Annotated in this window: 106 protein-coding genes, 1 tRNA gene and 1 pseudogene (2 of these 108 running past the window's edge); 30 read left to right on the top strand and 78 right to left on the bottom strand. The window is 41.3% G+C overall.

Annotated features, from left to right (window positions below; all coding sequences use genetic code 11):
- The 14 genes from gspN to LPTSP_RS03335 form a co-directional block, all read right to left on the bottom strand.
- Positions 1 to 174, bottom strand: partial view of a type II secretion system protein GspN gene (gspN, locus tag LPTSP_RS03400; RefSeq protein WP_108927420.1) — the 5' end (the start) only. 786 nt of this gene lie to the left of the window's left edge; the window shows 174 of its 960 coding nt (coding positions 1-174); it begins with the start codon at positions 172 to 174; the stop codon falls past the left edge of the window.
- Position 175: 1 nt separating this feature from the next.
- On the bottom strand, positions 176 to 706 hold the full coding sequence (locus LPTSP_RS03395) for a hypothetical protein (RefSeq protein ID WP_108927419.1): 531 nt from the start codon (positions 704 to 706) through the stop codon (positions 176 to 178).
- 12 nt (positions 707 to 718) lie between these two features.
- Entirely contained in the window at positions 719 to 2,335 is a 1,617-nt protein-coding gene (pilM, locus tag LPTSP_RS03390) for a pilus assembly protein PilM (RefSeq protein ID WP_108927418.1), read from the bottom strand.
- On the bottom strand, positions 2,335 to 3,465 hold the full coding sequence (locus LPTSP_RS03385; RefSeq protein ID WP_108927417.1) for a type II secretion system minor pseudopilin: 1,131 nt from the start codon (positions 3,463 to 3,465) through the stop codon (positions 2,335 to 2,337). The genes pilM and LPTSP_RS03385 overlap by 1 nt, the downstream gene beginning before the upstream one ends.
- Positions 3,462 to 4,157 carry a type II secretion system protein gene (locus LPTSP_RS03380; protein WP_108927416.1) on the bottom strand — a complete coding sequence of 232 codons (696 nt, stop codon included), beginning with the start codon at positions 4,155 to 4,157 and terminating at the stop codon, positions 3,462 to 3,464. The genes LPTSP_RS03385 and LPTSP_RS03380 overlap by 4 nt, the downstream gene beginning before the upstream one ends.
- A 1-nt stretch (position 4,158) precedes the next feature.
- Positions 4,159 to 4,707, bottom strand: coding sequence for a prepilin-type cleavage/methylation domain-containing protein (locus LPTSP_RS03375; RefSeq protein WP_108927415.1), 549 nt, complete (start codon positions 4,705 to 4,707; stop codon positions 4,159 to 4,161).
- Positions 4,688 to 5,257 (bottom strand): type II secretion system protein, encoded by a 570-nt coding sequence (locus LPTSP_RS03370; protein ID WP_108927414.1) that lies wholly within the window; start codon positions 5,255 to 5,257, stop codon positions 4,688 to 4,690. Before LPTSP_RS03370 ends, LPTSP_RS03375 begins: the two co-directional genes overlap by 20 nt.
- 5 nt (positions 5,258 to 5,262) lie before the next feature.
- Positions 5,263 to 5,745 carry a type II secretion system protein GspG gene (locus LPTSP_RS03365; protein ID WP_108927413.1) on the bottom strand — a complete coding sequence of 161 codons (483 nt, stop codon included), beginning with the start codon at positions 5,743 to 5,745 and terminating at the stop codon, positions 5,263 to 5,265.
- A gap of 23 nt (positions 5,746 to 5,768) precedes the next feature.
- Positions 5,769 to 6,995, bottom strand: a complete 1,227-nt coding sequence (locus LPTSP_RS03360; protein ID WP_108927412.1) for a type II secretion system F family protein — start codon at positions 6,993 to 6,995, stop codon at positions 5,769 to 5,771.
- An 11-nt stretch (positions 6,996 to 7,006) separates the two neighbouring features.
- Positions 7,007 to 8,680 carry a type II secretion system ATPase GspE gene (gene gspE, locus LPTSP_RS03355; protein WP_108927411.1) on the bottom strand — a complete coding sequence of 558 codons (1,674 nt, stop codon included), beginning with the start codon at positions 8,678 to 8,680 and terminating at the stop codon, positions 7,007 to 7,009.
- Positions 8,681 to 8,684: 4 nt separating this feature from the next.
- Positions 8,685 to 10,475 (bottom strand): type II secretion system secretin GspD, encoded by a 1,791-nt coding sequence (gene gspD / locus LPTSP_RS03350; RefSeq protein ID WP_108927410.1) that lies wholly within the window; start codon positions 10,473 to 10,475, stop codon positions 8,685 to 8,687.
- Between the two features lie 7 nt (positions 10,476 to 10,482).
- Positions 10,483 to 11,376: a general secretion pathway protein GspC gene (locus LPTSP_RS03345; protein ID WP_108927409.1), complete on the bottom strand. Its 894-nt coding sequence runs from the start codon at positions 11,374 to 11,376 to the stop codon at positions 10,483 to 10,485.
- An 84-nt stretch (positions 11,377 to 11,460) separates the two neighbouring features.
- Positions 11,461 to 12,474, bottom strand: a complete 1,014-nt coding sequence (locus tag LPTSP_RS03340) for a M23 family metallopeptidase (protein WP_217350165.1) — start codon at positions 12,472 to 12,474, stop codon at positions 11,461 to 11,463.
- Positions 12,443 to 12,817: a type II secretion system-associated lipoprotein gene (locus tag LPTSP_RS03335; protein WP_108927407.1), complete on the bottom strand. Its 375-nt coding sequence runs from the start codon at positions 12,815 to 12,817 to the stop codon at positions 12,443 to 12,445. The genes LPTSP_RS03340 and LPTSP_RS03335 overlap by 32 nt, the downstream gene beginning before the upstream one ends.
- Positions 12,818 to 12,899: 82 nt before the next feature.
- Here LPTSP_RS03335 and LPTSP_RS03330 point away from each other — a divergent pair, with 82 nt between their 5' ends.
- Entirely contained in the window at positions 12,900 to 14,435 is a 1,536-nt protein-coding gene (locus LPTSP_RS03330) for a YifB family Mg chelatase-like AAA ATPase (RefSeq protein WP_108927406.1), read from the top strand.
- Positions 14,436 to 14,465: 30 nt separating this feature from the next.
- Here the strand turns inward: LPTSP_RS03330 and LPTSP_RS03325 are convergent, their stop codons facing one another.
- From LPTSP_RS03325 to rfaE1, 28 genes are all read right to left on the bottom strand, one after another.
- Entirely contained in the window at positions 14,466 to 14,663 is a 198-nt protein-coding gene (locus LPTSP_RS03325; protein WP_008590301.1) for a hypothetical protein, read from the bottom strand.
- Positions 14,664 to 14,757: 94 nt separating this feature from the next.
- On the bottom strand, positions 14,758 to 15,117 hold the full coding sequence (locus tag LPTSP_RS03320; RefSeq protein WP_108927405.1) for a YraN family protein: 360 nt from the start codon (positions 15,115 to 15,117) through the stop codon (positions 14,758 to 14,760).
- A 69-nt stretch (positions 15,118 to 15,186) separates the two neighbouring features.
- On the bottom strand, positions 15,187 to 16,371 hold the full coding sequence (locus tag LPTSP_RS03315) for an HD-GYP domain-containing protein (RefSeq protein WP_108927404.1): 1,185 nt from the start codon (positions 16,369 to 16,371) through the stop codon (positions 15,187 to 15,189).
- Positions 16,372 to 16,384: 13 nt separating this feature from the next.
- Entirely contained in the window at positions 16,385 to 16,648 is a 264-nt protein-coding gene (locus tag LPTSP_RS03310; RefSeq protein WP_174704417.1) for an EscU/YscU/HrcU family type III secretion system export apparatus switch protein, read from the bottom strand.
- Positions 16,636 to 17,442, bottom strand: coding sequence for a hypothetical protein (locus LPTSP_RS03305; protein ID WP_108927403.1), 807 nt, complete (start codon positions 17,440 to 17,442; stop codon positions 16,636 to 16,638). The genes LPTSP_RS03310 and LPTSP_RS03305 overlap by 13 nt, the downstream gene beginning before the upstream one ends.
- Complete coding sequence (locus tag LPTSP_RS03300; RefSeq protein WP_108927402.1) at positions 17,411 to 18,103, bottom strand: ribonuclease HII; 693 nt, start codon at positions 18,101 to 18,103, stop codon at positions 17,411 to 17,413. Before LPTSP_RS03300 ends, LPTSP_RS03305 begins: the two co-directional genes overlap by 32 nt.
- A gap of 80 nt (positions 18,104 to 18,183) precedes the next feature.
- Entirely contained in the window at positions 18,184 to 18,609 is a 426-nt protein-coding gene (rplS, locus tag LPTSP_RS03295) for a 50S ribosomal protein L19 (protein WP_108927401.1), read from the bottom strand.
- Entirely contained in the window at positions 18,606 to 19,274 is a 669-nt protein-coding gene (gene trmD / locus LPTSP_RS03290) for a tRNA (guanosine(37)-N1)-methyltransferase TrmD (protein WP_108927400.1), read from the bottom strand. The genes rplS and trmD overlap by 4 nt, the downstream gene beginning before the upstream one ends.
- Complete coding sequence (gene rimM / locus LPTSP_RS03285; RefSeq protein WP_108927399.1) at positions 19,264 to 19,782, bottom strand: ribosome maturation factor RimM; 519 nt, start codon at positions 19,780 to 19,782, stop codon at positions 19,264 to 19,266. The genes trmD and rimM overlap by 11 nt, the downstream gene beginning before the upstream one ends.
- On the bottom strand, positions 19,775 to 20,005 hold the full coding sequence (locus LPTSP_RS03280) for a KH domain-containing protein (RefSeq protein WP_008591501.1): 231 nt from the start codon (positions 20,003 to 20,005) through the stop codon (positions 19,775 to 19,777). The genes rimM and LPTSP_RS03280 overlap by 8 nt, the downstream gene beginning before the upstream one ends.
- A complete protein-coding gene (gene rpsP, locus LPTSP_RS03275; RefSeq protein ID WP_108927398.1) occupies positions 20,005 to 20,271 on the bottom strand; it encodes a 30S ribosomal protein S16 in 267 nt (88 codons plus the stop codon). The genes LPTSP_RS03280 and rpsP overlap by 1 nt, the downstream gene beginning before the upstream one ends.
- 103 nt (positions 20,272 to 20,374) lie before the next feature.
- Positions 20,375 to 21,019 (bottom strand): ribulose-phosphate 3-epimerase, encoded by a 645-nt coding sequence (rpe, locus tag LPTSP_RS03270; RefSeq protein ID WP_108927397.1) that lies wholly within the window; start codon positions 21,017 to 21,019, stop codon positions 20,375 to 20,377.
- The gene (locus LPTSP_RS03265; RefSeq protein WP_108927396.1) at positions 21,016 to 22,020 is read right to left on the bottom strand and encodes a PASTA domain-containing protein; all 1,005 of its coding nucleotides are present in this window, start codon (positions 22,018 to 22,020) and stop codon (positions 21,016 to 21,018) included. The genes rpe and LPTSP_RS03265 overlap by 4 nt, the downstream gene beginning before the upstream one ends.
- On the bottom strand, positions 22,017 to 22,961 hold the full coding sequence (fmt, locus tag LPTSP_RS03260) for a methionyl-tRNA formyltransferase (RefSeq protein ID WP_108927395.1): 945 nt from the start codon (positions 22,959 to 22,961) through the stop codon (positions 22,017 to 22,019). Before fmt ends, LPTSP_RS03265 begins: the two co-directional genes overlap by 4 nt.
- On the bottom strand, positions 22,961 to 24,904 hold the full coding sequence (priA, locus tag LPTSP_RS03255; RefSeq protein WP_108927394.1) for a replication restart helicase PriA: 1,944 nt from the start codon (positions 24,902 to 24,904) through the stop codon (positions 22,961 to 22,963). The genes fmt and priA overlap by 1 nt, the downstream gene beginning before the upstream one ends.
- Positions 24,901 to 25,746, bottom strand: coding sequence for a hypothetical protein (locus tag LPTSP_RS03250; protein ID WP_108927393.1), 846 nt, complete (start codon positions 25,744 to 25,746; stop codon positions 24,901 to 24,903). Before LPTSP_RS03250 ends, priA begins: the two co-directional genes overlap by 4 nt.
- Positions 25,739 to 27,082 (bottom strand): sigma-54-dependent transcriptional regulator, encoded by a 1,344-nt coding sequence (locus tag LPTSP_RS03245; protein ID WP_108927392.1) that lies wholly within the window; start codon positions 27,080 to 27,082, stop codon positions 25,739 to 25,741. Before LPTSP_RS03245 ends, LPTSP_RS03250 begins: the two co-directional genes overlap by 8 nt.
- The gene (locus tag LPTSP_RS03240; RefSeq protein WP_174704421.1) at positions 27,083 to 28,858 is read right to left on the bottom strand and encodes an LIC_11548 family sensor histidine kinase; all 1,776 of its coding nucleotides are present in this window, start codon (positions 28,856 to 28,858) and stop codon (positions 27,083 to 27,085) included.
- A gap of 17 nt (positions 28,859 to 28,875) precedes the next feature.
- Positions 28,876 to 29,142: an HPr family phosphocarrier protein gene (locus LPTSP_RS03235; protein ID WP_174704416.1), complete on the bottom strand. Its 267-nt coding sequence runs from the start codon at positions 29,140 to 29,142 to the stop codon at positions 28,876 to 28,878.
- Entirely contained in the window at positions 29,117 to 30,079 is a 963-nt protein-coding gene (gene hprK / locus LPTSP_RS03230; RefSeq protein ID WP_108927390.1) for an HPr(Ser) kinase/phosphatase, read from the bottom strand. The genes LPTSP_RS03235 and hprK overlap by 26 nt, the downstream gene beginning before the upstream one ends.
- A 3-nt stretch (positions 30,080 to 30,082) precedes the next feature.
- A complete protein-coding gene (gene rpoN, locus LPTSP_RS03225) occupies positions 30,083 to 31,519 on the bottom strand; it encodes an RNA polymerase factor sigma-54 (RefSeq protein WP_108927389.1) in 1,437 nt (478 codons plus the stop codon).
- Complete coding sequence (gene lptB, locus LPTSP_RS03220) at positions 31,516 to 32,241, bottom strand: LPS export ABC transporter ATP-binding protein (RefSeq protein WP_100723976.1); 726 nt, start codon at positions 32,239 to 32,241, stop codon at positions 31,516 to 31,518. The genes rpoN and lptB overlap by 4 nt, the downstream gene beginning before the upstream one ends.
- A gap of 8 nt (positions 32,242 to 32,249) precedes the next feature.
- The gene (locus LPTSP_RS03215; RefSeq protein ID WP_108927388.1) at positions 32,250 to 33,581 is read right to left on the bottom strand and encodes an LptA/OstA family protein; all 1,332 of its coding nucleotides are present in this window, start codon (positions 33,579 to 33,581) and stop codon (positions 32,250 to 32,252) included.
- Complete coding sequence (lptC, locus tag LPTSP_RS03210; RefSeq protein ID WP_108927387.1) at positions 33,578 to 34,204, bottom strand: LPS export ABC transporter periplasmic protein LptC; 627 nt, start codon at positions 34,202 to 34,204, stop codon at positions 33,578 to 33,580. The genes LPTSP_RS03215 and lptC overlap by 4 nt, the downstream gene beginning before the upstream one ends.
- A gap of 12 nt (positions 34,205 to 34,216) precedes the next feature.
- The gene (kdsA, locus tag LPTSP_RS03205) at positions 34,217 to 35,068 is read right to left on the bottom strand and encodes a 3-deoxy-8-phosphooctulonate synthase (protein WP_100705854.1); all 852 of its coding nucleotides are present in this window, start codon (positions 35,066 to 35,068) and stop codon (positions 34,217 to 34,219) included.
- Positions 35,068 to 36,684 carry a CTP synthase gene (locus LPTSP_RS03200; protein ID WP_108927386.1) on the bottom strand — a complete coding sequence of 539 codons (1,617 nt, stop codon included), beginning with the start codon at positions 36,682 to 36,684 and terminating at the stop codon, positions 35,068 to 35,070. The genes kdsA and LPTSP_RS03200 overlap by 1 nt, the downstream gene beginning before the upstream one ends.
- A gap of 81 nt (positions 36,685 to 36,765) precedes the next feature.
- Positions 36,766 to 37,260: a D-glycero-beta-D-manno-heptose 1-phosphate adenylyltransferase gene (gene rfaE2, locus LPTSP_RS03195; RefSeq protein ID WP_108927385.1), complete on the bottom strand. Its 495-nt coding sequence runs from the start codon at positions 37,258 to 37,260 to the stop codon at positions 36,766 to 36,768.
- Entirely contained in the window at positions 37,257 to 38,267 is a 1,011-nt protein-coding gene (rfaE1, locus tag LPTSP_RS03190; RefSeq protein WP_167396399.1) for a D-glycero-beta-D-manno-heptose-7-phosphate kinase, read from the bottom strand. The genes rfaE2 and rfaE1 overlap by 4 nt, the downstream gene beginning before the upstream one ends.
- A 62-nt stretch (positions 38,268 to 38,329) precedes the next feature.
- On the opposite strand from rfaE1, the gene LPTSP_RS03185 reads away from it, so the two are divergent.
- Positions 38,330 to 38,944 (top strand): LON peptidase substrate-binding domain-containing protein, encoded by a 615-nt coding sequence (locus LPTSP_RS03185; RefSeq protein WP_108927383.1) that lies wholly within the window; start codon positions 38,330 to 38,332, stop codon positions 38,942 to 38,944.
- A gap of 3 nt (positions 38,945 to 38,947) precedes the next feature.
- Here LPTSP_RS03185 and LPTSP_RS03180 read toward each other — a convergent pair whose 3' ends face one another.
- From LPTSP_RS03180 to LPTSP_RS03170, 3 genes are read right to left on the bottom strand one after another with little or no spacing between them, the layout of a single operon-like run.
- Positions 38,948 to 40,201, bottom strand: a complete 1,254-nt coding sequence (locus tag LPTSP_RS03180) for a C40 family peptidase (protein ID WP_108927382.1) — start codon at positions 40,199 to 40,201, stop codon at positions 38,948 to 38,950.
- Entirely contained in the window at positions 40,198 to 41,490 is a 1,293-nt protein-coding gene (locus tag LPTSP_RS03175) for a peptide MFS transporter (RefSeq protein ID WP_108927381.1), read from the bottom strand. The genes LPTSP_RS03180 and LPTSP_RS03175 overlap by 4 nt, the downstream gene beginning before the upstream one ends.
- Positions 41,463 to 42,020 carry a cob(I)yrinic acid a,c-diamide adenosyltransferase gene (locus tag LPTSP_RS03170; RefSeq protein WP_108927380.1) on the bottom strand — a complete coding sequence of 186 codons (558 nt, stop codon included), beginning with the start codon at positions 42,018 to 42,020 and terminating at the stop codon, positions 41,463 to 41,465. Before LPTSP_RS03170 ends, LPTSP_RS03175 begins: the two co-directional genes overlap by 28 nt.
- A 309-nt stretch (positions 42,021 to 42,329) precedes the next feature.
- Between LPTSP_RS03170 and LPTSP_RS03160 the strand changes: the two genes are divergently transcribed.
- Positions 42,330 to 43,181, top strand: a complete 852-nt coding sequence (locus LPTSP_RS03160) for a flagellin N-terminal helical domain-containing protein (protein ID WP_108927378.1) — start codon at positions 42,330 to 42,332, stop codon at positions 43,179 to 43,181.
- Between the two features lie 78 nt (positions 43,182 to 43,259).
- Here the strand turns inward: LPTSP_RS03160 and LPTSP_RS03155 are convergent, their stop codons facing one another.
- The 8 genes from LPTSP_RS03155 to LPTSP_RS03120 form a co-directional block, all read right to left on the bottom strand.
- A complete protein-coding gene (locus LPTSP_RS03155) occupies positions 43,260 to 43,568 on the bottom strand; it encodes an LIC_10421 family protein (RefSeq protein ID WP_108927377.1) in 309 nt (102 codons plus the stop codon).
- A 115-nt stretch (positions 43,569 to 43,683) separates the two neighbouring features.
- Positions 43,684 to 43,947, bottom strand: coding sequence for a BufA2 family periplasmic bufferin-type metallophore (bufA2, locus tag LPTSP_RS03150; protein ID WP_108927376.1), 264 nt, complete (start codon positions 43,945 to 43,947; stop codon positions 43,684 to 43,686).
- Between the two features lie 3 nt (positions 43,948 to 43,950).
- Positions 43,951 to 47,253, bottom strand: a complete 3,303-nt coding sequence (locus LPTSP_RS03145) for an efflux RND transporter permease subunit (RefSeq protein WP_108927477.1) — start codon at positions 47,251 to 47,253, stop codon at positions 43,951 to 43,953.
- 10 nt (positions 47,254 to 47,263) lie between these two features.
- Positions 47,264 to 48,355, bottom strand: coding sequence for a heavy metal-binding domain-containing protein (locus LPTSP_RS03140; protein ID WP_108927375.1), 1,092 nt, complete (start codon positions 48,353 to 48,355; stop codon positions 47,264 to 47,266).
- Entirely contained in the window at positions 48,342 to 48,791 is a 450-nt protein-coding gene (locus tag LPTSP_RS03135; protein WP_108927374.1) for an LIC13259/LIC11441 family protein, read from the bottom strand. Before LPTSP_RS03135 ends, LPTSP_RS03140 begins: the two co-directional genes overlap by 14 nt.
- Positions 48,792 to 48,801: 10 nt before the next feature.
- A complete protein-coding gene (locus LPTSP_RS03130; protein ID WP_108927373.1) occupies positions 48,802 to 50,172 on the bottom strand; it encodes a TolC family protein in 1,371 nt (456 codons plus the stop codon).
- A 35-nt stretch (positions 50,173 to 50,207) separates the two neighbouring features.
- Positions 50,208 to 50,627 (bottom strand): hypothetical protein, encoded by a 420-nt coding sequence (locus LPTSP_RS03125; RefSeq protein WP_108927372.1) that lies wholly within the window; start codon positions 50,625 to 50,627, stop codon positions 50,208 to 50,210.
- A gap of 48 nt (positions 50,628 to 50,675) precedes the next feature.
- On the bottom strand, positions 50,676 to 51,761 hold the full coding sequence (locus tag LPTSP_RS03120) for a CehA/McbA family metallohydrolase domain-containing protein (protein WP_108927371.1): 1,086 nt from the start codon (positions 51,759 to 51,761) through the stop codon (positions 50,676 to 50,678).
- A 135-nt stretch (positions 51,762 to 51,896) separates the two neighbouring features.
- Between LPTSP_RS03120 and LPTSP_RS03115 the strand changes: the two genes are divergently transcribed.
- A complete protein-coding gene (locus LPTSP_RS03115; RefSeq protein ID WP_245915449.1) occupies positions 51,897 to 52,967 on the top strand; it encodes a glycosyltransferase family 2 protein in 1,071 nt (356 codons plus the stop codon).
- A 122-nt stretch (positions 52,968 to 53,089) separates the two neighbouring features.
- On the opposite strand, the gene LPTSP_RS03110 is transcribed toward LPTSP_RS03115, so the two are convergent.
- Both LPTSP_RS03110 and LPTSP_RS03105 read right to left on the bottom strand, forming a co-directional pair.
- A complete protein-coding gene (locus LPTSP_RS03110; protein WP_108927370.1) occupies positions 53,090 to 54,721 on the bottom strand; it encodes an ArnT family glycosyltransferase in 1,632 nt (543 codons plus the stop codon).
- A gap of 348 nt (positions 54,722 to 55,069) precedes the next feature.
- Complete coding sequence (locus LPTSP_RS03105) at positions 55,070 to 55,918, bottom strand: flagellin N-terminal helical domain-containing protein (RefSeq protein ID WP_010515586.1); 849 nt, start codon at positions 55,916 to 55,918, stop codon at positions 55,070 to 55,072.
- A gap of 245 nt (positions 55,919 to 56,163) precedes the next feature.
- On the opposite strand from LPTSP_RS03105, the gene ispH reads away from it, so the two are divergent.
- The 10 genes and pseudogenes from ispH (at position 56,164) to LPTSP_RS03055 (ending at position 68,448) form a co-directional block, all read left to right on the top strand.
- Entirely contained in the window at positions 56,164 to 57,102 is a 939-nt protein-coding gene (ispH, locus tag LPTSP_RS03100; protein WP_108927369.1) for a 4-hydroxy-3-methylbut-2-enyl diphosphate reductase, read from the top strand.
- Between the two features lie 131 nt (positions 57,103 to 57,233).
- Complete coding sequence (locus tag LPTSP_RS03095; protein WP_108927368.1) at positions 57,234 to 59,312, top strand: PAS domain-containing sensor histidine kinase; 2,079 nt, start codon at positions 57,234 to 57,236, stop codon at positions 59,310 to 59,312.
- A complete protein-coding gene (locus LPTSP_RS03090; RefSeq protein ID WP_108927367.1) occupies positions 59,305 to 60,576 on the top strand; it encodes an ATP-binding response regulator in 1,272 nt (423 codons plus the stop codon). Before LPTSP_RS03095 ends, LPTSP_RS03090 begins: the two co-directional genes overlap by 8 nt.
- Positions 60,577 to 60,595: 19 nt before the next feature.
- The gene (locus tag LPTSP_RS03085) at positions 60,596 to 60,958 is read left to right on the top strand and encodes a response regulator (RefSeq protein ID WP_108927366.1); all 363 of its coding nucleotides are present in this window, start codon (positions 60,596 to 60,598) and stop codon (positions 60,956 to 60,958) included.
- Between the two features lie 13 nt (positions 60,959 to 60,971).
- Positions 60,972 to 61,355 carry an STAS domain-containing protein gene (locus LPTSP_RS03080; RefSeq protein WP_108927365.1) on the top strand — a complete coding sequence of 128 codons (384 nt, stop codon included), beginning with the start codon at positions 60,972 to 60,974 and terminating at the stop codon, positions 61,353 to 61,355.
- Complete coding sequence (locus LPTSP_RS03075) at positions 61,355 to 63,466, top strand: chemotaxis protein CheA (RefSeq protein ID WP_108927364.1); 2,112 nt, start codon at positions 61,355 to 61,357, stop codon at positions 63,464 to 63,466. Before LPTSP_RS03080 ends, LPTSP_RS03075 begins: the two co-directional genes overlap by 1 nt.
- A 180-nt stretch (positions 63,467 to 63,646) precedes the next feature.
- Positions 63,647 to 66,328 (top strand): annotated as a pseudogene (locus tag LPTSP_RS03070) (methyl-accepting chemotaxis protein); the annotation flags it as partial.
- 81 nt (positions 66,329 to 66,409) lie between these two features.
- Positions 66,410 to 66,919 carry a chemotaxis protein CheW gene (locus tag LPTSP_RS03065; protein WP_108927363.1) on the top strand — a complete coding sequence of 170 codons (510 nt, stop codon included), beginning with the start codon at positions 66,410 to 66,412 and terminating at the stop codon, positions 66,917 to 66,919.
- Between the two features lie 2 nt (positions 66,920 to 66,921).
- Positions 66,922 to 67,413 carry a chemotaxis protein CheD gene (locus LPTSP_RS03060; protein ID WP_108927362.1) on the top strand — a complete coding sequence of 164 codons (492 nt, stop codon included), beginning with the start codon at positions 66,922 to 66,924 and terminating at the stop codon, positions 67,411 to 67,413.
- 6 nt (positions 67,414 to 67,419) lie between these two features.
- Positions 67,420 to 68,448: a protein-glutamate methylesterase/protein-glutamine glutaminase gene (locus tag LPTSP_RS03055; RefSeq protein WP_108927361.1), complete on the top strand. Its 1,029-nt coding sequence runs from the start codon at positions 67,420 to 67,422 to the stop codon at positions 68,446 to 68,448.
- 30 nt (positions 68,449 to 68,478) lie between these two features.
- Here LPTSP_RS03055 and LPTSP_RS03050 read toward each other — a convergent pair whose 3' ends face one another.
- The 5 genes from LPTSP_RS03050 to LPTSP_RS03030 all read right to left on the bottom strand — a co-directional run bounded on the left by LPTSP_RS03050 (position 68,479) and on the right by LPTSP_RS03030 (position 76,371).
- A complete protein-coding gene (locus tag LPTSP_RS03050; protein ID WP_108927360.1) occupies positions 68,479 to 71,220 on the bottom strand; it encodes an ATP-binding protein in 2,742 nt (913 codons plus the stop codon).
- 6 nt (positions 71,221 to 71,226) lie between these two features.
- Positions 71,227 to 72,879 (bottom strand): acyl-CoA carboxylase subunit beta, encoded by a 1,653-nt coding sequence (locus tag LPTSP_RS03045; protein WP_108927359.1) that lies wholly within the window; start codon positions 72,877 to 72,879, stop codon positions 71,227 to 71,229.
- A 65-nt stretch (positions 72,880 to 72,944) separates the two neighbouring features.
- On the bottom strand, positions 72,945 to 73,274 hold the full coding sequence (locus tag LPTSP_RS03040; protein WP_108927358.1) for an STAS domain-containing protein: 330 nt from the start codon (positions 73,272 to 73,274) through the stop codon (positions 72,945 to 72,947).
- Between the two features lie 13 nt (positions 73,275 to 73,287).
- Complete coding sequence (locus LPTSP_RS03035) at positions 73,288 to 76,056, bottom strand: SpoIIE family protein phosphatase (RefSeq protein WP_108927357.1); 2,769 nt, start codon at positions 76,054 to 76,056, stop codon at positions 73,288 to 73,290.
- 9 nt (positions 76,057 to 76,065) lie between these two features.
- On the bottom strand, positions 76,066 to 76,371 hold the full coding sequence (locus LPTSP_RS03030; protein WP_100766669.1) for a hypothetical protein: 306 nt from the start codon (positions 76,369 to 76,371) through the stop codon (positions 76,066 to 76,068).
- Between the two features lie 61 nt (positions 76,372 to 76,432).
- Between LPTSP_RS03030 and LPTSP_RS03025 the strand changes: the two genes are divergently transcribed.
- From LPTSP_RS03025 to LPTSP_RS03010, 4 genes are all read left to right on the top strand, one after another.
- Positions 76,433 to 76,505: transfer RNA gene (locus LPTSP_RS03025), tRNA-Ala, on the top strand.
- 54 nt (positions 76,506 to 76,559) lie between these two features.
- Positions 76,560 to 77,246, top strand: coding sequence for a hypothetical protein (locus LPTSP_RS03020; RefSeq protein ID WP_108927356.1), 687 nt, complete (start codon positions 76,560 to 76,562; stop codon positions 77,244 to 77,246).
- Positions 77,247 to 77,248: 2 nt separating this feature from the next.
- The gene (gene def, locus LPTSP_RS03015; protein ID WP_108927355.1) at positions 77,249 to 77,779 is read left to right on the top strand and encodes a peptide deformylase; all 531 of its coding nucleotides are present in this window, start codon (positions 77,249 to 77,251) and stop codon (positions 77,777 to 77,779) included.
- 38 nt (positions 77,780 to 77,817) lie between these two features.
- On the top strand, positions 77,818 to 81,168 hold the full coding sequence (locus tag LPTSP_RS03010; protein ID WP_108927354.1) for an efflux RND transporter permease subunit: 3,351 nt from the start codon (positions 77,818 to 77,820) through the stop codon (positions 81,166 to 81,168).
- Between the two features lie 20 nt (positions 81,169 to 81,188).
- On the opposite strand, the gene LPTSP_RS03005 is transcribed toward LPTSP_RS03010, so the two are convergent.
- Both LPTSP_RS03005 and tyrS read right to left on the bottom strand, forming a co-directional pair.
- The gene (locus LPTSP_RS03005; protein ID WP_108927353.1) at positions 81,189 to 82,388 is read right to left on the bottom strand and encodes a polysaccharide deacetylase family protein; all 1,200 of its coding nucleotides are present in this window, start codon (positions 82,386 to 82,388) and stop codon (positions 81,189 to 81,191) included.
- Between the two features lie 13 nt (positions 82,389 to 82,401).
- Positions 82,402 to 83,619, bottom strand: a complete 1,218-nt coding sequence (gene tyrS, locus LPTSP_RS03000; RefSeq protein WP_108927352.1) for a tyrosine--tRNA ligase — start codon at positions 83,617 to 83,619, stop codon at positions 82,402 to 82,404.
- Positions 83,620 to 83,683: 64 nt separating this feature from the next.
- On the opposite strand from tyrS, the gene LPTSP_RS02995 reads away from it, so the two are divergent.
- A complete protein-coding gene (locus LPTSP_RS02995) occupies positions 83,684 to 85,291 on the top strand; it encodes a glycerol-3-phosphate dehydrogenase/oxidase (RefSeq protein ID WP_108927351.1) in 1,608 nt (535 codons plus the stop codon).
- A gap of 144 nt (positions 85,292 to 85,435) precedes the next feature.
- Here LPTSP_RS02995 and rpoD read toward each other — a convergent pair whose 3' ends face one another.
- The 7 genes from rpoD to LPTSP_RS02960 form a co-directional block, all read right to left on the bottom strand.
- Positions 85,436 to 87,202: an RNA polymerase sigma factor RpoD gene (gene rpoD, locus LPTSP_RS02990; RefSeq protein ID WP_108927350.1), complete on the bottom strand. Its 1,767-nt coding sequence runs from the start codon at positions 87,200 to 87,202 to the stop codon at positions 85,436 to 85,438.
- Positions 87,203 to 87,213: 11 nt separating this feature from the next.
- On the bottom strand, positions 87,214 to 89,004 hold the full coding sequence (gene dnaG / locus LPTSP_RS02985) for a DNA primase (protein WP_108927349.1): 1,791 nt from the start codon (positions 89,002 to 89,004) through the stop codon (positions 87,214 to 87,216).
- 12 nt (positions 89,005 to 89,016) lie between these two features.
- A complete protein-coding gene (locus LPTSP_RS02980; protein ID WP_108927348.1) occupies positions 89,017 to 89,466 on the bottom strand; it encodes a GatB/YqeY domain-containing protein in 450 nt (149 codons plus the stop codon).
- A 41-nt stretch (positions 89,467 to 89,507) separates the two neighbouring features.
- A complete protein-coding gene (gene rpsU / locus LPTSP_RS02975; RefSeq protein ID WP_008591132.1) occupies positions 89,508 to 89,717 on the bottom strand; it encodes a 30S ribosomal protein S21 in 210 nt (69 codons plus the stop codon).
- A gap of 201 nt (positions 89,718 to 89,918) precedes the next feature.
- Positions 89,919 to 90,383 carry a DUF6789 family protein gene (locus tag LPTSP_RS02970; RefSeq protein ID WP_108927347.1) on the bottom strand — a complete coding sequence of 155 codons (465 nt, stop codon included), beginning with the start codon at positions 90,381 to 90,383 and terminating at the stop codon, positions 89,919 to 89,921.
- 68 nt (positions 90,384 to 90,451) lie between these two features.
- A complete protein-coding gene (locus LPTSP_RS02965) occupies positions 90,452 to 90,667 on the bottom strand; it encodes a hypothetical protein (protein WP_108927474.1) in 216 nt (71 codons plus the stop codon).
- 171 nt (positions 90,668 to 90,838) lie between these two features.
- The gene (locus tag LPTSP_RS02960; RefSeq protein ID WP_108927346.1) at positions 90,839 to 91,261 is read right to left on the bottom strand and encodes a hypothetical protein; all 423 of its coding nucleotides are present in this window, start codon (positions 91,259 to 91,261) and stop codon (positions 90,839 to 90,841) included.
- 192 nt (positions 91,262 to 91,453) lie between these two features.
- Between LPTSP_RS02960 and fbp the strand changes: the two genes are divergently transcribed.
- Entirely contained in the window at positions 91,454 to 92,476 is a 1,023-nt protein-coding gene (gene fbp, locus LPTSP_RS02955; RefSeq protein ID WP_108927345.1) for a class 1 fructose-bisphosphatase, read from the top strand.
- A 316-nt stretch (positions 92,477 to 92,792) separates the two neighbouring features.
- Positions 92,793 to 94,445, top strand: coding sequence for a thiol-activated cytolysin family protein (locus tag LPTSP_RS02950; RefSeq protein ID WP_108927344.1), 1,653 nt, complete (start codon positions 92,793 to 92,795; stop codon positions 94,443 to 94,445).
- Positions 94,446 to 94,503: 58 nt separating this feature from the next.
- Here the strand turns inward: LPTSP_RS02950 and galE are convergent, their stop codons facing one another.
- A complete protein-coding gene (galE, locus tag LPTSP_RS02945; protein ID WP_108927343.1) occupies positions 94,504 to 95,475 on the bottom strand; it encodes a UDP-glucose 4-epimerase GalE in 972 nt (323 codons plus the stop codon).
- 160 nt (positions 95,476 to 95,635) lie between these two features.
- Between galE and LPTSP_RS02940 the strand changes: the two genes are divergently transcribed.
- The 4 genes from LPTSP_RS02940 to LPTSP_RS02925 all read left to right on the top strand — a co-directional run bounded on the left by LPTSP_RS02940 (position 95,636) and on the right by LPTSP_RS02925 (position 99,641).
- The gene (locus LPTSP_RS02940) at positions 95,636 to 95,845 is read left to right on the top strand and encodes a YgaP family membrane protein (protein ID WP_108927342.1); all 210 of its coding nucleotides are present in this window, start codon (positions 95,636 to 95,638) and stop codon (positions 95,843 to 95,845) included.
- 71 nt (positions 95,846 to 95,916) lie between these two features.
- Positions 95,917 to 98,439, top strand: a complete 2,523-nt coding sequence (locus tag LPTSP_RS02935) for a cation-translocating P-type ATPase (protein WP_108927341.1) — start codon at positions 95,917 to 95,919, stop codon at positions 98,437 to 98,439.
- A gap of 42 nt (positions 98,440 to 98,481) precedes the next feature.
- Positions 98,482 to 99,258, top strand: a complete 777-nt coding sequence (locus tag LPTSP_RS02930; protein ID WP_108927340.1) for a helix-turn-helix domain-containing protein — start codon at positions 98,482 to 98,484, stop codon at positions 99,256 to 99,258.
- A gap of 68 nt (positions 99,259 to 99,326) precedes the next feature.
- Positions 99,327 to 99,641, top strand: a complete 315-nt coding sequence (locus LPTSP_RS02925; RefSeq protein WP_108927339.1) for an antibiotic biosynthesis monooxygenase family protein — start codon at positions 99,327 to 99,329, stop codon at positions 99,639 to 99,641.
- 2 nt (positions 99,642 to 99,643) lie between these two features.
- Here LPTSP_RS02925 and LPTSP_RS02920 read toward each other — a convergent pair whose 3' ends face one another.
- From LPTSP_RS02920 to mgtE, 3 genes are read right to left on the bottom strand one after another with little or no spacing between them, the layout of a single operon-like run.
- Positions 99,644 to 100,618, bottom strand: a complete 975-nt coding sequence (locus LPTSP_RS02920; protein ID WP_108927338.1) for an NAD(P)-dependent alcohol dehydrogenase — start codon at positions 100,616 to 100,618, stop codon at positions 99,644 to 99,646.
- Between the two features lie 55 nt (positions 100,619 to 100,673).
- Positions 100,674 to 101,318 (bottom strand): LA_2219 family laminin/E-cadherin/plasminogen-binding protein, encoded by a 645-nt coding sequence (locus tag LPTSP_RS02915; protein WP_108927337.1) that lies wholly within the window; start codon positions 101,316 to 101,318, stop codon positions 100,674 to 100,676.
- A gap of 48 nt (positions 101,319 to 101,366) precedes the next feature.
- Positions 101,367 to 102,761, bottom strand: coding sequence for a magnesium transporter (gene mgtE, locus LPTSP_RS02910; protein WP_108927336.1), 1,395 nt, complete (start codon positions 102,759 to 102,761; stop codon positions 101,367 to 101,369).
- Between the two features lie 138 nt (positions 102,762 to 102,899).
- Between mgtE and LPTSP_RS02905 the strand changes: the two genes are divergently transcribed.
- Positions 102,900 to 103,931 (top strand): OmpA/MotB family protein, encoded by a 1,032-nt coding sequence (locus tag LPTSP_RS02905; protein WP_108927335.1) that lies wholly within the window; start codon positions 102,900 to 102,902, stop codon positions 103,929 to 103,931.
- A 14-nt stretch (positions 103,932 to 103,945) separates the two neighbouring features.
- A complete protein-coding gene (locus LPTSP_RS02900) occupies positions 103,946 to 104,959 on the top strand; it encodes a cation diffusion facilitator family transporter (RefSeq protein WP_108927334.1) in 1,014 nt (337 codons plus the stop codon).
- Here the strand turns inward: LPTSP_RS02900 and LPTSP_RS02895 are convergent.
- Entirely contained in the window at positions 104,956 to 106,014 is a 1,059-nt protein-coding gene (locus LPTSP_RS02895) for an acyl-CoA dehydrogenase family protein (protein WP_108927333.1), read from the bottom strand. The two genes, LPTSP_RS02900 and LPTSP_RS02895, sit on opposite strands and share 4 nt — an antisense overlap.
- 12 nt (positions 106,015 to 106,026) lie before the next feature.
- Positions 106,027 to 108,861, bottom strand: coding sequence for an excinuclease ABC subunit UvrA (gene uvrA, locus LPTSP_RS02890; RefSeq protein ID WP_108927332.1), 2,835 nt, complete (start codon positions 108,859 to 108,861; stop codon positions 106,027 to 106,029).
- A gap of 128 nt (positions 108,862 to 108,989) precedes the next feature.
- Between uvrA and LPTSP_RS02885 the strand changes: the two genes are divergently transcribed.
- Entirely contained in the window at positions 108,990 to 110,702 is a 1,713-nt protein-coding gene (locus LPTSP_RS02885; RefSeq protein ID WP_108927331.1) for a S49 family peptidase, read from the top strand.
- Here the strand turns inward: LPTSP_RS02885 and LPTSP_RS02880 are convergent.
- Positions 110,699 to 111,634, bottom strand: coding sequence for an L-threonylcarbamoyladenylate synthase (locus tag LPTSP_RS02880; protein WP_108927330.1), 936 nt, complete (start codon positions 111,632 to 111,634; stop codon positions 110,699 to 110,701). The two genes, LPTSP_RS02885 and LPTSP_RS02880, sit on opposite strands and share 4 nt — an antisense overlap.
- Positions 111,621 to 113,207, bottom strand: a complete 1,587-nt coding sequence (locus LPTSP_RS02875; RefSeq protein ID WP_108927329.1) for a glycosyl hydrolase family 18 protein — start codon at positions 113,205 to 113,207, stop codon at positions 111,621 to 111,623. Before LPTSP_RS02875 ends, LPTSP_RS02880 begins: the two co-directional genes overlap by 14 nt.
- Before the next feature lie 152 nt (positions 113,208 to 113,359).
- Here LPTSP_RS02875 and LPTSP_RS02870 point away from each other — a divergent pair, with 152 nt between their 5' ends.
- Complete coding sequence (locus LPTSP_RS02870; protein ID WP_108927328.1) at positions 113,360 to 114,073, top strand: queuosine precursor transporter; 714 nt, start codon at positions 113,360 to 113,362, stop codon at positions 114,071 to 114,073.
- Between the two features lie 37 nt (positions 114,074 to 114,110).
- On the opposite strand, the gene LPTSP_RS02865 is transcribed toward LPTSP_RS02870, so the two are convergent.
- On the bottom strand, positions 114,111 to 114,449 hold the full coding sequence (locus LPTSP_RS02865; protein WP_108927327.1) for a hypothetical protein: 339 nt from the start codon (positions 114,447 to 114,449) through the stop codon (positions 114,111 to 114,113).
- Between the two features lie 99 nt (positions 114,450 to 114,548).
- Here LPTSP_RS02865 and LPTSP_RS02860 point away from each other — a divergent pair, with 99 nt between their 5' ends.
- Positions 114,549 to 115,343, top strand: the 5' portion of a protein-coding gene (locus LPTSP_RS02860) for a 2-isopropylmalate synthase (RefSeq protein WP_108927326.1). The gene runs 723 nt beyond the window's last position; only the first 795 of its 1,518 coding nucleotides appear in the window; its start codon is at positions 114,549 to 114,551; its stop codon lies beyond the right edge, outside the window.

Here is a 115,343-nt window from a genome sequence, read left to right as displayed (position 1 = left end):
GCTGACTCCGCTTCCAACCAGGATTAGTTTTTGTTTGAAAGAAAATCTAGGAGTATCTTCTTCCTCTAATCCATCAGGAGGTAATTCCTCCAACTCCATCGTGAGGAATTCTTCTTCCTCGTTGGAGATCAGTTCGTCCTCTTCTTCTAATTCTATCTTTTTTGCGCGAGCCATCTTATTTTCCAGGAGCGACACTATAGGCCGCGATTTTCATGTTCACGTCGTAGGTATTTTTGTCTTGGTAAGGTTTATTGGTTTGGAAATATTCCACCCTTGCATTTACCTTATTGCCCTTATCTATATCATACAATACGGACATAACGTTTTCCAGAGGCACACCTCTTAAATTCACCTCAAAAACGATTACTTGGTATTTCCCTTTGTCGATCGCTTTTGCAGGGATAGGCCTCATCGTGGAAATTCTATCCTTTACGCCATTATCGGAAAAGATCCTTTCCAACTTTGCTGCGAATGCACTCTGGTCATTCTCCCCTGTGTTCACATTTTCCAGGGATCTGAAAAATAAATAGTCAGAGATTGTTTTGTCCAACTGGGCCGCGAGTCCGGGAGTATTATTGACTGTCTCGGAAAGATCCGTTCTAAGTCTGTAAATTTTACGAACTACCAAGAATAGCAGCAGGACTAAGATCAAGCCAGCGGCTATGATTAATAAAAGTTTTTCTCTAGGCTGTAATTTTTGCCACATAGACGGTCCCTCTTAATCGTTCTCTTCGATTTTAGAGGTCACCTCCATTTTAATCACAAAGGAGACTTTAAATGTTTTGAGTCCGAAATTCGGACGGTTACTATCTAATTTTACGTTTTTGAACATGGGAGAACGGGCCAGGGAATCCTGTACTTTTCCGATTTCTGAGATCTCGTTTACCGCACCTTGGATGGATACTGAACCGTTATCATAAGTGATACTTTGGAACAAGAAAGGCTGCATTCCTGGATCGGGGAACTTTAAGGAAATTTCATGTAGTACATCCAACACGCTCGGTTTAGAAAGGTATTTTCTGTATAGTTCCGTTTTTCTCTCAGCACCGTCCCTTAGACTTTTTGCAAACTCTATTGGATCCCTGTTGGAAGGGACACTAGAACCGGTGCTGGATTTTACTTTTTCAGCCAGGATCTTGTTGGCAGCGGCTAGTTTTCTTTTATCAGAAATAATTCCTAAGAAAAATACTCCGATCAAAAGAACGAACGAAACAGAACTCAAGATAATATGAGGTTTGAATATAGCGATATCGAATAAGTTCTTGTTAAGCCGTTTGACATAAGGAGTTTCCAAAAAATCTATTTTAGATTTTTTGGATTGGATCAGATGATACGCCATCCCATAACAAGTAGCAAATCTGTCCGGGTCGGCGCTTAAAAAATCGTATCTTCTGGCTTGGATTCCCAGGTTTTCTCCTAAAAAGGATTCCAGATCTCTGACCTTACTTCCCTCTCCAGAAAGATAAACAGCTTCCGGTCTTTCAGTTTCTTCTAAAGAAAGGAAACTCCTGCGGACTTCTTCGCCTAGGGATGTAAAAAATTCCTGAGTGATCGCAAATGCTTTTTTGATATCTGCAACTTTGAGTTTGTATTCTTTTGCAAATAAATTCAGACCGTCTTCCGGAGAATGGAAAGGTTCGAATTGGATACTGGTTTTTAAGGACTCAGCTTTATCCTTAGGGATCTTTAATGCTTTGGAAATTTCTTCGGTAAGAGTGTCTCCGCCCACGGAAAGAAAACGAGTATGTGCGATCTTTCCGTCCTTGGTCACATTCAAAATGGATTTTTTACCGCCAATATCCAACTGGGCAACGTTTGCGAATTGGATCTCTTTATGTAAATGTTTGGAGATAACTGAACCTAAACATACGGAATCCACAAAGATCCCACGGAACACTAAGCTTGATTCCAGAAAAGGAGAAGCTAATGTATCAAATTCGGAATGATGAGCGGCATAAGTAATTACATCCGACTTTTCCTGGTCGATTCTCCAAACCGAGCCTAATACTTCTACGGTTTCCATCGGAAAAGGGACTCTGCTTTCTATCTCGAAAGGGATAACTTCTCGAACGGCTTTTTCGGTTGTTAATGGAATGGAGATCTCTCTTACAAAAAGTTTGTCTAGAGAAAGAGAAAGTACGATTGCATGTTCTTCTGCAAAATATGTATTAATAAAACGAAGTACGTTTGTTTCGTACTCTTTTTCTTCCATTCTGGAAATAGGCATGGATTCCGCCCGAAGTAGGGTCAAATTACCCGCCACTCTTTGGAACAGCGCACCCTTAACGGAATTAGTACCGTAATCTACGGTTAAAAACTTTTCGTATAAGAACATTAATCTTCTCTATAATATAGCATCAGGTTATTGGTCAGGTCAAAAATTCCGGTGATCCTACGGACGATTTTAGGGCCTTTCATAACATCGGAACTTTTTTTACTATTATAGTTTCTTTCTACTTCTCCGACCGCGCTGATCCGGAATATTTCACCCTTTGTTTTGATCCTTCCACCGGAGACGTCGGTTCCTTCTCCTGCTAATTCTTTATAGAGGGAAAGCCCGCCCACAGAAGGCACTTGGAATTCAGGGATGGTTTCCAGATCTTTGATTTCCTTCAGATAGCCGCCTTTTTTTATTTTCATTTTCATGATCTGAAGAACGGACTGGCGGTTCATAAAATCGGATAGAGACATTAAAACGAAGTACGGTGCGGCGTTCAAGTTGATTCTATCGTCGTAGTTTCTCTGGAAGGGAACAAATGCGGTCAAATTATTTGCCAGTACGAAATCGGACTCTCCGATCAGGCTTTTTTCCTCGTCGGACATAAAATCCTTGGAATATTTTTGCTCATAGTCCGGAGGTTTTTGGGAGCCATACACTATTTTAGGATCGAAACCTTTCACCGAGGTAAGCTCGGAAAGAGAATACATGTATGCGTTTTTAATCTTTCTAGGCGGAGTCAGTTTTTCATAATAAGAAATTTCGAAATTCCCCTGACTATCATCATCTAACCAATCTATTACCGGATTAAAAAGGTCCCTCTTCATTCCCAAACGTTCCAGAAGTCTTTGGGCCATTTCTTGGTTTCTTAAATTCAGTTCCTTTGTATCAGCGTTGAAGATAGAATTCAGATTAATTTTTCCGTCTTCTCCCTGGATCTTGTAGTAGATCCATCCTCCTCCCATTGGGACCGGTGGCGGATTTAGGCCTATCCCGGATTGGTACAATTGTTCTTCTGGGATTTTTCTAAGTGCGGCCAAAGCTCCTTGGAATCCCGCCTTCGCCAAAAGAGAAGCCTTGAATCCTGACATTTCACCTTGGGAAATTTTATACTCTGCCATGGATCTTTCTGCAAAATCCAAAGTGGTAGTTAAGGCGGCGACACCTATTCCTCCGACTAGGAGCAGTACGATGGCTCCCCTTCTTCTGGAGAATCTTCTGCCTTTTAGACCCAAACCCGAATTCATTTCATAAGCATCCCTGGGAAGGCAAGAGTTTCAAAACGTCTTTCCTTATTTCCCATGTTCGCAATGATCTCTATTCTGATAAGACGAGGGATACTTTTTCTTTGGAAAGAATCCCATTCTTCTTCCCATTCCTTTCCTGTTTTGGAAAATTTAAAGGAGAGAGATTTTACATTATCTAATAACTCGTATTCTTGTCCGCCTACGAAAGGATACTTGTCCACGATCTCATCTTCTCTTCTCATCAATTTATAATAATCGGTACCGTCTTTTTGTTTTAGATAATATTCTACTTCTCTTACTTCAGGAAGAGCAACTTCTTCCGAGTTAGGGTGGACTGCAGCGAATACTATAAAATGATCCTTGGTACTTTCACCCGGATGTCTTGGCCCATCTTCAGATTTGCGTCCTTTTCTACTCACGAAGACTAGGTTTTTTTCGGTTTGGAAATAAAATGTCATGGTCAAAGTGCTTCGAATATTTTCGATCACAGAGATCGCTTTTTCTCTATCCACACCTTCCGAGCCTGATGTGGGCCGGGTGACTTTTAGTATGGTTGCATAGGTCCCGAATACCATTCCGAGCAGAACGCCTAGTAATGCTGCGACTATAGTTAATTCTATTAACGTAAATCCGGATCTTCTTCTTTTTCGAAGAAGCTTAAGAAAAACTGAATGTAAAGAAGAAGGTCCCATATCAGTTCATTCTCGCCTTATAGGTCTCGATCGTGTATTGTTCCTTTACTGGAATTCCTTGGTTATCCCTTCCGCCTGTAGGATATTCTATCGTTACATAAATATGAAATACTGCGATAAGTCCGCCTGTTGCGGAACCTTGGTTATTACCGGTTCGTTTTGCGATCAGCTGGTTCATACTGGAATTTGTACCTCCCAGTAAATCCTCTGGCTTTTTGCCGCTTTCTTTTCCGGCCATTTTCAGAAGATCCAAGTTCTCTTCTTTGATGATTGTGGTAAATTTCCAGTCTTTGTAACCTGGAATGTCTCCAGAACTTGTGTCCGCTTGTAGAATGGTGGCGGAATCTATCTGGGCCATTTTAATTTTTGCTAAATGAGTGGCTTCTATTTGGAGAGCTGCCACTTTTTTGAGTCGAATCCCTTCGGAAACTACCATTAGTACATAAAGAAGCCAACCGGCGGCGAGCGCAAACGCCAAGGTCATTTCTAAAATAGTAAAACCCTGTCTCTTTTTAAGAGGATTCTGTCTTTTAAAACTTACTCGTGCCATATTGCTCGCTACGTTTGTATTCTTCCAATTGTTCCTTGGAGACTACAACTTCCCCGTCCTCTATTTCCGATTTCCCACCGTAACGTTTGATAATCAGCGTTCTTGTGATCTCCGGATCCGGACCTAAATGGATATAAAAATCTTCCGCTACCGCCATAGGAGAGAATGGAATGCGGATCTTTCCAGTATTGTATCTATAACCCCTTCCATCCATCACATCCACGATCGCTGAAGAACCGGGAAGTTCTCTGTCTTTGAAGACCGGAACTTCTTTCAAGCCTGTCTCGTCCCTTTCCATGTCTATAATGGTATAAGTTTCCGTATCCACGTTTAACTGTAGATAGACAGTTCTTTGATTGATCTTCGCCCTTCTGAAGCAGAAGTTCACAACGTCATGCAATAACATTGCTTCTTCTTGGGCGCCTGGTGTGAGTAAATTAACTAAGGAAGGAAGCACAAGAGCGAACATCACTCCGATCAGGAATACTGCGACTCCCAATTCGATCAATGTGAAGCCGGAACGGATCCGGCCTTTCGCTCTTGGGCCCATTGGGTTTATTTTTTAGCGCCGGATGCAGAAGTGAATTGAGCCGGATATTGTTCTTCTTTAGTGATATCGAAGTCTGAATTTAAACCTTCTCCACCTTCTGTTTTGTCCTGACCAAAAGTAATGATCTGGATCTCACCTGCTCCGTCATATCTGAGTTTGTATGGGTTTTTCCAAGGGTCGTTGATAGAATCCTTGCTGCTTACCATAGGGATCCAGGTCTCAGGAATTTCTCCGGTAGTCGGTCTTTCTACTAACGCGTCTAGGCCTTGCTCTTCACTCGGATAACTTCCAAATTTGGAAGCGTATCTTTCCAAATGTAATCTAAGTTCCTGTTTATCTTTTTTGATCTTCATCTTTGCGGTTTCGATGCTCACTCCACCGAAATCCACACTGACAAGAATGATAGTCATCAAAGCACCTAAAATGGCGACGACGATCGCTAATTCGATAAGAGTGAATCCTTTTCTCCGTTTGTTTCCCGTTTTCAAAGTCGGTTCTCCTATTTCTATTGTTATATACCTTGTAAATTCTGGGTCAAGCTGAACATCGGAACGATGATCGCCGCCATAATGATACCGATCGCAAAACCCATAAAAACAAGCATCAGAGGTTCGATCGCTTGGGTCGCGTTTTTCAAAGCAGAATCCACTTCTTGGTCGTAGATCTCCGCGAGCTTGTTCAACATCTCCGGGACCCTGTCGGAAACTTCTCCAGCCGACATCATACCTAAGACTAGTTGCGGCAATATCTCTGACCCAGTGAATGCAGCGGAAAGTTTCTCTCCTTCTCGAATTCTTTCACATGCGTTCCGTATTTCCTGGCCGAAAACGGAATGGTTAACGATCTGTTCAACAATTTGGAGAGAAATGATCAAGGGAACCCTATTTGTCAGAAGGATCCCTAAGTTCCGGGCAAAATTGGATATTAGTACTTTTTTATTGAGCGTTCGGATAATCGGTATCCTAAGAACGAACTTCTCCCATTTTTCCTTCCCTTCCGGAGTGGATTTATAAAAGAAGAAGCCCACAATTCCGGCACCAATCATCGGGAAGATCAAGAACCAGTAGCCTGTTAAGATCCTGGAACTTCCGATCACGATCCGAGTGATTACAGGAAGTGTTGCGTTAAATTCTACGAATAAGTGTTCGATCTGGGGAACAACTGTGGTGAGAAGGAAAATGATCACGATCTGTAAGAGGCAGAAAATAATTCCAGGATAGACGAGTGCGGTGGTGACCTTTCCTTTTAGTTGAAGGTTTTTTTCTTCCATCTCCGCAAGACGCATGAGTGCGGTTTCGTAGTCACCTGTTCTTTCTCCCACGGAAACGAGCGATGGATACTGGTTCGGAAATATATCCGGATGTTTTCTCATCGAATCGGATAAGGAACTTCCTTCAGTAATATCCGCTTGCATTGCGATCACAACTTTGCGAAAAACTTCATGATCAGTTTGTTCGATGATATTCGAAAGGGATTTGTCTAGAGGGATACCTGCACCCAAAAGAGTTCCTAATTGTCTGGAAAAAAGACCTATGATCTTTTTAGGAACACGATAGAGAAGTCTAGCTAAGAATGGAAAAAGTTCTCTGTCCTTTCTTTCCGCATCTTCGGAAATTTGACGAACGTAAAAACCTTTGCTTTTAAGTTTGGCTCTTGCGGATTGGATATTGGGGGCATCTATAATCCCCTTTTCTTCTTTTCCCTTTTTGTTAAATGCAGTATAAGTATAAAGCGCCATGGAAGGAAAACTTAAGTAACCCTTAGAACTTCGTCCGGGGTGGTAACTCCATCCAATACTTTTCGGATCCCATAATCTCTCATAGTAGCGAATCCGCTTTCTAAGGCAACATCATTGATCTTATTTGTATCCGATCCGGCAAGGATCGCATTTTTGATCTTACTGTCTATGATCAGAAGTTCATAAATTCCTGTTCTTCCTTTAAACCCGGTATTCATACAATGAGAACAGCCCTTGCCCTTATACAAGACTCCGCCTTTCAGTTCCTTTTTGGAAATTCCGATGGACTCCAATTCCTGAGGAGTAGGTTTATAAGAAGTTTTACATTCTTTGCATATAGTTCTTACAAGCCTTTGGGCCATAAAACCTAAAACAGTAGATGTGATCAGATAAGGTTCAATCCCCATATCCACAAGTCTTGTAGCTGCAGAAGCTGCGTCATTCGTGTGCAAAGTGGAAAATACCAAGTGACCTGTTAAGGAAGCTTGGATCGCGATCCTAGCAGTTTCCTCGTCCCGGATCTCCCCCACCATGATCACGTCCGGGTCCTGACGTAGAATGGCTCGGAGGCCTGTCGCAAATGTAAGTCCTATCTTTTCTTGCATCTGCATTTGAGAAACACCGTCTATCTGGTATTCCACTGGGTCTTCGCAGGTAATGATGTTTCTTTCTTCCGTATTCAGCTCGGTTAAAGCAGAATATAATGTGGTGGATTTTCCGGATCCAGTAGGACCAGTCACTAAGATAATACCGTGTGGTTCGTAAATAAGAGTGCGAAGTGTCTTGATCAGATCCGGATAAAATCCCATAGTTTCCAAGGAATATTTCTGGTCTGTTTTGTTCAAGAGACGCATAACGATACGTTCTCCGAACTGACAAGGAATTGTGGAAACCCGGATATCCACGTCCTTTCCTGCAAGTCTGAGCTTGATCCTACCATCCTGAGGTAATCTGTTCTCCGCGATATTCAGGTTGGACATGATCTTTATACGGGACGTGATCCCTGCATGATAAGACTTGGGAGGTGTTAATACATTATGAAGAATACCGTCTATCCTGTACCGGACCACGAGGCTTTTTTCGTACGGCTCTATGTGTATATCCGAAGCTCTTTCGTTTACTGCTTGAGAGAGGATCACGTTCACCATCTTGATGATAGGAGCGTCGTCCGAAAGGTCTATTGTCTCGTTATCGAAACCTTCTGCTAGTTCCGAGAAGCTACCTTCCATTTCATTCAACATATCTTTCGCAGCTGCGGAAGTAGTGTCGAACTGGGAATGGATAAGTCTCATCACCTCAGGTTCAGGTGCGAGTATGAAATCTACTTTAAATTCTTTTAATGCAGAACGTACATCATCCATCGGGTGAAGATCCGTAGGATCGGAAATCGCGATCTTTACGTTCTTCTTAGTTAGTTCGAAAGGAACTATTTTACTTTTTTGGATCAGTTTAAGAGGGATACGGTCGTAAACTTCTTCCATTCCCTTGAATTCCAGTTTTTCCCGGAATTCCATTTTGTAGAGGCGGGCCATCGCCTTCAGAACGTCTACTTCTCCTGCGATCCCTTTTTTTTGAAGAATATGTCCTAGAGGTAAATGATTCTTTTTCTGTAGTTTGAGAGAGTCTTCCAGATCCTTGGAAGATATGACCCCGTCTTCTACGAGAATATCACCTAGAGTTTTCACTGTATTATTCTCCGCGTTCCTTGATGGTGGCTTCTTTGTTTAGAACCCTTTCCCTTTCGATTTCGTATCTTTCCTGTTGTAGTTTCTTCTTAACAGTCATCTTATCAGCAAGTTCACGATTGTCCAAGATGTGCGGGGTGATAAAAACCATTAAATTGGTCTTTTTTAATTGTTCCGTGGTCCTGCGAAAGATCCAACCTAGATAAGGAATATCTCCCAATAATGGGATCTTGATCAGACGTTTTTGTTTGTCGTTGGAGATCAAACCCCCGATCACGATCGTCTGTCGATTATCGATCGTAATTGTGGTTTTTACTTCCCTTCTATTAAAAGTTGGGTTACCTCCGGCAAGTGCGATGGAGGCGATATTTTTGATCTCTTGCAAAAGATCTAAAGTGATTCGGTTATTCTTATTAACGTGAGGAGTGAATTTTAATTTAATACCGGTTGGACGATATTCGTAGTTGTCTACTGTCACCGCGTTTGCACCGCCCAAACCTGCGTTACGACTTTGGGTCCTGACTGGAACGTCCTGTCCTACGTTGATCTCCGCCTCTTGGTTGTCCAAGGTCAATACTTGAGGAGCGGATAATACGTTGAAATTCTCATTTCCTTGGTTGGCACTCAAAATCCCTAAGATCTGTTGAGCACCCGCTTGTACGAAACCGAGAGAGAAGCCGGATAACGTGTTCAGGTTTGGATTGATCCTACCGCTTGAGTTGATAATATTACCTTCTTTCGCAAGTCCTGAATTGAACTGGCTATAAGGTCCCTGTCCTTGGAATCTCCAGTCGATACCGAAGTCATTCGTATCGGTGGAAGAGAGTTCTACGATCAAAACCTCCAATAGGACCTGCTTTCTTGCAGAGTCCAGAACTCGGATAATCTTACGGATCTCGTTCCATTCCGCTTCAGTAGCTGTAACGATAACCGAGTTGGACTCCTTATGAGCTACTGCCTTAATCTTTTCTACCTTAGGAGCAGGTGGAGGTGGAGCTCCAGGCGCTCCACTTGGAATAGGAAGATCTCCTACCATAGGATTATCTAATTTGATCAGAGTCGCGGCAATCTTCTCCGCTTCACTGAATTCTAATGTATAAATATGAACATCACCAGCAGAGGCAATCGCTCCAGGACTGGTTTCATCCGGTCTTACATCCAACTCGTTTACTAAAGTGAGTAATTTATTGATGTCTGCGGTAGAACCGGAAAGAACGATCGTATTTGTATTTCTATAAACAATAATATCTGTATTGGGAGAAGTTAATCTTTTTAGGATCGGTTCCAATTCTTCCGGTTTTACATTTTCTACCGGAATGATCTGTGTAATAATACGATTATCTAATGCTTCCGTTTCTGGGATAGGATCTTTACCCACTCTCACGTAAGGAGATCTAGCAAGTGCATCCTTCAATTTTACGATAGTGATCAGGTCTACTTCTTCCACGACCGCGAATCCCATGGATTCCAAAACCGCCTTCATAAATGGAAATGCGTTTTTGACAGGGATCTCTTTTTGGGAGATGATCGTGATCTTCTTACCTTTTAAACTTTCATCCAAAAGAATGTTTTTCTTTAGGATCGCGCTCATCCCTTTTAGAAAATCATTAAGTTCAGTATCTCTCCAGTTGGCATAAAAGGTTTTTTCCTTTGTATCTTCCGCGGTTGGGGCAGTATTTCTCTTACTTCCTTTTTTGGAAGCCTGGGAGAGTAAACCTTCGTTCACCGAAAGAAGAAGTAAGAACGCGAAGGCCGCGTTTCTCAAATATCTGGATCGTAAATCTATTTTGCGCATTTAATCTTTAATTCCGGATGATGAATTCGTAGGACAGTATCTTGCCCATTCTCTCTACGTCTACGGATACTTTATCGGCCGTTTTCAGGGAATTCCATATCTCCATCATTTTCACCGTATCGTTTAATGGCATTCCGTTTACCCGCCGCACCACATCTCCGGTTCTAGCTCCCAGAGAATAAAAAATATGATCGCTGCCTATGCTGTAAATTTTGTATCCCGCAATCGTGTTATTTTCCAAATAAGGACCGAATTTTCCCTTATAAAGTTCAGCTACGTTCGCTAATTTTCTATTCACGTCCTGTCTGGACAGAATTTTACGGACCGTATCAGCAGCAGGCGGTCCTCCAGGGACATCTGCCTGAGCACCTAATTTGGCCCTAGCTTCGCCAGGTGTTTGGCCTATCTCTACTTTGAGAGACTGGCCTCCTTTTTCCAAGACTACATGGTTCAGGAGAATGGACTTTACCTTGTATCCGCCCACTGCTTCTCCCATTGCGAATTCTTCCGCGTTTTGTTTCCCTTTTTCTAAAATAGTTACTCTGGCAAAACTCCAGTGGCCGCTTAAAGTCCCGGTCACTCTCATTTCTTCCCCTTCTCCAGTATCCGGAGGAGCTCCAGGAGTTCCGTCCGCACCTGCAGGAACTTCTCCCGGAGGAGGAGCTAAACTTCCCCTGAACAAAGAACCAGTTACCATCTCCTTGGACATTTCGACTGTGATAGAATTTTCAGCCACGGGTCTTCTGGGAGCTGCTGTTGAGGAACCTGTCTGCACATTCGGGGTCAGAAAAAGTAGAAGTATCCCTCTACAAAGATATGCCAGAGAGAAGGAAAAAAATATCACGACAGGGATCAGAACATAGAATGTATGTTTTCTGAATTCGATAAAAATTGCGTTCATTGCGCCCTTCGGATATTCTCACGGAATCATTCTAAAAAAGCCGGCTCCAAAAATGTTGGTCCCGGCTTATCGAAAGATGATCGCTTAAAGTTTCGCTACTTTGCCTGGGTCCAGGTTCGTAACAATTTTTAAGGTCTTCCTAAGCGCCACCTCAGGATTGATCCTTTTTCCGTTATAGAACACCTCGAAATGGAGATGAGAACCTGTAGCGGAGCCTGTGCGACCTACGGCACCTATGACCGTCCCTGCTCTCACTTTCGTTCCCTCTTCCACTGTAATTTTAGCGCAATGCGCATACATGGTCCTATAACCGTTTGGATGATCTACTATGACTGAGTTTCCGTAACCACCATTCACTCCGGCAAAACTTACTACGCCGTCTGCGGAAGCGAGTATTGGTGCTCCTTGAGGGCCAGCCATATCTATCCCAGTATGGTAACCACCTCCACCTGTGTGGAACGGATCTTTTCTTTTACCGTATCTGGAAGAGAATCTAGCTCCTAAGACAGGAGTAATGAATACTCTTTTGTATTCTATTTTCTGGCGAGAAGCATTTCCAACCTTAACAGGAACGCTTAAACTTTGTCCCACTTTTAGAACGGAACCTTTGTTTAGACCGTTTGCTTCTGAAATTTTAGCGGCAGTAGTCTTTAAGGCCTTAGCGATCCTGAATAATGTATCTTTAGGTTTTACAATATAGGATTTTATGATAAAGCCGCTTTGGCTAACAATCTTAGACGAAACAATTGGATTGATGCTAATAAAAGAAGGAAGCTCTAGATTGGATTTGTCCTTATGATAGCTAAGAGAAGAATATTTGTCTTCTTCCCATTCTTCCGGGGATTGAGAGAATAATTGTTTGATCTTACGCTCTTCCTTGTCTGTAAAAAAAGAAGAGTCCTTATTCGCGTAATCGTTGATCGCGTTTTCGTAATTTTTGAGCGGATCGGCCGATAAAGACGAGGTAAGCATGGCGGATATAATGGGAAGGCAAAGAATCGTCCGTTTCACATATTTAATATCGGCTGCGTCGGGATGCCTTCTTGAACCTAGGGGGGAACGACGGCTACTTTTTCTTTTTATATTCCGTGAGCTCATTTGCAACGATCTTATCCAAATCCTCTATACTGATGGTCTTTTTCTCTAGATCTTCATTCACCTGATAGGCGATCAGCCTGCCGATTGCATGTTCCCTTTTCTGGTCCGCAGGGAAACATTTCACTTTAATCAGGGAAGGAGTCGATTCGATGTAGATTCGGACCAACATTCCCTTCTTAAAAGTTTCGGTCATGGAGACTTTTGTGTCTTTTTTAAGGCTGTATATCTTATCCTGGTAATGCTCGTTGATCTCAGATAACTTCTCTTTTTTGATCAGTCTGGCTCCACACTGTATGGTAAATAGGGCCAGTAAAAAAGCGAAGAATCGCACCATTTCATGCATAAGTTACTGAAGGTCCGGAAGTGATAAACTAGTTTTTAGAAAAAAAGCGAGAGGTCTGAATTTTTCCGCACCTGTCCCGATTATGGAGACATGTAAACTGACCAAATTTCTGGGGGCTTCCCTGGAGGGAATACAACCATTTCCGGTATCTGTAGAGATCAATATCAAAAGAGGCATCCCAAGGTTCCTGATTACAGGACTTCCGAGCCCCGCGATCAAAGAATCCTCAGATAGGATCAGGATAGCAATTGAGAACAGCGGATTTGAATATTCTCTTCAGAATATTCTGGTCCATTTAGCGCCTGCCGGCAGAAAAAAGGAAGGGACATACTTAGATCTTCCCATTGCTGCCGGGATCTTATATCTCACAGAGCAGCTACCTAGTTCTGAAAAACTAGAACAATTTCTTTTCCTTGGCGAAGTGGGGCTCGACGGAACTGTAAAACCTTTGAAAGGAATTCTTCCTATACTTTTCGGATTGGAGAGTAAAGGTTTTACTGCGGCAGTTGTTCCTTTTGAAAATAGGAAAGAAGCTTCTATCCTGGAAAAAATTCCAATCTATGCAATCTCTCATCTGAAAGATTTAGTCTCCTTAGCTAAAGGAAAAATACAGCCGGAGCCAAAAGGAAGTATAAGGATCAAATCCGAAGTTCTTCCCTGGAAATCTGAATTTCATAAAAGTCAATTGCCTGCGATACGCGCCATTCAAATTGCAAGCGCTGGATTCCATCATTGTTTACTTTCAGGGCCTCCAGGCGCAGGAAAGACAATGCTTGCTAAATTAGCGCATGGATTTCTTCCTAAGATCCGAGAGAAAGAAGGGATCGAATTATTAGGCATCCGTTCCTTACAAGAGAATCTATCCGATACAGAAGTAGAAAGACCTTTTAGAAGTCCTCATCATACAACTTCCGATATTTCATTGGTTGGAGGTTCTAGCAGTTTAAAAATGGGAGAAGTTTCCCTAGCTGGAAATGGGATCCTATTCTTAGATGAACTTTCAGAATTCCATTCTAGGAATTTACAAGCGTTAAGAGAACCGATGGAAGAAGGGAAAATTACGATCTCACGGATCAATGGTTCTATCACCTACCCTGCTTCCTTTTTGTTCATAGGAGCCACCAATCCTTGTCCATGTGGATATTACCAAACCCTTATAAAGGAATGTAACTGCAGCGTTTCAAACGTCCGAAATTACCAGTCCTCCTTTAGCGGACCATTTTTAGATCGGATCGAAATATTCTATCATATAGGTTTTTCAGGGCTCTCCGATGGGGAGAAGGTTTCCATAAATCTAAAATCTATCCGAGATTCCATCCAATCAGCTTCGGATATACAATACCGTAGATTATTCAGAGAAACAGGTAAATTATACAACGGAAGATTAAGAGGAGAAGAAGTGGAAAGAATGATCCCTCTTTCCAAGGAATGCGAAACTTATTTTTGGAGGGCTGTCGGCTTACAAAAGTTTAGCATTCGTAAGGTCGCTCATTTTAGGAAAGTGGCAAGGACGATTGCAGATTTGGAAGGTTCGGAGGAAGTACTTTTGAGGAATTTAGAGGAGGCCCTTGTTTTCCTGAATTCCGGATGGTTTCCGGAAAACAGGGCCGTAACCTAACTTGTTCTTTCGACGGTTTTATTTTTGTGGTTACTTTGACAGGAAATGCGAGAGTTCCATAGCGATCTTATCGATTGCGAAATCAATGTAGTTTTCGTCTTCGATCTTCTTCTTATAGTCCTCGAATTTCCGCTTTTTGATCGGAACTCCTCGTTTTCTCAGAATCACTGGGTCCGGTCCGAACGGGTCGGACCCGGCCAAGTTGCCGAGAATTTGGATGCTTTTCATAGTTACTTCCTTGTAACGATTTAAGGTCCTCATCCTTGAGAACCCGCAGACAATTCGAAAATCGACTCGTTTTTCAAATCGCTTAACGATTGTTTTAGAATAGATTAAGATAATATTTCAGTTCCCTTTTTTCGGTAATAAGGGCCAGAGAGAAGGAGACAAAATGATCTCTAAAGGAAACGTTCTTGCTCAAATAATACCCCGCTGCCGTTTTCATTCTGCGGATCTTTGTCGGATCGAATATTTCCAGAGGGTGAAGTGGAGATGTTTTAGCCCAGTACTTCACTTCCGTAAAATAGAGGACGTTTTCTTTCTCACTGATTATGTCGATTTCTCCCCTTCTGATCCGAAAGTTTCTTTCTAGAATTTTATGACCTTGTTTACGAAGAAGTTCCGTGGCTAGATTTTCTCCATCTTTTCCTTTTAATACTCTTCGCTTAGAGTTAGGTCCCATACAGAGACCTGTTTTAGAAAAGAAGAATTGAGAGAACTTTTTTGATCCAAAAGTATAGATCCCAAAAAATTAAGAATTTGCAGTGGCTTCCTGTAGATCTAATGCCTTGACGATAAACAGATGATTCTCTTTTACCAGATCTATCAAGATCAGGTTTCTAACAAATGTTCCATATTCGTCTTTTATAATACGGATAGAAGGCCTTAAAGGTTTGTCCGCATTTGCTGCAAGAACGACTCCCACTCTTTTATCGGAAAGTTCCACACAAGAACCCACAGGATACAAGGAAACCTGATTCAAGAATGTTCGTACGATCTTTAGATCAAACTTACCTACATCCATACTGATCATGGATTTGATTGCTTCGTGAGGAAGTATTCTTTGTCTATGAGGTCTGTTTGTAATAAGAGCGGAAAAATTGTCCGCAATCGCATAGATCCTGGCATTCTCCTCTATCGCAGTGGCTGCGATCTTTTGGGGATACCCCTTTCCATCAAAACGTTCATGGTGTTGTAGAGCCACAACGGCCAAACTGTTTTTAATTTTGACTCTCTGAGTAAGTACCTGGTATCCTATGATCGTATGCTTTAGGATGGATTTGTATTCTTCGTCGGTGAGCTGGTCCGTTTTTTCGGAAATGGTCGCAGGTACCTTTGTCATTCCCACATCCGCTACTAAACAGGAAATCGCGAGATCCACCATTTTAGGTCGGGAGAAGTCCAGAAGTTTTCCTATGATGAGAGCATAGAATGTGGAAGTAGTGATCTGGTTATATAGATAATACCCAGGATTATTCATTCCCAAGATCAGATACGAAAGATTATTATGGGTCCTCACAAAGTCGGCCAATGCCTCACCTTGTTCTCTCACTGGACCAAAATCGAATACCTTATCGTCCGCAACTTTTCGATAAACGTCTTGTACTAATGCAAAAGTGTTTTTGTATAGATTGGAAAATTGTACCTTAATACGATTCAAGCTATCGTAGATACCTTTTAAAGGAAGAAGGTCCTCGTCTACGATCGTACTGATGATAAAATCCTCTAATTGGGTTTCCAATCTTTCAGGATCCACATCTATTACCAGGAGATCTCCGTGGGTCAATACCTCGGTGATCCCGAATCTTTTCAAACGTTCCAAGTCCGAATCAGTGATCGGAGTATTGGAAGTGATGAACAGATTTTCTTTGTCCAGATATACGGGCTTTGTGAATCTCATACCCGGCTTCAATTCGGACACGTTCAATTTTTTCATTTTTCAAATTCCCTTAATTTGCTTCCGCTTTTTGGCTGAGTACGAAAGCAAAAACACCCGCAACCGCTCTGTATAAATTTTCCGGGATTTCTTGACCCACCGGTATCGGAGAAAGTGCCTCGGCCAAAGGAGCATCCTCCACTATCGGAACTCCGTGTCTCTTTGCCACACCCTTGATCTTTTCACCTAAAAGACCTTCTCCCTTAGCTAGGATCTTGGGGCCTTTATTTTCGTCCGGTGTAAACTTTAGAGCTATTCCGAATTTCACGCAGTCCATTCCCTTCTCTGTAAAGAGGGCTTATATTGTATCCTGAGTTCCTGGAATCTAACTCCCGATTCTTCCAAGAACTGCATAAATTTTTTACGATTCCGACCTATATGCAAGTACAATTTAGAACTAGTATAAATAGCGGTTAGAATCAGGTCCGACGCATCTTCTTTTTTCCAATGGAATCTGTACAAACTCGGGCCGTCTTCTTTAGTCTCCATAAAGAGCACAAATATTCGACCCGGATCGGTTCCGCCCAAATAGCCTTCCGCATTTCCACCTTCCCATTCCCACTCGAAATAGGGAGTCTCTGATTTCCATTCGAAATGAGGAAAATAACTCTTCAAGAAGGACAAAATGCTGTCTTCGGAAACAGGACCTTCTTCTTTATGTAGTACTTTCTCCAAAACCCCTGTGAGCCCTTTTTCTAAAGGAGAAAAAATTTTGGAATCATCCGCTTCTAACGTTAGTTTCCTTTCTTGTATTTTCCATTCGGAGCCTCTGTCGGATAAAGTTCGAGATAAAAGTAATTGTTCTCCTGTAAGAAGATTAGTCTTAGTTTCGGCTTCTAATGTTTCTCCCTTCCAGACAAGTTTTGCTTTTCCATCTCTGGTACCTTCTTTCACCCAAACCCTAAAAAATGGAGCCTCTTTGGATTCTCCTTCGAATAGTTCGGGGTTAACTAGTTTATTGGAAGAATTGATTACAAGAGAGATTTGATGTGATTCTGGGACCCTGTCCGTTTTTCGGACCTGAGGACTCTGGTTCTTATCAATCGGATTGGGAGGAGGAATGGGAAGCATGGAATTTTTTAGTGAAAGACCTTCTGTGGATTCTTGCTAGTCCCAGGGTCCGGATTGCATCTTCATGTCCCGCGCTTCCGTATCCTTTATGCGCCTCGAATCCATAACCTGGAAACTTGGAAGCAATCGCTTTCATAAAACGATCCCGTTTTACTTTTGCAATGATGGATGCGGCCGCGATACTCGCGATCCTAGAATCCCCTTTTTTATAATAGTAAGACTGGCGTTTTACCTGTTCCGATTCCTTGTATTTGGAAAAATTATAGTTTCCGTCTATTAAGAGCAGAAGTTTTCTTCCGGTATTCTCTATCGGAGCTTCGGAGCCCTTTCTATAACATTTCAGTATACCTTCTAATACCGCTCTGTTGATCCCGTAACGATCTATATAGTTATGGGATAAGAATGCATGGGCGACTTTGTGGGCAGTTTCTGTGATCTCTTGAAACAAAGATTCACGTTTTGATTCGCTGAGCTTTTTAGAATCGTTTAATCCTTTTAAGATCTGTCCCGTATAGATCTTTTCCAGAACCTCCGGTGTAAATAATACCATTCCTACAGACAAGGGGCCTGCATATGGACCTCGCCCAGCTTCGTCTATTCCGCATGGAAGATGGTCTGGAAAAAATTTCAATTCTTCCGGTTCGAAATTTACGAGAGGCATTGGCTTTAAGGAGAAGTAAAAAAGAGAAGGAGGAGAGAATACGGCAGAGAGTAGTAGTCTGCCGCTTTTAAAAAAGGTTCTTATTCTGCAGTAGCAGCTGGCGCGCTCGCCTTAGCTTCTTCGGCAGTTTGGCGTTTTCTATCTTCTGCTACTAAAACTTTTCCGCCTTTCAACTCGCGAATACGAGCAGATTTTCCGGAACGTTCTCTTAAGAAGAACAGTTTAGAACGACGAACCTTACCTTTACGTACTAGTTCAATTTTAGCGATACGAGGAGAATAAAGTGGGAATACTCTCTCTACACCCACATCGTAAGAAATCCTACGAACGGTGAAAGATTTTCCGTTTCCGCCGTTGGAGATGGAAATCACAACTCCTTCGTATACCTGGACCCTTTCTTTGCCGGATTCTTGGATTTTATAATGGACCTTAACAGTATCCCCTACGTTGAAATTCAGGGTACGGTTTGCTTCTGTAGGAAGTCCGCTTTTTAAAAGTTCTTTCATAAATTCCTCGTAATATCAGGGTCGACTTTCTTTCGATTGGCATTGCGCCAAGATTCTATCGCCGCGTGGTTTCCGCCCAAGAGAATGTCTGGAACCTTCCAGCCATTATACTCTGAAGGTTTCGTATATTGTGGATATTCTAAAACATCCCTTTCGTTATGAGATTCTTCTTCTAGGCTCTCTCGGTCGCCTAAAAAGCCGGGCAAAAGCCTGGACACAGCATCTGTTATACAGAGGCTTGCCAAATCTCCGGCTGAAATTACATAATTTCCAAGGGACAGTTCTATGTCAACAAGATGCTCAGTTACCCTATGATCCACTCCTTCATAATATCCTGAAATAAGAGTGATCGGTTTTTGCAGCTTGGATAATTTCTCCGCGACGTTCTGATCGAATGGAATTCCGGAGGGAGCCGTAAGAATTACTAGTCCTCTATCTTCTCCTAATGATTTTAAGGCCAGGTCTATAGGCTCAACTTTTAAGAGCATTCCTGGACCTCCTCCATAAGGTGTGTCGTCTACCTTTAGATGTTTATTATTGGAGAAGTCTCTTAGATGTACAATGTTTACAGAGAACACTCCCTTTTGGATTGCCTTCTCCTGTAGTCCTTCCGAAAAGTAAGCCTGGATTTTGGAGGGGAATAAGGTAATAAAATTAAATTTCATTCCAATCCTCAGGACTTTTTAAGACGATCTTGCCTTCTTCTAAGAATACTTTTCCTACATGTTTTTCCACATAAGGAACTAACATCTCGGAATCTTCTGTTTGAAAGACTAAGATAGAATGTGCCGGATTTTCTAAAATGTCTACTAATTCCCAACCAAGTTCTTTTCCGTCTTCAGAGATTGCTTTCAGACCTTTCAGTTCGAATAGATAATATTCTTCGTTCTTGGATTTAGGAAAATGAGATCTATCTATATAAAGTTTTCCACCGGTTAAGGAAGAAGCGTCTTCCGGAGAGTTGATCCCTTCTAATTGCAGAAGTATCTTTCCTGCTTGTAGTGTGGATTTAAGTATCTTAACAGGCACAGGGTCCCGAGAAGGAAATTCTAGGATGGCTTGGATAGGAAATTTAAGTTGCGGAACGGAACTGTCCTCTGCAACCAATCGGACAAAACCCTTCAATCCGAAGGGTTTTCCTAAATGTCCGGTTAGGATACGAGTCTCAGTCAATAATTTCTAAGGAGAAATTTTTTCCGGCTTTAATGGAGGCTGCGGTCAAGATCGCTCTTAAGGACTTAGCGATCCTACCATTCTTGCCGATCACTTTCCCCACATCCTTAGGGGAAACCCGGAGTTCTAGGACGGTTTGTTCGTCGCCCTCAATTTCCTTTACGGAAATCTCCTCCGGATGATCTACTAGAGAAGTAACGATATAGCGGATCAGCTCTTCCATTACTTCTTCAGGGATTGCTTATATTCCGCCCAGATTCCCTCGTGTTTAATGAGGTTCAGAACGGTTCCGGTAGGTTGAGCACCTTTGCTGAGCCAGCCTAAAATTTTCTCTTTATTCAGGGTTGTTTGGCCTTTCACCTCTGCTGGGTGATAGTGTCCGAGAATATCGATAAATTTACCGTCTCTAGGGGAACGGGCATCTGCAGCCACTACCCGGTAGTGAGGGTTGTTTTTGGCTCCGGTTCTTTGTAGTCTGATCTTAACCAAAGTAAAATTCCTTCGAATAAATAAGGATGGGCTCACTGCATGAGTTTGCCCTAATACGCCATAATTTCGTGGAAAGTCTGACTGTCAATATTTAATAAAGTTATTACTTTACTAGGCTTTTTAGGCGGATCCCATTCTCGCTTGGGTCACCGGATTTGAATAAACCAGCCCCTACGACGCAGATATCCACTCCAGCCTGAGCGAGTTCTTTGATATTTGTATCATTGACTCCCCCATCCACTTCCAGCTCGATTGGGTAATTCGAGATCAAGGACTTGGTCTTTCTGATCTTGTCCATTCCCCCATCCACGAATTTCTGTCCATAGAACCCAGGTTCCACGGTCATGATAAGTACTAGATCGATATAAGGCAGAAGCGTTTCTAAAACGGAAACTGGGGTCCCGGGATTCAGAGAAACTCCCACTTTGGGTCCATTCTTCTTTATTTCTTGGGCTAAACGGATTGGGAAACGAGTGGTTTCCGTATGGAAAGTAATGCAGTAGGGATTTAGCTCGTAATATTTGTGAACGTGATTTTCTGGCTTCTCCACCATGAGGTGAACATCCAGAGGGATCTGGGTCATTGCCTTGATCTCTTTATTGATCGCTTCTCCGAAGCTGATCTGGGGCACAAAATTTCCGTCCATTACATCCATATGGACTAGGTCTATCCCTTCTTTTTTAAAGTTGGGAACAGTACTCGCAAGTGCAGTAAGTTGGGTGGCTAAAATAGAAGCGGAGATTTTCAAAATTCGTTCTCGTAGTCTTTGGATTTTACTTTCGAACCTTTCTCGTCCAGAAGAACCAGGGTCACGTCTCCCGTTCTGTAAAAGACGGTTTGGATTTTTTCTCCCTCTTGGTACGTTGTGGGAGCGCTGATTTCCGTTTGTTTGGTTTCGTCTTTTTGGTCTTTTACGATTAGGGAATACGTTCCGTTTTCAGGAGCCTCGTATACAAAACTTTCGTATCCGCTCTCTACTCTATCTTCCGGTTCGAAATAAAATACCTTAAACTTGTATTCGTTTCCCACTTTTTGGACTGATTCTATCTTTCCGTTATCGGGACGAAATTTGGTGACAACCACTTCTGCCTTGGAAGAAATTTTTGCTCTTACTAAGGCTCTTTGAGCGAACGCAAAAGAATCACCCGGTTTAAAATCTAATCCTGCTTGAGGTTCCCCTTCTTTTTTCTTGGTAGAAGGTTTTGTAACGAGTAAGAATACTTTTTCACCCGCGGTAATATTTTTACCTGCTTCTGGGATTTGGTCCACTACTGTGTCAGGCTGTTCTCCTTCTTTTACTTCCACATAGGTGATCCCACCTAGGGTCAGAGAAACGTAAGCCTCTCCAGAGAGAACTTTTTCCATGGAGTTTTTAGCGGAGACCAAACTTTGCCCTTTTAGGTTGGGCATATCGATCCTGTCTAAACCAATATTTACAGTAAGAGAAACTTTGGAGCCTGCTTCCACTTCTCTTCCTGGACGAATGGATTGGTAGATGATAATACCGTCTGTTTTGTCCGGATAACGTTTGGACTCCAATCTGACTTTCAGCTGGAGGCGCATTAACTCGTTATGGACTTCGTTGTACGGTTTGCCTATCACATCAGGCATGACCACCATGGTGGCACTTTTCGTACGAACGAATACTACTAAAAAAGCGGCTATGAAGAAGACTACTAAGCCGAATGCGATGAAAAAAAAGTAACCCCCGATAGGGAGATATTTAGAGCGGAGTTCTTCCTTGGTCACTCGAAACGATCCTCGTCCGAAATACGGAAACCGTTCATGAAATCTGAAACAGTCATTCTGTTTTTATTTTCCGGTTGGACGGAAAGGATCTCTAAGAAACGGCCATCTCCACACTGGAAAAGAAGGGCCTTTTTGTCCATTCGTTTCAATTTGCCTGGCTCTATCGGAGTTTCGGAAAAATCGACAGGTTTTGTTTTCCATAAAATCAAACGTTTGTCTTTAAAACGACAATATCCACCCAGATCAGGACTTAAAGCTCGTATTCGATTATGCAGTTCTACGGCGGAAAGTTTTAGATCCAGGACCCGATCTTCTGCCAGGATTTTAGTACAATACGTTGCCTTGGAATGGTCTTGCGGAGAGGCCTCGAAAGGTGAAGTTCTTGGGCCTTTTAAAAGCGGAATTAGACTTTCGATCCCTGCCTGGGTGATCTTTTCCATTAGGGTACCTGTATCATCTTCCTGGCTTACATCCACTTCATGAATGGCGATAATATCGCCTTCGTCCATTTTTTCTCCCAGGTATTGGATACTGATCCCTGTTTTAGTATAACCTTTCCAAAGAGAGGTTTGGACTGGTGAAGCGCCTCTCAGATCAGGAAGGATGGATCCATGTAGATTAATAGAACCGAATTTAGGATGAGAAAAAATTTCTTTAGGAAGAATAGAACCGTAAGCGAATACAACATAGAGCTCAGCATCGAACTTGGAAAAGTTTTGGAGTGCTTCTTCTTTTTCCTTCTTAATGGATTCGTATTGGAACACGGGAAGATTTGCAGAAACGGCTACTTCCTTTACTGGACTTGGGATAAGTGTTTTACTTCTGCCTTTCGGACGATCCGGATTTGTGACTACGAATTGTACTTGGATCTCAGGCTCTTGTAATAGCGCCTGCAAAAGTTTGGCAGAAGGTTCCGGGGTTCCAAAAAATGCGATTTTCATCAGACAAGATCCAATGGATCAAAATCCAATTCCAGGTAAACGTTTTTAGAAATTTTAAGAGGTCGGATCTCTTTTTTTAGGATCTCTCTCCATTTGTTCTGCACAGTTGTTTTGATCAGTATATGATTTCTAAAATTTGCATCTATTTTATAGAAAGGACAAGGGGCAGGACCTAAAACTACAGTGTTCGGTTCCGGCAGATATTTTTTGAGAACCTGGTGAACTTCTTCGATCGTTTTTAAGGAAAGACTTTCGTCTTTGGACCTGGATAAGATACGGACTAATCGAGAGAATGGAGGATAAAAAAGTTCTTCTCTTGTTTTGATCTCAGATTCATAAAATCGAATATAGTCTTGGTCCAAGGCCATTCGAATGATCGGATGGTCCACTGTGTTTGTTTCGATCAAAACTTCTCCGGCAAGATCGGATCTCCCTGCTCTTCCTGCGACCTGTGTTAAGAGAGAAAACACTCTTTCTCCTGCTCTGAAATCAGGAAGTCCTAAACCGATTCCTGCATTCAAAACCCCTACTAGGGTGACTCGTGCAGCATCTAATCCCTTGGAGATCATCTGGGTTCCAGTTAGAATATCTATCTCTCCTTCTACTAATCTTCCGATCACGTCAGTGAGAACACTTTTGTCCTGGATAGAGTCCTGATCTAAACGTTCTACTTTTGCGCCTGGAAAAGTTTCTAAAAGGAATTCTTCCAGTTTTTGTGTACCTGTTCCCATCATGACCAGCTTTTCTCCTAGTTTGGATTCTAATCTTTGGAGAGAATCCGAAAAACCGCAGAGGTGACAGATAACGGTACCTTTTTTATGATAACATAGATGAGAAGTGCAATTCGGACAAGGAATGTAAGCTTTTTCCTTTTCCGAATAGATGAGCGGACTGTACCCTCTTCTATTCAAAAGAAGAATGACCTGTTCTTTTTTATCTAACCTCTGTTTGATCGCAAACGTAAGTTCGGAACCGAGTAACCTTGCATCTTTTTTATTTTCTTCGATCCTGACTGTAGGCGGTTTTGCGGTCCCAGGCCTTTTGGTTAGCACTTGTAAACCTATCTTTCCGGTTTTTGCCAGATGATATACTTCTAAGGAAGGAGTTGCAGAGCCTAAAACTAGAACCGCTTTGTTTGTCCTGCAGCGTTGTAATGCAACTTGTCTTGCATGGTATCTAGGTGTAGAATGTTCCTTAAAAGAACCATCATGTTCCTCGTCTATAATGACTAAGCCCAAGTTTGAGATTGGTGCGAATACCGCAGATCTTGTACCTACTGCGATCCTTTTTTTACCTTGAAGAAGTTCCGTATATGCTTTGAATCTTTCTGAAACTTTTAAAGCGGAATGTAATAATGCGATCTCTCCCGGAAAGACAGCTTCTAATTTGCGGATAATATGATAAGTCAGGCCTATCTCAGGGACTAAAAGTAAAACTCCTTTGTTAGAGTTTTGAAGAATGTCGCGGATCAAATGCAGATATACTTCCGTTTTTCCACTTCCGGTAATTCCGAATAGAAGATGGATTGAATCCTTTCCAAAATCGGATCTTATATTTTGATAAGCCGCTTCCTGTTCTTCATTTAATGGAAATGGTTCGGTTGCAGTAAAACCTTCCGTAAGTTTTACTTTGGAATGCCTTCTTCCCGAAGGGATCATCTTATGGATACATTCCCCAAGAGAAGCAAGATACTGTTCTTTTACCCAATACGCGAGGCCAATCTGTTCTTCATTGATAACGGGAGTTTTATCTATGACCCGATCTACTTGTAAGACTGCGTAGCTGGGCTCGTTATGATGTAAGGATAATACGATACCTTCTTCTTTTCTTCCCCTAAGTTTGGCCTCTACTCTCATTCCGACTTGTGTGCCTGGAGGGACCTCGTAGGTGAATGTATCCTCTATGATGGGAAGATCGAAGGCTAGTTCTGCGTATTGGATCAAATTTTTTCTTTAATCTCCTGATGAAAGATCCCCAACTGGGAGAGAATACTTTCTTTGACTTCGATTTCCTTCTTCTTGGCTTCTTGGAATTCAGGAGAATCTGATTTGGTTGATTTTCTTTTTTGTTCTGCGGCTAAAATTGCTTCTGGAGAACGAAGTACCACCATCGGGGTCCCAGGCTGGAACTCTAAAGTTTTTCCCATTTGTTTGAGCGCTTCTTCTTTTCCGAAAAATAAAGTTGCTGCTGCCCCTAAGAGTATAATTCCTTGGATACCTTCTTCCTGGATCGTTTCTTGGACTTGGACCATGCAATTTTGCGTCCTCCTTTTCCAATCTTCTTCACCGGATCTGTCTTGGGAAAATAAACATCCCGGGAATTCCTGGAAGTAGAATTCCTTCATGGTGAATCCGAATACTTTTTGGATCATTCTATCGAATACGTCTTCTGCTTCGCTGGTCCTAAAAATTTTTAAAGGAGAAGTTTTTACATAGGATCCTTTTCCGGAAATTGTTTCACCGGTATAATGTAATACTAATATTTTCTTCCTGCCTCGGATGATAAAATGACGGACAGCGCTCAATCGATCGGAGCATAGTTTACAGGAGAAGTTTCGGTCTTCTTTTTTAGGAGGGATCCTCATTTGGATCCCTGGCATCGAAGTTTCGTTCTCTTTTTTAGATCCTATAGAGGACCAGTTCCAGGAATCTTTCCACTCCAGTTCCAAATCTTGGGGATCTTTTTCTCCCTGTCTGCGGAAGATGGGGAATTCTCCTTTTTGGACCAAAAATTTAAAGTCCTGTAGAATCCCTTTTAGTTCCTGAAAAACTCCAGGCTTAGTCATGGATGTCCTCCGCCTGTATTCCTAAAGATTTCATTTTTCTATACAAGTGCGATCTTTCTATTCCGAGTGCTTTGGAAGTTTTGGAAACATTTCCTTCGTTTGTTTGTAAGGTTTTCAGAATATACTGTTTTTCGAATTCTTCTTTTGCTTTTTTGAAGTCCCCTTTTTCCACCAGGTCGTTTGCTTTTACGAAACCTGTCATAGAATCTTTCACATCTTGGGCACGGATGATATCGCTCACGGTCATGATACAAAGTCTCTCGACCACATTCTTTAATTCTCTGATATTTCCCGGCCAGAAATGGTTTTCTAATATGGAAACCGCTTCCTTTTCTATAATTTTGGGCGAAAGATTATTTTCGGCGATTGTTTGTCTTACGTAGTGGTCCACTAAAAGTGGAATATCGGATTTACGATCTCTTAACGGAGGAATTACTATCGGGATCACATTCAATCTATAATATAGATCTTCCCTGAACTTCCCTTCTTTGATCGCTTCTTCCACGGGGATATTAGTAGCAGCGATAATTCGAACATCCACAGATACTTGTTCCGTACTTCCCAATTTTTCGAATCTTTGTTCCTGCAGGATACGAAGTACCTTTGCCTGGGTGGATAAGGACATATCGCAGATTTCGTCCAGAAATAAGGTGCCTCCATTGGCAGCCTCGAATTTTCCGATCCTTGTGTCGGTCGCGCCCGTAAATGCACCTTTTACATAACCGAAAAGTTCTGATTCTATCAATTCTTCCGGAAGAGCCGCACAATTTACTTCTACGAAAGGTTGGTCCTTTCTTTTAGAATTTTTGAATATAGTTTTGGCTACTAATTCCTTTCCCGTTCCATTTTCTCCGTAAATAAACACTCTGGCGTTTGTGGCTGCCGCCTGTGCGATGGAAAATTTTACTTTTTGGATAGCGGGAGAATTTCCTAAAATTTCATCCGATTCGAGTTTTATTTCCGGTGCTTCCGATCTTTCCGAATATGCTAATGCTTCCTCTACAGCTTCTAAAACTTTTGCGATCGATAAAGGTTTTTCTAAAAAGTTTAATGCACCCTTTTTAGTCGCTTGTACTGCGAGTTCTATAGTTCCATGCCCTGAAATCATCACTACCGGAACGGTCGGATAGATCTTTTTTATCTCATCTAGGATGACTAGTCCGTCTTCTTTTCCGAGCCAAACGTCCAAAAGGACCAGACTTGGTCTTTCTATCTTTAGATGTTTTAAGAAGTTTTTGCCGGAAGAGAATTGTTCGGCTTCGTAGTTCTCGTCCCCTAAAATATCTTGTAGGGATTTACGGATCTCCGGTTCGTCATCTACTATGAATATTCTCATTTAAGCTACCGGAAGTTCTATCCTGAATTTACATCCACCTAATTCGGAGGAGTCCACAGAAATATGACCGTTATGATCGATCACTGTTTTTTGGACGATTGCAAGTCCTATCCCTGAGACATGCTCTTCCTTTGTGGAATAATAAGGTTCAAAAACCTTAGATCTGTATTCGGGAGAAACTCCGATGCCATTATCTTCCACAAGTAAAACCACTGAACGTCTCATGATCCTTTTTTCTAATACGGTAGAAATACGAACTTTTCCTTGGAAGAAGCCAGAGTCACCTCTTTGCCTTCTCTTTTCGATGGCTTCCAGTGCATTTTTGAAAAGATTGTTCATGATCCCTAAAAACAGTTTTTTGTCCAAAAAGATTTCAGGCAAATTTTTAGCAAAGTTGAGCTCTATTTGAATTCCAGGAGTATGTTCGAAAAGTTTTGCACTTTCTAAGACCACGGGTTCCAGATGTTGGTTGATGAGTCTAGGCGCTGGCATTCTAGCAAACTCGGAGAATTCGTTTACCAGATGTTCCAAGATTTTTACCTGGCCGACTATAGTTTCACTTCCCTTTGTTACGATCTCTTGGAATTCTTCCGGAACTTCAGAAGTCAATTTTCTACGTATTCTTTCTGCAGAAAGTTGGATTGGAGTCAGTGGGTTTTTGATCTCGTGTGCCATTCTCTGGGCCACTTCTTTCCATGCGGCGATCCTTTGAGAATGCATCAACTCTTCATTTTTGGATTTTAAGTCCTTCACCATTTGGTTGAAGGATTCTACTAAAGCGCCGATCTCTCCTCCTTCCGTAAGAGGGAGATTAATATCTGTGTCTCCCAAGGAAACTTTTTGAGTGGCGTTTGCAAGATCTATGATCGGTCTAGAAATTTTCCGAGCGAATACAAGAGAAAAGAAGATCGAAAGTAGAAATGCGAATACAGTCAGCAATGTAATGGTGAGTCTGACCTCGTAAGGAAGTTTTTCCTTTGCTAGATCCGCAGTGATATAGTTTTTTCTGGTATTGATAAAAGAATATGCCTTGGATTCTTCTCCTTGAAAAACACGTTTTCCTAATATCAAAAATTTTGTCGGATTTAAAGAATCTATTTTAAGTAGATAAAATCCTAAATTCTGGCTTAATACTAATTTTTCGGAAATACCTTCCGTTCCGAAACTTGTAAATTCTTCCGGAGAAATTGTCAATTTTAAGGATCTGTTTTCAAGTGTGGGTATATTATTATCATACCAGCCCACATAATAATTCGGATTGGAAATTAGATCCAATTCGTTTGCTCGATTGGTAAGCAGATTCGGATTTGGATTTTGTCTTTGGACCAAATTCCTGAATAGTTTGGCCTTTTCTAATAGATTGTTTTTTTCGAGATCTAATTCCTTTCGGACAAAATGATCTCCTGCTTCCAATGCCTGGGCGATATCTAAACCATAAAATCCTTCGAATACCCTTCCTATCACATTGGAAGTAAGTAAGAATACTGGAAAAGAAGGAAGCATTGCGATGAATAGAAAGGAAAGAGAAAGTCTATAACGAATAGAACTTTTGAGCCTTCCGGTTTCTAAATTTCTGCGATTCCTGTAAAAATAAGAAAGTATCAGGAATAGTACGACTAATGGAACGGTATAATATACATAGATCAGTATCCGATCTACTATATCTATATTTTCTGAATTTCTAAAATGGATTAGTTCAGCTGCAAGTACTGCAATAGAGATCACTCCGGATAAAATCAGAAGATCTCGAAGGTAGTATCGATTCTCCTCCTCTATCCGGAATGGAAACCATTTCATATCGCAAAATCGCCTTCCACTAATTTGGCCAAAGCGGCGGCAGCTTCCTCTTCCCCCGTTCCTTCGGTCTTGATGCAAAATTCCTGACCGGGGGCCAGGGCCAACATCATTAGTCCCATGATACTTTTTCCGTTCACTTCCACTCCGTCTTTGGAGACCAGAACTTCGCAGGGGTATTTTGCCGCGCAATTCACAAAGACAGAGGCGGGACGAGCATGCATCCCTGCGCCGTTTTCGTTAATTTTGAGGTGGATTTCTTTCAACTTTTCCTTGCTGTAGATAAATATTTAATTTTTGGCTGAATTCGGCCGCCGCATTCTTTCCCAATTTTTTCAATCTTTGGTTCATTGCAGCGGTCTCAACGATGATCGGGATATTTCTACCTGGTCGAACAGGAAGTTTGATTAAAGGAATATTTACTCCTAAAACCTCTTCCGTTCTGTTTTCTAGGCCGGTCCGGTCGAATTCTTTTTCATCCGTCCATTCTTCCAAATGAATGATGAGTTCAATGAGTTTATGATCTCTTACGGACCCGATCCCGAATATATCCTTTATATTCAGAATTCCTAATCCTCTGATCTCCATATGGTGACGGAGAAGATCCGAACAAGTTCCTATCAAATAACTTTCGGAAAGTCTTCTGATCTCCACCATGTCGTCAGCGACCAAGCGGTGGCCTCTTTCTATAAGTTCGAGTGCAGTTTCACTTTTTCCTACACCACTTTTACCGGAGAGAAGTATCCCAATTCCGAATACTTCGATAAGGACTCCGTGTCTCATGGTTCTAGGTGCAAGACTTCGGTCCAAAATCTGAGAAATGAGTGTGATGAACTTATGAGTAGAAACATCAGAACCCAAAAGAGGAATATTCAGACGATCGCAGTATTCTACAAAGATAGGAGGAGGGACATTTCCATGAGTGAATATGATACAGTTCAAATGAAAATGGAAAAAATCTGCGGCAAGTTTTTCCATATCTTCGCCTTCTTTAGAGGTGATATAGGCCCATTCTCCTTTTCCAAAAATTTGGATACGATCATGAGCAAAACTTTCGTAAAAGCCTGTGAGTGAAAGACCAGGTCTATTGATTTCAGAACTATGGATCCTGTTTTGGAGCCCATTTTCTCCTGCGATGAGTTTTAAACCTAACTCCGGATGGTCTTTCAGAATATTAGAAACATTGATTCCGGGAACGGACATGAGCTACCTTGCTTCTAGAGACTTCACTTTTTTTCTTTGGTTGGATGGTAAAATTTTTAAGATTTTACGGTATTTTGCCACAGTTCTTCTAGCAATCTCTATCCCTTTACTTTCTATTTTTTCCACTATGTCCTGATCGGAGAGCGGATTTTCGGGATCTTCTTCTTTTACTAGGATACGTATAATATCATGAATGGTTTTAGAGGATTCCATTCCGCCTTCGGAACTTTTAGATTTTAAACCTGAAGAGAAGAACCATTTTAATTCTAAAATTCCCCAAGAAGTTTGTACATACTTATTGGAAGTGATTCGAGAAACTGTGGATTCGTGGAGATCTAATCTTTCGGCGATATCTTTTAAAGTGAGAGGTTTTAAAAATCTAACACCTTTGCGGAAAAATTCAGTTTGGAGTTCTATAATTGCGGAGACAACTCTATATAAGGTTTGTCTTCTTTGGTTTACGGAGCGGATCAGCCATTCTGCCGAATTTAGTTTGGTGGAAATATATTCCTTATCTGAATCCTTAGCACCGGCTCCTTTCTTAAGCATACCCTTATATTCTTTATTAATTTTTAATTTAGGAAGCCATTCATCATTCAGTAATATGCTAAACTCACCTTCTATTTCTCTGATGATCACATCCGGAACTATATAATCCGGTTTTTGGGGAGTGTATAATGTTGCAGGGAATGGCTCCAGCTTTTTGATCTCGGCAGCCATTGCTTCGATCGCTTCTACAGGGAGTCCCATCTTCTTGGAAATTCCCTTATAATCCAGTTTTTCCAGGTCTCTTAGATAATTTAAGATGAGATCGTGTAGGTTTTTATCTTCCGGCTTTAGGATCTTTGCTTGGACATATAATGTTTCTTGGATGCTTCCTGCACCAATTCCGAGAGGATCCAATTGATGGATCTGTTCCAATACCTTTTTGATTATTTTGGTAGAAACCCCTAACTCCGTGGCAAGTTCTCCTTGCGTCTGCGAAATAAATCCTCTATCGTCCAGCATTGAGATCAAAATTTCTGCGATCTCCATTTCTTTCCCTTTTAAGGAGGAGATCCTAAGTTGCCATAGTAAATGTTCGGAAAGGGATTGTGCGTTAGGCGATGATTCGATGTATTTTTGGTTTCTGTCAGAAGCGTCTGTGCCTCTGTATTGAGGTTTGTCTAAACTAAAAGAGTCCTGCCAACCCGGATCTGAATTTTTTAGAAAATCGTTCTTCTCTTTTCTTTTTAGATCATCTACAGAATAAAGTTCAGGGCTTTTGCTTCGTTCGGAGCCTGGCTCCTCTTCTAACATTGGATTTTCCACCAGTTCTGCGCTGATCCTATCTGCGAGTTCCAGAGTAGACAAAGGCAAAAGCTCAATCGATTGACGCAAGTCCTGCGTCATGACAAGCTTCTGTGTCTGCTTCTGTACTAACTGATGGTTCAGATTCACAGCTTGAAGTCCTCTCCTAGATACATTCTCTTTGCTTCTTTATCGTTCACGAGTTCTTTAGGAGTTCCCGCGATCAAGATCCGACCACTATGCATGATATATGCTCTATCCGTGATCTTTAATGTTTCTCGAACATTATGGTCGGTGATTAAGATTCCCAGTCCCTTCTTCTTTAAACTATTTATAACGGTTTGAATATCTTTTACTGCTATAGGGTCAACCCCTGCGAACGGCTCGTCAAGAAGGATAAAATCCGGATTTGTGACTAAGGCTCTTGCGATTTCGCATCTTCTTCTTTCCCCGCCTGAAAGAGTAAAACCTTTTTGGTTGGCGACTCTCATAATCTGCAATTCTAACAGAAGTTCGTCTCTTCTGCGAATGATTTCCGATCTAGGAATGTTCAGAGTTTCTAGGATAGCTTCTAAGTTTTCTGCGACCGTTAATTTGCGGAAGATAGAAGCCTCTTGCGCAAGATAACCTACTCCTAGTTTTGCTCTAGTATGCATAGGAGCTTCTGTCACGTCTTGATCGTCTATGAATACATGACCTGAATCCGGTTTTACGAAACCGACGGACATATAGAAGGATGTAGTTTTTCCGGCACCGTTCGGACCTAGTAGACCTACTACTTCTCCTTTGCGAACATCGAAACTGACTCCGTCTACAACCTTGCGCTTATTGTAAATTTTGATTAAGTTTTGGCAGCGGATCCTTTGTCCCATTCTTTCGTCTAATTTCCTAAATGGACTCCTTCTGTCAGAATTGATCTTCCTTCTCTTGGATAAAAGACGATTTTTCCCGCTCTAAGGATCTTACCACTTCGATTAATCCTAGGATTTCCTTCTAAAAGTACTGATTCGTCGTTTTCAAAATAAGTGGCGTATTCACCCTGCGCCTCTGTGGACTTGGATTTGATCCAGATATTTCCTCGGATCACTGTTTCTTTCTGATCCAAGAAACGTTCGAATTCTTGTGCAGTGATCGTGCTTGTTACTTGATCTGAATTTTTATCTAAAAATTCCATTTTACCCTCGTCCGTCAGGTGAAGGTAGCTCTCGTTCCTAAAATAATCGAATACGTTACCCGAAAGAAGAAGGTTATTTTCTCTATCATGTACTTTAATATTCTTTCTGGCCTTGATAATACGTGAATCTTTTCCTACAGACTCTATGGTATCTGAAGTGATCTTCATGTCTTTGCGCAGAACGGTTGCATTTCCGCTAATCAGAACGGTTCGATCATTCTCTTCGTTTGGACGACTTTCTATTCTATCCCCTTTTAGGATGGTGAGAACGGTTTGTTTTTTCTCATTTCCTTCCGGATCTTTTTTGGTCTCTTCGGATGATTGGAATAATACTGTATTTTCTTCTAAAAGTATCCTGCTTTCATTTGTGTAGAAGGATAACCTTTTTCCGCTCAAATATCTGTTCTTGGAGATCAGGATCGGATTTGGATCGGTAGTGATCAGATGTTCCGATTCTTTAAAAACCGCTTCTGCGCAGAAAATCGTAACTTCCGGATGATTTACAATCACTCCACCATGAAGTTTTGTGATCTTGGTACTTAATTCTCGATCGATCTGTTTTGCGGAAATAACTGTGGTTTTGCCGGTTTTATCTCGGAAACTCAGTCTAGGCCTTTCTTTGATATAGACCATCTCGGAGTATTTATCATATTCTCCTACTCCTGCTCTCATCACAGTACCATTTTCCTGGTCTTCTATATGTACTCCGTTCTTTAGAAAAGCCTTATATGCTTCCTTACCAAAGACCTCTATTCTGTTTGCACCCAGTTTTACTTTTTTATGTTGGATCCAGGCACCACCTTCTAAACTGAATATAGTAACTTTTAACCCTTGGACTTCCCTGTCTTCTTGGGTAAGAGCATTGGCACCCCAGAAAGTAGGAAAACTTTCCTTACGTTTTGGATCCGCCTCTCCAATTCCTTGGAAACTTTTTGGATCCAATGTCTCTGCTGAGAATAAAAGTGGAGGTCTAGAATGAGATCCCGCCGGAGAATAAAACAAAAATAATAGATAGAATGAGACTATGATACGTTTCATTTTTCTTTAGGGGAAGAAGAAAGCGGATTCGAACCACCTTGGGTAATCGCGCTCGGTTTTAAAATTGTAAACTTGTTAAGGTCCTTGTCCGCTCTTAGACCAACTCCTCGGATATGAGTTCCGTTTGCATCTATCACAACTTCCTCGTTGGAGCTGAGTTCTTTGGTCTCGTCGTTATAATCCAATGATTTAGCTCTAAGAGTTCTATGTTCTTCCGTTTTAAGAAGAATATTCCCAGTGAGTTTCATCAGTTTTTTGACCTGATTGATCTCTCCCTTATCACCGGTTAGTCTGGATTTAAATTTTCCATTCTCGTATTGGTCGAAATTGATCCCGTACAGAACATATCTTTTTTCGTCCGCGTAAAGATAAGCTTCTTCAGCTTTCAATTTCCATAATATGGTTCCGTTCCCGTCATACTGATCTTTTGCAAAATTTCTAAAGGAAACGGTAGAACCTTTTTCTTTTTCTTCTTCTACACGAGTATACTTAGCGTCCGATTTTCCTCCGGAATAGAAGAAAAGAACTAAGAATAAAATTCCGAGACCTACTCCTAGGCCCGGACCGTATTTCCTAGCGGTTTCCGGGTCTATTTTGAGTAGGGTAAGTATGCGGGAATACAAGGCTCTTAACGGTTAGCGGTTTAGGATTTCCTGTTTTACGTAACGGTCCAAACCGACCAATTCCTTTAATAAGGATTTAATTTCGGAAAGAGGGTATTGAGTGGTGGCATCCGAAAGTGCCTTTGCAGGATCAGGATGCACTTCCATAAAGATACCTTCTATCCCGAGTGCTACTGCACTTCTGGTCATACTCGGAATATACTCTCTCTGTCCTCCGGTGATATTTCCCGCTGCTCCAGGCAATTGTGCTGAGTGAGTCGCGTCGAATACCACTGGAATATCATAACTATGTAATATTGGGACCGTTCTTCCGTCGAATACAAGGTTTCCATAGCCGAATGTGGTTCCTCTTTCGGTTACCATATACTTTTCGGAGCCGGATTCTTGTATTTTGGTTTTGATATGTCTACAATCGGAAGGTGCTAGGAACTGTCCTTTTTTGACATTCACCCATTTTCCGGTCTTAGCGGATTCTGCAATAAGATCCGTTTGTCTACTTAAGAATGCTGGGATCTGGTACATATCGATCACATCTTTGAGTGGACCTACTTGAGTAGTTTCATGGATATCTGTTAGCACTGGAACATTAAATTTTTTCTTAATATGTTCCAAATGTTTGATCCCTTCCGTAAGTCCAGGACCTCTATAAGAAGAAACTGAAGAACGATTTGCCTTGTCGAAACTACTTTTGAAAACGTAAGGGATCCCGAGTTCTGTGGTTATCTCTAACATCTCTGCACAGACTTTTTCAAGTAAATCCCTGTTTTCCATCACGCAAGGACCGGCGATCAGGAAGAATGGATTTTTTCCTCCGATCTTTTTACCGCTTAAAAAGTCCCTTTCTTGGGCAGTTTTATCGCTCATTATGCCTTCCTTGAAAATTTGACCGCAGCACGGATGAATCCGGCGAATAATGGATGCGGTTTCGTAGGTTTTCCGGTGAATTCAGGGTGGAACTGAACTCCTATGAACCAAGGATGATCCGGAATTTCTACGATTTCAATCAGGTTTTCATCCGGAGAAATACCGGAAAGGATCATTCCTTTCTCTTCGAACCTTTGTTTGTATTTGTTGGTAAACTCGAATCTATGTCTATGTCTCTCATAGATCAGCTCTTGTTTGTATTCATTGAATGCAAGAGTGTTTTTCTTGATCTTACATGGATAAGATCCTAAACGCATAGTTCCACCCATCTGATCGATGTCCATCTGTTCTTCAATAAGAGAGATCACAGGATCCGGAGAATCTGGTCTGAACTCCGTGGAGTTTGCATCTTTTAAACCGAGCACATTCCTTGCGTATTCGATCACTGCACATTGCATTCCAAGACAGATCCCGAAGAATGGAATTCCTTTGGTTCTTGCATGTTGGATTGCGGCAATCTTACCCTCTATCCCTCTATCTCCGAATCCACCTGGAACTAAAACACCATGTGCGGATTTTAAAACATCCTTCACATTTGTTTTATCCAGTTTTTCAGGATCTACTTTGATAAATTCTACATTTGCTTCGTTTGCAATTCCGCCATGAGATAAACTTTCGTAAACGGAACGATACGCATCATGAAGGGAGATGTATTTTCCAACAACTGCGATTTGGACGGTTTGTTTTGCGGATTGAAGACTTTTTATGATCTTCTCCCATTCCGTAAAATTGGATTTTCCAAGTTCCAGTCCTAATGTTTTTAGAACTACTTGGTCCAGTTTTTCTTCCTTATACATTTTAGGGATTTCGTATATGGAAGTGCTAATATCGGAAGCGGAGATCACATTCTCTTCTTTTACGTTACAGAAGGAGGAAATTTTTCCTTTCATTTCCTTAGGCATAGGTTGGTTTACACGACAGATCAAAATATCCGGTTGGATCCCAAGCGCCAAAAGTTCTTTTACAGAGTGTTGTGTAGGTTTAGTCTTTGCTTCCCCTGCTACTGTAATGGTAGGAACTAAAGTAACATGGATAAATAGAACTTGAGAAGGCCCATGCTCGTATCTCATCTGACGGATTGCTTCTAAGAATGGGATGGACTCGATGTCTCCCACTGTTCCGCCAATCTCTACGATCACGAAGTCGGTAGCATTTTCTCTTGCAAGAGTATAGATCCTGTTTCGGATCTCGTTGGTGATATGAGGGACAACTTGGACAGTTCTTCCCAGATAATCCCCTTTTCTTTCTCTTTGGATTACAGTATTATAAATTTGTCCAGTGGACACTGAGTTTTTACGAGTGAACTTAGATTTGGTGAATCTTTCGTAATATCCAAGATCCAAATCTGTTTCTGCACCATCTTCGGTAACATACACTTCTCCGTGCTGGTACGGACTCATGGTTCCAGGATCTATATTGATATAAGGATCCATTTTTTGCAGGGAAACGGAATAACCCCTACTTTCCAGAAGGCATCCAAGGGCTGCTGCGGATACACCCTTTCCAAGGGAGGAACAAACACCTCCGGTCACGAAAATAAATTTAGTTTTGGACAAACCGATCTCCTACCTGCTGAACAGAGTTTTCTTCAGTCTCGGAAAATCCAACTCGGAATTTCGCAGAATCGAGAAGTAAATCTAGGGTTTTTGACGAATGCGGCGGATCAGATCCGTGCTGGAAAATCCAGGAACAAAGGGTAGAATTTTCACTTCTCCGCCTAATTTGCGAACCAGAGGAGTCTCTGGAAGTGCTTCCAGATCATAATCTCCCCCTTTTACGTGAATATGAGGTGCTACCTGCGAAATCAGTTCCAAAGGAGTGTCCTCGGAAAATACGCTAATATAATCCACGAAAGAAAGACAGGAGAGAAGAAGTGCCCGATCTTCTTCCGGATTTACTGGTCGTTCCGGACCTTTTAGTCTTTTGACAGAAGAATCAGAATTGATTCCTACCCAAAGAACGTCTCCCAGATCCCTTGCCTGAGAAAGATAAGTCAGATGGCCTTTATGAACTAGATCGAATACACCGTTTGTAAAAACGATCTTTTGGTGAGAGCGAATCTTCTCCGAAACATTCTTCACTTCCGTAAAAGGAATAATTTTCTCTATACAAGAAGAGAAAGAAGACTTCACTGAAAACTTCCTCTTTTTTCCAGCGCTTCCAAAAGTTCTTCCAAAGAAACTGTTTCCGCACCTAGTTTTCCGACTACTACACCTGCAGCTGCATTGGAAACGATTGCCGCCTCTAATTCTCCTAAACCCGCCGCTAAAAAAGAAGTATAAACTGAGATCACAGTGTCCCCTGCTCCGGTTACATCGAAAACTTCTTTGGCGACTGTGGGAATATGATAGGTCTTGGATTCGGAAGAAATATAAAGGCTCATTCCTTTTTCTCCCCGAGTGATCATCATAGAAGGAGAATTTAGATTTTCTGCGATCTTCCCCGCTGCTTCCTCGACCTCAGCGTTTGTTTCCAATTTTTTACCGAGAGCCTTTCCCGCTTCATGATGATTTGGGGTCATGACGGTCGCTTTTTCATATTGGAAAAAATGAGAAACCTGAGGATCCACTGTTACGATCTTTTTATGTTGTACAGCGATATCGATTGTTTTGCGGATGAGACTTGCCGTCAGAGTTCCTTTATCATAATCGGAAAGAACAACTGCATCCGCTTCTTGGATGATCTTAGAAAAACTTTCCAAGAGTTGTTTTTCTTCCGAATCTGTAAGAGGAAATGTTTCTTCTCTATCTATACGGCAAACTTGTTGGTGTCCAGCAATCACTCTGGTTTTTAGAATGGTAGGAACTATTTCGGAACGGATAATCGTGTTTTTAGAAGCGATAGTATTTTCGGTAGAAAGAAGATCATCCAAGGTTTTAGCTGCAGGGTCGTTGCCTGCTCTGCCCAACACGAAAGATTGAACACCTAAACGGGAAAGATTTTTTACAACATTCCCGGCACCACCCAAAGTGGTCTTTTCGTTTCGGACCCAGACCACAGGGACAGGAGCCTCCGGAGAAATTCGATTTACTTCTCCGATCAGATACTCGTCCAGTATCAGATCTCCGATGACTATAATTTTAGTCGTCTTTAGTTTAGAAGCCGCTTCCAAATATCGCTTTTTATCTAAGTAGTACAATTTTAAACCGGTCTTACAATTTGATTTGCGTTTTCACTTCAACAGGTTAGGATAAATCCTAGGTGTCAAGAACTACAATTCCGATCTTTCCTCTTCCCGAAGTCATCTTATTTCCAGGCACATTTCTTCCTCTTCATATTTTCGAGCCTAGGTATAGGATGATGTTGGATTATTGTTCCGAGTCGGGAGAAGAAATGGCGATCGCACCTATCAAAATGGATCCTTCCAATTTAAAAAATCCTCAGCCAGAAATTGAAACCATTTTCGGTTGGGGGACAATCGTTCGTAGGGACCCACTCCCCGACGGAAGATCCAATATTCTACTCGAAGGCAAAGGGATCGCTAAATTGGAATCCTACGATACAATGGAACCTTTTCGAATCGGAGTGGTAGAAAAAATAGAAGCAGATTCCAAATACATAGAAGACAAATTGTTTGTGGAGATCTTCGATCGGATCTTATATCTCACAAAACGTATTCTACTTTCAGAAGGTGCTAAAGAAGAGTTGATCTTAAGAATGAACGATCTTTGGTCTCATCCTTTCCCAGTGGATTTTATCTCTTCTATCTTAAATTTCAATTTCCAGAAAAAACAAGAGATCCTTTCCAGCACGGATCAAATCCTCAAGGCCCAGCTACTCGTAGGCATTGTAGAAGAGATGAATTTAGGTGAATAGGTCTTAATTCACAACTTTCTTAAACACTCTGCGTGAGAGAACGAAACGATCAATCCACCATTTCATCCGGATCTTATCGATCACAACTCCGCGAGTAGAAGAAGCATGTGCAAATTCTTCTCCATTTAATACCATTCCCACATGAGTCACCTTGGATTGATTGGGAGAAGCGGAGAAGAAGATCAAATCTCCGGACCTCATTTCGTTATGAGAAACTCCAGTCCCCATTTTAGTTTGCGCACTCGACGCTCTAGATACCATTTTTTCCGGAACACCGATACGACCGTCTGTCAAAACTCTGAAAGTAAAACCAGAACAGTCGGTTCCAGTTTTAGCGGCATTCGCCCATTTATAAGGAGTTCCTACCCATTCCTTGGCAACTTTTTGCAAGATAGAAGAAGATAAAGTCTCCCAACCTTCTTTACTTGGTTTGTCCGGTTCCGTTGGTTCCCCAGGTTCAGGTAAGTTTGGAACTAAAGGCGGATCCGGTAAGGGTTCGATTCTGGGTCTATCCCCGATCACGATCCCGCCTACTTCCTCTAAAGAAGTTTCTACTGAACGAGCAGAAGCGAATTTTTGAGGAGAGCTAACCTTCTCCCCTTCATGCAATTTTTTTAAATTAGAAAGAAGAATAGTTGAGGCTCCATCCAACTTTGAATCGAGCACAGATTTGAAAGAGCTTTCTATTTTTGCAAAAGGGATACTTCTTCCTTTGGACGGGAATTGGGCCAAAATTTTAGAGGCTAAACGGTTCTCCGGAAAATCTACTAATTTTCCTGCGATGAGTGCTCTTCCGCCTGCGAGTACCGAAAATCCATCCCATTTTTTTTCCATAGCGGCTTCTACAAAACGGTTTCGTACTTCTTCCCTGATTCCTGCTTTTTTGGTTTCCTTAAAGTATAAACCTATATAGCTGAAATCTTCTTTGGACAATTCTCTTTTGGAAACGACCGGGATCGCATCTTCTGCTTCTTCGAATGTGAGTCCTTCTTTGACTGCAAAGTCTAAGTTTACTATGAGTTCAGCGGTTTTTTCAGGGCTTACACCTTCTAAGATCGCCCAAGGGATCACATTTTTTGTGATCTTCAGCACTTCTTTGCTGCCAGCTCTTTGTCCTAATTTTTGGAAAACAGAGTTTTTGATAAGAAGTGTTTGGGACTTGTCCCAATCGCTTTTAAGCAAGTCCTCGAAAGGATCTGCAAATAAAGGAACGGAGAATAAAAGAAGAAGACTAACTGTTAAGATCCGAACTCTCATTTTACACCATGCATCCAAGATTCTAGTTTTTTACGGAAAGAAAATAAACCGATCGCGGTGATTGTAGGAAGAAAGAAGAAGATCAGAAAAAACGCAGACAAGGATTCTCTTCCTCCCATGTATCTGGTCAATTCTCCCGCAAGCACATGAGCAAAGAAGTTTGCCAAGAACCAAAATCCCATCATCATAGACGCAACTTTTACAGGAGCTAGTTTTGTAACCAAGGACAGACCTACAGGTGAAAGGAATAATTCTCCAATCGTTAAGAGTAGAATGGATAGAATGATCCAAATAGATGAAAACTTTTCAGTAGATCCGAAAGTTACCAAGGAAAGAAGAAGGTATCCTAATCCCAAAACGATCAGTCCTAAGCAGAACTTAGTCACAGTGGAAATATGTCTTCCTGATTCTTCGAATTTTTTCCAGATCCAAGAAATGACTAATGCCAAACTCACCACAAAAAGAGGATTCAGAGATTGGTAATTTGCTGTTGGGATTTCCCAACCTAAGATATTTCTATCCACATATCTGTCTATGATCAGGCTTAAGGAAGAACCGATCTGCTCATAAGAAGCCCAGAATGTGATCGTAACCGCAGAGAAAACTAAAATGGCAAAAATCCTTTCTCTGTCTTGTTTCGGATCTTCCCCTTTCGTATCGGAAAGAGATCTGTTTCCATTCGCTAAGAATGCTTCAGGATTTACTCTTCTTCCTAAAAATCCAAAGATGATGAGCCCAATGAGCATCCCTACTGCTGCGATCCCGAATCCATAATGCCAACCCTTGTATTCCGCAAGATTTGCGCATGCCCAGGTACCAAGGATCGCTCCTAAGTTGATCCCAAAATAGAATATTGTAAAACCTGAATCTTTCAGTTCTGGTTTACCTTCTAATTCGTAAATTCTTCCTACAACAGTGGAGATACATGGTTTAAAAAAACCGTTTCCTGCGATTAAAAGTCCTAGGCCTAAATAGAAAGTCCAAAGGCCATTAAACGCCAATGAAAGATGACCGAACATCATAAGCGTTCCACCTAAAAATATAGAACGTTTGTATCCTAAGAATCGGTCCGCAAGTAAACCTCCTAGAATCGGGGTCAGATACACGAATCCATTATAAAATCCATATATTCTACCCGCTTGAGCATCTTGCATTAAGAGTTCTTTAGTAAGGAATAGGACTAGAAGCGCCCTCATTCCGTAAAAAGAAAATCTCTCCCACATTTCCACGAAGAAGAGAACATACAAACCTTTGGGATGAGTTATTTGCCTTTGGCTCTGGATTTCCATTCTGGTTCCGGGATTTTAGATTCGAAATTTGCGTATCTTGCTGCTACAAATAGATGATCAGAAAGTCTGTTTAGAAATCTTAAGTTTTCCGCAAAGATCTCGTGACCTTCTTCCTTATAACGTACAAGATCCCTTTCTAATCTTCTGGCTAAGGTCCTGGCCACATGTAAAAAAGAAGAAGAAGAGGAACCGCCTGGTAGGATGAAATTTTTCAAGGGAAGAAGTGAATCCTGCCAAAGATCTATCTCCTTTTCTAATTCGGAAATATCCCCTTCTAGGATACAGGAAGAGTCGTCCTTCTTCTTATACCCCGCGAGCTCGGATCCCAATTCAAAAAGTAAATTTTGGATCCTCTCCAATGAGTCTTTTAATTTAGAATCTTTCGTTAGGAAAGAAATTGCTACTCCTAGGCATGAGTTCAACTCATCTGCTGTACCGTACAATTCTACCCTAGGATCTGATTTGGAGACTCTAGTCCCGGAAGCCAAGGATGTGGTTCCGGAATCTCCCTTTTTGGTATAAATTTTCATGATTCGGCCTGAATTTAGGGGACAGAATTCGAAAAACTTCTGAAAATTCCCGCAAGAAAAGCAGTTTTATTGGAAAAAAAGTTGCGAAACTGCTAAAGTGAATGGTAGAATGAGAGCAGATTTTCCCTCTTTTGGATTATCGTCGATTGTGACTTTAGTCTTTAGGAAAAATCGTAAAAAAATCTCCCCACATACATAAAGGGAGTGAAATTCGCAGTGGATATCCGGGTTGCCCGGGAGGCTCTCTCCTCCTAAAAGCCCGGCCAATGGTTCGGACGGATCCGAACTCTAGCTACAGGGAGGTTGTTGATGATTATCAATCACAACATCAGCGCTCTTCGTGCAAATAATGTACTGAAGACAGTCAATCACGAGCTGGACAAAACCACAGAAAAATTATCAACCGGTATGAGGATCAATCGTGCCGGTGATGACGCTTTAGGATTTGCCGTTTCCGAAAGGATGCGCACACAGATCCGTGGTCTTGCTCAAGCAGAAAGAAACGTAATGGATGGAGTTTCCTTTATCCAGGTTACCGAAGGGAATCTGGAACAAGTGAATAATATTCTCCAAAGATTGAGAGAATTATCCATCCAAACTTCCAACGGGATTTACTCGGATGATGATCGTAAACTCGTTCAACTGGAAGTAGACCAACTCATCGAAGAAGTGGACAGGTTAGGTAAAACCGCCGAGTTCAACAAAATTCGTCCTTTGAGCGGAGCCTACTCTAAGGAGTCTAAAAATCCGATCCAGTTGCATGTAGGACCGAATCAAAACGAGAAGCTGGAAATTTTCGTGGATGCTATGAATGCGGGAGCTCTTCAATTGGAGACTAACGGGAAAAAGCAGACTTTGTCTACTCCCGCTTCTTCCAATGCGATGATCGGTATTCTGGACAACGCGATCCAAAAGGTGAATAAACAAAGATCCGACTTAGGAGCTTATTATAACCGTTTGGAAATTACAGCAGAAGGTCTGCAGGCAAATTATATCAATATGGTTTCCGCAGAAAGCCGAGTAAGGGACGCGGATATGGCTGAACATATCGTGGACTACACGAAAAATCAGATCTTAACCAAAAGTGGAGTCGCAATGCTTGCTCAAGCAAACATGAGACCGGAACAGGTGGTAAAACTTCTGAGCGAAAGATTCGGATAAAAAGAATAGATTTTCTGAAAATTCGAAGAGACCCGTCCGAGAGGACGGGTTTTTTATTAAAAAGTGTAAATCGTTGGTTTAGAATTTATCAGCTTGCGCTTTGTAAGCAGCAGCTTCCTTTTCACAATGGTCTGCTAACTTTTTATACTTTTCCTTTTCTGCTGCATCTGCAGTAGCCTTCCCTCCATGAGACTGGCCAGCTAAGGATTTATACTTTTCAGCCAAGTCCTTATGGTCTTTAGCTTTTTTGCTAAAATACTCTTTTGCGATCTTTTTTAGATCCGGAGTGGTTGCTTCCGCGATCAGTAGATTATCCAGTTCGGTAAATGCGTAAGTGTTACCTGCTAGAATAAGAGAAAAAAGAATGGTTGCTAACGTTTTTTTCATACTAACTCCTAATATGTGCCCGCTAAGTTTATGGGCTGTCGTTCTTACAGTCAATATTAAATTGCTGGAATTTATCTTAACATTCCATGAAATACGAAATGATTTTTATCAAAGGTTAAGATTTTTTAAAAGTCCCTTTTTTTGCATCGCATTCCTTTTTCGTTAAAGAGATCCAACCCTTCCCTTTGCAGGAGTTTTGCCCCGAGCAGGAATTTCCGTTTGTATGACAGTCACTTTTTCCCTTGCAGGAATTAACCCCGTGACATTCTCCTTTTGTGTTATCCGAACCTGCATCCTGCTTTTCGGAAAATACTTCGCCAGACAGAAATAGTCCGGAGATTGCTGCTCCGATGATCAGTTTTTTAGTAGTGTTGTTCATAGTTTATTCCTTCTTATTTAAATTGATTTCGTTCTTTTTTTTCTTGGTGGAAGAAAGTATCGGAAGGATATTTTCCAGTTTCCCTTCTTTCCAGAGCATGTATATAGGAGGATATACTAAAAGTTCCAGAATAAAACTGGTCACTAACCCTCCTACCATGGGAGCCGCGATCCTTTTCATTACGTCTGAACCAGTGCTAGCCGACCACATGATCGGAAGTAGTCCCATCATAGCCGCAAGCACAGTCATGATCTTAGGTCGGATCCTATGCACTGCTCCATGGATGATCGCTTCTATCAGATCTTCTTTAGTACGGAGTTTTCCTTTTTTCTTTGCGTCCTCGTAGGAAAGATCCAGATACAAAAGCATGAACACTCCTGTCTCAGCATCTAGCCCCATGAGTGCGATCATTCCTACCCAAACCGCAACCGAGATCTGGTAATCCAGAATATACAAAAGTCCAACAGCACCTATCAAAGAGAAAGGAACTGCCAATAGTACGATCGATGTTTTTATATAGGATTTGGTATTGAAGTACAATAACAAAAATATAATGAAGATCGTTAAAGGAAGAATATACATCATCCTTTCCCGGACTCTTATCATATTCTCGTACTGACCGCTCCATACTATGGAATAACCGGGTGGAAGAATGATAGAATCTGAGACCTTCTTCTTGGCTTTATCCACAAAACCGCCTATGTCCGAGGTAGATGGATCTACATACACATAACCGGCCAAAAACCCATTCTCATCTCGGATCATAGAAGGACCGGTTTTTGCCCCGATACTTGCAATTTCCGAAATTGGAATATGACCGAATTCTTTTGTAGGGACCAAAATGGTTTTGATCTTTTCCAATGAATCGCGCAACTCTCTAGGATAACGCACATTTACGGAAAATCGTTCCCTTCCTTCGATGGTTTGGGTGATCGGCTCTCCTCCGATTGCGGCTACTATGATCTGTTGTGCAGTATCTACCGAAATATTATATCTTGCTAATTTTTCCCTTCTTAAATTCAGATCTAGGAAATACCCGCCTGCCGTTCTTTCTGCAAATACACTTCGGACATTTTTATCCGTTTTAAGAAGTGCTTCTATCTTTATTCCGATTGATTCTATTTCTTCCAGAGATGAACCTAAGATCTTAATTCCAATCGGAGTTCTCATTCCAGTACTAAGCATATCGATCCTTGTTTTGATCGGCATGGTCCAGGCATTGGTGGCTCCCGGAAATTGCATCTCCTTGTTCATCTTCTCGACTAACTCGTCCTTGGTCAGTCTTTCCGATACAAAAGGGAGAAATGGATATTGGAATATCCGAGGCAAATTTGAATAGAATCGATCCGCCTTTCTCCATTCACTTTGTGGTTTAAGAAGGATCACAGTTTCCATCATGGAGAACGGTGCGGGATCTGTTGCCGTATCGGAACGTCCTGCTTTCCCGAAAACACGTTTCACTTCCGGAAAACTTTTGAGTTTTTTATCCATCGCGATCATGAGTTTTTCTGCTTCTGCTACCGAGATCCCAGGCAAGGTGGTTGGCATGTATAGAAAAGATTCCTCATAAAGTTGGGGCATAAATTCCGAACCCAAACTGAAATAAACCGGAATAGTCAGAACCACTAAAGTGAAAGCGGATATAATGATCGTTTTAGGTCTGTGAAGAACATAACGGCACGCCGGTTCGTAATACCTAAATAGTATTTTACTGACAGGATGTTTTTCTTCCGGATAATATTTTCCGACTAACATCGTAGTCGCAATCTTAGAGAGAAGTGCATTCTTGAATTGGAAAGGCTCCATTCTAGTGAATAACATCCTGACTGCCGGATCCAAGGTGATCGCCAAGAATGCAGCTACTGCCATTGCTATATTTTTAGAATATGCTAATGGACGAAACAATCTCCCCTCTTGGTCCACAAGTGTGAAGATAGGAAAGAAGGCCACTGCGATCACAAGTAAAGAGAAGAAAACGGAAGGTCCTACTTCGAGTAGCGCTTCTAAGCGTACCGCATGGTAGTCTCCAATCCTTCCTCCTGCTTCCCATTCTTCCAATTTTTTGTAAGCATTCTCTACTTCTACAATTGCCCCATCGACGAGCACCCCAATCGAGATCGCCATACCTGCCAAAGACATGATATTCGCATTAATATCGAATAGATTCATTGGAATGAATGCGATAATCACTGAAATTGGGATCGTAAGAATTGGGATAATGGCGGAAGGAAAATGCCATAAAAAGATAAGGATCACAATAGAGACAATGATCATCTCTTCGATCAATTTGAATTTCAAATTGCTGATTGCATGTTCAATCAGTTCTGATCTGTCGTAAGTGGTTATGAGTTCTGCACCTTTTGGAAGATTCTTTTTGATTTCTTCTAATTTGGTTTTCACTCTTTCTATGACAGAGAGAGCATTTTCTCCATGGCGCATTACAATAGTGCCTGCGACCACGTCCCCTTCTCCATCAAGATCCACGACACCTCTCCGAATATCTGGTCCGAATTGGACAGAGGCAACGTTTTTCAAAAGCACCGGAGTTCCGTTTGCATCTGTGGAGAGTGGGATGTTTTCTATATCAGCCAAAGAAGAAAGATATCCTCTTCCTCTTACCATATATTCAGCACCGGAAATTTCCAGAAGACGTCCTCCGGTTTCCTGGTTACTTTCTCGGACCTTTTGAATTACGGTCTCAAAATCCACATTATAAGACCTTAATGCGTTCGGATGGATTGTGATCTGATATTGTTTTTTGAATCCGCCAATTCCTGCTACTTCGGATACTCCCGGAACGGAATTTAATAAGTATCTTAGCTGGAAATCCTGATAAGTTCTTAGATCAACCAAGGAATTGTTTCCAGTTTGGTCTATCAATGCGTATTGGTACACCCAACCGACAGCGCTTGCATCTGGACCCAATTCAGTTTTTACACCAGCAGGAAGTGAAGATTGTATCCTAGATAGATATTCTAAAACCCTGGACCTAGCCCAATAGATATCTGTTCCATCTTGGAAGATTACATATACGTAAGAAAAACCGAAATCTGAAAATCCTCGAACCACCTTGATCTTAGGTGCACCTAAAAGCGAAGTGATGATCGGGTAAGTGACCTGGTCCTCCATGATATCCGGACTTCTGTCCCAACGAGAATACACAATTACCTGAGTATCCGAAAGGTCCGGGATTGCATCCAAAGGAATGGTCTTCATGGATACGTAAGATGCGACCAAGATTGCTAAAGTAACCAGAAGAACTAGAAACTTATTTTCTGCGGAAAAGCGAATGATAGACTGGATCATATTCGGTTCCTTAATGTGCATGAGAATCTGAGCCGAATCTGATCTTTGCTTCCGAATCTATCAGGAAGGTAGACTCAGTCACAACTCTTTGGTTTTCTTGGACGCCGGATAAAATTTCCACCCAAGAGTCTATATTTTTCCCTGTTTGGACCGAAACCGCTTGGAATCTATCTGGCGCAGTTTGCACATAAGCGATCTTTTGTTTTCCAGTATCCAAAATTGCGGAAGTCGGAACGGACAGTATCTTTGGAAGAGAAACTTCTATCATTGCATCTCCGAACATTTGGGGCTTTAAGAGTTGGTTCGGATCAGAAACCTCGCTCCTCAATCTAAGTGTGCGATTATTCTTATCCAAGATCACATCTATACTTTTGATCCTTCCTATGAATTCCTTGCCTGGATATACATCCGTTTTGAATTTGATAGGAAGTCCTACTTTAGCTGTAGTAAAATCAGATTCGTAAATCTGGGAATAGATATGGGCTCTACCAGATCTTCCTCCTAAGATCAACTCGGATGGATCTCTTGCTCCGGAAGTCCAAACTCTAATCTGGTCTAGACTTAAACCCAATTGCCTAAGCCTTAATTGCAGATTTCGAATGACCTCTGGAGAAAGAAACTCAGAAGAACGAACCGCTTCCTTATATTCACTCAAAGCGGAATACAGTTCAGGATCGTAAGCAACACTTGAATAAGCGCTGATCTTTTTGACTAGATTCCTCCTACTCACTAACTCCGTTTTAATCCCGATAGATTGTTGTTTTTCAAATGAAAGGACCAATTCTTGGGGATTCTTTTCTGAAGCAGTTTCGGATAGATGAGAAGAATGCTCATCTCCCATACCTGCAGAAGCTGCTTCTCGTAAAGGACTGCTTGCACTAGTATGATCCTTATGTTCGGAAGGATCTTCCTTTTTGACCAAATCCATATTGCAGATAGGACAGGTTCCGGGACGATCCGAAGTATAATGAGGATGCATCGGACAATAGTAGATGTCTTTTTTAGAAGAACAATCCGTTAGCAAGGCCACAAAAACTAGAATGGCCAAAATTTTTCCGATCCATCCGATGGATGAAGGAAAGAGAAAATTATTTGGCTTCATGAACGATCTCTCCGCAGTTTTTCATTTTGGAATCGTATGGGTTTCGGATCTCTTTTCCGGATGCCAGCCATTTCTTTTTGAGCATAGGACAATAAAAAACGGAGACTTCAGATTTATCGTGATGGCCTACGATCGATTCCAATTCTTTGGATAAACGTTCGAATAATTCTCTCTTTTTAGAAAGATCCATAGTTTTACCTAGCTCTTCTGCAATGGGAAGAGCCTTTTTAAATTTTTCAGTGTCCTTCTTGTGATCTGCATTTTCTTTCAAAAGCTGTACCAGTCTTTGTACATCCAAGTTTCCAGAAGTTTCTGAATAGATAGAAGAATGGATCTTCGCAACTTCTCTCAAAACGAATGTTTCTTTTCCTTCATGAGCTAATAAGTTTCCAATAGTTAGAAGGAAAATTAAAAATAGGTAATGTAAATTCTTCATCGGTTTATCCTTAGTTATGTTTATCGTGTTCCGGAGTTTTGTTGTCTTTATAGATAAAACTTAGGAGTTTTAATGTATTCAAAATAGATTCGTTTTTACGCTCTTTTAGATCTTCCAAACGGATTTTGGTATTTAAGATCTCCGTTTGGGCAAGGAGTGTATCCTGAACATTCACTTTTCCTGAAGTGTATTGGAAGGAACCTGCTCGGACTGATTTTTCCAATTCTGGGATCAGTCTTTTTTCTACCAAACGTATCTGGTTGGATACACCTTTGATATAAGCCAGATTCCGATTCAGTTCGGAAAGCATTTGCACTCTCGTTTTTTCTACAGAGTCTTTTCCTACTTCTGCAAGATGTTCCGTTTCTCCCGTGATGGAATTCCATTTGAGAGCGGACCAAACCGGGACTCTCATATTCACTCCGAAACTGAAAAGATCTCCTCTATATTCCGTGGTGTCCATAATTCCGTAATTTAAAGGGCCTTGGTCCAAAGCGAAAGTTTGGGACCTACGTTTCATATAAGAGAAAAAAACTTCAGTTTGAGGTGCCAGGGAATACTTAGTAAGTTTAGCCTGTTCCTTTAAACGTTTCTCTTCTTCCATTTGTATCTTATATTCTGGAGAATCCTCTATCAAAGAAGTTTGTGCGGTAACTAATGTTTCCAATTCTTCGTTTTTGTTTTCTAAGAAAGAATCCACATCAATAGAATATAGATCGGAGAAGGTAATTTTGTCGGAGATCTGATAATACTCGAGCTGAGATTTCAAATCTTTCAATTGAGTATTATATTCTGTTTCTTTTTCGACCGCTTCCGTTTTCGCAATCGTGGCTTTTAATACGCCGGACAGAGTATTCTCTCCGTAAGAATATGAGTTTTCGCTAATGGACTTTTGGGCGCCCAAAAGAGTTAATATTCTTTCGTTGATTGCCTTCTTCTTTTCTGAATATTTATATTTATTCAATCGACTGAAAAAATCCCCCAAGATCCGGTTCACTCCGGAAATATAGGCAAAGTTTGCTTCAGTCTGCATGAGTTTGGAGATCCTTTTTTCAGTGCTGAGTTTTCCGGGAAAGGGAAACTCTTGGGACACGGATAATTCTACCCCAGTCATCGTTGGTGTATCCAATGCTCTGTCCGAGGTGGAGTATCCTCCTCGGGTAGGGTAATTTCTGAATGCCACTCCTATTTTAGGATCCGGTAATATACCGGTTGCCTCGGAATGGGATTTATGTGCCTGGGAGAGTCCAGCTAAAGACTTGGATTCAGGATGTTCTTTTACTATAACATCCAATATCTCTTCCAGATGCTTTTTTTCCGCGTACGTTGCGGATGAAAATAATGTATAAATTGATATTAAGACAATGAGTCTTGCGTTCATATTTCCTCCTAAAAATTAAAGAGAGAAAATATGGATCAGATCAGGAATACTTGGAGTGTGCTTAAGCTAAGAGAGTGAGATGAGGGGATCGGAATATAAGAATCGTCCAAAATGACGTTCTCTAATACGATTTGAGAAGAATTCAGTTCGGAAATAAACAAAAAGATCAGGACTTTATGTAATCCCAATTTTTCCCAATCCAAAAATTTAGAAAGATCCAAGGAAGCGACGCTATTCTCTTTAGGACAACATTCATTGGAAGAGGAATCGCTCTTTTGTTCCGATTTTTCGGATTTATGACAGGGGGGAGTTTGGGAAGTCTCTTTTTGTTTTTCGAGATAGGACATGCTAACCGGACAATTTCCGGTCAGGCTATAAACGGAAACGCATGCGATTTGGAGAAGAAATCCGATCGCTAATACATAGCCAATTGCCTTTTTAGATCCTAAGCCCATTACCTTTCTTTATCTGACTCTATAAATTGTCCAAAAGTCAAGAAAAATCTATGGCTTTTGAAAGAATGGATTGCTCAGAATAATTGCTGTCGGATAAACTACCTGTACCCTCACATACAGATCCGTAGGCTTCAACCTATAAGAACCCTTGTTTTGGTAAGAAGTATGGGATAGAATTTCCGAATTTTGACCGATAAAATCCACACTGATCGGGGTGTCTTCGAAATCGAAATGGATCTCATTTTCCGAATTTAACCCTAAATGTCCTAATTTAGGTTCTTCTAAACTTCTTTCCATTTTGCGGACACAAAGATAATTCCCTTCTTTTAAGGAATGAAGAACTTCTTCTTCCTCCAGACTGTCGGTGTTTACAAGAAGATATCTCATCAAAGATTCACCTTCTTGCTTGTAAATTTCCGAACTTAGGTCCCGCCAATTTGGGATTCCAGAGGTTCTGACTCTCAAGTATTCATCTCTTGGAAGGTAATGTAGATCGTCCGATGCCATGCAGAAAGAAGGATGTTTCTCGCTTAATAACTTGTCCCAAAATTTAGGAATGTCCCCGAAAGGACTCATCACTTCTAATGCATCGTATTCTTTCAATTGAGAGAGAAGTTTTAACGGAAAGGATTCATTCAAGAGAGGATGATTGATCACTACGAATCCTTTTTTTGATTGGAACTTGTCAATGACCCATTGCAGATTTTCTGGATCTGCGTAGAAAGGAAATAGATCATAGCTCGCTTCTACTAAGCCTAAAACACTTAAGTGTCTTTTTCTAAGATTGGTTCCCCATTCGTATCCTTTGAGCTGGGTTAGCTTGGGAGAATCAGTATTCGTGATCCTTTCATAATCGGTGAAGCCTAAAATTTTATAACCATTTGCGGCATAGACTGTCTCAATCTCTTCCGGAGAATTCCTGCCAGGAGTAAACCAAGTTCGGTTTGTATGTAGATGAATTCCTGTCTTCTGGAGTTTGAGTTTGGTTTTTCTTTTATAAGGATTGGAATATTTTTCCCAATCAACCGAGGATCTAAATGTATCCGCTCTGAAAAACGCCCAGGTGAACAGATTTCCGAGTACAAGGATCCCGAGGAAGCTAGAAACTAAGAAGAATAATCTACTTCTTTTCATTCTAGTCCTAGTACAAAAGCAAGGCTCTAACCGAAAACTAGAATTCTGCATTTAAAATATTACAACTTGTATACGATTTAAAATTCGAAATGTCTCGGATTCATGGATCTGTAACAGAGAAGAACCGATTTCTGGATGATTCTTCACTCTTACTTGGACGAACTCTATTTTATAATGAAACCCTTCCCGCTTGTATTGGTCCTTCCTGCATATAATGAAGAGCTTACTATAGAAAAAACAATTCTGGAATTCTACAAAGAGATCCCGAATGCATTTTTTGTGATCGTAGATAATAATTCCAAAGACAGTACCTCTGTGATCTCTAAAAATATCTTAACGGAACATTCTATCTTGGGAGAAGTGATCTTTGAGCCAAGACAAGGGAAGGCGAATGCGATTCGAACTGCATTCACAAAGGTTGATGCAGAAATTTATATCATGTGCGATGCGGATCTGACCTACCCTGCTTCTAAAATACATTCTATGATCCAAACCTTAAAAGAGAAAGATCTGGATATGCTTGTAGGAGATCGCCTGAGCAAGGGAGATTATGGAAGAGAGAATAAAAGAAGGTTCCATTCTACTGGAAATAAACTTGTTCTCATGTTGATCAATTTTCTTTTCGGAACGAAACTTAAAGACCCGATGAGCGGCTATCGAGTATTCTCTCGTAGATTCGTAAAAAACTATCCAATTTTAACTTCCGGTTTCGAGATAGAAATAGAAATGACCTTACATGCCTTGGACAAAAGGTTTCGATTAGAAGAGATCTCTGTTCCCTACAAAGACAGACCTGCTGGAAGTTTTTCTAAATTGAATACGATCCGAGACGGATACAAAGTAGTGAAGAATATATTATGGATATTTAAAGATTACAAACCGATGCATTTCTTCGGATTTTTTTCCGTTGTCTCTGGGCTTTTATCCTTAGTTGCGGGAACGCCTCCGGTATTGGATTATATCCGGTACAAATATGTGTATCATGTTCCTTTAGCCGTACTTGCGACTGGACTAATGTTGTTTTCTTGGATCCAAATTGCGATCGGGCTCGTTCTACATACAGTTTCCAAAATCCAGAGAGCAAATTTTGAATTGAGACTGCTCCGATTCGGAACGGAATCTCCGTTCCGGAATTTTTCAAAGACAACCCCCACCCTGAGCTTGGGTGGTGGGGAGAGGCCCGTGGGCGAGAGCTTACAACTCTAAATCAGAAAAATCCGAATTTCGCAACTTAGATTTTGCGCTTGGAAGGGCGGAATGTAGATTCTGGGTTCCGGTTTCAAGATTGAATTTGGGTTCTGAATTTAGAATCCGCGTTCCTTCTTCCACTACTTTGGCGAGGAATCAAGGAGAACGATCCCATTTTCAGAAGAAACTTCCTGAAAACTTCTTTGTGGATGCATTAAGATCAATTCTAGTTCGCTGTTACGATTACAGATGATAGAAAGTTTCTCTTTTGAATCCAAGAGGGAGATTTCGTCTTTGAATTTATAACTTCCTATCATGTGTATTTTCTTTTCTCTATAAAACATAGGATAGAAGGAAAGGTATTTATAATATACGATCTCATTTCCCGACTTCTCCGCTTTATCATAAAGTCGAAGATTTCCGTCTTGTAAAAAGGAAATGATCTTAGGAGTGATCGTAAAAGATAGAACTCCTATAAAGATCAACGTAGAAATCCAGGTCGAAACCAGAAAAAGATCCTTTCCTTCTTCTTTTCCATTTTTGAAGATTTGTAGTCCTACAAATCCGATCAGAATTCCAATCATAAGGATCAATCCGGATACAGAATCCCAGATTGAAAAAGAAGGTAGTTGTTCCTTCCCGGTTCCGATAGCAGAGTTAGAATAGTCTAAAATCAGAGGAAGAAATAAAAATATAAGCCCCACAACCAAACCGAGCCCTAAAAAGGAGAACGAGAAAAAATTTGATCTCAAAGTCTCCGGTTTCTCTAAGATCAAGTATGATATAAAGAAGGATAAAGGAAAGTAGATAGAAGAAGAATAATGAGGTAGTTTGGTTTGGACGATCGAAAAGATGAGCATTATTATCCCGAACCATACGAGAAAGTAACGAGAAATCCTATAAATTTTAGGGTCAGCAAAGGTTCTCCAGTTTTTAACACTTGGGAATAGGAATACCGTCCAAGGAAAAAATCCAATAAACATTACAATAAAATGATAGAACCAAGGACCGGTATGAGATTCTAAAGACTTGGTTAGAAGTTTTTTCTGAAAATCGAAAAACTGGACTAAGAATTCATTTCCATATGAGATAAAGTTTGTGAGATAATAAAAACTCAATACAGAGATCAAAACGATCCCAAACAGTATGAAGTCAAGAATCCGGATCTTAAAGTTTTTATCTAAGAGACGATTTACTCCAAAAATAAAAAAAGGGATAGCTAAACCTAAAGGGCCTTTCGTTAAAACAGCAATTCCGCCAAAGAAGGCTGCCGACAAGATCCATGCTACCCTGACGCGAAAGTCCTCTTTCTCCTTTGTTTCGTAAACATAGAAAGAAAGAACAGATACCAAAATGAATGTATTGAATAGATGATCTATATAAGCAGTTCTAGAAAGTACAAGCGGCAAGAGAGAAGAAGAATATAGAAAAGCCCAAACATATCCAAATTTTTTAGAATGCAGAAACGTTCCGAATTGCACTAAGATCAAAAAGGAAAGAATCCCACTGAAAACGGAAGGAAGCCTGGTGGAAAATTCGGAAAGACCTAAAACTTTATAAAATAGATTTGCGAACCAAAAGTAAAAAGGAGGTTTTTCACTGAATCCCTGTCCGTTGACTTGGATCCTGAAATATTCACCCGTTTCCAACATGGACTTGGATGCCGCACCGTAAATGTTCTCGTCCCAATCTATAAGAGGAAAACTTCCCAAACCGAAAAGTAAAAAGATAATATAAATAAGAATTGTTGCGGGTAAAAGCCAGTTTCTCATCTAGAATGGAATCATCCTTTGGAAGTTTCTCACTTCTACATTCCAAAAAGATAAATCGCTTCTTCCCCGCATTCTAAAACCGAGGTCTTGGTCGTAAGTTTAGGTTACAATTAGGATAAATTTTCGTTCGGTACAAAATTTGCTGACGGTAGGTGCTGATTATAAAGCAGTTTGGTATTGAAGAGAAAAAAAAGCCTAACTTTCGCTTACGAGAAGTTAGGCTTCAGAGTCGTACGGCGATTTATAATAATATAAATCCGTGGTCCCGTCGAAAGAACCAACATTAGCTTAAAGCCAGCTCCCCTGCCGGAATACTACTTAAGTCAAACCGGCAGGTTAGCTATTGAATTACTTCAATAGCTGGAGCACGGTTTGAGGTTTCATGTTCGCCTGAGCGAGCATCGCAGTAGCAGCCTGAGTCAGGATCTGATATCTGGTAAAGCTGGTCATCTGCTCAGCCATATCAGTATCACGAATTCTTGATTCAGCCGCTTGGATATTCTCGTAAGCGTTCATCAAACCCTTAGCAGCATGTTCCAGACGGTTGTAATAAGCTCCTAAGTCAGCTCTTTGTTTAGAAATTAATCTAAGAGCATCGTCAGCAAGACCGATTACGGAGTTCGCTTTTCCCGCCGTAGAAAGAGAGATGAAAGTCAGAACGGTCGGGTTTCTTAATCCCAGAGCCGCAGTGTTCATCGTTTCAATATACACTCTTTCTCTTTGGTGCATGTTAGCACCCATGTGGAACCACATACTTGCGGTCGGATTCAAACGAGCGAAAGCTCCAGTAAGGAGTTTCATTTTGTTGAACTCGGCCTGAGAAGCTATCCTGTCGATCTCGTCGACCAACTGAGATACTTCTACTTGTATTTGTTGACGGTCTTCTTCGGTGTAGATACCGTTCGCAGCTTGCACTGCAAGCACGCGGATCCTTTGAACAACTTCATGAGTCTCTTGCAGATACCCTTCCGCTGTTTGGATCAAAGACATACCGTCTTCAGTGTTTTGTTCCGCCCTGCGTAAACCTCCAACCTGAGTCCTCATTTTTTCAGACACGGCCAAACCGGAAGCGTCGTCACCTGCGCGGTTGATACGCATACCGGAAGACAGTTTTTCAATGTCTTTGTTCATGCTTTCGCTATTGAACTTTAAAGTTCTGTGAGCGAAGATGGCACTGATATTGTGGTTAATAATCATTCGGTTCCTCCTTGAATCCGAATCTCCTCCAAAGAGGAGAGTTTGATTTTCCTAGAGGTCTTCCTTGACCTCTTCCCCTTGAAAATCGGGAGGATTCCGGAATTGGAAGAGATACTTTTTTCTCCCGAATAAGGATAAAAGATCCCTTCCTTCTATATGCACATATGTCGCTTTTGAGCCTCCGGCGCAGGTTCCGGTCGCGAAAATGCTTGCCTCCTTAGCCAGTCCGATCAGTTTGAAAGTAGATGCTTGAAAAAATCTATCTCGCGAATCCTCGCGGTTTCTGTGCCGGAGTCAAATACGCAATTTCCTACGTGGAACAGGTACAATCCAGTTCCGAGGAACAGATCTATGTCCGGAAAGAGATCGTCCACAACCGAAGAGTCGTGGAAGATATGAGAAAGAGAGGCATTAAATTCATCAACGAACTGAACGAGGCCCCGGACGGTGCCACTGTTGTCTTTTCCGCTCATGGAGTTTCTCCCGAAGTGGTCGAAGAAGCAAAACGCAGGAACATGAAGATTGGGGATGCTACCTGCCCTCTAGTTACCAGAGTTCACAGAAAAGCGCGCAGATACAAAGACTCTCATCAAATCATCTATATAGGTCACCAGGGACATGATGAGGCAATAGGAACTACTGGAGAAGCTCAAATGTTCTTAGTAGAATCCCCCGAAGATGTCCAAAATTTGGTAGGAAAACTGGATATAAGCAAGCCGATCACCTATCTGATGCAGACTACTTTATCAGTGGCTGACACAAAATTGGTAGTGGAGAAGATCGCCGAATTATTCCCAAGCGTGGAGCATCCTGCCAAAGACGATATATGTTACGCAACTACTGAAAGACAGGAAGCTGTATCTTCCATGATGGAAAGTATAGATGCGATGATGGTGATCGGAGCGGATAATAGCTCCAATTCACTTAGACTTCTACAATTGGCTCAAAAATCCAAACCTTCCTCTTTCAAAGTCAGCTCCTTAGAAGAATTAAATAAAGATTATATAGCTAATTCTGAGATCAAGATCCTCGGGATCACCGCGGGGGCTTCCACTCCTCAGATTCTAGTGGATGAGATCATCTCCAAGCTTATACAATTCTATCCGGAAGCGGTTCTCGATCTTTTCCCAGGTTCGAGGGAGGATTCTATGAGTTTCAAATTGCCCGCAAATCTTTTGATGTAGTCACTTCGACATTTAATTATGTCTCAAAGATGTCCAAAATCGCTAACTTGCGTCAAAATAAGTCATTTTTATGTAATTTTCCTCTAAAGTTGTTGAATTAAGTTTATTTTCGTTTAAATTTTCTGGCCTATATGGTCGGGGAATATCTGCAGTTCGACACAGAAACCGGACTTTTTCAAATTATCGTTTCCCAAACTTCGGACGCAATTCTCGTTACAGACGCAGTTCTAAACGAGAACGGACCTTCTATTGTTTTTGTAAATCCTGCATTTTGTGAGCTGACAGGCTACAGAGCCGAAGAGTTGATCGGGGGCTCCCCTAAAATTTTGTTCGGTAAGCAAACGGACAGAAGAATATTACAAAATCTTAAAAATTGTCTATTGCGTGGTGATTCCTACTCTTCTTCCACAGTTAACTATAAAAAAGACGGAACCGAATATTATTCCGAATGGAAGGTTTCTCCCGTCAAAGATCAGAACGGAAATATTATAAATTTATTATCTATCCAAAGAGATATCAGTGAAAAGATCCAAAGAGAAGAACTAACGGCAAAAAGACTTAGGTCCGAAATGGGGCTTTCTGCAGCTTCTCAGATTTTATTAAATACGACCCACGAAAGTTTTACGATCGAAAGAGCGATCGAACATTTTTTGGTATTGGTAGAAGCAGAAAGGATCTATCTATACAAGAAAACCGCAAACCCTGACGTATTAGCGTTACAAGCGGAGATAAAAAGCCCCTATTCGAGTGCGACTCTAGCAGAAACTCATCCTGAAATTTCACTCGCTACTAAATTTGCAAGATGGAAACCATTTCTTCTTAGGAACGATATTGTAGAGTTCAATACCTCCGATCTCTCTGGAGTGGAAAGATCGTTTTTCCAAGGAAGAAGAACGGATACAATTTTTCTTTTTCCGATCCGAATGTCAGGGGATTGGTTCGGATTTTTGGGAATGGAATTCTTCCGACATGAATCCGGTCCGGAAGAACAATTTACATTCCGCACATTCGTAGATCTGATCGGGTTTTATTTGGAAAGAAAATCAATATTAGAGGAATTGAAACTTCATAAAGAAAACTTAGAAGAAACAGTAATTAAAAGAACGAAAGAACTTTCCGTCCAAAAAGAAAAGGCGGAAGCAGCAAGCACAGCAAAGAGCGATTTTCTCGCAAATATGAGCCACGAACTTCGCACTCCTCTGAATGCGATCATCGGGCTTTCTAAACTGATCAAGATAGAAGACGAAAGCTCGAACGATAAAAGATACTTGGACTTGATCCACAAATCTGGACTACATCTATTAGGTTTAATTAATGATATACTCGAACTTTCTAAACTCACTGCAGGAAAGTCTTCCTTCTATTTTTCTGAAATGGATTTTAGAAAGGAATTGGAGCAAGTAGTAGAATTTTTAGAACCTGAACTCTTAAGAAAACATATTCATTTGGTCTGGGACGATCCAGAAGAACTTACTTTCATGATCTGGGGAGATCCTAAACGGATTCGACAGATATTTTTGAATCTGGTAGGGAACGCAGTCAAATTTACTGCCGAGCAAGGTTCTATTTATCTTTCTACCCATAAAGAAGGAAAGGATTGGGTGGTGGAGATCACAGATACTGGGATCGGTATTTCGGACTCGGAACAGAAAAAAATTTTCGACGCATTCTATCAGGTCAGAAATTCCAAATCAAGAGATACGGAAGGAACCGGTCTTGGGCTTTCTATCGTTCAAAAACTAGTGGAGGCTCATGGAGGAAGCATCAGGGTCAAAAGTCAACAAGGTATCGGAACAACTTTTTATCTGAATCTTCCGAGATATGAACAAACTCCTAAACAATTAAAGCCCCGAAAAAATTTTGCAGGAGTTTATCCTGATAAACTTAAAAACTTCTGCTTTATTCAATTAGAATTATCCGACCAGAAAAACGCAGATCTACTTACTCATTTCTTTAAAAAACAAAACCAACCGTTGCTATTCAAGGAAATTACAAAAGATAAGAAGATAGTTCTATTCCAAGATTCAAATTCTACATTAAAGGAAAGAATATCAGAAATTTGGAAAACAATACTGATCCTCCCCGAAGAAACCCAAGAATTTGAAAAAAAATATTCCAAGGAGAATTTCGATTTCGTTCTCTCCCAACCCATATCCTTGGACGAACTAAAATTAATATTAGAAGAATTGGCGGACCAAATCCATGAGTAACTCTACGAGTTCCGTAATCAAAAATAAACAGGAAAGAAAGAGTGTAGTCCGAGATCCTATACTACTAGTTGAGGATAAATTAGAGAATACTCTTATGCTTGAGGCTCTTTGTGATGAGTTCGGGATCCAATACCAGTCTGCTTCTAACGGAGAAGAAGCATTGGAGATGGCCAAGGCCAATAAATATTCTTTCTACATAGTGGATCTTATGATGCCAGTGATGGACGGTCCCACTTTCATCCAGAGATTGAAGGAATTCCAACCGGATGCAACCGTGCTAGTCCAAACGGCACTCGATTCGACCGACACAGTGATCGAGGTAATGAAACTAGGAGTATTCGATTATATAATCAAGCCGATTCTTCCCGATCAATTCCATAAGGCTCTAAATAAGGCTGTGGATTATCGTTTCTTAAAAGCAAGCGAAGCTGCGATCTTAGAAGCAGAAAGTCTAAAACTCAGAAATCAGTTGGAATGGTTGACCTATAAGGAAACCAGAAGGAAAGCAGGAGACGAATCCTGGGAGAAATCTTCCATACATTCTTTACAGACTTCCCTATCCCAAGGTTCCGGGATTGGAGCTATCATCAGTCTTTTAGATATGATCAAGACTGAAATGAAGGAAGATGGGGATAATTACATAATTAATAAAAATATGATGAACCTGGTGTTAGAAAATCAGGAGATCACCAAAAATTTACTGAAAGGTCTGACCCAGCTATTGGAGATCATTAATCGGAATCTAGAAAAGAATAAGATCAAGGCATCGGAACTAGTAGAAAGGATCAAACAAGCAAGCGAGTTTATCCTACCTTATCTGGAAAAGAAAGGACTTAGGCTGGCCCTGCCCGTTTTGAAAAAGGAAGTAGATCTTGATATTGAACTCGATCTTTTTCTCCAAGCTTTGGAAGAAGTGGTCTTAAACGCGTACAAATACTGTGCCCCGAAAACTTCCTTAGAAATATTCACTAGCATCAACCAAGGTTATTTCTGCGTCGTGGTGAAGAATATCGTAGATGAACGACCTTATGGAGGCGTAGATGAAAAACACGAAAATCTAGTTCTACAACCGTTCTTCCGAATTCATCCCCCCGTAGAAAGTGTGTCCCATCTAGAAAGATTCGGTCTGGGTTTAGGACTTACCGCCGTGGACCAAATCCTTAGAAAGCATAATGGTTTATTCTTTATTCATAATGCAAAAGACCATACTGGAGAACATGTGCGTCTTTGTGTGATGAGCGAATTATTATTACCCATTCAATGAGAATGACAAGAAGGAGAATATGAAAAAAATCTTAATCGTGGATGATTCAGCCGTATTCAGAAAGATACTTACCCTTCATCTTTCTCAGGCTTCTTTTTCCGTAGTGGAAGCGGAAGACGGACTGCAGGGTTTGGAGAAATTGAGAGAAGGTAAAGTGGATCTGGTGGTTAGCGATATGAATATGCCGAATATGAACGGTATCTCTTTCGTGAAGGCGATCAAAGAAGATTCGAACCATAAATTTGTTCCAATCATCATGTTGACCACTGAATCCCAAGATGAACTCAAAAACGAAGGTTTAAAAGCCGGAGCAAAAGCTTGGCTTACGAAACCTTTTTCTCCGGAAGAACTTTTGAAAACAATACAGGTTTTACTCGTATAACCGGGAAAAGTTTATGTCGTTGGAAGTAAAAGTATCTGAACTCGGCCAAAAAAATTCCAGACCGATCTTTCATTTGGATCTTTCTGGAGAGGCTTCTATCTATTACGCATTGGATTGGAAGTCAAAATTGCAAGCACTTCTGGATAAAGATCCGATTAGGATAGAAATAGATACATCCTCTTTGGAAAAGGTGGACTCTAGTTTTGTTCAGTCATTAATTTTACTCAAAAAAAATTCCATAGATAGATCCTGGGATCTTGCTATATTAAATCATCCAAATTGTTTATTAGAATTTTATGATCTATACGGTCTGATCGGATATTTTCAAGACCGTATCCGGGTCTCAAAAAAAGATTCTACTTCCTTTAAATTTGCTTACGGATTGGAGAAGGTATAATGGATCTTTCAGAGATCAAAGAAGCATTCATACAAGAATCTCTGGAATTATTATCCGGAGCCGAATTATATCTTTTACGGATGGAAAAAGGTGAATTCGACGAAGAAGCAATTCATTCTATGTTCCGGTCCGTTCATACCGTAAAAGGAACCGCAGGGATGTTCGGATATGAGTCCATCGAAGAATGTTCGCATGAGCTGGAAACCCTACTCGATCTGGCCAGATCGGGTAAGACTGATTTGGATCCTTCTAAAATAGACTTTTTATTAAGAGCAATCGATCATTTAAAACGAATTGTAGGAGACCCACTCCCCGGCAAGAATCTGGCTCCGCAGTTAGAAGCGGAACAGACAAAAATTCTGAAAGAAGCTAAAGAATTTACCGGCAACACCAACACCTCTGTCAAAAAAGAGATTAAAAATTCCGCGAGTGATCTCGATCAAAATAGGTCGGAAAAAGAAGGAATGGTTAACTCAGACTGGCAGATCACATTCTTTCCTGGGGAAAATATCTTTAAGGACGGAATGGATCCATTCTCCTTCTTAAAATATCTAAGAACCATCGGAGAGATCAAAAACTTATACGTATATAAAACAAAACTTCCGGATTTGAGTAGCTGGGATTCAGAAAATTGTTATCTAGGTTACGAGGTCCAACTTAAGTCAGGGATAGAGAGGAAAGATCTTGAATCTGTTTTTTCTTTCGTAAAGGACTCTTCTTTTTTGAGAATTGTTCCTCCAAATTCTTCCGAAGAAATATTTCATACGATCGCAAACGAGATCCCTTGTGAAAAAGAAGAATATTATAAGGCGTTGGATTTACAAGGGCTCCGCTTCCAAACTCCAATTTCTACACATTCTTCTGAAACTTCTAAAGAACAAACTTCTTCCAAAAAGACGGAAGGCGATAAATTACAAACTACTCAGATCGTTCCTAAGCTCATCCGTATAGATTCCGCAAAAGTGGATCAATTGGTAAATCTTGTAGGTGAATTGATTATCTCAGAAGCAAGCCTAGGTCGTTTACTAGCGGAGAAGGAAGATTCGGACTTAAACGAATCCGCTGAATTATTATCCAGACTTGTAGGAGAGATCCGAGAAACTGCGATGGCCCTTCGAATGGTCCCGATCGGAGAACTTTTTGAAAAGTACAGAAGAACGGTGAGAGACATTTCCCTAGAACTTGGAAAGGAAGTGGATTTTGAGATTTTAGGCGGAGAGACAGAACTGGATAGATCGGTAATCGAAAAGATAAACGATCCGATCGTTCACATATTAAGAAATGCTTTAGATCATGGAATAGAACCTAGCCAAGAAAGAGCAAATCTTGGGAAATCACAAAGAGGAAAATTAAAAATACAAGCTTCTCATTCTACGGGGAGTATTTCCATTGAGATCTCCGACGACGGAAAAGGGATCAATCACGAAAAGATCAGACAAAAGGCTATTGAAAAAGGACTGATAGATCCTGCCCAAGTATTAAACGAACAAGAAATATTTAATCTAATTTTTCAGCCTGGATTTTCCACAGCGGAGTCCATCACAAGTCTTTCTGGGAGAGGAGTAGGAATGGATGTCGTACTTCGCAATATCGAATCCTTAAGAGGATCTGTGAATGTACAATCCGAATTCGGAAAAGGTTGTGTATTCTCCATTCGTCTTCCACTTACACTTGCAATCATAGATGGATTCCTAGTCAGATCCTGTGATTCTTATTTTGTAGTACCTATGGATTGGGTAAGAGAAACCATGGAGTCGGAACTCCAACTTCTTCCGGATGAAATTGCAGGTTCTATTAACTTAAGAGGAGAAGTTCTGCCTATTCTACATTTGGGTAGATTTTTAGGGCTCCCCGATCCAGATGAAGGAAGAAAGAACGTTCTTGTTCTAGAGCACGACGGCAGAAATTTCGGGATCTTAGTCAATGATCTACTAGGTGAGATCCAATCAGTAATCAAACCTCTGAATGAAATTTTTAAAGGGATCCAATGTATTAGCGGAACTTCCGTTTTAGGGACTGGAAAAATCGCGTTCATCCTGGATGTGCCTGGTCTTCATTCCCTTTTAAAAATCCAAAGAACTAATTTGAGAGATAGAACATTCGCACATTGAGCAAATTGCGATGATGAAGGAAATAATTAATTTATAATATAGGTAAATCGTATGGGACAGGGTAAATTAAAACTAAGTGTAATTGTTTGGTCTTTATTGTTGGGAATAGTTCTGACATTCGGATCAGCCGGTTGGAGTTATTTGTATGATCGCGGATTCGAGACTGGATCCTCGGATAAAATTTCGGTTCCTTCCGAAACGATCCATTTCGAGCTAAAGGATTATGAATCCGGTTTATATTCTTTATTTCTACCCGGGCAAAGTAAGGAATCACTTTTATCTAAAATAGAAAATCTGAAAACGATCCAAACAGCGATTGCGACCGATCTAAAAGGAGCTTCAGCAGGTTTGAAAAATCCGGAAGACCTGCAAAAATTCCAAAAGGATTTGGAAACCCTTCAGGAAACCGTCCTGGTTGCAAAGGGGATTTTAGGGACTCAGGCAAAGGATACAAAGGAGAATTTCCTAAATCAGGTTTCCGAAAATTCAATCCCTAAGCTAGAGAAACTGAAATCTGATTGGGAAAGATCGAGATCCTCCATTTCTGTTCCTGTCCAGAAAGAAGGTCCTGTATACTATCATTTCCTATTCGCGATATTCGGGACACTTCTCTTACCTGCCTTGGTAATTTACCTAAAACCTTTCTCTTCTGGAAGTATTGTTTCTAATAATAAGTCCGATTCGGAAGAATTCATTCGGATCAAAACTGCTTTAGACAATGTGACTACGAACATTATGATGGCGGACCAAAATTTAAAGGTCACATACATGAACAAGTCTATCCGTAAGATGTTTGGAAATGCGGAAGAAGATATTAAAAAGCAACTCAGCCAATTCCGTATGGAGTCGGTGCTGGGTTCCAATATTGATAGCTACCATAAAAACCCTGCTCACCAGAGAAATATCTTAAAAGATCTGAACCAAACATTCCGTTCCAGTATAGAGATTGGTGGCAGAAGTTTCGATCTGATTGCAAATCCTATTCTAACGGAATCCGGTGATAGACTGGGAGCAGTAGTCGAATGGGCAGATGTTACTGAACAAAAGAAATTGTTGGAAATCCGACGCCAGGAGAATGAAGAGCTTACCCGTATCAAAGTCGCTTTGGATAATACCAGTACAAATATCATGATTGCAGATACTCATCTGAATATCAAATACATGAACAAAGCGATCGTAAAGATGTTCGAGATCGGTGAAAGTGATATTAGAAAACAACTCAACAACTTCCATTTGAATAAATTGCTTGGATCAAATATAGACTCTTATCACAAGAACCCCGCTCACCAAAGAGGAATACTTGCCTCCTTTACCAATACTTTCAAATCCAGTATCGAAATAGGTGGAAGAAGTTTTGATCTGATTGCTAACCCTATCCTAACAGAAAATGGAGATAGACTAGGTGCAGTGGTAGAATGGTCTGATGTAACCGAGCAGAAAAAAGTGGCAGAGGCTCGCAAATTGGAAAACGACGAGCTGACTCGTATTAAGGTGGCCTTGGATAACGCTTCTACGAACGTAATGATCGCAGATAACGACTTCAATATCAAATATATGAATAAAGCCGTATATAAGATGTTCCAAAACGGAGAAGGAGATATTAGAAAACAGTTAAGTGCCTTTAATTTACAGAGTTTACTTGGTACCAATATAGATACTTTCCACAAGAACCCGGCTCACCAAAGGAACCTACTCGCGAATTTGACTAGCACTTATGAGTCTTCAATTACGATAGGAGGGAGATCGTTCAATCTAATTGCCAATCCAATCTTAAGCTCCGAAGGGAAAAGATTAGGAGCCGTGGTGGAATGGTCCGACGTCACAGCAGAACTTGTGGTTCAAAAGGAAATCGAAGAAATTGTAGGAGCTGCGGCGAAAGGAGATTTTAGAACCAGGGTAAAACTAGAAGGTAAAGACGGTTTCTTTAGAAGTTTAGGAGAAGGGATCAATTCCTTCCTACAAGTTAGCGAAACCGGACTTAACGAAGTAGTGGATGCGTTGGAAAGATTGGCCAACGGAGATCTGACTTCTAAAATAGAGAACGAATACTATGGAACATTTGGAAAATTGAAAGAATATGGAAATACTACAGTCGACAAACTGAACGAGATCATGGGTGATATCGTGATGAAAGCCGGTAGTTTAGTCGGTTCTGCAGGAGAAGTTTCTTCCACTGCGAATTCTCTTAGCCAAGGTGCATCAGAACAAGCAGCGTCTGTGGAAGAGACTACTTCTTCATTGGAGGAAATGACTGCTTCGATCGATCAAAATGCTAGTAATTCCAAACAAACGGAACAGATCGCAAGCCAATCTTCCAAGGACGCAGAAGAAGGTGGAAAGTCGGTAACCGAAACGGTGACAGCTATGAAACAGATCGCAGAAAAAATTTCTATCATTGAAGACATTGCTTACCAGACCAACCTACTCGCTCTGAACGCGGCAATTGAAGCTGCAAGAGCAGGAGAACATGGAAGAGGATTCGCGGTAGTAGCATCCGAGGTTCGAAAATTAGCCGAAAGAAGCCAGAAATCAGCAAATGAGATTTCTAGCCTTGCTGTATCCTCAGTGGCGATCGCAGAAAAGGCGGGAAAACTAATTAGTGAAATCGTTCCAAATATTAGGAAAACTGCAGATTTGGTACAAGAGATCACTGCTTCCAGCGAAGAGCAGGCCTCTGGGGTTGTCGAGATCAATAAAGCGATGGGACAATTGGATCAGGTTTCTCAGCAGAATGCGTCTGCCTCGGAAGAGTTAGCTGCAATTGCGGAAGAAATGAACAGCCAAGCTGAATCCTTGAGAGAATCCGTATTATTCTTCAGATTAAGCAAGGAAGCGCAGGGAAGAGAAGGTTCAGGTAATGGATCAAAAAGTTTGGCAGCGGCAGCAGTGAGGACTGTAAGTATTCCTAACAAGCCTAAGTTCGAAAAATACTGAGGTGTTGAAGTGAGTACTTTCGAAGACAACCAATATTTGACCTTTAAGATCGGAGAGGAAACCTTTGGAATAGGCCTCCTGAACGTAAAAGAGATCCTAGAATACACTCATGTGACCACTGTTCCGATGATGCCTTCCTTTATTCCGGGGGTAATCAACCTTAGAGGAAATGTGGTCCCTGTTCTGGATGTATGCGATAAGTTTTTCAGAAAGAAACATTCTCCGGATAAAAGGACTTGTATAGTTATTGTGGAAGTCCCGGAATCTATTAGCGGTGCCAGAATGGATATAGGCCTGATCGTTGAATCCGTATACGAAGTATTGAGTATACCTTCTTCTGAAATCGAACCTCCTCCAACTTTCGGTTCCAGGATACGTGTGGATTTTCTAGCGGGAATGGCAAGGCAAGCCAGCGGATTCATTCTTTTACTCAACCTTCTACGCTTATTAACTGTAGAAGAATTGACCGCATTGGAGGAAACTAGGGAAGAAGCGGCTAACGCAGTTCCCGCAGTCTAAAGATGGAACCAGAAATTGTCCGAGATATTTTTCTGCAACCAGGAGGTTTTTATTGGGGAGAGAATGGAACAAGGATCCGTACCCTTTTAGGCTCCTGTGTAGCTTTATGTTTTTGGCATCCTTATTCTAAAGCCGGGGGAATGGCCCATATCATGCTGCCTAAACGACCTTCTCATGTTTCGGAACCTCATCCTAAGTATGCGGATGATGCCTTGGAAAGTTTTCTGAAACAATTCCAAAAATTGGGAGAACGACCTGGGAGATTTGTGTGTAAAATTTTCGGCGGGGCTTCCATGTTCTCTCCTGAAGAAGATAAAATGGAAGAAGTAAAAAAGATCGTAGAAATAGGTGAAAAAAATGTGGAGTCCGTTCTGGATCTGGTCCGTAAAGCAAATATAGATCTTGCCGCTTCCAATATCGGAGGTAAATCCCACCGAAAAATATATTTCTCTCTTTGGGATGGAGAAGTGTATATGGAAAATCCTCAAAATTAGTATAACATGATATACGTATATATTATCGACGATTCTGCAGTAGTCCGATCTGTACTCAAACAGGTCCTGGAAATGAATTCAGATATAAAAGTGATCGGATCATCTCCCGATCCAGTATTCGCTCTCGAAAAATTAGGTAAGACGGAAAGATGGCCTGATGTGATCGTTTTGGATATCGAAATGCCCAGGATGGATGGGATCAGTTTTTTGAAAAAGATCATGCATTCTCACCCTACTCCCATTTTGATCTGCTCTTCTCTTGCCGAAGAATCTTCAGAAACTGCTTGGATCGCTTTGAAAGAAGGTGCAGTAGGAATTGTTACCAAGCCTAAAATCGGACTAAAGGATTTTTTGGAGGATTCTGCAGTTTATCTGGGTGAGTGTATTCGTTCTGCGTCTATTTCCAAACTGAAACATCAAATTTCGGCTCCTTCTCGCAAAACGAACGGACTTGATTTTACAAAAATTGCAACTACTGACAGGATCGTGGCTATCGGCACTTCAACAGGAGGAACGATCGCCTTAGAAGAAATTCTTACTTCTCTTCCTGCAAATAGTCCGGGTATAGTCATCGTACAACATATGCCCGAGAAATTCACGGAAGCATTTGCAAATCGTCTGGATAATATCTGCAAAATTTCCGTAAAGGAAGCAAAAGACGGGGATAGGATACAAGAAGGTACTGCACTCATCGCTCCAGGGAATAAACATATGGAAGTAGTAGGAAGTGGCGCTCAATTTATCGTAAGAATCACCGACGGTCCATTAGTAAACCGTCATAGACCTTCCGTGGACGTATTATTTCACTCTGTTGCAAAACATGTAGGCAGAAATGCAAAGGCATTTTTGCTTACTGGTATGGGAGCCGACGGAGCTGCTGGACTTCTCGAGATTAGAAAGGCTGGAGGAAGAACGATCGCTCAAGATGAGGCAAGTTCTGTAGTATTCGGTATGCCTAGAGAAGCGATAGAAAGAGGAGCTGCGGAAAAAATACTTTCCTTAGAAGATGTTCCTTCTGAGATTCTCGCCGGTTGAATACCAACGAGAATCTTAGAAATTAAGAACTTAAAGAAGGGAGAAGGTTACCTTATTCTTTCTATCTTGGATCTCTTCCGGAGTTTCGATCTTAAGGACCTCGTCTGGAACGATCTTGAAAATGGTCTGCCCTTTTTGGATGATCTTTCCATCGCTATCCTTCAGGATCACATCTTTGATGGTTCCTGAGAATGGAGCGGTGATCTTATTGAACATCTTCATTACTTCGACAATGAATAAAGGTTGGCCTGCTTTAAAATGCTCACCTTCTTTCACCATCGGAGGAAGATCGGGAGCCTCTTTCGAATAGAACATTCCGCCCATTGGAGAAACGATCTCGTCGGAACTTGCCTTAGGAGCTGGCGCCAAAAATTTAATGAACGCGTCTCTTGTTTCCGCCTTCTTAAATTCTTCAGGGATCACCGGTTCTAAGTTCTCATCCACACCCAGTTTATAGAAACCGGATTTGTTTCCAAGATTTGGGATAAGTTTGAGCAGTTCCAAGCCGATCTGGAAGCCTTTATGAGAGGAAATCGCCTTAGTCCAAACATCCGCATCTACTCCTGCCGGAGCCTTTCCTGCAAATACGGAATCCCAATCTGGAGAATCCGCTTTTTTGCCGGTAAGTTTTTCCAGTTCTTTATAAAAAGCTAATGCAGATTGTAGAACTTTTTGGTCATGGTCCCATATCTGTTCGGAAGGAGATTGGTGTAACTCGCCTTCCATATGCAGATAGTAATATATGTCCGAGAGAATATGGATCGGGTTTCTAAGCCAAACTACTTGGTCTTTTTCGATCTTCCAGGAAACATTCTCATGATAACCTAAGAACCCGGCTAGAACATGAGCATCTGCAAGCAGTTCAGCTATAGGTCTTGTGATCAAGGTTAGCTTACGGGAAAGAACTTTTTTTCCTTCTGCTGGCGCATTGGAAAGGACTTTTGTCCAAGCTACTTCCAGATCTACGTCTTTACCAAGGCTTTCTAGAGCACCAACCGCTGCAAGATAAGAGATCATAAACGCTGTAGAAGGTTTGAATAACGGATCCTTTCCTAAAATCCAATGGATCAATCCGTAATGAACTAGTAAGTTCGTCTGTAGATCCTGTCCTCTAAGCTCGGTCTTTCTTAAAATATTTCCAAGTCTACGAAGATTATCTTCTCTACTATTTCCGTAGGTGATCAAAAGTGCAATATTCGAATCATAAGCACCAGCTACTTTATAATGAACGAATAGACCCGTATCAGGATTTCGAACAGAAATACCTTGGTCGTCTCGAATTTCTTCCGGCAAAGGTTTAGACCAGCCTAGGATAACTCCGCCAGCGTGAGGCTGGATCGCCTTATTAGTAGCGTTGATACGAACTTCCGCCCCTGAAATATTTCTAACGATCCGTTCAGGTTTAGGAAGTCTTTTTCCATGAAGAGCAATAAGAGCCATTGCCTCTATCAAGCTGTCTACGATAAAGAATTCGGATTTATTTTCAGGATTGCTGAACTTAAGAGAATACACCATCTCGGTGACCCTATGTTCCACCTGGATCCTGGTATTCATTTCCATGAAGAAGTGATTCGTTCCTTCTACGATCAACTCGAAAGTGGAAACACTGTTTAAAGCCACAGCTTGTCCGAATCTTTCGGATTGCTCTTCCATTTCTTTGAGGACTTGTAAGTCAGCCTTTATGATCTCAGCTTTTTTAGGAGACGTTTTTTCCAGGGAAGCAATCTCGTTTTGTAGAAGTTCCTGAGTCAGAGAGATCTCGAGAAGTTTCTGCTCATGCATTTGCACGGAACAGTCCCTTCCACCCAAGGCCAAACACCATTCTCCGTTACCGATCAGCTGGATCTCGTTGTGTCTGGTCTTTTCAATATTTAATTCTATCAAAAAGTTCCTATTGGAGCCTGGAGCGGTTACTTTAGATTCTGATAATATTTCTTGTACTGCAGTTTTTACTTCATCCGGTTTGGAAACTACCCTCTGGCCTTTTCCGCCGCCGCCACCCACGTATTTGAAACGGATACGGTTCGTTGGATATTTTTTCCAGATCTCTGCAGCTTCAATTTCGGCCTGAGCTTGCAATTCGTGAATGGTTACTAATTCTACGATCTTTTCGTAACCTGCATACAATAATGCTTCTGCGTTCTCTTCCAAAGATATGGAAGAGTTATAAGTATAGTTTAATCCTTTTTCTTTCGCAAGAGCAACTAATGCTTTTTCGTCTTTCGCTTTTTTAAGAAGACAGGTAGCGGAGATAGTGTCCACACCGGGAGTTACGGAAACATTCAGTTTACGCGCGAGTTTTTTCGCTTCGTCTTTTGAACCTGCTTGGTGGGCCACATGAGAAGAAGGTCCCATGAAAGAAATTCCGCTCTCTTCGATTGCCTCGATGAATTCGGCATCTTCTGCCATAAATCCGTAACCTGCAAAGATATGAGTGTAGTCGTTATCTTTTGCGATCTGGATGATCTGTTTGATCCTAGCAGCTTTTTCTTCTGCTCCGGCTCCCATATAGTCTGGGACCCTGTGGATATTAGATGGAAATCTGAAATCCCTAAGCTCCGGAGCAAGCGCCATAGGATAAACAACTGAATCTTTTTCGGAGAGAAGTATCCCATATTCTCTGATACCGATCTGGTCGAAAATTTCCATTGCCTCTTTTCGAACTGGACCTCGGCAAACGATCAGACATTTAATCGTTTGTAAGGAAAAAGAATGGATCCAAGGAGAAGTAGATTCGCGAAATGTAATGCGCCGATTTTGGTAGTCGATCATATTTGTTTACTCGAATTCCCTTTGAGGTCCGGACATCGGTCCGGGTTTGTAGTGTCGGATTAGATAATCTAGATTTTTAAATAGAATGTTCCGAGTGGTTCCAGGAAGAACGATCCTAGAAACGGAACCTAAAGATAATGCTTCCTTAGGATTCATTAGATCTTTCTCATATTTTTGAGAGAGAAGTTGAAGTTTTTTGTCCCTGGTCGCGGCGGCATCCTTTTCAGATACGCCATTCTTCAGATTTTCCTTATATTCTTTTTGGATCGCTGTGATCTCGTCCTTATATACGTAGTCCTTACCAGCAGGCCCCATTACCGCAATCCTTGCTGTAGGAAGCGCAAATACCATGTCCGCACCTGTATGGTAAGAGTTGAAACTTGCGTAAGCCCCACCGAATGCGTTTCTGATGATTAAAGTCAATCTTGGAGTGCGAATATCAATGATCGAATCCAGAAGTTTTCTTCCTTCTAGAACGATACCGTTCTGTTCCTGCTCTTTTCCAGGTAAGAATCCGGTTGTATCTTCCAAGAATATTAAAGGAATATTATATACGTTACAAAATCTAATAAATCTTGTACCTTTTCTTGCGGCGCCTATATCGATCTGACCGGAAGAAACCGCAGAGTTGTTTGCTACGAATCCTACGACATGTCCGCCCAATCTACCGAATGCGGTGACTAGGTTTCTGGATCTTTGCGGTTGGATCTCGAAGTATTGACCATGATCACAAATATTCTGGATATATAATGTGATATCGAACGGAGTATTCATCCCAGTAGGCGAATTGAACGTCTTTTTAAATAAGATCTCTTCTTCGTAGATAAATCTGTCAGTAGGATCCGAGGTCGGATGAAAAGGAGCAGCGCTGGAACTATTATCAGGAATATAAGAAAGAAGTCTAAGCGCAGTTCTTAGCGCTCCCAATTCATCATTGGTAACTAAGTCTACTACCCCGCTTTGTCCGTGGACCTTTGGTCCTCCCAGATCGTCTGCGCTGATATCCTCGCCCAATACTGATTTAACAACTCCAGGTCCGGTCAATCCGAAGAAAGTATTCTCCGGTTGGATCATGAAGGAACCTTGTCTTGGAAGATAAGCTCCACCACCTGCGTTAAATCCGAACATGAGCATCAAGCTCGGGACAACCCCGCTGATTTTTCTGAGAGCGGTGAATGCTTCCGAGTATCCGTCCAAACCACCCACTCCTGCAGGAACATATGCACCTGCCGAGTCGTTCATCCCGATCAGAGGAATTCCATGTTCCCCTGCCATATAGATGAGCCTTGCGAGTTTGTTTCCGTTAGTAGCATCCATGGACCCCGCTCTGAGAGTGAAGTCATGTCCGTAGATCGCTACGTCCCTTCCGTTAATATTTAAAATACCTGTGATTAAGGAAGCCCCGTCTAAATTTTTTCCCCAGTTTTGGTAGAGAATATTAGGTTCCGAATTGGTAAGGACTTTGATCCTTTCCCAGACGGTCATTCTTCCTTTAGAATGTTGTACTAGGATCCTATCCGTTCCTCCTCCTTGAAGAGGTTTTTCCAATAACTCTTTGCCCATTGCATTGGCATCGTCGTAAATACTGGAAACGGGTTGGGATTCCGATTGGTTAGAAGATTGAAACGGATTATCTATCGAGTACGCTTGTTCCGACATACGGTACACAGTTTTTAGAGAAAGGCCAGGGAGGAAAGCTAAAAACCGCGGTTCGGTAAACGGATTTATTGGAGGCTAGAATCCACAGTATCATAGATCTTGAAGAGTGAGTCCATATCTATGATCTCGAAAACCTTACGAACTGCAGGGCGTAAGGCAGCAAGTTTGAGTTGTATTTCTCTTTCCTTACAAACTCTTAAGGAACCTACGATGACTCTTAAACCGGCAGAAGAAACGAACTCCACGTTGGACATATCCAAGACGATATTGGACTCAGTAGCTTTTCGAATATGATCCATGAACGCCTGTTCGACCCTATGGGTATTATGGACGTCCATATTCCCGATAAGATGGATCACTCTAGAGTTCCCTTTTATTTCTACCGTCAGTTCCATTTTGCCCCCATCGTCAGCGGAAAAATTTTTGGAGAGTGAGTATGTTTCTTCCCTCTTCCATTTTATAATCCACCACGTCCATCAATGTCTCTATCAGATACACACCGAATCCGCCTTTTCTTTTTCCGGAGAGGTTTTCCTCTATGGACGGGTCTTTCACATTCGTTCTGTCGAATCCTTTTCCGGAATCCGTCAGCACGATCGTGATAGAATCTTCAGTGAACCGAATTTTACAATCGAATTTCGGATTTCTGAGCAGAGTATCTTTGTAACCATGCATCACGATATTGGTAGCCGCCTCGTCCCCCGCCAAAAGAATATCGTCTCTCAGAAAATCAGGCAGATTTCTGACCTTGATCGCATCGTATATAAATTCTCGGAAGATAGGAATTTGGCCCGTATTTGCGTCGAAAGTCCTGAAAAATTGAAAATCATTATTATACTTCAATAGAAGTACTGTGAAATCGTCGAAAGGTTCTTTTCCGGAGGAGAAAGAACGGATTGTAGCGTATAATTCTTCTACAATTTTTTGGGCGGGAAGATGTCTTCTGGATCTGATCTCTTCAATCATTCTTTCCAGACCGAATTCATTTCCTTGAGCGTCTTTTTCTTCTACCGCACCGTCCGTATATAAAACAAAAATATCTCCCGGCTTGACCGTAAAATTTCCGCCCTTATATTTTGCAGTCGGGATCACACCTAAAGGAGGTCCCTGCCCTTTTAATAATTCGTAAGAACCATCTTCTTTGATCCAGACCTGGTCGTTATGCCCTGCGGAAGCATATTCGATCGTGAACAAGGAAGGATTATAATGAATGAAGAATGCAGTGACGAACATTCCAAAATGGGAATCTTCGAAAATGAGCTCGTTCCCTTGTCTTAAAATTTCTTCCGGACTTAGATCATGGTTCCTAGCAAGAGTTCGGATGATAGAAGAACTCATCGCCATAAATAAAGCTGCAGGCAGACTTTTTCCGGAAACATCCGCGATCAAAAATGAATATTGACCATCGCTGTACTGGTAGTAATCGTAAAAATCTCCGGATACATCCTTTGCCGGAACAGAAAGAATACCTAGATCAAAGTTAGAATGAAATACCTTTTCAGAAGGTAGAATATTCTGCTGGATCTTCCGGGTAATTTCCATCTCCTGTTGGATCGCTTTTTTCTCCAACATCTCTGTTCTAAGACGGAAAGCTTCGAATCCCTTGGTAAACTGGGAAGCCATTGTCTGCAATAATCGGAAGTCCGAATCCTGGTAGGAAAGTTTATCCCTTCTATCCGCAACAGTCAAGGCCCCGTAAGGTTCTCCACTGGACAAGAATAATGGAACAATAATATAAGAACCTTTTAAATATCTCCTATCCAACTCATGCGGGAAAGGTTGATCTAAAATATCCCTTTTTAAGACAGGAAGACCTTCCATAATGCTGGATAAAACTTGAGTGCCTGAGATTTCTTCTTCCAGGACTCTGTCTATCTTTTCGGTTTCTCCGTCATAATAAGCACAGTTGATAAAATTCTCTTTAGAAAGACTGTATAAGAAAATACCTGCGACACTCGCATCCAACTCTCGAATGATCAATCGGATGGATTTTCGCACCAAGCCCAGTCGATTTGTAGAAAGACTGACCGCTTGGGATAAATCGAATAAGGACTCTAACTCCGAAACTTTTTTACGAAGATCCTTGTTTGCGTTCTCTAAGTTTTGAAGAAGTCCTGTCTTCTGTATGGCTAACGCAGATGTTCCGGAAAAACTTAAAAAAAGCTCTAGATCTTCTCCGGTAAACTTTTCTCTGTCTACAGTGTTTATCGCTTCGATCACACCTATAACTTCGTCGTTTGCGACCAAGGGTGCCGCCATAATATTACGAGTGGTGAATTGAGAAGCCTTATCCACTTCCTTATAAACTCGATCATCATTTTGTGCATCATTGATGATCATAGGTTTACGTTCCCGAACAACTAAGCCAGCCACACCTTTTCCCACTGGGACCTGCATCTTAGTGACTGCTTCGCTTTTTTCTCCGAGAACTGTATGAAAGTAGAGATATTCTTTGGACTCGTCCAAAAGAAGAACACTACATGCCTCAGTCCTAAAAACAGTTTTAGAAGAAAGCATGATCGCTTCTAATAATTGAGAAAGATCTAAGGAAGAATTGATGAGTCCGGATACGCGTATCACTTCCGTGAGTAGGAAGTCGAAACGTTCCGATTGTCTTTTTGCTTGTGCGGCTTCTAATACCAACTGTGTGGTAGCGAGCAAGGAAAGAGTGACTAAGGAAGCATCTCCGGATACATGAGATTCTTTTAATAATCTTCCTACTGTCTTACATGTAGTACGAAGAAGTTCGAAATCGGTTTTAGAAAAACGATCCGCAGTAGTTTTACCTTGTAAAACTAAAACTGCATAACTAGCACGATTTGCCTTTAAACTGGAATCCAGATCGTCCACTTTCAATCTACAAACCAAAAGAGGATAATTACTTGGTGATTTTGCCCAGGGAGGTGTTTTACCTTTTTCTAAAAGTAGGTCTTTTCCAGATTGGGAGAATGCCCAGTGTGCTGCTTCGATCAGTTCTCTTTCATTACGACCCGAGATCTGTCTTATATTAGCGGACTCTGTTGTGGAAAATATACCGCCTAGATCCGCATGAGTGAGCGTGATTGCCTCTCTCAAAAAACTATCAAAGATAGAGGAGACCCCTAAACCTTCTTCTAGGAAGAAGGAACCGTCACTTCGACTTCTAAGTAGGGTCTCCTGTTTTTTTATCTGGGTCAAGGTCGGAAGTTAGGATTGGAATTTAAGGGACTCTTCCCTTAGTTTTCTATTAGCGAGTTCAAGTTCTTTGATCCGATTCATTGCGGATATTAATTCGTCTCTAGATAAGTTAGTCACGATTGAAGTTGCATCAAAAGCTTCTTTAACATCTTTTAATTCTTGTCCGGAATACTGAATGATAGTCTCGTACATACGAATGATCTCATCCGCATTTTCCAATTCTTGCTCGTTCAATCTCAAAACTTTTTCATAACCTTTGATGATATCGTTTTGGATTTTTATTTTTTTCTGTAACTCCTCGACGGAATCGCTCATCCGATTGCTCCTAATAATTATATATTGACAGCATGCCCAAAGACACCAATTTGGAATCGAAGGGGACGTAGCTCAGTTGGGAGAGCGTTTGAATGGCATTCAAAAGGTCGGGGGTTCGATTCCCCTCGTCTCCAACTCTTTAGCCGAACCTAATAGATAGTTTACTTTCCTAATCACTGTCAAGACTAATGCGAGTGAATCATTGGACTTTTACCAGCCGGGGAAATCCCAAAAAAGACGAGGTGCTTTGGCTCCGGGACCCCTTACATTCTTTTGGCCGATCTTTTAGCCCGGAACTTTCTTCCGACTATTATCTTACTGTGGCAGAAGGTCCTGAAAAATTCTCAGGATTTTCCAACGAAGATATTCTGGATTTTCTGAAGAAAAGAAAGAAGAAACAAATTCTAATTGCGGAAGGATTTTCCGCTAGATTGATCTGGCCACTTCTCACCCAACCTCACGATAAAATACTTTCTGCATTTCTGATCTTTCCGAATCCTTTGCCTGTCTCCGGCTACTCAGCTTCCATTCTAGAAAAAACAGATTGGTTTCTCCGAAATTTGACCCAGATCCCTAAGTTCTTCTGGGACCCTTTCGGTCTAGAAAAGTTATGGAACGGATTGGAAAAAGATGACCTCTATACCCAAAAGGCAAAATGTCCGCTAGGGTTACTTCTCCCCAGAACCGTTGGCCCCTTAGAAACCCAAGCGGAAATATTACAAAACATTTCGGTCAGAACTTTTGTGTATAGATGGGAAGCTCAAAATCCAAGATTTTCAGAACCGACCACTGGAATGCTGTCTAAAATCTTAGAACCATTCTTAAAATCTGGTGGGCAAAAACCGGTGAAAGATAGCTCTAGGACAAGGTTCTGAAAATGTCAGTGCGTAAAATTCTCAAAATCGGCGATCCCCTTCTAAGAAAGACCAGCGAAAATGTTCATCCCGACGAGCTGGGAACCAAAGAGTTCAAAAAGTTGATCCGGGATATGTTCGACACGATGAGACATGCGGACGGCGTCGGCCTTGCAGCTCCTCAGATCGGAATCATGAAGAAGATCGTAGTAGTAGGTTCCGACCCTGAAGACGATAGCCCATCCAGGGTTCCTGAAAGAATTATCATCAATCCAGAGATCAAACCAATCACTGAATCAGTAGACGGTAACTGGGAAGGATGTCTTTCCGTTCCGGGTATGAGGGGTTTTGTAGAAAGACCCAATAAGATCCAAATGAAATGGATGGATGAAAAAGGAAACTCCCACGAAGAAACGATCGAGGGATATTCCGCGATCGTATACCAACATGAATGCGATCACCTAAACGGAGTTTTGTACGTTGATAGATTAAAAAGTACAAAAATGTTCGGATTCAACGACTCCATGGAACTAAGCGGTCCAATTCTGGACTAATATAACTTCTCCCCTAAACCTTTAAGCAGAATACCCCTATGAAAAGTATCATTGAATATTTCCTCTCGAAAAGTATCTTCGTAAACTTACTTACCGTTCTTATCATTCTTGCGGGAAGTTTTCTTGCTGTTAAGATGAACAGAGAAGCTTTCCCCAATATCAACTTCGATATAGTTTCTATCTCTACCTTGTATCTGGGAGCCTCTCCCCAAGAGGTAGAAAAATTAGTCACGAATCCTCTCGAAAAAGCGATCAAGGAAGTGGACGGGATCAAAGAATATAGATCCGCTTCTATCGAAGGTAGATCCGGTATCGTAATCACATTGGATCCGGATTCAAAGGATACCCAGAAGGTGGTGGATGATATCAAATCTGCCATTGACCGGGTGGAAGACCTTCCGGAAGAAGTAGAAGATCCGATAGTAACAGAGATCACCACTGCAAGAACTCCCGTAATCGAAGTTTCCATCACATTAAAAGAAGATGATGGGTCTGTCGAGGCTGAGAAAAGATTACGTGCACAAGCAAAGATCGTTGAACAGGCACTTTTAGACATTTCAGGTGTAGCAAAAGTCTCTCGTAGAGGTTGGAGAGAGACCGAAATGCAAGTGGATATTCTTCCGAATAGCTTATTCGGTTTTTATCTCACCGGTCAGGATGTGATCAATGCACTAAGAAATCGTAACGTAAACGTTCCGGGCGGTAATATCACCGGTCTGGATAAGGAGATCATTCTTAGGACTATCGGAGAATTCGATAGTCCAGAAGAAATTTCTCGTGTCCATGTGAGAGGGAACGAGATCGGAAATGCGATCCGAGTGCAAGATGTTGCGAGAGTAACGGAAGGTTTAAGAGAAGCTGATTATATCGAGAATGTGAACGGAACCAAAACTGTAGCTCTCACAGTCCTAAAAAGGCAAAGTGCGGATGCGATCAAGGTGGTGGATAGTGTAAAATCCACAGTAGAAAAATTCCGTAAAGGTTCTCCAGAATTCCAATACGCATTCGTAAACGATCTTTCTAAATATATCCGACGCAGATTGAATGTTCTAATTTCAAACGCTACCTTCGGGATGATCCTAGTTACAGGTTCTTTATTCTTCTTTTTAGGATGGAGAGTAGCCCTAATGACTGCTTTAGGGATCCCTGTATCTTTCGGTGCTACATTCTTTATAATGGATCAATTCGGATTGACCTTAAATTTGATCTCAATGTTCGGTTTAGTCCTCGTAGTCGGGATACTTGTGGATGATGCGATCATTATCTGTGAGAACGTATATAGATATATAGAAGAAGGACTTCCTCCATATGAGGCCACTTTAAAGGGAACCTTAGAAGTGGTTTCTCCAGTGACAGCGACTGTTACTACAACGATAGCCGCATTTGCTCCACTCCTATTCATGCCGGGGATTTTCGGTAAGTTCGTATTCAGTATTCCTCTCGTTGTGATCATTGCGCTTTGCGCATCTCTCGCGGAAGCATTCTTCATTCTGCCAAATCACTTGTACGATATTAATAAAGGCGGAGTAAAAGCGGGAGAGATCAAAGAAGAATCCGGATGGTTCTCCAAATTTAGAAATACAAAGTATGTTCCGGCACTTAGATTCGCACTGAACAATCCTTGGAAAATGACGGTCGGGATCGTTTCCTTGCTGATTATAAGTTTTATCATCCAGGTATTATTCTCCAAATTCAAACTATTCCCAGGCTCTGTTGACCAATTCTACGTAAAGGTCACCGCAAAAACAGGAGCAAGTTTGAATGAGACTTATCGTTATCTAGAGGTAATCGAAAAAGAGATCGCAAAAGTACCTCAGGAAGATCTGGAAAATTACGCGACCCGTGTGGGGATTATCCAGGCCAATCCTAACGATCCTTTTACCAAAAGAGGAAAACATTACGGAATGGTAATGGCATATCTAACTGCGGAAGAGAACCGTAAAAAATGCCATAAAACGGACGATATCATCCAAAGACTCAGAAGAAAAACTCTCTGGTTATTAAACGAAACTTCTCGCAAGATCGAAGAAGAGAAAATCCAAAAGGAAGCGGAAGAAACCAAAAATCCTTGCGATATTCCGGAACCTACTGTGATCCCGGAGGAATTCGAATCACTTCGGGGAAAACTGGTCGCCTTAGAATACGAAAAAGTATCCGGAGGCCCTCCTGTTGGAAAACCTGTGGCGATTGAGATCAGAGGAGATAATTACGACACCCTTTTGAAGATTGCGTCCGAATACAAAGGTATACTAGGGCACGTAAAAGGAGTCACAGATATCGCAGATGACTTCAATGAGGGAAAAGACGAAATACGTATCCGGGTTAGCGAATCACTTGCTTCTACCGCTGGAGTTTCCGTTTCCAGAGTTGCACAGGCAATCAATACTGCTTTCCAAGGAACTGTAGCTACAAAGATCAAAAGAACGGATGAAGAAGTAGAAGTAAAGGTCCGCTTTCCTGAATCTTACAGAAAGTCTGTGGATAGTTTGAACCATGTATATGTTTCCAACTCTATCGGTAAAATGATCCCGGTATCTAGACTTGTAACCATGCAAAGACTTCCTGGTGTTTCCAATATCAATCACTTGGATGGAAAACGTTTAGTTACAGTCACTGCAAACTTAGCAGGCGGAAAACAGGCAAACTCTACAGAGGCAAACAATTCCGCTAAAAAATTAGCAGACCAAGAAAAGATCATAGATAAGTATCCAGGTTATATGGTTCGTTTCGGCGGAGAAAATAAGGATACCGAAGAATCCATGGGCTCCTTAGGATTTTTATTCTTAATGGCCTTACTCATCATGTACATCATCATTGCGTCCCAATTCGGATCTTTGATGCAGCCACTAGTGATCGGAAGTGCTATCCCATTCTCTTTTATCGGAGTGATCTTGGCATTCGTAACCCATGGAGAATCTTTCGGATTCTTAGCAATGCTTGGAATTGTGGGCCTTGCGGGAGTTGTGGTGAACGACTCTATCGTACTTGTAGACTTTGCAAACACTCTTAGAAGAGAAAATCCGAATAAAGACATTAAAGAAATTTTGATCGATACCGGAAACTTAAGACTTCGGGCCGTGACCTTAACTACTGTAACCACAGTCTTGGGACTCTTGCCTACTGCGTATGGGATTGGAGGCTACGATCCGTTCTTGGTTCCAATGGCGCTTGCATTTGGTTGGGGACTTGCATTTGCAAGTATTATCACACTTCTTATGGTACCTGTATTCTATCTTCACCTATACAATTTCCAGAATTGGTTTTATGCAAGATGGGAAAGAATTTTCGGCAAAAAACAGGTCGTGAAACCGCTCTATTTCCCAAGCCCTGAATTTTCGAGTGAGCCTGATCGGATTGGACCGAATAATAAAGGAAAGAAGAAGAAGTAATACTAAGTGAAAAGCAGGATTCAATCCTGCTTTTCGTTTAATATTTCTGGAACGGTTACGAATTTATAACCTTTATTGAGCATCGCCTGGATAAAATCGGGAAGAATATAGATTAGTTTTTCGGATTGTCTAGGCGAACCTAAGTGCATCAAAATGATCGCACCGTTCATTCCATTCTTGTCGGCAGCTTCCCAGCGATACAGAAAATCCAACATCTCTTCTTTGGTTTTATAATGAGGATTTTGTACTAGTTTTGTTTTTCCGGACGTAGGATCTTTTTTGGTGATGTACTTCTTATATACGAAGTCGGGAACATCCAAAGAACCTACAGTATTATTACTCCAGAAAATATGATTTTCATAACCCTGGGTTGCATACACATCCAAGATGATCTGATCCACTGCTCCGTAAGGCAATCTATAATACTTAGTAAGAGTTAATCCAGTAATAGTCCTAAATTTATCTTCCACGGAAGTTAGTTCTTCCAGAAGAAGATTAAAATCCGGGATCTCGTCCGCCACATAACTGAGAAGCGCTCTTTTTCTAAGAGACGGTTCTTTTAAACTTCTAGGTAAGTTAAAGTGGCTCCAAGTATGATTTCCGAAAACCACTCTTCCCTCTAAGGCAGCTAATTTTTTTAGATAGACTAAATTGGTTTTGGAGAATAGAGATCCGCCCTTTTTAGCAGGATTCTCATTAGAAACGAACAAGGTCACCTTGATCGGGAACCTCATCATAAATTCATAAAGTATTTGTAGATCTTCTCCGGTTCCCAAATCGAACGTGAGGGAGATTTCCTTAAAATTGGGATTTCCTCTGCTGATGTTTTTACCGGTTCCAGGTTTAGGAATGACTGCTTGCAAAGAATTAATATTCTTGTTTACTTCTTCACTTAGATCGCCGTCAGGAACGTCGTCTATGATAGAAGATTTAAAACGAAGGACCTCTTCTTCTCTTTGTTGTTCTTCTAATCGAAGACTTGTAATGTCTTCGGAAAGAACGGAGATCACCTCGCTCTGTTTTTGGACAGTGTTTTGGAGAGAATCCAACCTTCTTGCTAAAGCAAAAACAGTGGTGATGCTTAAGGTAAGGAAAAAGAATACGGAAGAACCGATACGGATTTGACGAAATTTTTTTTCCAGGACTTCTGACTCTACTTCGTTGTCCTGGATCTCTTTGATCGTCTTGGAAAGTACTGTGGATTCTTCTTCGCTGAGCATGTTCTGATTTTGGTCAACTGACCAGACGGATGAATTTTCCTTTTTTGCCTTGGCGAATCAAGTATTCTGCGTTTTTACTTACAGTAAATTTTTCATCCGAAAGTTTCTCCTCGTCGACATAAATCCCCCCAGATTTGATCAGCCTTCTTGCTTCGGAGGTAGAAGGAACAAATCCCAGTTTGGCGAGTACCCAGATCAATTGCGGAGTTTCAGATTCTTGGAAAAATTCAGGACCTAATTTTGTTTCCGGAATATTCTCCGGGATGGCTCTTGCTTTGGGATTATGGACCTTATTCCATTCCTCTATCGCTTCCGAATTCGCATCGGAAGAAGAGAACTGGTCCATTATCAATTTTGCAAGTTCCGTTTTGACCTCTTTAGGATGTAATTCCCCGGATTGGATCCCTTTTTTACGCTCTGCAACGGACTCCAAAGGAAGATCGGTAAGCAATTCGAAATAATTCCACATTAGATCGTCCGAAATTGACATGAGTTTTCCGAACATGTCGATCGGCTCTTCTGTAATCCCAACGTAATTTCCGAGGGATTTCGACATTTTTTTGACCCCGTCCAGACCGACGAGAAGCGGAAGAGTGATCACACATTGTGCCTCTTTTCCGTATTCTCTCTGTAATTCTCTACCTACGAGAAGGTTGAATTTTTGATCCGTTCCGCCGAGTTCAACATCTGCTTCCATTTCTACGGAGTCGTAACCTTGGACCAGAGGATACAAAAATTCGATAAGAGAGATTGGCTGACCGCCCTTGTAACGTTTGCTGAAATCGTCCCTTTCTAAAATTTGGGCCACACTATATTTAGAAGTCAGTACTAGAACATCTTCGAAATTCATGCCGGAACACCAGCGGGAATTATAGACTATCTTGGTCTTCTCCTTATCCAAAACCTTGAAAACTTGGCTTTGGTAGGTTTCCGAATTTTTCAGGACTTCTTCCTTAGAGAGTCTTTTTCTGGTTTCGGATTTGCCTGTAGGATCTCCGATCATAGCGGTAAAATCCCCGAGCAGAAAATTCACCTCGTGACCCAGATCCTGGAAATGTCTCAATTTTCTAAGTAAAACGAAATGCCCCAGATGAAGGTCCGGAGCTGTCGGGTCAAAACCGGCTTTGATTTTTAAGGACTTTTTTTTAGTAAGTTTGGAGGTAAGTTCCTCTTCGCTGATCAGGTCGACTGTCCCACGTCGTAACAATTCGATTTGTTTTTTAGGTTCCATTTGGCTCTTTTATTGCAATTTCACCCGGCGAAATCAGCCTGTAAAGCAGGAAGACTTTGTACATATGCAAAAACACGATCGCAAAAGCCGGTTTGAAAAATTGAAAGAAGAACAATTCGACCTCTTGATTTTGGGGGGTGGAGCCACTGGAGCGGGGGCCGCACTCGACGCAAGCCTTAGAGGTCTGAAAGTGGCACTTTTGGAAAAATCGGATTTTTCTGCCGGAACATCTTCTCGTTCCACAAAACTCATACACGGAGGGGTACGTTACCTCGCCCAGTTCCATTTTAAACTTATACACGAAGCGCTCACAGAAAGACAAAGACTTCTGGAAAACGCGCCTCACTTGGTCAAACCGTTGCCATTCATTCTTCCCACTTATAAACTTTACGAAAAACCGTATTACAGTATCGGAATGACAATGTACGATATCCTGGCTTGGAAAGGAGATCTGCCTTCTCACAAAAGAGTTTCCAAGGAAGAAGTAGAGAAAGATTTTCCGGCTCTCCAAACCAAGGGCCTGACCGGTGGGATCTTATATTACGATTCTCAATTCAATGACGCCAGACTTAACGTTAACCTGGCACGCGCTGCATCTAAAGAAGGCGCTCTGGTCCTGAACCAAACCGAACTACTTTCCTTCCAGAAGAAGGACGGCAAAATTGTAGGTGGAAAAGTAAAAGATCTACTGAGCGGAGAAACCTATAATGTAAAAGCAAAAATTATAGTAAACGCGACCGGCCCATGGGTGGATGATATCCGCCTAAAAGACGATCCAAGAACCTATCGTGTACTTTCTCCTAGCCAAGGGATCCATTTGGTTTTCAAAAAAGAAACCATTCCTTGTAATACTGCTCTCATCATTCCTAAAACAAAAGACGGTCGTGTAGTATTCATTATTCCTTGGGAAGACCATGTGATCCTGGGAACCACAGACACGCCAATCCATGAAGTCAGCCAAGATCCTCTTCCATTGGAATCGGAGGTGGAATTCCTACTACAAACTGGTTCAGACTATCTATCCAAACCTCTCCAAAGAAAGGATATTATCTCGGTATTCTCCGGGATCCGACCTCTCATCTCGCCTGAAGGAAACCAAGACACAAAAAATATTTCCAGAGAAGAAGTGATCTTAGTTTCTCCTTCCGGACTCATCACAATGGGAGGAGGAAAATGGTCCACATACAGAAAGATGGCCGAAGATCTGATCGACCGAGTATTGAAAGAAGGCGGACTAGAAGAATTCGGGGCAAGCAGGACTGCTAAATATGCTTTCCCAGGAAAAGTTGGTTATTCCGAAAACTTATACAAAGAGATCCAGAAAATGTATAAGGTAACCGAGGTATCCGCAAAACGCCTCCAGAACTTTTATGGCGGAGAAGTTTTCATCATCCTAGGCAAAAAACCGACTCCACTTTTGAAAGGTATAGAATATTTCCAAGAAGAAGTGGAATGGTTTGCAAAAGAAGAATTCGCACTCACAGTCACCGACGTTCTTGCAAGAAGGTTCCGTATCCAGTTCTTGGATCTAAAAGTATCTGCAAAATTGGCAACGCCAGTTTCACAGATCTTGGCTAAACAATTAGGTTGGAAAGAGTCGCAGAGAAAGGAAAAAGAAACAACAGCACTCGAACTGATCGAATCACTAAGAGCTACTTACACCGGTAAGTAAGGGGCACCGAGTTAGAAGGAGCCCCAAAGGTTTTTTCGCACAGAGACACAAAGTCACGGAGTGTTGATTGAAATAAATCCTCTGCGTCTCCGTGACTCTGTGTGAGACAACACTGTGTCTCTCTAAACACAGTGTCTCTTACTCTTAATCGATATAATCTCTTAACTTCTTAGAACGAGATGGGTGACGTAGTCTTCGAAGAGCTTTTGCTTCGATCTGACGAATCCTTTCCCTGGTTACCTTAAACTGGTAGCCAACCTCTTCCAAGGTTTGAGGATAACCGTCATCCAGACCGAAACGCATACGGATCACTTTCTGTTCCCTTGCTGGAAGAGTATGAAGAACTTGTCGGATCTGTTCCGCCAGAATGCTGGAAGCCGCAGAGTTCACTGGAGATTCTACATCCTTGTCCTCGATAAAGTCTCCCAACTCTGAATCTTCTTCGGAACCGACTGGGATCTCGAGAGAGATAGGCTCTCTTGCTACGTTTTTAACTGCTTTTACTTTTTGAACAGGCCAGCCTAGACGCTCTGCAATTTCTTCATTGGAAGGATCACGACCGAATTCCTGAACAAACAAACGAGTCTCACGGATCACTTTGTTCACTTGTTCGATCATGTGGACAGGAACACGGATCGTTCTTGCTTGGTCGGAAATCGCGCGGGTAATCGCTTGGCGGATCCACCAAGTCGCATAAGTGGAGAATTTATATCCCTTCTTATACTCGAATTTGTCCACAGCCTTGATCAGACCGATATTTCCTTCTTGGATCAAGTCGAAGAAATGCATTCCCCGATTCGCATAACGTTTTGCGATGGAAACCACAAGTCTTAGGTTAGCTTTTACGAGTTCTTTTTTGGCCTGAGCGATCTCTCTTTCGCCCTTGATGATCTTCTCGCCCCAGTCCTTGATCTCTTGGACGGAAGAACCTGCTTCCTGTTCCATACGACGAAGTTTACGCTCGTTGTTGCGGATATCCTTGATGACCTCTCGAACCTCGTCTATAGAGACTCCCATCATCTTTTCTATATCTTCTAACTTTTCATTCTTCTCGATGAAACGGTTGAACGCTTTGATATCCTTAACGTCATAACCGTATTGGGCTTTGATCTTTAAGAAATGACGATCTATCTCCTTGATCCTGAAAACCATGGATTTGATCTTTTGGGAAATTTTCTGGATCTCTTTTTGAGAAACTCCCAGTTCCCTTACAGCTGTGTCTATAATACCTTTGGAAACGTCTATTTTCTCTTTGAACTCTTTGTACTTTTTAGAATTCTCAGAATATTTGCGTATCCTGGACTGCGCTTCCTGTAAAACTTTTTCCTGCTCTTGGATGACAGAGATGTTCTTGAAGAAAAGTTCTTCTAACTTCTTCGCTTCTTCCGCGTTCATCGCGTACATCTTGTCTACTCGAACAAGATCGTACACCTTTGTTTTTTTACTGCGGATCTTAGGAAGAAGTTTGATGAAGTTCGCTCTAAGGATAGAAGAACCTAAGATGGTCTCTTCTATGATCTTCTCGCCTTTTTCTATCTTCTTAGCAAGAAAGACCTCGGTTTCACCGGAGATCAAATTTACTTTTCCGATCTCTTTCAGATACAAACGGATCGGATCTTCGGAACCGCCTGCAGAAGATGCAGTCTCTTTCTTTTTACGGGCAGGTTTTGCCGGAAGAGCCGGATCGTCTTTCGGCAGGATAGAAGTAGCCGGCTCCAAAGATTTCCTAGTATACTCCTCTACGATCTCTATTCCCATCTCATGAAGAAGAGTGAATACATCGTCAATCTTCTCCGAGTTTAAGATCTTGTCCGGAAGTATCTCATTGATCTCGTCGTAGGAAATTTCGCTATTCGCTTTTCCTATCGCGATGATCTTCTGAACTTCCGGCATGCTTTGTAGATTTTCCATTCTGCGGTCCCCTATCTTACGCCCGAGTTTTCACTACGGATAAATTCCAATAATTTTGCTTTCTCGGTCTTATAATATGCCAGTTTTGTAAAATGTTCGGGATCATCCAAAGGTGAGCCCGAGTCCAACTCTTCCATTCTCTTATCGATCACGAAAAGTTTTTGTTGATTCAATAATCCCCGAAATACTTTCACTGAATCTTCTGGACTCATATCTGCTTCCGATATCAAGAAAGGTGCTATGGATTCCTTAAATTCGTTTGGGATCTCGGAGGAGATCACGGAAGCGGGAGAAACTTCTTCTTCGCTTGCGTATCTCGTATATATAAAGTCCCATAAAAACGCACTTTTAGAGTCCAAGAATTCCAACCCGGATAATTCTTCGGAAAAACGGAATAAATGATTAGCCTTTACAAGCAAGGCAATGATCTCTCTTTCGCATTTTTCGGCAGGATTCGGTCCTGATACACGTTTGGCGGATTTATCCTTATTATTATCGGACTTAGGGTTGGCAAACTTGGCTCCCCCGCCCTTATAATCTCGTAAAACCGCATCCATACTGATCCCGAGCCTTCTTGCCCCAAGACTTAAGAAAAACTCCTTGTCGGAATCCCGATTGAATCCTTTCAGAAATTGGTAGAGATTGTCCAATGCCCTTCTTTTCTTTTCCGGAAGTGCACGAGAATCCGCCTTATCCAAAAGTTCTTCTACTACGAAAGAAGAGGCAGGGATCTGGTTTTCCAAAAGTTTATGCAATTCTTGGCGGTTCAATTCCTTAGAAATATCGAAAGGATCTTTTCCTTCCGGCAATAATATAACAAAACAATCTAGGCCTTCTTTTAGGCAAAGTTCCGCTGCATGTAGTGCGCCCTTTCTACCCGCAGAGTCCCCGTCCAAAACCAGAAGGAATTTGTCGGAGAACTTCTTCATGGTCCGGATATGATTTTCAGTTACGGCGGTTCCCATACAAGCAACAGTATTTTCCAGTCCCTTATCAACGAGACCGATCACATCCAGATATCCCTCCACTAAAATCGAGGTCCTGGACTTTTGGATGGATTCTTTTGCCTGGTGAAGATGATAAAATGTTCTTCCTTTATCAAATATGGAAGAAGCAGGACTGTTTACATATTTAGACTCTTTTCCAGGGCCTAAAATCCTTCCGGAAAACGCGATTACTCTGCCAGAAAGATCGAAAACAGGGAACATGATCCGATCTCTGAAAAAATCATAAGGTTCTTTTCCTTTTTCGGATTCGCGGATGAGTCCTACTTCTAAAGCGGCATGGATCTCTTCTTTTGTATTAAAAACTTTCCCGGTTAAATGATTATATCCGCCGGGAGCATATCCAAGTTGGAATGATTTTTGGATCTCTTCTCCTATATCTCGAGAATTTAGATATTCTCTTGCAGCTAGTCCCTGTGGACCGCGTAGATTTTCTTGGAAGAAAAGAAGAGCTTTCTTATTAACTTTATATAAAGTTTCAGTTCTTTCTACTTCTTCTTTTGCTTTTTCCTGGATCGGGATCCCAGCATACTCTGAAAGAATCTCTTTTGCTCGTTGGAAATCCACTCTTTCGTAACTCATCACGAATTGGAATAGATCTCCGGATGCTTTACATCCGAAACAATGATAGAATTGTTTATCTATAGAAACATTAAATGAAGGAGATTTTTCTTGGTGGAACGGACATAGGCCCACCATGTTTCTCCCTCTTTTTTGTAAGGGTACAAATCGACTAATATAACTTTCGATGGGAACTTCCCTACGAATACGGTCGATAAATTCCCTTTGGAACTGCAAAGTTGGCCCAGCTTAGGAAAGTTTAGATTTTACGATCGCAGAAACCTTTGATCCGTCAATGTTCGCGCCCTTAAACTCAGCCATCACTTTACCCATAACCTTTCCTATGTCTTTGGGTCCGGAAGCTCCGAGTTCTATAACAAATTTTTCTACGGCGGCGATGATTTGATCCTCAGGTACATCGGGAGGCAGATATGATTTTAAGATTTCAGCTTCACCCTTTTCTTTATCCGCAAGATCGTTACGATTCGCTTTTTCGTACATTTGGATTGCATCTGTACGTTTTGCATACCCCCGTTTGATCAGGACGATGATCTGTTCATCGCTCAATTCCTGGGCTCCGTTTTTCGTAAGCTCGTATTGGATATCAGCCTTGAGTAGGCGTAAGGTGGAGAGAAGAGGCTCCTGTTTTGCTTTCATAGCCTCTTTCAGGTCGGTATTAATTTTTAATTGCAGGGACATGCCCGTTCCCCTATTTCTCTTAGGAACCTAAGACCGGGGGATTAACCGCGGTCTTTACGAGAGAAGAGACGTTTTTTCTTTTCTAATTTACGTTTTGCGGATTCTAAAGCCTTTTTCTTTTTGATGCTAGGCTTTTCGTAGAATTCACGTCTTTTGATCTCGCTCATGATTCCGGCGTTAGCACAATCTCTCTTAAAACGTTTGAGAGCGGATTCGATGGACTCGCCTTCCTTTACAATGATTCCTACCATTCGGTGGATTTCTCCTGTTTGGATTGTTTTAGGACCGGATAACAATATCGCAAAAAAACGATACCGACCACTGCAATAAACAGAGGCCCCGGAGTCTGGGGACAAAATACCCCGTATTTACTAATTTCTGTTGACTGGGTCAGAAGTCAAGGTCATTTGGCCGATTTTCAGATTCAAAACCTATAAAACCTCAAAATGACCTTAGATGGTCAAAATGGAAGTCCAAGCATATCCATACAAACCGAGTATAACTCCAAGACCAACACCGTAAACCAGATGCCCGAAGACATGTGCTGCTGCGACGCTGATCCCGGCCTCCCTAAACTGCTCTAAAGGGTGATTTCTGGCTACTAATACAACTAACAAGAATCCTACCAAGTATCCATGGAAGAATCCCACCGCCCCTCCTGTCACTATGGAAGCGATCAAAATATGAGGAGCAAGACTGATCAGGAATGCATAAGGAAATGCAAATATGAGCCCAACGATAATATGGGTGATGATCCCAGGGATTAAGGCTTTACTCATATCCTTTGTGAAAAAACTTCCTACGGCTCGGATCATATCTGCATTTACAGATCCTGCGTAATGAATCGACCACATCGAAAGGGACATACAAATGGTCCCGACAAAGCCGGCCACAAAGATCAATCCTATTGCTTCCATAATTCCTCCCGCTCGCGGAGGAAAATTGTATTCTAGAAAATTAGGTCGGACAAGAACTAATGAATGGATTAAGCTGCAAAAAAATCCGCTTTTTGGATGGAAGAAATTTCGATTTCTGCTTCTATCCCAAGGGCACCATTTTTGATCACAACGTCACCGTTCATTTTTCTATTTTTATCCAGCTCGATCACGGTTCCGTCTTTTAGAGTGAGAATGATATCTATTCCACGGTAGTTGATATAGCGTTCCAAGGTCGCCTTAAATTGTTTCGCCCTATCTTTCATCTTCTCCTCCCATACGTTTTCATTTACGGTACAACCGTTCATTTTCACGATAGAGTTTTTTCAAACAATTTGAATAAATTTTCACTCAAAGGAATGAAACAAAAAAGAAGAAGGTACACAGGCGAGTAGTACTTCTTCCGCGTCTTAGCAACTTTCTCTTAGAAAAAATAATTAGAAATGAGCTTTTAGCAATTTTTCGTAAACCGGCTGGAAGGAATCCAAAGGTTCAGTGAATTCTAGAAATTTAATCTCATAGTCTATGATGAGATGGTTCACTTGGAAGATCACTTCGTCGAATCTACTTTTTACAATATCCAATCTACAATCAGGACAAAAAGTTAAGAAGGATCTGGAATTTAAAACGTACAATTTATCGTACGGACGAAGATGGGCTTGGATGACTGATTTTAACTCTTCTAGAATTTCTCCGGACTTTTGTTCTCCAAGTAATTTGAAATACTGGGAAAGGTCCTGAAAATAAAAATGGGTCAGTACCATTTCTGTGCTGAGTGAATTTTTAACGTCTCGTAAAAACTGGTTCGTAAATTCTTCGAACACATCCGGGATTGGCTGTCTTTGATTCGTTGTTTCCATCTCTTTTAGAAATATCGACTAGGCACTCTCGAAAAGCCTAACTTTTTCGTAAGAAACAATCCTTCTTTTCTATATAAATCGCTACAAAAGGAAGATATTATCAGTCGAAGGATCCCAGAAATCAGGCTTGTCAAGCTGCCCAGGAGCGATTTTATATCCGGTATAGCTATAAAGCAAAAAGGAGAACCCATCGTGAGCGCCCACCCTACCCAATTAATGAGTCTTTCCCAATATTTGATCGAGGAACAGCTCAAACTTCCCCAAGCAACCGGGGATTTTACGGCACTCATGAGCCATCTCGTATACGCCGCAAAAGTCGTTTCTAGAGAAGTACGAAAGGCAGGTCTTTTAGAAAATATTCTAGGAGCCACAGACCAAACCAATGTCCAGGGCGAAACGGTTATGAAACTGGACGAATACGCGGACAAAATTTTTACTCATACACTCACCCGCTGCGGACATTTATGCGTGATGGGTAGCGAAGAGCAGGAAGATATCATTACGATCCCAACCGGCTATAAGGTTGGAAAATATACGATCGCGATAGATCCTTTGGATGGTTCTTCTAATATTGATGCAAACGTTTCTATCGGTACTATTTTTTCTGTTCACTTGAGAACTTCTCCCCAAGGAACTCCAGGAACTAAAGAGGATCTTTTACAAAAAGGATCCAAACAAAGAGCGGCGGGATATATCGTTTACGGGTCTTCTACCATGCTAGTCCTTTGTGTTGGAAAGGGAGTCTCCGGGTTTACATTAGATCCGTCTTGCGGAGAATTTATTCTTTCTCATCCTGAAATGAAAATGCCTGAGTCAGGCGGGATCTATTCTATCAACGAAGGAAACTACGATTATTGGTCGGATGAAGTGAAGAACTATATCCGAAATATTAAATCAATCGAAGGCGGGCGCAAGCCTCAATCTTTACGTTATATTGGTTCTCTTGTGGCGGACTTTCATAGGAACCTTTTGAAAGGTGGTATCTTTCTATATCCGAACGATACTAAATCTTCAAAATATCCGAAAGGAAAACTCAGACTTTTATACGAAGTAGCTCCTATGGCACTAATTGCGGAACAAGCAGGAGGAATCGCTGTTACTGTAGAAGGTAAGAGGATCCTAGATCTGGAGCCAGAAGAACTTCATGAAAGAACCACATTTGTTGTAGGTTCCAAAAATGAAGTGGAGCATTTCCTTACCTTTATAAAAAAATAATATTCCATTGGCGGATCTTCTTTATCTGTTTCGCAGGAAGAAGGTCCGCATCAGTTGACCTTCTTCTTTCCTATCTCCTCGCTCTCATCAAAACTCCCCTCTGACATGGCCTCAAAAATAAGCGCTTAAATTTTACTTATATTTTAACCCGTCCCTTACTTTCCATTAAGAAGACTTACATCTCATTTTGTATTCTTCTTATATATTATGTTTTAATAATAAATAAAAATATCATGATTTTATTTTAGCGCTTGCTACAAAAATTTGGGCAGATAAAACTGCAGGCACTGAAAAATAAACAAGGTATTTTGAAAGAATGAAGATAGTGAAAAATTGGATCAAACCTTCTGTAGCCGTGGCTTTAACTGCAGGATACTTAGCAAGTTGTTCCCCAAATCAATCCAACTTAAGCGGTTTATTAGGCTTGTTAGCAGGCCCCGGCTCTTCTAAACAAGTGGAAGAAACAGGCCCTGGCGCGGTTAAAATCGCAGATGCTGGCGAATTATATACAGAACCTACCTATGGGCAGGCTCTTTCTTCTTCCAGTAAGGAAGCAATCACTCCTTTTCCTGCAGGTATCCCTGTTCCGGAATCTAAAACTGGTCATTATTCTTGCACCACTACTAAGTGGGGGGCCTCCGAGGTAAGAAGCCTTGTAGATCGGGCAATTCTAAACCAAGGATCCGAAGTGATCTATCCAGGCGCTTTATTACAAGGTAAGTTTTTGGAAGCGGGAGGTTATACTCCGGTTACAATTCCAAGATCCGGGGGTAAAATTTTCCTCACTGGTCTAAAACTTAGCCCGAACGCGATCTACTCCAAAGAGTTAGCGCAAGTAAGTGCATCTAACATACAACAAGGGGTCCAGGACATTCTATCTACAGACGTTGTAGGAACTGCGGCAGACGCTTCCTTTAGTGTTGAGCAGATTTATAATGAAAATCATCTTCTATTCAACCTCGGATTGGATGCTCGTTTCTCCGATGTTGGTCTGAAAGTCAGTCTTGGGATCGATAATCTGGGCAAAAAGAATTATATCTTGATGAAGTTTACCCAAAAGTTCTACGACGTAAACTTCGAAGACCCTACACTTTCTACTTCAGTATTTAGAGATGGAGCTAATTTCCAAGATCCGGAAGGACAGATTGCTGCAAACAATCCTCCATTATATGTTTCTAAAGTATCCTACGGAAGAGTCGTTTACTTCCTTCTGGAATCGGAATACACAGCACTTCAAGTAAAAACAGCGTTGGAAGTTGCTTGGGATCCAGGAATTCTTTCTGCGGTCTCTCCTGTTCCTCCAATCGGCGGAGAAGTTTCCGTAACTCACGAGCAGGTATTAGACAGGACCAGGATCGCTTATTTTGTAAGAGGTGGAAATGCAGGTCTGGCTCTTGCTCCGATCAGCGCGGCTGATTCCGCTACTCCAGGAAGTATGTACCAAGCTATTCGTAATTTCTTAGCGAATCCGGAAGCAACAAATTATTCCGCTGCAAACCCTGGAGTTCCTATCGCTTATACATTAAACTATCTGAAGGACAGATCCGTAGCTAAAATGAGTTATACTACGGTGTATGACCAAAGAGATTGTGAGGCGACTTATTCCGAAAATCCTCAGGTATTCACCGCGAAACTAGGAAAAGTAGACGATAAGGTGCGTTTCCTTATGGACGGACAAGAGTTCTTCTCCACAAATCCGGAAGCTGATGTGTATACAGGACCAGAGATCAATCTGAACAACGCTATGAGTGTAGGCTCAGAACATGAGTTCACTGTGGAAATGTATAACGCGAATTGTTTCGGGACCGCTTTGGATATAGAACTGAAATTGAATGGTACTGTATTAAGGACCCGTAATCTAAGCAGAAGTGTAAGCACCTGTGGAAAACAATTAACTTACAAATATAAATTGAATAAGATTACCGGAGCTTGGTCCATTATAGAAGAGAACGAAACAGCCGAATTCTAATCACTATTAACCGATCTTTCAGGCTTCTTCTCTAATCGGGGAAGAAGCCTTTTCTTTTTTAATGAGAATGGTTTTTGTGGAATTCCCAGGCGCTGGAAACTATATCTTCTATCTTTGCAAATTTAGGATCCCAACCCAAAACCTTTTTGGCTTTTGTATTATCCGCGATCAATTTAGCAGGATCCCCTTCTCTTCTGGGACCGATCTTGTATGAAATAGGAACTCCGGAGACCTTTTCCACTGTTTTGATAATTTCCAAAATGGAAAATCCTTGCCCTGTTCCTAGGTTGAAGAAATCGGAAGATCCGCCTTTTTTCAGATATTCTAATCCAAGATAATGTGCCTGAGCTAGATCCATTACATGAATATAATCTCGAACCGCAGTCCCGTCCTGCGTATCGTAATCATTTCCGTTCACAGTAAGCGAATCTCTTTTCCCTAATGCTTTTTCGATCACGATCGGAAGAAGATGAGTTTCCGGATCATGTTCTTCTCCTATATCTAGATCGGAACCGGAAGCATTAAAATAACGAAGAGCGACATACTTTAAGTCGTAAGCATGAGAATAATCCGCTAAAATTTTCTCGATCATAAGCTTGGATTGTCCGTACGGATTAATCGGATTTTGCGGAGTGGTTTCTAAAATTGGAACTTCTGTTACTGCACCATATGTAGCACAGGTAGAAGAGAAGATGAAGTATTTTACTCCATGTTTCTTCATTGCTTCCAAAAGTTGGAGAGTTCCCACAACGTTGTTAATATAATATTTTTGAGGATCGGTTACCGATTCTCCCACGTAGGCAAACGCAGCAAAATGAATGACTGCTTCGAATTCGTGTTCTGAAAATACACGATCCAGATCCGCTTTATTTAATAGATCTCCTTTGAAAAACTTTCCCCATTTGACAGCTTTTTCATAACCATTGGAAAGATTATCAAATACTACTGTATCCACTCCAAGTTTGTGGAGATATTTATTCATGTGGGAGCCAATATATCCGGCTCCACCGGTGATCAGGATTTTTTTCATAAAGCTTTTACATGTATTTCAGAAGGATCGAAATTGTAAAAGGGAATTTGGGCCTGATATTTATCATCACGTTCGGACCTTTTTGCATCCGTCCAATCATTGACAAAGACTTAAAATGGAAGAATATTTCCGGTAGAGATTTGGTCAATAGGTGTTCAGTATGAAATTTATAAATTCAAATTTTTGGGACAGAGCCTTTAGAGTGATATTAGGTACTTCCTTGGTTACTTGGGCTTTTTATATAGAAGATCTGTATAAGCTCGCAATTTTCGCAGTCGGGTTCGTGATACTTGCCACAGGGATCGTAGGTTGGTGTCCAATTTATTCCCTATTCGGTTGGAATACTCGGACCCATTCTAAAAGATCTTAAGATCCTCCGGTGTCCGATTTTTCTAAGAAAAATCTTGCCAGAAGGATCGGATACGCGCTCATTCTATATCTATGCCCCCAACCGCGGAGATTGTTTATAAAGGTTTAAGTTTATCGGAGGCCTCAAAACTTCTCCAAAAGTTCGGACCCAACGAATCCAAGTTAAAGAAGACATCCTTTTGGAGGATCAGTCTTTCGATCCTTTCCGAACCGATGCTTTCCCTACTCTTGGCATGCGGTTTTATCTACGCATTATTGGGAGATTTGGAAGAAGCGATCACACTTTCCATTGCAGTGATCGCAATTATTTCTTTAACCATCTACCAAAGGAATAAATCAGAAAAAGCATTAGAATCTTTGAGAAAACTTTCTCCTTTGAGGGCCAAAGTATTAAGAGAAGGCAGAAAGATAGAAATTGATTCCTCCCTCATTGTTCCGGGAGATATAGTCTTTCTATCCGAAGGAGATAAAGTCCCCGCAGACGGGTATTTGGTAGATGGATTAAATCTACATTCGGACGAATCTCTTTTAACCGGAGAATCCATCCCAGTTTTAAAAGAAGAAACGGAGCTTCACAACCAAGGACCCTATTCCGAATCCCAAAAGGTATATTCAGGAACTAAGATAGTCTCAGGAGAAGGGATCTTTAAAGTATTATTCACCGGAGACTCCACATCCATTGGTTCTATCGGAAAAGAAATGGGAGAAATTTCCGAATCGGAAAGCCCTCTTCAGAAAGAAGCTAAAAGATTCACTACATTCTTCTTTTTAGGAGCCTTAGTAATTTCTGTTTTTCTAATTTATGGTCTTGGAATACGGAATGGAAATTGGATGCAGGCGGTCTTGGCTGCTCTTACCTTCTTAATGGCGGTATTACCGGAAGAAATCCCGGTGGTGCTCAGTATCTTCTTTTCCTTAGGAGCTTGGAGAATTTCCAAAAGTGGTGTTTTGACAAGGAAGCTAAACTCTATAGAATCGCTTGGAGCAGCGACCGTATTATGCGTGGATAAAACAGGAACTTTAACCGAAAACCGAATGAAGGTCAGAGGTTTAGTTTCTTCTTTGGAAAATAGTTTATTTGAATTTAAAACACCTGAAGTCGCAGAGGAATTTCATTTGCTACTGGAGTTTTCTATTCTGGCCTCTAAAAAAGATCCATTTGATCCTATGGAAAAAGCGATCCGAGAATTAGGGATCAATCTCCTATACGATACGGAACATCTTCATGCGGATTGGACATTAGAAAAGGAATATCCACTTTCTCCAAAGTTACTTGCTCTTAGTTACGCTTGGAATTCGGAAGATCCGGAAAGATTCGTGATCGGAACGAAAGGTGCACCGGAGGCAATTTTCGATCTTTGCCATTTTTCTAAAGAGAGAACAGATTATTGGGAGAAGATCACAGAAAATTATTCTTTGCAAGGATACAGAGCGATTGGAGTAGCAAGGTCGGAGATCGTAAATTCTTCTCTTCCTGAAAACCAACATGATCTAGAATTCGAATTTTTAGGATTGATCTTATTGGAAGATCCTATTCGAGAAACTGTGCCTGTTTCCGTTTCAGAATGTATCCAAGCAGGGATCAAAGTGATTATCATCACTGGGGATCATGCCGGAACAGCAAAAGCTGTAGCTTCTAAGATAGGATTAGAAGATCACAAGGATAGCATAACAGGAGACGAATTAGAAAAACTCACGGAAGAAGAGTTGGCTTCTAAATTAGATACTGTCGGTATTTTTTCCAGGATCAAACCTGCCCAGAAATTAAAGATAGTCAGGGCGTTTCAGAAAAAGGGAGAGATAGTCGCAATGACAGGAGACGGAGTGAACGACGCTCTGGCTCTGCAAGCCGCTCATATCGGGATCTCAATGGGAAAAAGAGGAACGGATGTAGCAAGGGAGGCATCCGATCTTGTATTATTAGATGATAATTTTTCATCCATCGTGAAGTCCGTATTTTTAGGAAGAAGGATCTACGAAAATATACAAAAGAGTATCTCTTACATTGTATCCGTTCATATACCAATCATAGGTATGTCGTTATTGCCGGCTTTCACAGGAGATCCAATTTTCTTTTTTCCTGCACACATTCTAGTCTTAGAGCTGATTATAGATCCGACCTGTTCCATCGTTTTTGAGTCGTTGGACCTGGAAAAAGGAGATCGTTATTCCAGTCCAAGGAAAAAGAATTCTAGTCTAATGACCATCTCTCGATTCTTTCTCTCCTTTTCGCAAGGAGCGATGGTTCTTGTTTTGTTATTGGTATTGTATTTTTGGATGAAACAAAATGGTCATAGTGAAAATCAAATCAGATCTTTTGGTTTTATTTTCTTAGTCGTCTCCAACTTCAGTTTGATGCTTACAAATTTGACCCATAAAGGAGGATTTATTTCTATCCTTAGATCCTTACATTCCAGTGTGTTCTGGATTTTCTTTTTAGCAGCAACTGCTTTGGTCGCAAGTTTTCAATTCGAATTCAGTCTCAGATTATTCGGCTTTCAGCAAATCCCATTGGATTGGGTAATTTTCTCAATCGGGTTAGGACTTGTCTCCGGTCTTGTTTGGGAAATAAGAAAGATTCGATTTTTTGCTTGAGAGTTTTGGAAGAAGTAACAGCCTACTTGTAAGAATCTTCTCATGAATATTGAGACATTTTTACCCAGTAAAAATCTGCAGCCATACATCCGCCAATTCCTGATCATAGAAAGCGAAGGTGGAATGCAAAATAAGATTTTACCTGGATCTTCCTTAGTTATTTCATTTAGGATCGCAGGAAAGATCTCTCATAAGGAAGAAAATCAGGAGAAAATTCTTCCCAACTCTGGCATTACCGGCCTTAGACGTATTCCTAGGTTAATCGAGTATTCTGCAAAAACTTCTACCCTATTAGTTATTTTTAAGGAAGGTGGAGCGGCTAGTTTTATTAAAGAACCTCTACATAATTTATTCGAACTGAATCTGCCTTTGGATCATTTGTTCTCTCCTAACAAAGTTTCCGAAACAGAAGAGAAACTTTTTCAAACAAAAACGAATCTTGAAAAAATCTGCGTAGTGGAGAATTTTCTCGTCTCTGAATGGGTAGAGTCCAAAGAGGACAATTTAATTCTAGATTCTATTCGTAAGATCAGAAACTCCAAAGGAAATCTGAAAATCGCGGATTTGCTGAAAGGAATGCCAATTAGTAGAGATTCATTTGAAAAAAGGTTTAGAGAAATGATCGGGACGAGCCCTAAACAATTTTCTGTTTTAGTAAGGATGAGAAACTTTATAGATTCCTATTCTTCTGAGACCACTTTGACAGAAGCGGCTCAAGAGGCAGGATATTTCGATCAGGCCCATTTTATCAAAGACTTCAAAACTTTCACGAATGAGACCCCAAAACAGTTTTTTAAACTTTCCAATCCTTATTGGTAAAATCCTGAATTTTTACAATTTTTGATTCTCCGAATAGAGTATTCTATTCTCAAAAGGAGAACAAATAGATGCAAAAAGTCCTGATCGATACATTCGTCGTACCTAAAAAAGCAGAGGAAGAATTTTTCACTCGAGTCAGGGTAAATCGGAACATGATCAAAGCCCTGCCCGGCTTTATCCAAGACTCCGCTTATATCCGAGAAAAAAGCGGAGACGAGATCCAATTTGTAACTGTAGCAATCTGGGAAAATGAAGAAGCAATTTCCAATGCAAAAAAAGAAGTGCAAGCATCCTATCAAAAAGAAGGTTTCGATATGCCTGGAATGTTACAAAGACTTGGAATTTCTATTGAAAGAGGGATTTTTGAAACATCAAAAATCTAAATCTAATTCACTAATATGATTACTTTACCATTGGCATGGCCTTGTTCAACATAATGGATCGCTTCCGGAACTTCTTCCAAGGAATATCGTCTATCGATTACTGACTTGATTTTTCCTGATCGCAATAATTCCGACAAAAAAAGAAGGTCTTTTTGATTCGGCTGAGAAGAAGCTGCGATAATCTTCCGATCGCTTATTAAAGAGATCAATGGCCCCAAAAGTAAAGCCTGGAATAACTGAGCTGTGCCACCTCCGGCCATAATATATCGACCCTCTGGATTTAATGCACCCTTGTATTCGGAGATGGAACGATATCCATTTACACCGATGATCAGATCGTATTTTTTTCCGCCCTTGGTAAAATCTTCCTTAGTATAGTCGATTACATGGTCGGCACCCAGCGATATTGATAGTTCTCTTTTAAGAGTACTACAAACTGCGGTAACCTCAGCTCCAAAATATTTTGCGAGTTGTATTGCGAATGTTCCCACACCACCTGATGCACCGTTTATCAGAACTTTCTGCCCTGCTTGCACATTGCCAAAATCTCGAAGAGAATGCAAGGCAGTCATTCCCGCCAAAGGTAAAGCTGCTGCATCCTCAAAGGATATATTAGATGGTTTCAAAACGAACTCATCTTCTTTCCCACATTTATATTCCGCAAACCCGCCGAAGCCGCTTGCGAAAACATCTCCAAATACATCATCCCCTGGACGGAATTTGGTAACATTTTCTCCAACTGCTTCGACAGTTCCGGCAACATCTGCGCCCAAAGTCGAAATTTTTTTGGGCTTAAAAAGTCCTGCATAAAAGCGGACCAAAAAAGGATCGGCCCTCATCATGCGCCAGTCAGCAGCATTCACGGAAGCAGTTCGGACTTTTACTAGAATTTCATTCTTCTTTGGACCAGGCTTTTGCACTTCTTTAAGTTGAAGAACATCCGGGGCCCCATACTTCTCGTATACAATCGCTTTCATTGGTATATTTAAACTGGTGTTTTCAAATTCAAAGAAAAGAGGTCGAAGAGAGAAATTACCTCTTCTTCACTTCACTCTTGAGTTCTTCTTTAACAGTATCCCGAGTAGTATTGGATTTATTTTCCAATTTGATAGTATAGTGAATTTGATACTTAGTAACGACCGGCTTTTCTTCAGAATGTTCCATAGACCAGCGGGTCACATCATTTTGGATGATCTTAGCTAGGTTGTTGATCCGTGGAACTCTTGTATTAAAACGGATCGTTTCAACAGCTCCGGTGTTTCCGTTTAAGATCACTAAGATGATCCCATCATCGTTAAAATTGATCCGATTATATTTTACCAATTCTTCACTGATGAGTGCGTCCCCTCCCTTATCCACTTTTCTACGGATATACTTGGAACCTCTGATCTGGCGAACCTGATAGGATTCACTTGTGATATGCACTCTGAAATATTCCGCGCTATCTTTGGACTGGCTTTGGAAAGATACAGGATCAGTCGTGCTAATCTTCACTTCCCTACCTTCTTCGTCTATGATCTCCTCGCTGTCACCAGCTGGATTCGGGAGAATTTCTCCTTTAGGAGTCTCCGGAGCGTGGGTGCTTGGTCCTCCGGTACTAATACAAGAAATAAATGATAAACAGTATAGAACCGCAAAACCGGCTAAAAAAGTTCGGCAAACCGAAACGCGAAACATTGGCCTCTCCTATCCTAGGAAATTTATAATTTTATTCGAATATTCCAACTATACCAAATATTGCAAGAACAGTGTGGCAAGCCCTAAGAAACAGAAGAAGCCGAACACGTCCGTTGTAGTTGTAACAAATATGGAAGACGCAATTGCAGGATCTATCCCAACCACTTTTAATAGCATAGGGATACAAGCTCCTACGATGGCAGCTACGATCAGATTCGCAAGCATCGCAAAAAAGATAACAATCGCCAGGGCAAGTTTTCCCGTATAAAAAAATACGGCAAGTCCCGTGATCGCACCGATCGTGAGACCGTTAATCAGACCGATGATCCCTTCTTTCCTAAAACCGACCGTCCAGTTGGACTGGCTCAAATCCCCTGTGGCGATATTTCTTACCACCACGGTAATGGACTGGGTGCCTGCGTTTCCCCCCATTCCAGCAACAATTGGCATAAGGCTAGCAAGTAATACAAAGGATTGGATCGTGTCTTGAAAAAGGGAAACTGTAGAAGCAGCAATTACGGCGGTTCCTAGGTTGATCACAAGCCAGGTCAATCTTCTCCGAATGGAATCCCAGATGGAAGTGTTCAATCTTTCCTCTTCGGAAACTCCCCCCATCCTCAAGATGTCCTCGGAAGCTTCTTCCTGAACGATATCCAAGATATCGTCTACAGTGATCCTACCGATGATCCGATCCAGATCATCCACTACTGCAGCGGAAACTAAGTCGTATTTTCGGAAAATACGGGCCACTTCTTCCTGGTCCGTATCATAATGAATTGAGAACGCTTCTTCCTTTACAAGCCGACTCGCTTTTTGGTTGAGAGGTGCAAGGAATAGGTCCTTTAATTTGATAAATCCTTTTAGATGATTCTCAGCATCTGTTACATAGAGAAGGTAGATATCGTCCGTCTCTTTCGCGACCCTTCTTAATTTGATGATCGCTTTTCTGACTGTGTCTGTCTCGTAAGCTGAGGCAAACTCCGTGGTCATCAAACGGCCGGCGGTATATTCCCTAAAATTCAGTTGTTTTCGGATCTGTGAAGAATCCTCCCGATCTAAGGAATTCAAAATTTCCTCAGCCTTAGCCTTGGGAATTTCGGAGATCAGGTTTGTAACGTCGTCTGTTTCTAGATTTTCGACGATGGGAGAGATCTCCTTCATATTCAGACGAGAGATCAGATCCGCTTGCAGATCCTCGTCGAACTCGACTAAGATCTCGGACTGTTGTTCAGAATCGCAGAGTTTAAATACGTAGAATGCTTCGTCGATATCCAGCTTTTCCAGGACTTCGGCGATATCTGCTGGGTGATTGGTAGAAGTAAAACTGAGTAGGAACTTATTGTCCTTTTTTTCTACCTTTTCGAGAAAGGAATCCATCCAATCCCCGGATTGCGGATTTGCCTTCAGGGAAGAAGTTTCCTTAGTGCTATTTGTTTCGTCCATGTAGGCGTCCCTCCCCCTATGACAGAATCCTGGTGGAATTTATCGGTTCAATGAATTTACTGATTTTTGGAACAAGAGTTTTTCATTTGACTGGGGGCTCGCAGCCTTAGAATAGAACCTAGTTCTCCTAATCCGACTATGAAACCTTTTTTTTTCCGACTTACTCCCGTTCTTCTATTCCTATTTTCTTTGCCGATATTCTCGGACGCATTTTATTTCCCTTGGGAATACAATAAACTCTATAATGAGAACGCCACACTGAGAATCGAGTTAGATTCTCTCAGACTCCGCTACAGAAACGAGACCGAAAACTCCAAAAAAGAAAAACTCAGCCTAGACGCAAGGATCCAGAATTTAGAAGAACAGCTCGCAGGTGAAAAATCCTTTAGAGAAAGGGATAAAGAAATTTCCTTAGAGCAGATCCGTGCTTTGGAAAACCAGATCGCACTCTTAAAAGCCAAAAGTGGAAACAAAGAAAAAGAACTGATCGAAGAGAACGAAAAACAATCCAAAAAATACCAGGACCTGATCTCCGAATTAAAGTCTGAACTCGAAAAAGAAAGACTGGGTTGTATCCGAAAAATGGACGAGCTCAAAAGAGAATACGAGTCCAAAATCGCAGGCCTGGAAGCAAGGATCAAAGAGTTAGAAGATAATCTATCCAAACTCAAGAACTTAAACGAAGATCAAAAAAGAGAATTAAATCGTTTAGCAGAACAGGCAACTGAACTTGAATCCAAACTTTCCGGAGAGATCGCAAAAGGACAGATCAGAGTAAAACGTTTTCATAATAGACTCGTCATCAATATAGATGACCAGATCTCCTTCGATTCTGGTTCCGCAGAATTAAAAAAGCAGATCTTCCCAGCTTTAGACAAGATCAAAGAAATTTTAGTTAAGTATCCAGGTAACCTAATCATAGTCGAAGGTCATACGGATAATATCCCGATACGTACTAAAAAGTTTAACGATAACTGGCAGTTGTCTACTGAAAGAGCTCTTTCCGTCGTTCGTTTCCTGTTAGAAAGTAAAAATCTAGACGCAAGGAATTTCTCTGTGGCAGGTTACGGGGAACACCAACCGATTGTCTCAAATGATACTCCTGAAAACCGTTCCTTGAATAGAAGAGTCGATATCGTTTTAGAGCCACAAAGCGGCAAGAGTCACTAAGGCCTCTTTCGACTTTGGAAAAAGATCCTCTCTCATCCTCTAATCTCGAACCTTTTGCAAGACAGGCAATCCTTCGTCCCAAAAGGAAAGATGCATTACGCAGTTTAGTTTTTGCATTCTTTCTTTCCATCGGGATCTTCTCTTGGGAAATATTCGGTTCCACTCAAAGTAAAAGTTTGGCACTTTTGGCAGACGCAGGTCACGTAATCTCGGATTCATTTGCGTTTTTATTGAGCATCTTCGCAGTTCTTGTTTCTGACAAAAAACCGAATGCAAAAATGAACTTCGGCTTTTTCAGGGTAGAAGTATTTGCAGCATTTTTAAATTCCATTCTGATCTCAGGAATTTCACTTTTCATTATATACGAAGCCGTCCAAAGATTTCGACACCAGCAAGAAATTGAAACCGAATCTATGTTGGTTTTCAGTTTGGGAACCATCGGTTTAAACCTGATCTCCGTATGGCTTTTAAAAAGGATCTCAGCAGATAATATCAATTTGAGGACTGCTTACCTTCATGTTCTGAACGACTTGTTTGGTACAGTTGCAGTTTTAGTAGGTGCAATTCTAATTCGTCTATTTGCTTGGACTTGGATCGATCCACTACTCAGTTTGGTTCTTTCTATTTTTATCTTAAGAGCGGCAGTTATTATCTTGAAGGAAAGTCTACTGATCCTTCTGGAATCTTCTCCGACTTTTGATGAATGGGATCATCTAAAAAAGGATCTATTACATATCAAAGGAGTTGATTCCCTTCTTTCCGCTCACACCTGGACTCTAACAAAAGGGATCCATGCCTGCGCGTTCAGAGTTCAGATCACCCAAGGATCCGATCCTAAAAAGATCTTGAAAGAAGCGTATGAATTACTAAGAGGAGAATGGAAGTTCGAGCAGATCTATCTTCAATTAGAAGACCCTTCTACCACTCATATAATCGACGGGATCGTTGCAAAAACATTGCATGATATCGATTCGGAAGAATGGGGACATCACCACCATACTCACGATCATCCGGCTCATCATCACTAAAGATTACCGAATTTTCTCCAACTTTTGGACTGCTTGAGCCTGTTTTTGATATAAACAGGACTTCTGGCTGGATGGATCGTGCAGAAAAGTCCAAGGTCAGGATATTCCTTCTTATGATCGAAGTTCGGAATAGATTCTAAGATGGATATACATTCGTCCAAGATCGCTTCGTAGCCATAAGGATGATCTTCTTCAATTTTGTAATTCGGATCCTTATCCTTTTTGTCGGAAATCTCTAGACATTTTCCATAGAGAAGTCCGCTTAGATCCCAGAGTTTTCCCAGAACGGAAAATCTTTCTCTAGATTCGCTTCCTTGGCTTAGATCAGATACTATTTTACGAATGGCTCCACAAAATAGAACCGCGGCTGATAGCATTTCAGAAAGATGGATATCGGAACCTAATTTAGAATAATCTTCTATAAAATGATAATAAGAAGGTAATTTAAAATTTTCACCAGTGATCTTACAATGTGTGGCTTCTCTGGCGACATCCAGATACACCTCTTCGATTTTTAAACCGGGGAAATCTCTGGGGATAAAAAATACTCCGAAACGATTTTTCTCTTCTTCCTTTGCTACCACCAAGTAACCTTCTGCATCGGCTCCGTTGGTCACAAATCCTTTATGAAAATTTAATTCTATTTCTCCGCTTGGAAGTACTTTTGCGGAGGATTTTAGATTGGTGAGTTTCCCCATCCAGCCAGGTTCACTCACTCCAAGCCCTAAAATTCCTAAACCGTTCACTAATCTTTCTTGGAGTTCCAATGCTAATTTTTTGGATTCTTCTCTGATGGAAGCTCCTTCTTCGGAACCGAGTACCAATTTTAGGATCTTTCCGGCTACATTCGTTTGTGCCATCAATCCAACTCCCACTCCTATCCCATGAGGAAAAGAAGGAAGAAATATTAATTTTTCGTGAAATGCCCTGAATTCGCCATTTTTTAAGGCATTGAGTAACCCTGCTTTTGCGATATCTGGCAAAACAGATTTGTAAACGGATCTGAATTCTCCCGGAGGAAAGGAAGAAAGTTTATCTCTTAATTCTTTCATCATTGGATGGAAAATTTAACCTGCCTTCTTTCCTGAATTTCCTAGAACTTTTTTCAGATATTGTCCGGTGAATGATTCTTTGACCTTTGCCACCTCTGTTGGAGTTCCTTCGGCGATGATCTTTCCGCCTCCGTCTCCTCCTTCCGGTCCTAGATCTATGATCCAATCCGCTTGTTTGATCACATCTAGATTGTGCTCGATCACGATCATAGAATTTCCGCGATCTACAAGCGTGTGTAAAACAGTCATCAAGTGTCGAACGTCTTCGAAATGAAGTCCTGTAGTAGGTTCGTCTAAGATATACAATGTTTTTCCAGTAGGACGTTTGGATAATTCCGTAGCCAATTTGATCCTTTGGGCTTCTCCACCTGAGAATGTTGTGGCAGGCTGCCCTAGTTTGATATAACCTAAACCTACTTCGTCCAAGGTTTCCAATTTTCTTTTTAAGGCAGGAATATTCTCGAAGAATGGGATAGAATCTTCGACAGTCATCTCCAGGATCTCGAAGATATTTTTACCTTTATAACGAACTTCTAATGTTTCTTGGTTATAACGTTTTCCCTTACATACATCGCAGGTCACATACACGTCCGGAAGGAAGTGCATCTCTATCTTTAGGATACCGTCTCCCTCGCAGGTCTCGCATCTTCCCCCACTCACGTTAAAGCTGAATCTTCCGGGAGAGTAACCTCTGAGTTTGGATTCTTCTAACCCAGCGAACATATCGCGTACTACAGTAAAAAGTCCTGTATAAGTAGCCGGATTGGACCTAGGAGTTCTACCAATGGGCGACTGATCTATATTGATGATCTTATCTATTTCTTCTAGACCAGTGATCTTCTCGTGTTTTCCCCAGACGGTTCTCATCTTCATTACTTTATGAGCCGCAGCATTGTATAAGATATCGTTGATCAAAGTGGACTTTCCGGAACCGGAAACACCTGTTACTACGATCAGTTTTCCGAGAGGGATCTCTACACTTACGTTTTTAAGATTATTCTCTTTTGCATTTACGATCTTGAGTTTTTTTCCATTCCCTGTTCGGACAGTTTTAGGCACCGGAATGAATTCTTTGCCGGATAGAAACTTACCCGTAAGCGAATTTTTGTTTTTCGCAACTTCTTCCGGAGTTCCGGAACAAACGATTGTTCCACCATGAACACCTGCACCTGGGCCCATATCGATCAGCCAGTCGGCTTCTTCCATAGTTTCCTGGTCATGCTCTACTACTAAAACTGTGTTCCCAAGATCTCTTAGATCCTTGAGAGTATTGACTAATTTAGTATTGTCTCTCTGGTGAAGACCGATAGAAGGTTCATCTAAAATATATAATACGCCTTGCAGCCTGGATCCGATCTGGGTAGCAAGTCTGATCCTTTGAGCTTCTCCCCCGGAAAGAGTTCCAGCTGCTCGTTCCAAACTTAAGTAACCGACCCCCACATCGTTCAAGAAAGTAAGTCTTTGTTGGATTTCCTTCAGAATGGGTCTTGCAATTATTTCTTCGCTTCCCTTAGGCTTCATTGATTTTACGAAGTCTAAACCCTTCTCCACGCTGAAAGCGGAAAACTTATCTATTGTCAGGCCGTTGACTTCTACATGAAGGCTTACAGGTTTCAGACGTTTTCCTTCGCAGGCAGGACAATTATGATTGGTCATATATCCTTCTAACTGCTGACGTCTTGCTTCTGATCCTTCTTTATATCTTCTTTTCAAGTTAGGGATCACACCTTCGAATTCTCTACTGAATTCATAATGTGATTTTTCATTTCTGAAATCGTAATCTATTTTGAGATTTTTGTCCCCGTAAAGAATGGTATCCCTTACCTTTTTAGGAAGATCCTTCCAAGGAATATTATAATCGAATTTTAATTTTTTCGCCAAAGAATGAACGGTTGTTAAAAACCAATAACTATTACTTTTTGCTCCCGCCCATGCTTCGATACAACCTTCGACCAAGGAAAGTTCAGAATCCGTAATTAACAGATCCTCGTCGAATTCCAAAAGGCTTCCGAGCCCGTCGCATGTTTCGCAGGCACCGAACGGAGAATTAAAGGAGAATAATCTTGGAGAGAGTTCAGGCAAGGATTCTTCCGGGTGATTCGGACAGGAAAGTTTTTGGGAGAATGTATGGTCCTTCTTCCCATCGTCCATGAGAAGAATTCCTTCCGATTGTTTGAGAGCAGTTTCCACAGAGTCTGTCAACCGAGAACGAATTCCGTCTTTGATCACAAGACGATCCACTACGATCTCAATCGTTGCCTTAAAACTTTTTTTCAGAACGATCTCTTCGTCTAGGGTTTTGATCTCACCGTTCAGACGTATTCTATTAAACCCGTCTTTTCGGATCTTCTCTAGAACATCCTTATGTTCTCCCTTTTTGCCGGAAACGATTGGAGCCAAAATTTGGATCTTAGTTCCTTCCGGAAAATTCAGGATCCTTTCGGTGATTTGGTCGATGGAAAGAGATTGGATTGGAGTTCCACAAATTGGACAATGAGGTTTTCCTACCCTTGCGTATAGAAGACGCAGGTAATCATAGATCTCTGTCACAGTTCCTACGGTGGATCTAGGGTTACGATGTGTGGTTTTCTGTTCTATAGAAATTGCTGGAGAAAGTCCTTCGATCAGATCCAGATCCGGTTTTTCCATCTGACCCAAAAATTGTCTGGCATAAGCAGAGAGACTTTCTACATATCTTCTCTGTCCTTCCGCATAGATTGTGTCGAAAGCAAGAGAAGATTTACCGGAACCGGAAAGTCCAGTGATCACTACGAGTTTGTCCCGCGGAATATCTACATTGATATTCTTAAGATTATGCTCCCGAGCTCCTCGGATGCGGATATGATCCAAACGATTAACCCTCTCTTAGGTTTCAGATAAATTCTGGAAAGCCTGGCTGAAAAGCGGTTTTCCTTCCGTAATTTTACGTTTTCCGGAATAAATGTCCGTTTTACTTTGGTCGCCAAAAGGAATTTCCAATGTTTAGAATTCTGTTCTCTCTTGTTTTTTTACCGATCCGGATTTTGTTCCAAGGATTTAGGATCTTATCCTGGACTATCCGTAAGGGAGATCATTTCTATTTAGAAATTCCTTCTTCTTTTTCCTTCGATAAAAAATCTTTCTTTGTCAAACTATTGGTTTCGAAAGAAGAAGATCCCTTCTTGGTCGATTTTTTATTGGGATTAAATGCCTTAACAAAGGTCCCAGGTTTGAAAAAAGTTTCTTTCCATATTTCTAATCCAGAGTACGGATTTGGAGAAGTTTGGAATATCTGTAAATCCATCCAAGTACTGAACGAAAAAGGAATTGAGACGTCCGGTTTCTGTTTAGGAGGAGGAACAAAGGCATTACTATTACTCTCTCAGTGTAAATACAGATATTCTTCTTCTGCATCCGAATTCTTTCCTATACTACCTTCGGCTGAACCTTATTTTTTTGGTGGTACTGCTAAAAAACTCGGCGTAGGTGTGGAAACCTATGCAAGCGGCGCATTTAAATCTTTCGGAGAGACATTCCAGAGATCATCCTTCTCAGCTCCTGCTAGAAAAAATCTAGAAACCTTACTAGATGACCTAAATGATTTACTCTCGGACGGTTTCAAGAAGTCCTCGAATTTAGATCTTAAAGTTTTAGAAGAACCGATCCTCAGTTCTGAAAAACTAAAGAAGATCGGATTTATTACTGAATTCGTGGAAGAAGACGAGTTCGAAGAAAACTATCTATTCAAAAATTATAAAAAAGAGAAGGAAACTGATAAGCCTAAATACAAAAAACTTAGCGCTAAAGGTTTCAGAGTATATCATAAAAAATCCAATTTTTCACTTATCTCTAAATCGGTTCCGATTGTTGCTGTGCTCCCCATACAGGGAAACATTTTGCCTGATCTAGGAAGAGAAGAAGATTTTAGATCCAGACAGGTATCTTTTAGGTACTACCAGGAAATTTTTAAGGATCTAAAAGAAGATCCAAAAGTGGCGGCAGTCGTTTTAGAAATGAACTCTCCAGGAGGGAGCGCACTTGTTTCCGAGCTTCTGTATAGAGAGATCAAAAAACTTTCGAAAGAAAAACCGGTGATCACATACGTATTGAATGTTGCCGCATCCGGCGGATATTACCTCTCCTGTGCCACGAAAGAAATCCACGGGACTCCCTATTCCATCGTAGGCTCTATCGGTGCGGTAATGATGAGATTCGAATTAAAGAAATTATACGATAAATTCGGAGTCCAAAAAGAAAGGATCGGATTTTATACTCATAGAGACATCCTATCCGAATACGGAAAACTATCCCCTAAATCGGAACAGTTCTTGAAAAGAGAAGTTCTTAGATCCAGAGATTTATTCTATAGCCGAGTAATAGAGTCCAGAAAAACCACCTTCCAAGAATTAGAGAAGAATTGGGGAGAAGGAAGAGTTTTCACAGGAGAAACTTTCCGCAAATCAGGATTTTTAGACTCCTGCGACTCTTTTTTAGATATATTACAAAATCTGAAAGAAGAACTAAAATCAAAAAAGATCGACGTGCGCTATCTTCCGGGAACTTATAATTGGAAAGACTTAGTCCAGGATCTGAAACCAGGGATGCAGTTCTCAAAGTTTTCTTTCTTTTCTAAACTTAACTCGGAGAAAAAGCAAAACCCGTTGGAAGTCCTACATCTCTCTGAAATTGCAAAAGAATTATCAGAACTTTAAGATTCTTGTGCTTTTAAAATCCTATTTAAGATCGCTTCTTTTCCGGAAGCATTTGCAGGTGGAAAACAATAAATTTTCGAGATCCTGAGACGATCGCAATCTCTAAAGAAAGAGTATAAATTTTTCATATACTCTGAGTTGTTTCTCAGATCCAAAGCGAATTTCCAACCTCTGATCAGACCGATCCCGATTGCGGCAGATTCTCTATCTGGATTTTGATTTTCTGTGAAGATCACCTTTGCTTTAGGCGCATAATGTCTATACTTGCGCCCGGGACTAGAAGGAGTTTCCCCTTCTTTCAGATCGCTATAATTTTCTAGGTCAGGAACATATTTTTGTAATTCTTCCCAACCAAAATATCCGGGACGTAAAAGTTTAGGAGGAGAAACGGAAAAATCCACAACAGTGGATTCTAAACCTATTTCCGGTTCAGCACCTTTCAAGATCAGATCCACTTGTCCATCAAACTCGGAGATCGCATCATCTAATCTTGTAATGGATGGTTGTCCCGAAAGATTTGCAGAAGGAGCAGAAACCGGTCCTCCAAAATAAGAAAGCATTTCCAAAACTTTTGGATGAGAAGGAACTCTTACCGCAATGGTAGTCAATCCTGTAGAAAAAACGGACTTATCCTTCTTCTTTAAAACTAAGCTTAAAGGACCAGGCATACATTGTCTGATCAATATCTTTGCAGCTTCGGTAACTTCTCCTATATCGGGGATCAGGGCTGGATTTCCAAGATGAACTATAAGGGGATTATCTGCAGGGCGATTTTTAATTTTATAAATTTCTAAACAAGAAGAGAGATTTCTGGAATCCGCACCAAGACCATAAACAGTCTCGGTCGGAAATAGAACGATCCCTCCCTCTTTCAGCACTTTTGCTGCTAGGGAAGGATCTTCTGTAATGATTGTATGTTTACTTTTTGACAAGATCCTGGGTGTTCTTGGCTTCTTCCTGACCTTCTTCCGGTGCTGCCTGTTTTACGTCAGGAGTTGGAGCAAGCGGCTGTTTTGCCTTTGGAACGGGAGGAAGTTTATTAGTCACAAGTAATTCCAAATAATCGTTAATACCTGGATCATTATCAGATAATAGCTGCCAGAAAGAGAATCCACCTATATCATAAGATCTTAATAGGGTCATTTTCTCTTCGAAAGCTTTTCTGTTCATGAAGAATGCTACACGATCGCAACCTTCCGACTTGTACCATATACTTGGATCTTCGTAAGTTTTACCCTCATGAACCCAGCTGAACTTGGAAAGATTTGTCCAAGAACCTGAGTTCTTATTATCCGCCAAAACTTGGCTGATATTCGTAGGTTGTTTGGTCACACCGAGTTGTTGGCGTTTTAATGCATCGGACCAATATACCGACTTGATCTTTGCGTTACAATTCAGAGCCCAATCGTATCCGTAAGTCGGGATCGCCATATATAATTTTTTAGCAGGAACTCTTTCTTTTGCATAAGTGATGATATTTCTGATCCAAACGTTTGGAGCCTGAGGCCCAGGTCCTGGGTTTCTATACTTACGAGGATGAAGTTCGTAAGCCATCACCTTTACTCTGTCTGCATGTTTTGCCAAGAAAGCGTAATCGTGGGTCATTGGACCTCTCCAATTCTCGGCAAAATCCATATTAATTTTTTCTTTTAAACCCTTACATGCTTTTTGGCTGGTTTTTTTAGCCGCAGTTTTAGGGTGAACCGCAACAGAAAGAAGTTTACCACGTTTGTGGATCTCTTTAGAAAGAAGAACGATGAACTCCTCAAACTTCTCTTTTTTCTCGCAGCTCATTCCTTCGTAATCAATATCGATCCCGTCGAAACCATAAGTATCCACTTCATTCAGAATGTTCTGGATATGTTTGTCCCTAATATCATTACGTCCGTTCAGACCAATGTTTTCAGAGATCTTTTCGTTCTTATTTTCCCAACGGAAAATAGTAGGAATGATCTTAACTCTTGGATTTAAGGATTTAAGTTCTGCAACACGTGCATGTTTTTGAGCGGATCCCCAAAGAGAATAAAGATCTCCGTTATTTGTCTCTCTTCCTTTGAATCCGTAGATGAATGGATGGATCTCATTGTATAGATGAACCGTACGTTTCATCGCTTCATAGTCCGAGAACCAGGTAGAAGCTCTGAAAGCAGGATCGTCTTCAGATTCAGGCTCGGAAGAACTTACGGTGTTGGAAGTCCCATCCGACTCGGAAGAAGGATTGTTGGAATTCCACCATTTCTTCCAAGATTCCCAAGCCCCCTCTGTAGGAGCCAGGTCCGATTTTAGAGTAGTATTTTGGAATGCTACCTGTTCTGTTCCAGCTTGGGCAGAATCAGCTTTAGGGTCCGCCTTTAAGGCTTGGAGTCCTAGATAAAAAGAAATTCCGGAAAGTACCAGCCAGGTAAGGCTCACTAGGCTTGATTGCCAGAGAGGCTGCTTTTTAGGTTGGTATGGCACTGGACGGCTTAAGTCCTCTGGGGTGTAAGGTTCATCGTTTGGATTCATTTGAGCTCTATATATTTATCGAATCGCGGAGGCTAAAAGTAAAGCACCGACTCTCTTCCAGTGATTTATAGTTGGCCTGTCTGTCAAACGTTTGTGGGAATCCTATCTGTTCTTTGATTGACAGAGACTTAATTCGCAAGATTTTTCCTCAGATGCAGTTTCACCGGCCTTTCAAATTATTTTTCGTTTTAGGTTCCATCTTCATAACCTTTCTTTTGATGGCAGAGGTGACAGGCTCCAAATGGTTCCAAGTGCTGATCGGGAATAAGGCTCTGACCATGACCTTGGGAGTGATTCCCTTCCCCATTACGTTTATCGTAACGGACCTTTTGAACGAGTATTATGGAAGAAGAGGAGTCAGATATCTCACTCTAGTTGGAATGGTAATGATCGTTTTGGCTTTCTTCCTTCTTCAATTGGATATGGCCATTCCTGCGGCAGGAAATTCCCCGGTAGACGACCATTCTTTTCAGGTGGTATTTTTTAATACAGGGCAAGTGATCACAGGTTCTATCGTAGCCTATTTGATCGGACAGTTAGTGGACATCCAAGTCTTCCATTTGATCCGTAAAAAGACTAAAAACAAACTTCTTTGGCTAAGAGCCACAGGTTCCACCATCTTCTCTCAACTCTTGGATTCTTATGTCGTCATCTTCGTGGCATATTGGGGAACCTATGATTTCCAAACCCTGAACTCCATCTCTTATACCAACTTTGGATACAAGATCTTCATAGCGATCGGGATCACCCCGGTTATCTATCTGGCTCATTACCTGATCGAAAGATATTTAGGAGAAGATGCTCATAAGATGGCTGAAGCAGCTCTCAAGGAAGGAAAAGAGGAAATCCAACCTTATCCTGGTTAAAAACCAAAACTTCGGGTTTTGTGTGAAAATTTTTAAACTACCAGTATAACCAGATCCGATTTTTCCAAGGATCTAGATAAGAAGAATACTTACCTGTCTCGGATTCTTTCCGAAATCCTGAGCCCAAAAGTTTGGTTTCGAATGATGCTACCTGGGTCTTTTGGATCTTCCAGACCAAGGTTCCGGGAGACACGGGACATTCATCTGTTTCCCTACTAAAGATCACTCTTTGGTTTTCGAAAAAGAGAAGTTCAGCATGACCTGGACTAGACACTCGGACTTCTCCCCCGAAAAGTTCGGAGTAAAGCCAGGCAGTTTCTGCACAATCGTCTGCTTTTAAACCGGCTCCAAAGAAACTTAGAGAGTCTTGATCCATGTTTTAAGTCTAACCTCCGAAAGCGCAAAACCTGGTATTTATTGGGTTTACGGCCCAATTCAGACTATAATTTTGGAGTTAGGGAAGTTTTCCAAGCATATGAACTCAAATTTGGATTTTGTTCGGATTTTCGATACCACTCTCCGAGACGGAGAACAGTGTCCAGGCGCGGCAATGAGCGAGAATGAGAAGATAGAGATCGCACTCCAGCTCGCTAAAATGAATGTGGATGTGATCGAAGCAGGTTTCCCGGTATCTTCTCCCGTTCAATTCCAGGCAGTCCAAAGAATTTCCAGAGAGGTAGAAGGTCCGATTATCGCGGCACTCGCAAGAGCAGTTCGCCCGGATCTAGAAGCTGCCGCTAAAGCAATCATTCCCGCTAAAAAAAGAAGAATTCATACTTTTATCGCATCTTCTCCCATTCATATGAAATTCAAACTAGGAAAGGATGCTTCCGAGGTTTTGAAAATGGCTATGGAAGCAGTCAAGATCTGCAGAGATCATGTGGACGACGTGGAATTTTCACCGGAAGATGCTACTCGTTCCGAGCCTGAGTTCCTAAGAGAACTTTGTGAAGCAGTCATTGAAGCTGGCGCTACCACGATCAATATCCCGGATACTGTAGGATATACTACACCGTACGAGTATGGTGAATTATTCAAATTCCTGATCCAGAACGTAAAAGGAAGCGAGAAAGCAATATTCTCCGCGCATTGCCATAACGATCTAGGACTTGCGACTTCCAATAGTTTGGCCGCTATCCAAAACGGAGCAAGGCAAGTAGAATGTACTGTAAACGGTATCGGAGAAAGAGCCGGTAATACAGCTATGGAAGAAGTGGTCATGGCACTTCGTACACGTAAGGACAAATTCGGAATACAAACCAGGATCCAA

Origin of the sequence: Leptospira johnsonii, assembly GCF_003112675.1 — a bacterium.
Lineage (GTDB): Bacteria > Spirochaetota > Leptospiria > Leptospirales > Leptospiraceae > Leptospira_B > Leptospira_B johnsonii.
Note: the sequence above shows the minus strand (reverse complement) of the source record. Positions and strands in the feature narration are given on the sequence as shown.

What these genes read in the sequence shown, in the direction of transcription:
- LPTSP_RS03005 (WP_108927353.1), bottom strand. Translation starts at nt 82,388, where the DNA reads ATGCTCAGCGAAGAAGAATCCACAGTACTTTCCAAGACGATCAAAGAG.
- LPTSP_RS03175 (WP_108927381.1), bottom strand. Translation starts at nt 41,490, where the DNA reads ATGGAAATCCAGAGCCAAAGGCAAATAACTCATCCCAAAGGTTTGTAT.
- LPTSP_RS03340 (WP_217350165.1), bottom strand. Translation starts at nt 12,474, where the DNA reads ATGAGCTCACGGAATATAAAAAGAAAAAGTAGCCGTCGTTCCCCCCTA.
- LPTSP_RS03080 (WP_108927365.1), top strand. Translation starts at nt 60,972, where the DNA reads ATGTCGTTGGAAGTAAAAGTATCTGAACTCGGCCAAAAAAATTCCAGA.
- LPTSP_RS03145 (WP_108927477.1), bottom strand. Translation starts at nt 47,253, where the DNA reads ATGATCCAGTCTATCATTCGCTTTTCCGCAGAAAATAAGTTTCTAGTT.
- LPTSP_RS03180 (WP_108927382.1), bottom strand. Translation starts at nt 40,201, where the DNA reads ATGAGAGTTCGGATCTTAACAGTTAGTCTTCTTCTTTTATTCTCCGTT.
- LPTSP_RS03140 (WP_108927375.1), bottom strand. Translation starts at nt 48,355, where the DNA reads ATGAAGCCAAATAATTTTCTCTTTCCTTCATCCATCGGATGGATCGGA.
- LPTSP_RS03385 (WP_108927417.1), bottom strand. Translation starts at nt 3,465, where the DNA reads ATGAATTCGGGTTTGGGTCTAAAAGGCAGAAGATTCTCCAGAAGAAGG.
- LPTSP_RS02980 (WP_108927348.1), bottom strand. Translation starts at nt 89,466, where the DNA reads ATGTCCCTGCAATTAAAAATTAATACCGACCTGAAAGAGGCTATGAAA.
- rpoD (WP_108927350.1), bottom strand. Translation starts at nt 87,202, where the DNA reads ATGGAAAATCTACAAAGCATGCCGGAAGTTCAGAAGATCATCGCGATA.
- LPTSP_RS03075 (WP_108927364.1), top strand. Translation starts at nt 61,355, where the DNA reads ATGGATCTTTCAGAGATCAAAGAAGCATTCATACAAGAATCTCTGGAA.
- LPTSP_RS03280 (WP_008591501.1), bottom strand. Translation starts at nt 20,005, where the DNA reads ATGGAAGAGCTGATCCGCTATATCGTTACTTCTCTAGTAGATCATCCG.
- LPTSP_RS02930 (WP_108927340.1), top strand. Translation starts at nt 98,482, where the DNA reads ATGAATATTGAGACATTTTTACCCAGTAAAAATCTGCAGCCATACATC.
- LPTSP_RS02965 (WP_108927474.1), bottom strand. Translation starts at nt 90,667, where the DNA reads ATGAAAGATAGGGCGAAACAATTTAAGGCGACCTTGGAACGCTATATC.
- LPTSP_RS03380 (WP_108927416.1), bottom strand. Translation starts at nt 4,157, where the DNA reads ATGGGACCTTCTTCTTTACATTCAGTTTTTCTTAAGCTTCTTCGAAAA.
- LPTSP_RS03335 (WP_108927407.1), bottom strand. Translation starts at nt 12,817, where the DNA reads ATGCATGAAATGGTGCGATTCTTCGCTTTTTTACTGGCCCTATTTACC.
- LPTSP_RS03320 (WP_108927405.1), bottom strand. Translation starts at nt 15,117, where the DNA reads ATGGGACCTAACTCTAAGCGAAGAGTATTAAAAGGAAAAGATGGAGAA.
- LPTSP_RS02870 (WP_108927328.1), top strand. Translation starts at nt 113,360, where the DNA reads ATGCAGTTTCACCGGCCTTTCAAATTATTTTTCGTTTTAGGTTCCATC.
- LPTSP_RS02905 (WP_108927335.1), top strand. Translation starts at nt 102,900, where the DNA reads ATGAAACCTTTTTTTTTCCGACTTACTCCCGTTCTTCTATTCCTATTT.
- LPTSP_RS03095 (WP_108927368.1), top strand. Translation starts at nt 57,234, where the DNA reads ATGGTCGGGGAATATCTGCAGTTCGACACAGAAACCGGACTTTTTCAA.
- rplS (WP_108927401.1), bottom strand. Translation starts at nt 18,609, where the DNA reads ATGAAAGAACTTTTAAAAAGCGGACTTCCTACAGAAGCAAACCGTACC.
- LPTSP_RS03030 (WP_100766669.1), bottom strand. Translation starts at nt 76,371, where the DNA reads ATGAGCGATTCCGTCGAGGAGTTACAGAAAAAAATAAAAATCCAAAAC.
- LPTSP_RS02920 (WP_108927338.1), bottom strand. Translation starts at nt 100,618, where the DNA reads ATGAAAGCGATTGTATACGAGAAGTATGGGGCCCCGGATGTTCTTCAA.
- LPTSP_RS03215 (WP_108927388.1), bottom strand. Translation starts at nt 33,581, where the DNA reads ATGAAACGTATCATAGTCTCATTCTATCTATTATTTTTGTTTTATTCT.
- LPTSP_RS03045 (WP_108927359.1), bottom strand. Translation starts at nt 72,879, where the DNA reads ATGTCGGAACAAGCGTACTCGATAGATAATCCGTTTCAATCTTCTAAC.
- LPTSP_RS03325 (WP_008590301.1), bottom strand. Translation starts at nt 14,663, where the DNA reads ATGAAAAGCATCCAAATTCTCGGCAACTTGGCCGGGTCCGACCCGTTC.
- LPTSP_RS03060 (WP_108927362.1), top strand. Translation starts at nt 66,922, where the DNA reads ATGGAACCAGAAATTGTCCGAGATATTTTTCTGCAACCAGGAGGTTTT.
- LPTSP_RS03250 (WP_108927393.1), bottom strand. Translation starts at nt 25,746, where the DNA reads ATGACTAAGCCTGGAGTTTTTCAGGAACTAAAAGGGATTCTACAGGAC.
- LPTSP_RS03330 (WP_108927406.1), top strand. Translation starts at nt 12,900, where the DNA reads ATGGAGACATGTAAACTGACCAAATTTCTGGGGGCTTCCCTGGAGGGA.
- LPTSP_RS02995 (WP_108927351.1), top strand. Translation starts at nt 83,684, where the DNA reads ATGCAAAAACACGATCGCAAAAGCCGGTTTGAAAAATTGAAAGAAGAA.
- LPTSP_RS02875 (WP_108927329.1), bottom strand. Translation starts at nt 113,207, where the DNA reads ATGAATCCAAACGATGAACCTTACACCCCAGAGGACTTAAGCCGTCCA.
- LPTSP_RS02970 (WP_108927347.1), bottom strand. Translation starts at nt 90,383, where the DNA reads ATGGAAGCAATAGGATTGATCTTTGTGGCCGGCTTTGTCGGGACCATT.
- mgtE (WP_108927336.1), bottom strand. Translation starts at nt 102,761, where the DNA reads ATGGACGAAACAAATAGCACTAAGGAAACTTCTTCCCTGAAGGCAAAT.
- LPTSP_RS03360 (WP_108927412.1), bottom strand. Translation starts at nt 6,995, where the DNA reads ATGGCGCTTTATACTTATACTGCATTTAACAAAAAGGGAAAAGAAGAA.
- LPTSP_RS03375 (WP_108927415.1), bottom strand. Translation starts at nt 4,707, where the DNA reads ATGGCACGAGTAAGTTTTAAAAGACAGAATCCTCTTAAAAAGAGACAG.
- ispH (WP_108927369.1), top strand. Translation starts at nt 56,164, where the DNA reads ATGCTTGAAAAAATCTATCTCGCGAATCCTCGCGGTTTCTGTGCCGGA.
- LPTSP_RS03105 (WP_010515586.1), bottom strand. Translation starts at nt 55,918, where the DNA reads ATGATTATTAACCACAATATCAGTGCCATCTTCGCTCACAGAACTTTA.
- LPTSP_RS03305 (WP_108927403.1), bottom strand. Translation starts at nt 17,442, where the DNA reads ATGCTTCCCATTCCTCCTCCCAATCCGATTGATAAGAACCAGAGTCCT.
- LPTSP_RS03125 (WP_108927372.1), bottom strand. Translation starts at nt 50,627, where the DNA reads ATGGGCTTAGGATCTAAAAAGGCAATTGGCTATGTATTAGCGATCGGA.
- LPTSP_RS03245 (WP_108927392.1), bottom strand. Translation starts at nt 27,082, where the DNA reads ATGAGAATATTCATAGTAGATGACGAACCGGAGATCCGTAAATCCCTA.
- trmD (WP_108927400.1), bottom strand. Translation starts at nt 19,274, where the DNA reads ATGAAATTTAATTTTATTACCTTATTCCCCTCCAAAATCCAGGCTTAC.
- LPTSP_RS03315 (WP_108927404.1), bottom strand. Translation starts at nt 16,371, where the DNA reads ATGAAAAAATTGAACGTGTCCGAATTGAAGCCGGGTATGAGATTCACA.
- def (WP_108927355.1), top strand. Translation starts at nt 77,249, where the DNA reads ATGTCAGTGCGTAAAATTCTCAAAATCGGCGATCCCCTTCTAAGAAAG.
- LPTSP_RS03395 (WP_108927419.1), bottom strand. Translation starts at nt 706, where the DNA reads ATGTGGCAAAAATTACAGCCTAGAGAAAAACTTTTATTAATCATAGCC.
- galE (WP_108927343.1), bottom strand. Translation starts at nt 95,475, where the DNA reads ATGAAAAAAATCCTGATCACCGGTGGAGCCGGATATATTGGCTCCCAC.
- LPTSP_RS03050 (WP_108927360.1), bottom strand. Translation starts at nt 71,220, where the DNA reads ATGATCGACTACCAAAATCGGCGCATTACATTTCGCGAATCTACTTCT.
- bufA2 (WP_108927376.1), bottom strand. Translation starts at nt 43,947, where the DNA reads ATGAACAACACTACTAAAAAACTGATCATCGGAGCAGCAATCTCCGGA.
- LPTSP_RS02925 (WP_108927339.1), top strand. Translation starts at nt 99,327, where the DNA reads ATGCAAAAAGTCCTGATCGATACATTCGTCGTACCTAAAAAAGCAGAG.
- LPTSP_RS03170 (WP_108927380.1), bottom strand. Translation starts at nt 42,020, where the DNA reads ATGAAAATTTATACCAAAAAGGGAGATTCCGGAACCACATCCTTGGCT.
- LPTSP_RS02940 (WP_108927342.1), top strand. Translation starts at nt 95,636, where the DNA reads ATGAAATTTATAAATTCAAATTTTTGGGACAGAGCCTTTAGAGTGATA.
- lptB (WP_100723976.1), bottom strand. Translation starts at nt 32,241, where the DNA reads ATGGGACAAAGGATCCGCTGCCAAAACTTAATCAAAATTTACAATAAG.
- LPTSP_RS03130 (WP_108927373.1), bottom strand. Translation starts at nt 50,172, where the DNA reads ATGAACGCAAGACTCATTGTCTTAATATCAATTTATACATTATTTTCA.
- LPTSP_RS03020 (WP_108927356.1), top strand. Translation starts at nt 76,560, where the DNA reads ATGCGAGTGAATCATTGGACTTTTACCAGCCGGGGAAATCCCAAAAAA.
- LPTSP_RS02915 (WP_108927337.1), bottom strand. Translation starts at nt 101,318, where the DNA reads ATGTTTCGCGTTTCGGTTTGCCGAACTTTTTTAGCCGGTTTTGCGGTT.
- LPTSP_RS03120 (WP_108927371.1), bottom strand. Translation starts at nt 51,761, where the DNA reads ATGAAAAGAAGTAGATTATTCTTCTTAGTTTCTAGCTTCCTCGGGATC.
- pilM (WP_108927418.1), bottom strand. Translation starts at nt 2,335, where the DNA reads ATGTTCTTATACGAAAAGTTTTTAACCGTAGATTACGGTACTAATTCC.
- LPTSP_RS03110 (WP_108927370.1), bottom strand. Translation starts at nt 54,721, where the DNA reads ATGAGAAACTGGCTTTTACCCGCAACAATTCTTATTTATATTATCTTT.
- LPTSP_RS03300 (WP_108927402.1), bottom strand. Translation starts at nt 18,103, where the DNA reads ATGCCTCTCGTAAATTTCGAACCGGAAGAATTGAAATTTTTTCCAGAC.
- LPTSP_RS03085 (WP_108927366.1), top strand. Translation starts at nt 60,596, where the DNA reads ATGAAAAAAATCTTAATCGTGGATGATTCAGCCGTATTCAGAAAGATA.
- LPTSP_RS03160 (WP_108927378.1), top strand. Translation starts at nt 42,330, where the DNA reads ATGATTATCAATCACAACATCAGCGCTCTTCGTGCAAATAATGTACTG.
- LPTSP_RS03040 (WP_108927358.1), bottom strand. Translation starts at nt 73,274, where the DNA reads ATGGAACTGACGGTAGAAATAAAAGGGAACTCTAGAGTGATCCATCTT.
- LPTSP_RS03090 (WP_108927367.1), top strand. Translation starts at nt 59,305, where the DNA reads ATGAGTAACTCTACGAGTTCCGTAATCAAAAATAAACAGGAAAGAAAG.
- LPTSP_RS02865 (WP_108927327.1), bottom strand. Translation starts at nt 114,449, where the DNA reads ATGGATCAAGACTCTCTAAGTTTCTTTGGAGCCGGTTTAAAAGCAGAC.
- LPTSP_RS03135 (WP_108927374.1), bottom strand. Translation starts at nt 48,791, where the DNA reads ATGAAGAATTTACATTACCTATTTTTAATTTTCCTTCTAACTATTGGA.
- LPTSP_RS03055 (WP_108927361.1), top strand. Translation starts at nt 67,420, where the DNA reads ATGATATACGTATATATTATCGACGATTCTGCAGTAGTCCGATCTGTA.
- LPTSP_RS02885 (WP_108927331.1), top strand. Translation starts at nt 108,990, where the DNA reads ATGTTTAGAATTCTGTTCTCTCTTGTTTTTTTACCGATCCGGATTTTG.
- fmt (WP_108927395.1), bottom strand. Translation starts at nt 22,961, where the DNA reads ATGAAAATCGCATTTTTTGGAACCCCGGAACCTTCTGCCAAACTTTTG.
- hprK (WP_108927390.1), bottom strand. Translation starts at nt 30,079, where the DNA reads ATGTCCGTTCCCGGAATCAATGTTTCTAATATTCTGAAAGACCATCCG.
- LPTSP_RS03370 (WP_108927414.1), bottom strand. Translation starts at nt 5,257, where the DNA reads ATGGGCCCAAGAGCGAAAGGCCGGATCCGTTCCGGCTTCACATTGATC.
- LPTSP_RS03155 (WP_108927377.1), bottom strand. Translation starts at nt 43,568, where the DNA reads ATGAAAAAAACGTTAGCAACCATTCTTTTTTCTCTTATTCTAGCAGGT.
- LPTSP_RS03115 (WP_245915449.1), top strand. Translation starts at nt 51,897, where the DNA reads ATGATTCTTCACTCTTACTTGGACGAACTCTATTTTATAATGAAACCC.
- kdsA (WP_100705854.1), bottom strand. Translation starts at nt 35,068, where the DNA reads ATGAGCGATAAAACTGCCCAAGAAAGGGACTTTTTAAGCGGTAAAAAG.
- tyrS (WP_108927352.1), bottom strand. Translation starts at nt 83,619, where the DNA reads ATGGAACCTAAAAAACAAATCGAATTGTTACGACGTGGGACAGTCGAC.
- LPTSP_RS03310 (WP_174704417.1), bottom strand. Translation starts at nt 16,648, where the DNA reads ATGGACTGCGTGAAATTCGGAATAGCTCTAAAGTTTACACCGGACGAA.
- LPTSP_RS02950 (WP_108927344.1), top strand. Translation starts at nt 92,793, where the DNA reads ATGAAGATAGTGAAAAATTGGATCAAACCTTCTGTAGCCGTGGCTTTA.
- LPTSP_RS03010 (WP_108927354.1), top strand. Translation starts at nt 77,818, where the DNA reads ATGAAAAGTATCATTGAATATTTCCTCTCGAAAAGTATCTTCGTAAAC.
- LPTSP_RS03345 (WP_108927409.1), bottom strand. Translation starts at nt 11,376, where the DNA reads ATGAACGCAATTTTTATCGAATTCAGAAAACATACATTCTATGTTCTG.
- LPTSP_RS02960 (WP_108927346.1), bottom strand. Translation starts at nt 91,261, where the DNA reads ATGGAAACAACGAATCAAAGACAGCCAATCCCGGATGTGTTCGAAGAA.
- LPTSP_RS02935 (WP_108927341.1), top strand. Translation starts at nt 95,917, where the DNA reads ATGCCCCCAACCGCGGAGATTGTTTATAAAGGTTTAAGTTTATCGGAG.
- gspD (WP_108927410.1), bottom strand. Translation starts at nt 10,475, where the DNA reads ATGCGCAAAATAGATTTACGATCCAGATATTTGAGAAACGCGGCCTTC.
- LPTSP_RS02895 (WP_108927333.1), bottom strand. Translation starts at nt 106,014, where the DNA reads ATGATGAAAGAATTAAGAGATAAACTTTCTTCCTTTCCTCCGGGAGAA.
- rpsU (WP_008591132.1), bottom strand. Translation starts at nt 89,717, where the DNA reads ATGGTAGGAATCATTGTAAAGGAAGGCGAGTCCATCGAATCCGCTCTC.